Annotated in this window: 91 protein-coding genes and 1 other RNA gene (1 of these 92 running past the window's edge); 51 read left to right on the forward strand and 41 right to left on the reverse strand. The window is 67.4% G+C overall.

Features of this window, described 5'->3' with window-relative positions:
* Nucleotides 1-421: 421 nt before the first annotated feature.
* On the reverse strand, nt 422-1,429 hold the full coding sequence (locus HFP89_RS06090; RefSeq protein WP_168716753.1) for an IS110 family transposase: 1,008 nt from the start codon (nt 1,427-1,429) through the stop codon (nt 422-424).
* A 144-nt stretch (nt 1,430-1,573) separates the two neighbouring features.
* Nucleotides 1,574-2,452, reverse strand: coding sequence for a DUF6279 family lipoprotein (locus HFP89_RS06095; RefSeq protein WP_168716760.1), 879 nt, complete (start codon nt 2,450-2,452; stop codon nt 1,574-1,576).
* Nucleotides 2,453-2,574: 122 nt separating this feature from the next.
* Here HFP89_RS06095 and HFP89_RS06100 point away from each other — a divergent pair, with 122 nt between their 5' ends.
* The 4 genes from HFP89_RS06100 (at nt 2,575) to HFP89_RS06115 (ending at nt 7,612) form a co-directional block, all read left to right on the forward strand.
* Nucleotides 2,575-3,162: a cold shock and DUF1294 domain-containing protein gene (locus tag HFP89_RS06100; RefSeq protein WP_168716761.1), complete on the forward strand. Its 588-nt coding sequence runs from the start codon at nt 2,575-2,577 to the stop codon at nt 3,160-3,162.
* Between the two features lie 78 nt (nt 3,163-3,240).
* A complete protein-coding gene (locus tag HFP89_RS06105; RefSeq protein ID WP_168716762.1) occupies nt 3,241-4,617 on the forward strand; it encodes a TIGR00366 family protein in 1,377 nt (458 codons plus the stop codon).
* 136 nt (nt 4,618-4,753) lie between these two features.
* Complete coding sequence (locus HFP89_RS06110; protein ID WP_240956143.1) at nt 4,754-5,686, forward strand: polysaccharide deacetylase family protein; 933 nt, start codon at nt 4,754-4,756, stop codon at nt 5,684-5,686.
* Between the two features lie 228 nt (nt 5,687-5,914).
* A complete protein-coding gene (locus HFP89_RS06115) occupies nt 5,915-7,612 on the forward strand; it encodes an IPTL-CTERM sorting domain-containing protein (RefSeq protein ID WP_168716764.1) in 1,698 nt (565 codons plus the stop codon).
* Between the two features lie 257 nt (nt 7,613-7,869).
* On the opposite strand, the gene HFP89_RS06120 is transcribed toward HFP89_RS06115, so the two are convergent.
* Nucleotides 7,870-9,246, reverse strand: coding sequence for a choice-of-anchor Q domain-containing protein (locus HFP89_RS06120; protein WP_168716765.1), 1,377 nt, complete (start codon nt 9,244-9,246; stop codon nt 7,870-7,872).
* Nucleotides 9,247-9,688: 442 nt separating this feature from the next.
* Nucleotides 9,689-10,639 (reverse strand): aldo/keto reductase, encoded by a 951-nt coding sequence (locus HFP89_RS06125; protein WP_168716766.1) that lies wholly within the window; start codon nt 10,637-10,639, stop codon nt 9,689-9,691.
* Nucleotides 10,640-11,054: 415 nt separating this feature from the next.
* Here HFP89_RS06125 and HFP89_RS06130 point away from each other — a divergent pair, with 415 nt between their 5' ends.
* Nucleotides 11,055-12,818 carry a hypothetical protein gene (locus HFP89_RS06130; protein ID WP_168716767.1) on the forward strand — a complete coding sequence of 588 codons (1,764 nt, stop codon included), beginning with the start codon at nt 11,055-11,057 and terminating at the stop codon, nt 12,816-12,818.
* A 408-nt stretch (nt 12,819-13,226) separates the two neighbouring features.
* Here the strand turns inward: HFP89_RS06130 and HFP89_RS06135 are convergent, their stop codons facing one another.
* From HFP89_RS06135 to HFP89_RS06165, 7 genes are all read right to left on the reverse strand, one after another.
* Nucleotides 13,227-14,552, reverse strand: a complete 1,326-nt coding sequence (locus HFP89_RS06135) for a choice-of-anchor Q domain-containing protein (RefSeq protein WP_168716768.1) — start codon at nt 14,550-14,552, stop codon at nt 13,227-13,229.
* A gap of 968 nt (nt 14,553-15,520) precedes the next feature.
* Entirely contained in the window at nt 15,521-16,027 is a 507-nt protein-coding gene (locus HFP89_RS06140) for a YetF domain-containing protein (protein WP_168716769.1), read from the reverse strand.
* Nucleotides 16,028-16,164: 137 nt separating this feature from the next.
* On the reverse strand, nt 16,165-16,566 hold the full coding sequence (locus tag HFP89_RS06145) for a DUF4112 domain-containing protein (protein ID WP_168716770.1): 402 nt from the start codon (nt 16,564-16,566) through the stop codon (nt 16,165-16,167).
* 5 nt (nt 16,567-16,571) lie between these two features.
* Nucleotides 16,572-16,736 carry a YqaE/Pmp3 family membrane protein gene (locus tag HFP89_RS06150; RefSeq protein ID WP_168716863.1) on the reverse strand — a complete coding sequence of 55 codons (165 nt, stop codon included), beginning with the start codon at nt 16,734-16,736 and terminating at the stop codon, nt 16,572-16,574.
* Between the two features lie 705 nt (nt 16,737-17,441).
* Nucleotides 17,442-18,362, reverse strand: a complete 921-nt coding sequence (locus HFP89_RS06155; RefSeq protein ID WP_168716771.1) for a DUF808 domain-containing protein — start codon at nt 18,360-18,362, stop codon at nt 17,442-17,444.
* A gap of 101 nt (nt 18,363-18,463) precedes the next feature.
* Nucleotides 18,464-18,925, reverse strand: coding sequence for a DUF1499 domain-containing protein (locus HFP89_RS06160; RefSeq protein WP_168716864.1), 462 nt, complete (start codon nt 18,923-18,925; stop codon nt 18,464-18,466).
* 34 nt (nt 18,926-18,959) lie between these two features.
* Nucleotides 18,960-19,550, reverse strand: coding sequence for a hypothetical protein (locus HFP89_RS06165; RefSeq protein ID WP_168716772.1), 591 nt, complete (start codon nt 19,548-19,550; stop codon nt 18,960-18,962).
* Nucleotides 19,551-19,783: 233 nt separating this feature from the next.
* On the opposite strand from HFP89_RS06165, the gene HFP89_RS06170 reads away from it, so the two are divergent.
* From HFP89_RS06170 to HFP89_RS06180, 3 genes are all read left to right on the forward strand, one after another.
* Nucleotides 19,784-21,385: an alpha/beta fold hydrolase gene (locus tag HFP89_RS06170; RefSeq protein ID WP_168716773.1), complete on the forward strand. Its 1,602-nt coding sequence runs from the start codon at nt 19,784-19,786 to the stop codon at nt 21,383-21,385.
* A 539-nt stretch (nt 21,386-21,924) separates the two neighbouring features.
* Entirely contained in the window at nt 21,925-22,653 is a 729-nt protein-coding gene (locus tag HFP89_RS06175) for a TlpA disulfide reductase family protein (RefSeq protein WP_168716774.1), read from the forward strand.
* A 110-nt stretch (nt 22,654-22,763) separates the two neighbouring features.
* Entirely contained in the window at nt 22,764-23,081 is a 318-nt protein-coding gene (locus tag HFP89_RS06180; RefSeq protein WP_168716775.1) for a potassium channel family protein, read from the forward strand.
* 448 nt (nt 23,082-23,529) lie between these two features.
* Here the strand turns inward: HFP89_RS06180 and HFP89_RS06185 are convergent, their stop codons facing one another.
* Complete coding sequence (locus tag HFP89_RS06185) at nt 23,530-26,322, reverse strand: bifunctional aconitate hydratase 2/2-methylisocitrate dehydratase (RefSeq protein ID WP_168716776.1); 2,793 nt, start codon at nt 26,320-26,322, stop codon at nt 23,530-23,532.
* A 552-nt stretch (nt 26,323-26,874) separates the two neighbouring features.
* Nucleotides 26,875-27,534 carry a hypothetical protein gene (locus tag HFP89_RS06190; RefSeq protein ID WP_168716777.1) on the reverse strand — a complete coding sequence of 220 codons (660 nt, stop codon included), beginning with the start codon at nt 27,532-27,534 and terminating at the stop codon, nt 26,875-26,877.
* 218 nt (nt 27,535-27,752) lie between these two features.
* Here HFP89_RS06190 and HFP89_RS06195 point away from each other — a divergent pair, with 218 nt between their 5' ends.
* The gene (locus tag HFP89_RS06195) at nt 27,753-28,397 is read left to right on the forward strand and encodes a redoxin domain-containing protein (RefSeq protein ID WP_168716778.1); all 645 of its coding nucleotides are present in this window, start codon (nt 27,753-27,755) and stop codon (nt 28,395-28,397) included.
* Between the two features lie 83 nt (nt 28,398-28,480).
* Here the strand turns inward: HFP89_RS06195 and HFP89_RS15790 are convergent, their stop codons facing one another.
* The 3 genes from HFP89_RS15790 to HFP89_RS06210 all read right to left on the reverse strand — a co-directional run bounded on the left by HFP89_RS15790 (nt 28,481) and on the right by HFP89_RS06210 (nt 30,535).
* Nucleotides 28,481-28,999 carry a high-potential iron-sulfur protein gene (locus HFP89_RS15790; protein WP_206212246.1) on the reverse strand — a complete coding sequence of 173 codons (519 nt, stop codon included), beginning with the start codon at nt 28,997-28,999 and terminating at the stop codon, nt 28,481-28,483.
* Between the two features lie 164 nt (nt 29,000-29,163).
* The gene (locus tag HFP89_RS06205) at nt 29,164-29,481 is read right to left on the reverse strand and encodes a hypothetical protein (RefSeq protein WP_168716779.1); all 318 of its coding nucleotides are present in this window, start codon (nt 29,479-29,481) and stop codon (nt 29,164-29,166) included.
* 46 nt (nt 29,482-29,527) lie between these two features.
* The gene (locus HFP89_RS06210; RefSeq protein ID WP_168716780.1) at nt 29,528-30,535 is read right to left on the reverse strand and encodes a sodium-dependent bicarbonate transport family permease; all 1,008 of its coding nucleotides are present in this window, start codon (nt 30,533-30,535) and stop codon (nt 29,528-29,530) included.
* A gap of 119 nt (nt 30,536-30,654) precedes the next feature.
* Here HFP89_RS06210 and HFP89_RS06215 point away from each other — a divergent pair, with 119 nt between their 5' ends.
* Entirely contained in the window at nt 30,655-31,542 is an 888-nt protein-coding gene (locus HFP89_RS06215; RefSeq protein ID WP_206212247.1) for a LysR family transcriptional regulator, read from the forward strand.
* 28 nt (nt 31,543-31,570) lie between these two features.
* Here HFP89_RS06215 and HFP89_RS06220 read toward each other — a convergent pair whose 3' ends face one another.
* Together HFP89_RS06220 and HFP89_RS06225 are read right to left on the reverse strand one after the other, a co-directional pair.
* Entirely contained in the window at nt 31,571-31,891 is a 321-nt protein-coding gene (locus HFP89_RS06220) for a cupin domain-containing protein (RefSeq protein WP_168716782.1), read from the reverse strand.
* Nucleotides 31,892-32,031: 140 nt separating this feature from the next.
* A complete protein-coding gene (locus tag HFP89_RS06225; RefSeq protein WP_168716783.1) occupies nt 32,032-32,406 on the reverse strand; it encodes a DUF6746 family protein in 375 nt (124 codons plus the stop codon).
* A gap of 208 nt (nt 32,407-32,614) precedes the next feature.
* Here HFP89_RS06225 and HFP89_RS06230 point away from each other — a divergent pair, with 208 nt between their 5' ends.
* Entirely contained in the window at nt 32,615-33,157 is a 543-nt protein-coding gene (locus tag HFP89_RS06230; RefSeq protein ID WP_168716784.1) for a hypothetical protein, read from the forward strand.
* A gap of 148 nt (nt 33,158-33,305) precedes the next feature.
* On the forward strand, nt 33,306-34,055 hold the full coding sequence (locus tag HFP89_RS06235) for an META domain-containing protein (protein ID WP_168716785.1): 750 nt from the start codon (nt 33,306-33,308) through the stop codon (nt 34,053-34,055).
* Nucleotides 34,056-34,109: 54 nt separating this feature from the next.
* On the opposite strand, the gene HFP89_RS06240 is transcribed toward HFP89_RS06235, so the two are convergent.
* Both HFP89_RS06240 and HFP89_RS06245 read right to left on the reverse strand, forming a co-directional pair.
* Nucleotides 34,110-36,695, reverse strand: coding sequence for a PD40 domain-containing protein (locus HFP89_RS06240; protein WP_168716786.1), 2,586 nt, complete (start codon nt 36,693-36,695; stop codon nt 34,110-34,112).
* 136 nt (nt 36,696-36,831) lie between these two features.
* Nucleotides 36,832-37,344, reverse strand: coding sequence for a hypothetical protein (locus HFP89_RS06245; RefSeq protein WP_168716787.1), 513 nt, complete (start codon nt 37,342-37,344; stop codon nt 36,832-36,834).
* A 336-nt stretch (nt 37,345-37,680) separates the two neighbouring features.
* On the opposite strand from HFP89_RS06245, the gene HFP89_RS06250 reads away from it, so the two are divergent.
* Both HFP89_RS06250 and HFP89_RS06255 read left to right on the forward strand, forming a co-directional pair.
* Complete coding sequence (locus HFP89_RS06250) at nt 37,681-38,886, forward strand: hypothetical protein (protein WP_168716788.1); 1,206 nt, start codon at nt 37,681-37,683, stop codon at nt 38,884-38,886.
* 516 nt (nt 38,887-39,402) lie between these two features.
* On the forward strand, nt 39,403-39,747 hold the full coding sequence (locus HFP89_RS06255; RefSeq protein ID WP_168716789.1) for a multidrug efflux SMR transporter: 345 nt from the start codon (nt 39,403-39,405) through the stop codon (nt 39,745-39,747).
* 60 nt (nt 39,748-39,807) lie between these two features.
* Here HFP89_RS06255 and HFP89_RS06260 read toward each other — a convergent pair whose 3' ends face one another.
* The gene (locus HFP89_RS06260; protein ID WP_168716790.1) at nt 39,808-42,204 is read right to left on the reverse strand and encodes a M12 family metallo-peptidase; all 2,397 of its coding nucleotides are present in this window, start codon (nt 42,202-42,204) and stop codon (nt 39,808-39,810) included.
* 167 nt (nt 42,205-42,371) lie between these two features.
* Nucleotides 42,372-43,334: a hypothetical protein gene (locus HFP89_RS06265; protein WP_168716791.1), complete on the reverse strand. Its 963-nt coding sequence runs from the start codon at nt 43,332-43,334 to the stop codon at nt 42,372-42,374.
* 344 nt (nt 43,335-43,678) lie between these two features.
* Here HFP89_RS06265 and HFP89_RS06270 point away from each other — a divergent pair, with 344 nt between their 5' ends.
* Both HFP89_RS06270 and HFP89_RS06275 read left to right on the forward strand, forming a co-directional pair.
* The gene (locus tag HFP89_RS06270; RefSeq protein ID WP_168716792.1) at nt 43,679-45,787 is read left to right on the forward strand and encodes a winged helix-turn-helix domain-containing protein; all 2,109 of its coding nucleotides are present in this window, start codon (nt 43,679-43,681) and stop codon (nt 45,785-45,787) included.
* A 304-nt stretch (nt 45,788-46,091) separates the two neighbouring features.
* Entirely contained in the window at nt 46,092-47,771 is a 1,680-nt protein-coding gene (locus tag HFP89_RS06275) for a serine hydrolase (protein ID WP_168716793.1), read from the forward strand.
* 96 nt (nt 47,772-47,867) lie between these two features.
* Here the strand turns inward: HFP89_RS06275 and HFP89_RS06280 are convergent, their stop codons facing one another.
* Nucleotides 47,868-51,659, reverse strand: a complete 3,792-nt coding sequence (locus HFP89_RS06280) for a PAS domain S-box protein (RefSeq protein WP_168716794.1) — start codon at nt 51,657-51,659, stop codon at nt 47,868-47,870.
* On the opposite strand from HFP89_RS06280, the gene HFP89_RS06285 reads away from it, so the two are divergent.
* On the forward strand, nt 51,646-53,589 hold the full coding sequence (locus tag HFP89_RS06285; RefSeq protein ID WP_168716795.1) for a hypothetical protein: 1,944 nt from the start codon (nt 51,646-51,648) through the stop codon (nt 53,587-53,589). The two genes, HFP89_RS06280 and HFP89_RS06285, sit on opposite strands and share 14 nt — an antisense overlap.
* Before the next feature lie 7 nt (nt 53,590-53,596).
* Here the strand turns inward: HFP89_RS06285 and HFP89_RS06290 are convergent, their stop codons facing one another.
* From HFP89_RS06290 to HFP89_RS06300, 3 genes are all read right to left on the reverse strand, one after another.
* Nucleotides 53,597-55,567 carry a calcineurin-like phosphoesterase C-terminal domain-containing protein gene (locus HFP89_RS06290; RefSeq protein WP_168716796.1) on the reverse strand — a complete coding sequence of 657 codons (1,971 nt, stop codon included), beginning with the start codon at nt 55,565-55,567 and terminating at the stop codon, nt 53,597-53,599.
* A gap of 150 nt (nt 55,568-55,717) precedes the next feature.
* Entirely contained in the window at nt 55,718-56,581 is an 864-nt protein-coding gene (locus HFP89_RS06295) for an MBL fold metallo-hydrolase (RefSeq protein ID WP_168716797.1), read from the reverse strand.
* A 62-nt stretch (nt 56,582-56,643) separates the two neighbouring features.
* Nucleotides 56,644-57,726, reverse strand: coding sequence for a PA0069 family radical SAM protein (locus tag HFP89_RS06300; RefSeq protein WP_168716798.1), 1,083 nt, complete (start codon nt 57,724-57,726; stop codon nt 56,644-56,646).
* A gap of 119 nt (nt 57,727-57,845) precedes the next feature.
* On the opposite strand from HFP89_RS06300, the gene HFP89_RS06305 reads away from it, so the two are divergent.
* Entirely contained in the window at nt 57,846-59,084 is a 1,239-nt protein-coding gene (locus HFP89_RS06305) for a hypothetical protein (RefSeq protein ID WP_168716799.1), read from the forward strand.
* 394 nt (nt 59,085-59,478) lie between these two features.
* Here HFP89_RS06305 and HFP89_RS06310 read toward each other — a convergent pair whose 3' ends face one another.
* A complete protein-coding gene (locus HFP89_RS06310; protein WP_168716800.1) occupies nt 59,479-65,001 on the reverse strand; it encodes an RHS repeat domain-containing protein in 5,523 nt (1,840 codons plus the stop codon).
* 337 nt (nt 65,002-65,338) lie between these two features.
* Between HFP89_RS06310 and HFP89_RS06315 the strand changes: the two genes are divergently transcribed.
* Nucleotides 65,339-68,092 (forward strand): hypothetical protein, encoded by a 2,754-nt coding sequence (locus HFP89_RS06315; protein ID WP_168716801.1) that lies wholly within the window; start codon nt 65,339-65,341, stop codon nt 68,090-68,092.
* Between the two features lie 87 nt (nt 68,093-68,179).
* Here HFP89_RS06315 and HFP89_RS06320 read toward each other — a convergent pair whose 3' ends face one another.
* Both HFP89_RS06320 and HFP89_RS06325 read right to left on the reverse strand, forming a co-directional pair.
* The gene (locus HFP89_RS06320) at nt 68,180-70,567 is read right to left on the reverse strand and encodes a tetratricopeptide repeat protein (RefSeq protein WP_168716802.1); all 2,388 of its coding nucleotides are present in this window, start codon (nt 70,565-70,567) and stop codon (nt 68,180-68,182) included.
* A 58-nt stretch (nt 70,568-70,625) separates the two neighbouring features.
* A complete protein-coding gene (locus HFP89_RS06325) occupies nt 70,626-71,366 on the reverse strand; it encodes a pseudouridine synthase (RefSeq protein WP_168716803.1) in 741 nt (246 codons plus the stop codon).
* 289 nt (nt 71,367-71,655) lie between these two features.
* Here HFP89_RS06325 and HFP89_RS06330 point away from each other — a divergent pair, with 289 nt between their 5' ends.
* The 5 genes from HFP89_RS06330 (at nt 71,656) to HFP89_RS06350 (ending at nt 76,506) form a co-directional block, all read left to right on the forward strand.
* Nucleotides 71,656-72,126: a nuclear transport factor 2 family protein gene (locus HFP89_RS06330; protein ID WP_168716804.1), complete on the forward strand. Its 471-nt coding sequence runs from the start codon at nt 71,656-71,658 to the stop codon at nt 72,124-72,126.
* A gap of 421 nt (nt 72,127-72,547) precedes the next feature.
* Nucleotides 72,548-73,213, forward strand: coding sequence for an expansin EXLX1 family cellulose-binding protein (locus HFP89_RS06335; protein ID WP_168716805.1), 666 nt, complete (start codon nt 72,548-72,550; stop codon nt 73,211-73,213).
* Between the two features lie 107 nt (nt 73,214-73,320).
* On the forward strand, nt 73,321-74,112 hold the full coding sequence (locus HFP89_RS06340) for an alpha/beta hydrolase-fold protein (RefSeq protein ID WP_168716806.1): 792 nt from the start codon (nt 73,321-73,323) through the stop codon (nt 74,110-74,112).
* 54 nt (nt 74,113-74,166) lie between these two features.
* Complete coding sequence (locus HFP89_RS06345; RefSeq protein WP_168716807.1) at nt 74,167-74,871, forward strand: SDR family oxidoreductase; 705 nt, start codon at nt 74,167-74,169, stop codon at nt 74,869-74,871.
* 69 nt (nt 74,872-74,940) lie between these two features.
* A complete protein-coding gene (locus HFP89_RS06350) occupies nt 74,941-76,506 on the forward strand; it encodes a hydroxymethylglutaryl-CoA reductase (protein WP_168716808.1) in 1,566 nt (521 codons plus the stop codon).
* Between the two features lie 42 nt (nt 76,507-76,548).
* On the opposite strand, the gene HFP89_RS06355 is transcribed toward HFP89_RS06350, so the two are convergent.
* Nucleotides 76,549-76,941, reverse strand: coding sequence for a PAS domain S-box protein (locus HFP89_RS06355; RefSeq protein WP_168716809.1), 393 nt, complete (start codon nt 76,939-76,941; stop codon nt 76,549-76,551).
* Between the two features lie 169 nt (nt 76,942-77,110).
* On the opposite strand from HFP89_RS06355, the gene HFP89_RS06360 reads away from it, so the two are divergent.
* Nucleotides 77,111-77,881, forward strand: coding sequence for a glucose 1-dehydrogenase (locus HFP89_RS06360; protein WP_168716810.1), 771 nt, complete (start codon nt 77,111-77,113; stop codon nt 77,879-77,881).
* Nucleotides 77,882-77,921: 40 nt separating this feature from the next.
* On the opposite strand, the gene HFP89_RS06365 is transcribed toward HFP89_RS06360, so the two are convergent.
* Complete coding sequence (locus tag HFP89_RS06365) at nt 77,922-78,827, reverse strand: hypothetical protein (protein ID WP_168716811.1); 906 nt, start codon at nt 78,825-78,827, stop codon at nt 77,922-77,924.
* 77 nt (nt 78,828-78,904) lie between these two features.
* Entirely contained in the window at nt 78,905-79,837 is a 933-nt protein-coding gene (locus HFP89_RS06370; RefSeq protein ID WP_168716812.1) for a glutaminase, read from the reverse strand.
* 110 nt (nt 79,838-79,947) lie between these two features.
* Here HFP89_RS06370 and HFP89_RS06375 point away from each other — a divergent pair, with 110 nt between their 5' ends.
* The 6 genes from HFP89_RS06375 to HFP89_RS06400 all read left to right on the forward strand — a co-directional run bounded on the left by HFP89_RS06375 (nt 79,948) and on the right by HFP89_RS06400 (nt 86,430).
* A complete protein-coding gene (locus HFP89_RS06375) occupies nt 79,948-80,625 on the forward strand; it encodes a DUF2959 domain-containing protein (protein WP_168716813.1) in 678 nt (225 codons plus the stop codon).
* 252 nt (nt 80,626-80,877) lie between these two features.
* A complete protein-coding gene (locus tag HFP89_RS06380) occupies nt 80,878-82,206 on the forward strand; it encodes an EAL domain-containing protein (RefSeq protein WP_168716814.1) in 1,329 nt (442 codons plus the stop codon).
* Nucleotides 82,207-82,354: 148 nt separating this feature from the next.
* Nucleotides 82,355-83,578 (forward strand): lytic murein transglycosylase, encoded by a 1,224-nt coding sequence (locus tag HFP89_RS06385; protein ID WP_168716815.1) that lies wholly within the window; start codon nt 82,355-82,357, stop codon nt 83,576-83,578.
* Nucleotides 83,575-84,402: a glucosaminidase domain-containing protein gene (locus HFP89_RS06390; protein ID WP_168716816.1), complete on the forward strand. Its 828-nt coding sequence runs from the start codon at nt 83,575-83,577 to the stop codon at nt 84,400-84,402. The genes HFP89_RS06385 and HFP89_RS06390 overlap by 4 nt, the downstream gene beginning before the upstream one ends.
* Complete coding sequence (locus tag HFP89_RS06395; protein WP_168716817.1) at nt 84,399-85,511, forward strand: polysaccharide deacetylase family protein; 1,113 nt, start codon at nt 84,399-84,401, stop codon at nt 85,509-85,511. The genes HFP89_RS06390 and HFP89_RS06395 overlap by 4 nt, the downstream gene beginning before the upstream one ends.
* A 52-nt stretch (nt 85,512-85,563) precedes the next feature.
* Nucleotides 85,564-86,430 (forward strand): neutral zinc metallopeptidase, encoded by an 867-nt coding sequence (locus tag HFP89_RS06400; RefSeq protein ID WP_168716818.1) that lies wholly within the window; start codon nt 85,564-85,566, stop codon nt 86,428-86,430.
* Nucleotides 86,431-86,433: 3 nt separating this feature from the next.
* Here HFP89_RS06400 and aat read toward each other — a convergent pair whose 3' ends face one another.
* The 3 genes from aat to trxB are packed head-to-tail and all read right to left on the reverse strand — an operon-like array spanning nt 86,434 to nt 89,166.
* Entirely contained in the window at nt 86,434-87,123 is a 690-nt protein-coding gene (gene aat, locus HFP89_RS06405; protein ID WP_168716819.1) for a leucyl/phenylalanyl-tRNA--protein transferase, read from the reverse strand.
* Nucleotides 87,120-88,244, reverse strand: coding sequence for a peptidogalycan biosysnthesis protein (locus HFP89_RS06410; protein WP_168716820.1), 1,125 nt, complete (start codon nt 88,242-88,244; stop codon nt 87,120-87,122). Before HFP89_RS06410 ends, aat begins: the two co-directional genes overlap by 4 nt.
* Nucleotides 88,216-89,166 (reverse strand): thioredoxin-disulfide reductase, encoded by a 951-nt coding sequence (trxB, locus tag HFP89_RS06415; RefSeq protein ID WP_168716821.1) that lies wholly within the window; start codon nt 89,164-89,166, stop codon nt 88,216-88,218. The genes HFP89_RS06410 and trxB overlap by 29 nt, the downstream gene beginning before the upstream one ends.
* Nucleotides 89,167-89,402: 236 nt before the next feature.
* Between trxB and HFP89_RS06420 the strand changes: the two genes are divergently transcribed.
* The 3 genes from HFP89_RS06420 to HFP89_RS06430 all read left to right on the forward strand — a co-directional run bounded on the left by HFP89_RS06420 (nt 89,403) and on the right by HFP89_RS06430 (nt 94,512).
* On the forward strand, nt 89,403-91,739 hold the full coding sequence (locus HFP89_RS06420; protein WP_168716822.1) for a DNA translocase FtsK: 2,337 nt from the start codon (nt 89,403-89,405) through the stop codon (nt 91,737-91,739).
* Between the two features lie 1,226 nt (nt 91,740-92,965).
* Entirely contained in the window at nt 92,966-93,583 is a 618-nt protein-coding gene (gene lolA, locus HFP89_RS06425) for an outer membrane lipoprotein chaperone LolA (RefSeq protein ID WP_168716823.1), read from the forward strand.
* A gap of 23 nt (nt 93,584-93,606) precedes the next feature.
* Entirely contained in the window at nt 93,607-94,512 is a 906-nt protein-coding gene (locus HFP89_RS06430; protein WP_168716824.1) for an AEC family transporter, read from the forward strand.
* Here HFP89_RS06430 and HFP89_RS06435 read toward each other — a convergent pair.
* Nucleotides 94,507-95,490, reverse strand: coding sequence for a calcium/sodium antiporter (locus tag HFP89_RS06435; RefSeq protein WP_168716825.1), 984 nt, complete (start codon nt 95,488-95,490; stop codon nt 94,507-94,509). The two genes, HFP89_RS06430 and HFP89_RS06435, sit on opposite strands and share 6 nt — an antisense overlap.
* A 183-nt stretch (nt 95,491-95,673) precedes the next feature.
* On the opposite strand from HFP89_RS06435, the gene pyrC reads away from it, so the two are divergent.
* The 4 genes from pyrC to HFP89_RS06455 are packed head-to-tail and all read left to right on the forward strand — an operon-like array spanning nt 95,674 to nt 98,942.
* Nucleotides 95,674-96,714 (forward strand): dihydroorotase, encoded by a 1,041-nt coding sequence (gene pyrC, locus HFP89_RS06440; RefSeq protein WP_168716826.1) that lies wholly within the window; start codon nt 95,674-95,676, stop codon nt 96,712-96,714.
* Nucleotides 96,715-96,721: 7 nt separating this feature from the next.
* Nucleotides 96,722-97,657 (forward strand): sodium-dependent bicarbonate transport family permease, encoded by a 936-nt coding sequence (locus tag HFP89_RS06445; protein WP_168716827.1) that lies wholly within the window; start codon nt 96,722-96,724, stop codon nt 97,655-97,657.
* A 5-nt stretch (nt 97,658-97,662) separates the two neighbouring features.
* On the forward strand, nt 97,663-97,974 hold the full coding sequence (locus HFP89_RS06450) for a transcriptional regulator (protein ID WP_168716828.1): 312 nt from the start codon (nt 97,663-97,665) through the stop codon (nt 97,972-97,974).
* Nucleotides 97,974-98,942, forward strand: a complete 969-nt coding sequence (locus tag HFP89_RS06455) for an L-threonylcarbamoyladenylate synthase (RefSeq protein ID WP_168716829.1) — start codon at nt 97,974-97,976, stop codon at nt 98,940-98,942. Before HFP89_RS06450 ends, HFP89_RS06455 begins: the two co-directional genes overlap by 1 nt.
* 25 nt (nt 98,943-98,967) lie before the next feature.
* On the opposite strand, the gene HFP89_RS06460 is transcribed toward HFP89_RS06455, so the two are convergent.
* Nucleotides 98,968-99,951, reverse strand: coding sequence for a DUF533 domain-containing protein (locus HFP89_RS06460; protein ID WP_168716830.1), 984 nt, complete (start codon nt 99,949-99,951; stop codon nt 98,968-98,970).
* Nucleotides 99,952-100,168: 217 nt separating this feature from the next.
* Between HFP89_RS06460 and HFP89_RS06465 the strand changes: the two genes are divergently transcribed.
* The 3 genes from HFP89_RS06465 (at nt 100,169) to HFP89_RS06475 (ending at nt 102,951) form a co-directional block, all read left to right on the forward strand.
* Nucleotides 100,169-100,540 carry a BlaI/MecI/CopY family transcriptional regulator gene (locus tag HFP89_RS06465; protein ID WP_168716831.1) on the forward strand — a complete coding sequence of 124 codons (372 nt, stop codon included), beginning with the start codon at nt 100,169-100,171 and terminating at the stop codon, nt 100,538-100,540.
* Nucleotides 100,530-102,215 (forward strand): M56 family metallopeptidase, encoded by a 1,686-nt coding sequence (locus HFP89_RS06470; RefSeq protein WP_168716832.1) that lies wholly within the window; start codon nt 100,530-100,532, stop codon nt 102,213-102,215. The genes HFP89_RS06465 and HFP89_RS06470 overlap by 11 nt, the downstream gene beginning before the upstream one ends.
* Before the next feature lie 166 nt (nt 102,216-102,381).
* On the forward strand, nt 102,382-102,951 hold the full coding sequence (locus tag HFP89_RS06475; protein ID WP_168716833.1) for a hypothetical protein: 570 nt from the start codon (nt 102,382-102,384) through the stop codon (nt 102,949-102,951).
* A gap of 864 nt (nt 102,952-103,815) precedes the next feature.
* On the opposite strand, the gene ssrA is transcribed toward HFP89_RS06475, so the two are convergent.
* Together ssrA and smpB are read right to left on the reverse strand one after the other, a co-directional pair.
* Nucleotides 103,816-104,172: a transfer-messenger RNA gene (gene ssrA, locus HFP89_RS06480) on the reverse strand.
* A gap of 126 nt (nt 104,173-104,298) precedes the next feature.
* The gene (gene smpB, locus HFP89_RS06485) at nt 104,299-104,757 is read right to left on the reverse strand and encodes an SsrA-binding protein SmpB (RefSeq protein WP_168716834.1); all 459 of its coding nucleotides are present in this window, start codon (nt 104,755-104,757) and stop codon (nt 104,299-104,301) included.
* Nucleotides 104,758-104,870: 113 nt separating this feature from the next.
* Here smpB and HFP89_RS06490 point away from each other — a divergent pair, with 113 nt between their 5' ends.
* Together HFP89_RS06490 and HFP89_RS06495 are read left to right on the forward strand one after the other, a co-directional pair.
* On the forward strand, nt 104,871-105,302 hold the full coding sequence (locus HFP89_RS06490) for a type II toxin-antitoxin system RatA family toxin (protein ID WP_168716835.1): 432 nt from the start codon (nt 104,871-104,873) through the stop codon (nt 105,300-105,302).
* Complete coding sequence (locus HFP89_RS06495; protein ID WP_168716836.1) at nt 105,292-105,588, forward strand: RnfH family protein; 297 nt, start codon at nt 105,292-105,294, stop codon at nt 105,586-105,588. The genes HFP89_RS06490 and HFP89_RS06495 overlap by 11 nt, the downstream gene beginning before the upstream one ends.
* A gap of 17 nt (nt 105,589-105,605) precedes the next feature.
* On the opposite strand, the gene HFP89_RS06500 is transcribed toward HFP89_RS06495, so the two are convergent.
* Nucleotides 105,606-106,043, reverse strand: a complete 438-nt coding sequence (locus tag HFP89_RS06500) for an outer membrane protein assembly factor BamE (RefSeq protein ID WP_168716837.1) — start codon at nt 106,041-106,043, stop codon at nt 105,606-105,608.
* Nucleotides 106,044-106,117: 74 nt separating this feature from the next.
* Between HFP89_RS06500 and fur the strand changes: the two genes are divergently transcribed.
* Nucleotides 106,118-106,543: a ferric iron uptake transcriptional regulator gene (gene fur, locus HFP89_RS06505; RefSeq protein ID WP_168716838.1), complete on the forward strand. Its 426-nt coding sequence runs from the start codon at nt 106,118-106,120 to the stop codon at nt 106,541-106,543.
* 93 nt (nt 106,544-106,636) lie between these two features.
* On the opposite strand, the gene recN is transcribed toward fur, so the two are convergent.
* The gene (gene recN / locus HFP89_RS06510; protein WP_168716839.1) at nt 106,637-108,295 is read right to left on the reverse strand and encodes a DNA repair protein RecN; all 1,659 of its coding nucleotides are present in this window, start codon (nt 108,293-108,295) and stop codon (nt 106,637-106,639) included.
* A gap of 135 nt (nt 108,296-108,430) precedes the next feature.
* On the opposite strand from recN, the gene HFP89_RS06515 reads away from it, so the two are divergent.
* From HFP89_RS06515 to carB, 7 genes are all read left to right on the forward strand, one after another.
* Entirely contained in the window at nt 108,431-109,015 is a 585-nt protein-coding gene (locus HFP89_RS06515) for a nucleotide exchange factor GrpE (protein ID WP_168716840.1), read from the forward strand.
* Complete coding sequence (gene dnaK, locus HFP89_RS06520) at nt 108,957-111,068, forward strand: molecular chaperone DnaK (protein WP_168716841.1); 2,112 nt, start codon at nt 108,957-108,959, stop codon at nt 111,066-111,068. Before HFP89_RS06515 ends, dnaK begins: the two co-directional genes overlap by 59 nt.
* 118 nt (nt 111,069-111,186) lie before the next feature.
* Entirely contained in the window at nt 111,187-112,338 is a 1,152-nt protein-coding gene (gene dnaJ / locus HFP89_RS06525) for a molecular chaperone DnaJ (protein ID WP_168716842.1), read from the forward strand.
* A gap of 85 nt (nt 112,339-112,423) precedes the next feature.
* Nucleotides 112,424-113,149, forward strand: coding sequence for a 4-hydroxy-tetrahydrodipicolinate reductase (gene dapB, locus HFP89_RS06530; RefSeq protein WP_168716843.1), 726 nt, complete (start codon nt 112,424-112,426; stop codon nt 113,147-113,149).
* A gap of 161 nt (nt 113,150-113,310) precedes the next feature.
* Nucleotides 113,311-114,453 (forward strand): glutamine-hydrolyzing carbamoyl-phosphate synthase small subunit, encoded by a 1,143-nt coding sequence (gene carA, locus HFP89_RS06535; protein ID WP_168716844.1) that lies wholly within the window; start codon nt 113,311-113,313, stop codon nt 114,451-114,453.
* Nucleotides 114,454-114,469: 16 nt separating this feature from the next.
* Nucleotides 114,470-114,898 carry a four helix bundle protein gene (locus HFP89_RS06540; protein ID WP_168716845.1) on the forward strand — a complete coding sequence of 143 codons (429 nt, stop codon included), beginning with the start codon at nt 114,470-114,472 and terminating at the stop codon, nt 114,896-114,898.
* Between the two features lie 18 nt (nt 114,899-114,916).
* Nucleotides 114,917-115,061: the beginning of a carbamoyl-phosphate synthase large subunit gene (carB, locus tag HFP89_RS06545; protein ID WP_168716846.1), read on the forward strand. Its footprint extends 3,089 nt past the window's final position; 145 of the gene's 3,234 nt are visible here — the first part of the coding sequence; it begins with the start codon at nt 114,917-114,919; its stop codon lies off the right edge, out of view.

Here is a 115,061-nt window from a genome sequence, read left to right on the forward strand (position 1 = left end):
GGGTCACCCATTAGCCCCAGCCCTGTCAATAGGCAGTGGTCGCCTGTGGCGATTTTTCCGCCCGTTCCGGTTTCATCTGACCGGTTTCCAACAGCCGCGCGCCCTGCTTTTCAGTGGTTCGGATGCGCTTTGAGAAACGCGCTCCAGTCACCCATCGAGATCAAGGCCGGATCGGTTGTCGTGACAACGGTTTTGATCGGCCCCTGGCATCTGTGATGCCCCAGAAACAGCTCGGTACCGGCAGTCCGTCCATTTGGGTCCAGTTCAGAATCTGTGGCTGACTTTCGTCGCCAACCCGTGACTGGCTCGAACGCCGGGCGCGTTGTTGAAAATCGGTCATTTCCTTGGGTCGATCATGGCGCGGTCCAATCAGGGTCTATGGCTTGAACCAACCCCTCGGTCGGGCTCCGCGCCATGATCGTTAACCAAACAATCGGGCTGCGTCGAACGGAACCCGGTCGCGCTGGACAAAGTAGGCCGCCCGCGCCAGCTTGTGCGCGACTGCCCGGATCGCCACCATTCGGTTGCGCCGGGCTGCCTTGCGGTCGAAGAACCGCCGCGCCCGGTCGTTATAGCGCACCGCGAAGTGGGCGGCCTCGGAGAACGCCCAGGCCAGATAGCGGTTGCCGCACTTCTTGTTGCCTGCGCCTTTCTTGCGCTCGTTGCTCTCGCGCCGGCTTTCGACGACCCGGCAGTACGAGCTGTAGTTGCCCACTGACTTGAATCGCTCGATTTCACCGGTCTCCAGCGCAATCGTCGGCGCCAGCACATCGCCGACGCCGCACAGCGTCTTGAGTTGTTGGTAGCGTTGCGTGGGCTGGATCGCGCCCAGCACTTGCGTCTGGATGCCGGCAATCACCGTGTCCAGCGTCTCGATCACCGCCAAGTTGGCCGCAATTGATGTGCGCACTGCCGGCCGGAACCGTTCGTCAGCATCCAGAACGCCGCGTACCTTTGACGTCGGAACCCGGTGTCCCAACTCCCGAGCCAGAATGTTCTGGACCGAAGTCAAGTTGCGGGCGCGCTCACGCACCAGGCCGAGCCGCTTGCGCAACAGGTCCCGAACCTCGCGGATCTCCCGTGGGCAGATATAACCGGTCGGTAGAATGCCGAGTCGCATCAGGTGTGCCAGCCAGAATGCGTCATGCTGATCGTCGGAGTACTTCAAGCCCGAGTACTGCTCGACCTTTGCCGTGTTCACCAGTTGCGTTGAGTATCCATGGTCGCTCAATCCGTCGACCAGCCAGTACCAGTTGTAGGTCGACTCCACCGCTACCGCCAGCAGATCCGCCTTGAAAGGCGCAAGCGCGTTCAATGTCGCATCGAGATCGTTCGGCACGCGACGCTCCAGCAGTCGTCTGTCGCGATCGTCGATCACTACAACCATCTGATTGTTTGAATGCAAGTCAATCCCGCAGTACAGTGTCATGGCCAGCCTCCTCGTGCTTGGTCAGCCTCGCCACTGTAGCGGAGTCCGCTACGGTGGCAAGGAGGCTGGCGCTAGAGGAGTATCAGGTCTTGTTTCTTGCATATTTTCTGATCTGAAGCAGAACAGATGCTTGCTGCCATTGATTCAGCTAGTGGCGCGACGCTGAGCCCGACAACTCACCCCCCGAAAATCATCCGCTAGATCGTCGAGCCGGTTGCGCAGGCGTTTGATCTGGCGGTCGTCGGCAAGTTCATAAATGTCGACCAGCGTGTTCAGCATGTTGGTGCGGTTGTGGGCTCTGGCTTGTTGGGCGGGGTCGGATTCCGGGCGTGAATCGGGCTGCGCAGGCTCGAACAGGGTCTTCATGCGTTGTTCGAATTCAACGGGATTCCTGCGCACGGCCAGGGCTTCGATGAACTGCTGGTCCCGAGTTTCGCGACGCTGGCGCTCGAAGGTGGCCGTGGTCTGACGTTCGCGTGCCCACTGATCCAGGCGCGACTTCTGTGCATGGTTCAGGCGGCCGAACCCTCGGCGGAGGGTCGCGTCCATGCGCTTGACGAGTTGTTTGCGTCGTTCTTCGGGCGTCGCTTCATCGTGTTCTGTGGCCAGTTCTTCGTTTCGTTCGTCGATGTCCGCGATGAGGGTGCCGACCTGATCGTCGTCCATGCTGGCCAGCAATTCCAGTACGGTGGGTTGCGCGCGATCCAGCAGGCGTCGGCCGAAGACCGTCATTTCCTGGCCGTACCCGTCGAGAGCGTCCACGGTGATCTGGCCGGTTGCGACGTCCCGGTCGATGCGTTCGATCAGTGCGATGTAGTCCGGTAATTCGCTTTCGCAATGCCAGGCCAGCTTGCGCTTGATGGCATCGCGGGCCATGCGCTCCTGTTCGGCGCTGAGATCGACCTGGTCGTTCAGCCAGCGAATGGCCAGCCAATCGAGGTTGTTGTAGGTCGTGCGCACCCCACAGCCTGTGCCCAGGGTGGCGAGGCAGATGAGGACGATGGCGCGAATCCATGCGTTCATGGGGATAGAGTAACCGCCGATGACCGCTTGGGAATGAAACGTAGAACGCGGCTACGAAATCCGGACGCGCCCACGCTGATACGATGCGAGTCGATCGGCGTTCGGCAGACGGTGCAAGGGCAATGCGTGAGCAAGGAAAAGTGGTCGAATGGGATGATGCCCGGGGGTTCGGGTTCGTCAAGCCGCACAGCGACGGCCCACGGGCATTTCTACACATTTCGGCGTTGGCTTCCGGATCCCGGCGGCCCTCGAAGGATGATCTGGTCACTTACTCCTTGGAGCGTGATTCCAAGGGGCGATGGCAGGCTCATGGCGTGCGCTATGTCGGTCGGCCGCCTAGAAAAACGAAGGGCTCGAGGTCGGCGAGGATTTCGCCGTTGGATCTCTGCCTGCTGCTCGTGTTCGGCGCCGTGCTGTTCGCAGCGGTTGCCGAAGGTGCGCTGCAGATCGCCGTTCCACTTGTCGTCGTGCTGATGTCGTTGGTGACCTTCATTGCCTATGGGCTGGACAAGGGCGCGTCACAACGAGGCGCTTGGCGCACCTCCGAGGCGACCCTGCATCTTCTTGCCTTGTTCGGCGGTTGGCCTGGCGCGCTGATTGCGCAGCGTCGGTTTCGCCACAAGACGCGGAAAGGCGATTTTCAGGCCGTGTTCTGGACCACGGTCGTGCTGAACATGCTCTTATTGATCGGTCTTGCCTATTGGTTCTGAGCCCGACCCGGAATCAGCCGGAGCGGGACCTGCGTGCGCGGGTAGAATCGGCGACGGTCACCAGGAACTCCTGAATTCATGACGCAGTCCCCGACGCTCCGCATTCCCCACACGCTGGCCCTGCTGTTCTTCCTGATGATGGCGGCGCTGGTCGCCACCTGGCTGGTGCCGCAGGGGTTCTTTGCGGAAAATCCCGAGACCGGGCGGGTCATGCCCGGGTCCTACGAGGTGGTGGCCGAGCGGGAGGTGTTGTCGCCGCTGGCGCTGTTCACGGCGATTCCGCGGGCCTTCGTCGATGCCGGGCCGATCATCTTCTTCCTGTTCATCATCGGCGGGGTGCTGGCGATGATCCGGGCGACGGGCACGATCGACGCGCTGCTGGGGCGGTTGCTGGAGCGGTTCCGGGATCGGCCGCGGAGCCTGATCTTCGCGGTGATCTTCGTGTTCTCGTTGGCGTCGAGCGCAGTCGGGTCGTCGGGGGAGTACATTCCCTTCGTGCTGATCCTGGTCGCGCTGTGCCGAGCGATGAAGATGGACGCGATGACGGCGGTCGGGATGGTGGTCGCCGGCTACGGGGTCGGCTACGGGCTGGCGGCGTTCAACCAGTACACGGTGGTCGTGGCGCAGGAGATCGCCGAGCTGCCGACCTATTCCGGCTGGTGGCTGCGGCTGGCGCTGCTGGTGCCGTTCGTGCTGATCGCGGTGCACCACGTCTGGCGCTATGCCGAGCGCGTGCGCCGCGACCCCTCGGTCAGCCTCGTGGCGGGCGCCACGGTCGCCGACGCCGAGCCGCCGGCCAGTTATCCGCCGCTCGACGGCCGCCACGTGGCGATCGTGCTGGCGTTCTTCGCGGCCCTCGGCGTCGGAGTCTGGGGCATCGCCACGCGCGGCTGGTACCTGAACGAGCTGGGTGCCTGCTTCGTTGTGCTGGGGCTGGTGACCGCGGTGATCGGGCGGCTCGGCCCGAGCGCGGCCTCGGAGAAGTTCATCGAGGGCGCGAAGGACCTGACCGAAACCGCCATCCTGGTCGGCATCGCCCGGGGCATCGCGCTGATCATGGAAGACGGCCAGATCCTGCACACGATCGTGCATTACCTGTCGCTGCCGCTGTCGTTGGTCGGCTCGGAGCTGGCCGCCGTCGGCATGATGCTGATCCAGGCGGTGCTGAACCTGTTCATCCCGTCCGGCTCCGGCCAGGCCTACGTCACCATGCCGCTGATGACCCCGCTGTCCGACCTGCTGGATGTACCGCGCCAGGTCGCCGTGCTGGCCTACCAGATGGGCGACGGCTTCACCAACATGATCATCCCGACCAACGCGATCCTGATGGGCATCCTCGGCGTCGCCGGGATTTCCTACGCCAGTTGGTTCCGCTTCTGCCTGCCGCTGATCATCAAGCTCTACGCGGCCGGTGCGGTGGTGCTGGTGCTGGCGGTGATGTTCGGGTTCGGATGACGCAGTCGGGCACGATCAGCGGGGACACGCGCGGACGACGCGTCAGCCATCGTCGACCGGGACAGGAGTGATGCCATCGTTCCCCTCCGCTTTCCGCTCGGCGCGACTCTGTTCGCTTGCGGTGCTCCTGGTGCCGATGCTGGTTCTCTGTGCGTCGGGGCCGGCGGCAGCCGATCAACAGCGCCGGATCGCCCTGACATTCGACGACGCGCCCCGGGGCGCGGGGCCTTTGTTCTCCGGGGTTGTCCGGACGCAGCGCATCGTGGATCATCTCGACGCCGGCGCCGTCGAGGGCGCGCTGTTCTTCGTCACCACAGCCAATCTGGAACGGGAAGCGGACGGACGAGCGCGCCTGGTCTCCTACGTCGAGGCGGGGCACCGTCTCGCCAATCATTCGCACAGCCATCCATGGTTGTGGAAAACCGGTGTCGACGACTATCTGGCGGACGTCGACCGAGCATCGGAGGTTCTCGCGACCTTCGATGGCGTCGCGCCGTACTTCCGATATCCGTACCTCGACGAAGGCCGGACCGTGGCCAGGCGCGATGCGGTGCGCGCCGGGCTGGCCGAGCGGGGCTTGCGCAACGGCCATGTCACGGTCGACAACTACGACTGGTTCATGAACGCGCTGTTGGCCGAGGCGGTTCGCTCCGGTCGCGCGATCGACGAGGCGGCGTGGTGTTCGGCCTATACGTCGATCCTGATCGACGGCATCGAGTTCTACGACCGCATCGCGCGCGAGACCCTGGGGCGCTCGCCGCAGCACGTGCTGCTGCTGCACGAGAACGATCTCGCCGCGCTCTGTCTCGATGACCTGATCGCTGCGCTGAAGGACGGCGGCTGGGCCTTCGTGCCGGCCGAGACGGCCTTCGGCGATCCGATCGCGGCATGGATTCCCGATACGCTGTTCAACGGGCAGGGGCGGGTCGCGGCACTCGCCGCCGCCGCCGGTCAACCGCTGCGGACGCTGGTCCACGAGAGCGAGGACGAGGCCTGGCTGCGTCGCCGGTTCCAGTCGCTCGGGCTGCTGTCCGAGCCGACCCGATCCGACGCGGCCGGGAAGCCTTGACCGGATTCGGCGGAGACCTCCGGGCAGGAGAACACCGGCGCGGGCCGTTCTTCCCGTGGCTGTGGCCACGGGACCGACCGGGAGGGACGGGTGACTGGAAATCCGAGAAGCCGGCAGGTATATTTTTCCGACCCACACGGAGAACGAACGATGCACGATGCAACGAGGGGGAGGCTCGCTGGAGTCCTCCGACGCACCGGCCTGGTATTCGGTCTGGCGATGCTCAGCATGGCGACACAGGCTCAAGTCATTCATCCGGCGTCCGGCACCAGTTCGATCACGGTCGGTGGCTCGGAGCTCTACTACGATTCGGGGGGACCCAGCGGTTCCTATGGCAGCGCTGAGCTGGGAACGCTGACCATCTGCCCGGACGCTCCGGGCGCGGTCAGCGTCGAGTTCACCTCCGTCAATATCGAAGCTGCCGCCGGCGATGGAACGAACACCTCCATCTGTACCGGCTGCTGGGACCAGTTGCGCATCTATGACGGCCAGGACGCCACGGCGCCGCCGCTGGCGCTGGGCTGCGGGGAGGAAAATAGTGGCCAGGGGCCGGGCTGGGGTGGAACGATCACCCCGAGTTGCGATCTGATCGAGGCCTCGCAGGTCTACACCTCGACCGATCCGTCCGGCTGCCTGACCTTCGTGTTCCAATCAGACGGTTCCGTGACCGAGCCGGGTTGGGTGGCTGAAATCACGGCTCCGGGCGGTGCAGCGCCGCCCACGGCGCCGCTGAATCCCGTCGCGACGGCCGGCAACGCCGAGGCCAGCGTTTCCTGGACGGCCCCGGCCGACGACGGCGGGTCGCCGATCACCGGCTACACGGTGACCTCGAGCCCCGGCGGCCAGACCTGCTCGACGACCGGCGCGACCACCTGCACCGTCACCGGCCTGACCAACGGCACGAGCTATACCTTCACGGTCGTGGCCACGAACGCCGAAGGCGACAGCCCGCCGTCGGCGCCGAGCAACGCCGTGACGCCGGCCGGTGTCCCGACCGCGCCGACCGGCGTGACCGCGACGGCCGGCAACGCCGAGGCGAGCGTTTCCTGGACGGCCCCGGCCGACGACGGCGGTTCGCCGATCACCGGCTACACCGCGACGTCCAGTCCCGGCGGCCAGACCTGCTCGACGACCGGCGCGACCACCTGCACCGTCACCGGCCTGACCAACGGCACGAGCTACACCTTCACGGTCGTGGCCACGAACGCCGAAGGCGACAGCCCGCCGTCGGCGCCGAGCAACGCCGTGACGCCGACCGGTGTCCCGACCGCGCCGACCGGCGTGACCGCGACGGCCGGCGACGCCGAGGCGAGCGTTTCCTGGACGGCCCCGGCCGACGACGGCGGTTCGCCGATCACCGGCTATACCGCGACGTCCAGTCCCGGTGGCCAGACCTGCTCGACGGCCGGCGCGACCACCTGCACCGTCACCGGACTGACCAACGGCACGAGCTACACCTTCACGGTCGTGGCCACCAACGCGGAAGGCGACAGCCCGCCGTCGGCGCCGAGCAGCGCGGTCACCCCCGTGGGCGGGCCGGGTGCACCGCTGATGGGGCAGGTCGAGCCCGGGGCGGGCAGTCTGACCGTCAGCTGGGTCGCTCCGGCCACCGATGGCGGCTCGCCGATCCTGGGCTACCGGGCGGAAGCCAACCCGACCTGCGAGGTCGATGCGCTGCCGGGCGAGGTACCCGGTGTCACGGCCTACTCGTGCACCATCGACTTCCTGAACCCGTCGACGGCCTACACCGTAACGGTCACGGCCATCAACGCGGTCGGGGAGACCACCGTAGTCGTCGCTGCGGGGATTCAGCCGGATCCCGTGCCGCCGATCCCGACCCTGGGGGCCTGGGCGCTGTGGCTGCTGATGGCGATGTTGCTTGGCGTGGCGCTGGCCGCGCTTCGCCGGCGACAGACGGCCGGCTGACGGCCCCGCCCGCACTCGCCGAAGAGCCCCGCGCCTTGCGGGGCTTTTCTTTTGCTGGTCGTGATGCCCGGGTGCGGTAGACGGTCGCTGGGTGCCCCGGGCGGCTGCTCGACACCCACCTGAAAAAAGACGGTTGATCAGCGGCCCGGTTCGTTCGCAGCAGGCCCGGGTGACGGGAGCCGTCACTGAGTCTCGAACGAATGCCGTCGGGCGCCGGGGTCGGGTTCTGTTCGAAGAAGCGGCGGAGTGACGTACGCTCAGACTTCGAACCCGTCCCTGAACATCACGTCGTTGGCTTCGTAGGCGCCGATGTCGACGGCGGGTCCGAAGATGCGGGCCTCCCCGGCGAAGTCCAGCGGTCCGAGGCCTCCCGGCGGCAGGTCGTCGCCGGCATCGATCGCGGCCGCGCCGGTGGCCAGGCGGTAGTCGCCGACGAGGGGGTCGATGAACAGGTCGGGGTCGTCGACGAACAGGTTGCTGCCTTCGGTGACGCCCGCACCGAGCTGGGCGTTGGTTCCGTTGTTGACCGAAATGGAGTTGTAGACCGACAGCTGGCCGGTGCCGTTGATGTTGGCCAGCAGCCCTCGCTCGCTGGGATGTCCGACGATGGTCAAGTTGTTGGCGCGCAGGATCGAGTCGTCGCCTGCGTTGAGCTGGAGGCCGCGGGCGTTGCCGTTGACGACCAGCGTGTCGCTGACGATCCCGGCTCCGCTCACGCCGTAGGCGCTCAGGCTGGCCTGAGCGCCGAAGGCGGTCGCGTCGTCGTCGATATTGTTGGCGAACAGGTTTCGTCGCAACATCCAGTTGCCGCCGCCCAGCAGCAGACCGGTGCCGAACGCGTCGCTGGCGGTGATCCGGTTCTCCCGGAATTCATTGTCGGTCAGCAGGACGGTGGTGGTGGGGTCGAACTGGACGATGTCGGCACCGCCGCCCAGCCCGAAACCGCCCGGGCCGATCGAGACCACGTTGTTGCGGATGCGGTTTCCGACGATCGAAACGGTCGAGGTGTTGCTGAGCTGGACGGACAGCCCGCCGCCGCGGGCGTCCACCGTGCCGGTCGACGTCACCGTGTTGGACAGCAGGTCGCAGTCCAGGACCTGCAGGTCCGCGCTGCCCGAGAGGCTTGCGTACAACCCGGCGTCCGAGGCCCGATCGGCGATCGCGACGTTGTCGCGGATGGTCAGGTTGTACAGCGCCACCGAACTGCCATCCTGCGCGTCGATGGTCACGCCCACCCTGAACTCGGCTTCGCCGTTGACGAACTGCATGCCGTGTACGACCAAGCGGTCGGCACCCCGGGTCAGGATCTCGAAGACCCTGCCCAGCCCGCCGCCATCGATCACGGTGTTGCGCGCGCCGCTCGCGGTCGTGAAGCTGGAGTTCCAGCCGCCGCTGAGCTCGATCAGGTCGCCGAGCCCGCCGAGGTCGATGGAGAGATTCTCGGGGTACACGCCCTCGCGCACCCGGACCTCGTCGTCACCGGGCAGTGCGACCGCGGCATTCAGCGCCGCTTGCACCGTCGGATAGGTGCCGCCCGGGCCGGCAGTGAGCACGGCACCGTCGGCGGTACCGGCAATGGCGAGCAGCGCTGCGACGGGGGCGGCGGTTCGGAATGTCTGGACTTGCAGGTTCATCGAGGGTCACCGGCTCTGGGGGGATGGGCGCGCCCGGATCTCGGTGCGGCCCCGGCCGGACTTCAGAGGGGGCATGGCAACGTCCGCGAACAGGCGCTCTTCCCCATGAATCGGAATCCAGCCGAATTCTGCGCCATTTCCAAGCGAATCACCTGCCGGTGGCCACGGCGGCTGGACGCGCGGACTCGACAGGCTTTCCCGGCGCGCAGGGACCCGGACACCCGGTCGCCCTGAACCCGGACATCCATTTGTCGGGCCTCATGCAATCGATGATTTGCCGTTCTGCTCGCCGTGCGGGAGCCGTTGGTCTTCTGGCGGCTCGATGGTTCCCCAAGCTGCTACGGCCGCCGCTGGTGACGCAATGTTCTCCTGACGGCGGCGCGCGTACCAACGCATCCGAGTGTCGGTACGGCCGCCACCGTTTACCTCGATTGATCAGCGCTCAGTCGTCGAAGACGTTGGCGTACAGACCGCTTTCGGTCCGGAAGGCGTCGGTCGGGATGAAGCGGTAGTGGCGGTCCAGCGACTCGATGCGGTCGAGTTCGGCCTCATCGAGGTCCAGGTCCGCGCTTTCGAGGTTGCTGCGGATGTGGTCCGGGTCCGTGGACTTCGGGATCACGGCCGTGTCGCGGTGCAGCGCCCAGGCGATCAGGACCTGGGCCGGATGCACGTCGTGAGCGGCGGCGATGTCCTGGATGGTGGGATCGTCGAACAGCGAGGGTTCGTCGTCCCGTTTCATTTCGTCGCTGCGGTCGCGGCTTCCCAGCGGTGAATACGCAGTGACGAGGATGTCGTGTTTCCGGCAGTAGTCGAGCAGGGCGGGCTGCTGCAGGTAGGGGTGCAGTTCGACCTGGTTCATTTCCGGGCGCTCGTCATTTGCGCCGGCGAGTTCATCGAGCTTTTTCGTGCTGAAGTTCGACACGCCGGCGTGTCGGATCATTCCGGTGCTGCGGGCCTCGAGCATCGCGCCCCAGGTTTCGGCCACCGGCGCCTGTTCGGGCGTCAGGAAATCGGATTCGTCTTCCGGAAAGCCCTCCAGCCCGGAGCGGAACGCCACCGGCCAGTGGATCAGGTACAGGTCCAGGTAGTCCAGCTGCAGGTCCGACAGCGTCTTCTGCAGCGCCGGAATCACGTCTTCGGGTCGATGCGCGTTGTTCCAGAGCTTGGAGGTGATGTGGACGTCTTCGCGCTGGATCTCGCCGCGCGTGAAGATACGCTGCAGCGCTTCGCCGACTTCGGCTTCGTTGCGGTAGATCGCGGCGCAGTCGATGTGCCGGTAGCCGGCCTCCAGGGCGGTTTCCACCGCTCGGCCGACGTTGCCCGGCTCGGACTTCCAGGTGCCGAGGCCGATGGCCGGCATCGTGTCGCCGTTGCTGAATCGAAAAGCCTTCATGATCGATCTCCTTCGTACTGCGAGTTCGACCCCAGCCTAACAAACTGGTCGAAGGCTCGCGCAGGCCGAAGGAATCGTGGCAGCGTCACCGATCGCGGATCGAACCGCTTTGCGACTGTGGCGATCTGGATGACGCTGGAGCGACGAATCCCGCACGACGAAGGTATCCAGCGGAAGAACTGAATCCCGGACGCCCACATGTCCGGTCACGCTGCGCTCGATCTCCCGGGAGAATCGGCATGGGAGAATCGGAACAGTCACGAAGAGAGCTTCATGAACCAGGGCCACGCAGCGTCTCCGTCCGGTTGCCGACGGGGCCTTGACTGGCGGTCGGGCGCGAGCTCTCGTGATCCGTGAAATCGCCGTCGCGCGCGGTTGATCTATACTCGTCGCAAAATGTGACGGGCCACACGAAATGAGGCTGTTGCTGATCGGGCTTCTCTGCTTGCTGCCGGCAGCCGGAAGTGGGACTGCGGCCGAGACGAATTGGCCCGACGCGTTCGAACGCGGCGGCACCCGTCCGAATCCGATCGCTGAAGGCGCGTTCCATTTCACCGATCGCGACAGGTTCCTGGCCGAGACCGGTGCGACGCTCGCCTCGGCCGACCTGCCCGACAAGAGCAGCCCCCCCGAACCTTTCGTCAGCGGCAGTATCGAGTTCAAGGCCTTGGCGCCGTCCTCCCTCAACTTTGCCGACTGGGGGGTCGATTTTCCGGGCGACAACGACATCGAGATTGCGCTCAACGGCAACGAGAACCTCGATGTGCGCAGCATCGAACCCCCCATCACCAGAGGCATCACACCCCAGCCTTCGCGGCCAGTCCATGCCCTGGGTATCGAATTCGCCGATCCGGGTGGAGCGCCGTCGGAGTTTCTGGTCAGGGCCCTGACCGCGTCGGGAGAGGAGGTCGCGCTCATTGCATTCGATGCGCCGCAAAGCGCGCCCGGCTTCATCGGTATCTGGTCGCCCGTTCCGTTCTCGCGGCTGCAGATTCGGGAAGCGCCGTCCGCGAACGAGAACGAGTTCTTCGGCAGGGTATACACGGGCGACGCACCACCGCCGATCCGCTGGCGAAAGCTCAAGCAGGAGGGTGGCAACAAGAGCGGTGAGTTCGGCCGTGCCCTGGCGGTGGATGACGGGTTTGCGGTGGTCGGGGCGCCGGGGATTGAAATGGCGTTCATCCTCGAGCGGCAGGACGATACCTGGAGTGAATCCAGTCAACTCGCCCCTTCCGATCGCAACCGGGCCTTTGGCAGAAGCGTGGCGATCCACGGCGACCTTGCGGTGGTCGGGGCGCCGGAGGCAACGGTGGATGCGTCGAGCGATGCCGGCGCCGTTCATGTCTTCCAGCGACAGCCCGGTACGCCCAGCGACTGGACGCCGGCAGGCATCGTGGTTGCGTCCGATGCGACGGCGGGCGCGTTCTTCGGCAGTCGGGTGGCCGTGGACGGAGAGCGCTTGCTCGTCACGGATCGGCGCAATCCACCTCGTGCCTATGTCTTCGAGCGCAGCGGCCTCGGCATCTGGTTCGAGCTCCACAGCTTTGCCACTGCCCCCGTCAGCGACCCGGTCGATATCGATCTCGATGGCGATCTTGCGCTGGTGGGCCCGCAGCTGTTCCGTCGAGAAGAGACGTTCCCGAGAGGCGGTGGGATCGAGGAATGGGTCCTCGAGCAAACCCTCACCGCACCGGCCACCGTGCCCGACGGCTTGGGTGTCGCGGCGGTCCTGCACGGGGAGCGAGTGCTGATCGGTGCTCCATTCTTCGACGCATTGCGAGGAGTGGCGTACCTGTTCGAGCGCAGGGCGCCCGGCGACTGGCAACGCGTCGCCACGTTCTCCGTTGCCGATGCCGGTGAGCAGTTCGGCCGCTCGGTTGCCCTCGACGGCGAAGACATCGTGATCGGTGCACCTGCGGCCGATATCAATGGACCGGACAGCGGCGCGATCTATCGATTCGTGGTCGCTGCCGGCGGCTGGGTACAGGTGTCGAAGAGCGCGCCGCCGGACAACGTGGCCGACGACCGGCTGGGCAGTGAAGGCGGCCTGGATATCGATGCGCGAACGGTGTTCATCGGTGCGGCGGAAGACAGCGATTATTTCGAGCGATCCGGCACGGTCTACCTGTTCGACTTCCTGCTGTTTGCCGATGGCTTCGAAGAACCCTCATCCCCGTAGAGATGCTCTGAACGACGCTGCATGGGCGCGACGGAGCGCTTGTCATGACAAGCGCCCCACCGGCCGCGGCGTTTCCGGTTGAAACGCGCTCCGCGCAGCGTCGTCCGGAGCGTCCTCGGGTGCGCCGGGCAGCGGTGGGCTCGAAAGGCGAATGCAGTCCAGTCGATTTCGACGCTCTGGTTCGTTCGAGCAGCGCTGCGGGGCAGGGGCTGATGCAGCGCCCATCAGACGCTCGAGTTCCCGATGCGCTCGGCGCTTCTCCATCGTTCTGAACTGCCCGGCGATCGACGCTGGGCGTGCGCTTCGAGTCGCGCTTCCAGGCCAGGGGCCGCCGGCTGTCGGCGGCCCCGCTCTGCCTGGTTGCGAGCGTTGGATCTGCAACCGGCTCGCGCAGCGGGCAACATCCGCTCAGGAATTCTCGAAGCTGTCGCTGAACACGCCGTTCGGGTCCACGAACGGGTCGTACTCCACGGCGCCGATGTCGCAGATGGACAGGCCGTCGTCGTTGCCGTCGACGGGGCGGGCCATGCCGCGCTGGTCGGTCGGCAGCTCCGCGCAGTCCCCGCCGACCGGGTCGATCAGGACGCTGTCGAAATGGGGCATCAGTACCGTCGTGGCGCCGTCGAAGTGCACCGGGTCGTCGGCGAACGGATCGGTGATGTTCTCGAAGCCATCGAGGCCGCCGAAGCCGCACGAGGTATCGGAGCTGGCGTTGAAGTTGCCGTTGACGTCGTAGACCGGATCGCCGATCGGAAAGTCGTTGCAGTCCTTTCCATGGCCATGGATCACGCTGTGTTCGATCGCGAAGTGCGGCTCGAGCGGCACCATGTTGGGCGACAGGACCAGTCCCTCGGCGCCGTTGTTGGTCATGGTTACGTGCTTCAACGCGGTCGCCACGCCGTCGGAGAAGATGCCGTTGGTGTTGTCGTAGATCGTGGAGTTGGAAATCACCAGTCTGTGCGGCCCCTCGGTCACGACATTCCGCACGTTGAAGATCACGTGCGGGTCGGGCACCAGGTCGGCGCCGCCGCCAGGAATGACACCGTTGGTGCGCAGGGTCGAATTGTTGATGTAGGCCTCGCCGGAATTGAAGATCGCCGCGCCCCGGGCGAATACCCCGAGTTCGTCGTCGGTGAGGGCATTGTTGAACAGTTCGACCCGGTTCAGGATCATGGCGCCGCCGTTGTGGATGGCGCCGCCTTCCTCGGCGATGTTCAGTGAAATCCAGGCGTTCTCGATCGCCAGGATGCCGATCGCTTCGCTGGTGGCGCGAACGCGAATTGCGCCGCCGCGCGTGCTGATTCCGCCGCCGACATCGACGTTTTCGATGATCAGCGTGGCGCCCGGATGGACGTCGAAGACGCGATCGATGAACCCGCCGGAGACGGTCGGGCGCTGTCCGCCGTTGCTGCGGATGGTGATGTGGCCGTGGATGTCCAGGTCGCCGGTCAGCGCCCCGTCCTCGCTCAGCGCACCGTCGCGGCTGAGAATGAACTGGAGGTTGCTGGCCGGCAGGGTGATGACGTGGTTGCCCGGCGAAGCGTTGGCCTCCATGATTGCCGCGCGCAGGGTGCAGAAACCGAGGATGGCGCCCTCGGGCTGGCAGAAACCGTCGCCGGGGTTGACTTCCGGCAGGTCCTGCACGGTGTTGACCTGGAAGTTCAGTGCGTTCGCGGCGTCGGCCATCAGCGCAAGCAGGCCGGCGGCCAGCAGGGTTCGGGTGATGCGGTTCATGATCTGTGTTCCATGGTGGCTGGGTTCAGGAGAGATAACGGGAATTTCCGCGAACTCCGATCAACCGATTTCCGCACCTCATGAATCCGGGGTGGCCGGTCGCCGGCCCGGCCGGCCGAACGGACGGGCGCCGCGCGCGTGGAGCGACGGTTGCTGGCGCCGCTGAACGACGGGGACACTCGTGTCGACCCGTCGTTACTCCTCCAGGGAACCTCTGAACAAGTCTGCACGGGCGCGACGGAGCGCTTGTCCTAACGATCGGCGGGATCAGCCGGCGTGGCTTCGACGAGCGAGTCCGCTGGTCAAGACCAGCGGCGCCGGGTGGCCCGCGAAGGCCCGTCCCGACTGGCGATTGTCATGGCCAGCGCCGGGAACGCCGCATCTCGCAGGCGACCTGACTCGATTGTCGCGACGGCGACTGTCACTCGCCACGGCACGCACGATCGGCGGCTTCTCCGACCGACTTGTTCAACGATCGGCGCTCCGCGCAGACTTGTTCAGAGGTTCCCTAACGCCCAGCGAGTCGGATTGTGACCACAAGCGCGCTCATCCGCGGCGTCAGGGCTGTTGGAAAGGCACGACGCAGTCCCGGCCAGCCCATCCTGCCTTGCAGCGAGCGCACTTGTCGTCACAATCCGCCTCGCCCTTCAAGAAGCGCGCCTGAACCGACATTGCGGCCTTGCGTCGCTTGTAAAGAGCTGGCCATTCACCGCGGGCCGCGCCTTGCCCTGTCGATTCGGGCGCACCCTATACGTCACACAATGAGTGGCGGGCTGCACCAGTGGGCCATGCGGATCGTTCGGTACCACTCAGCCGCTGCACAAGCGCGGCGGCCCTTCGGGAGCCACTCTGCCGGCGCGACTCGGCGTTGCGTTTCCTGGCAAGGGCGCGGCCATTCCCTGCGGAACGCGCCTTGATTCGCACCGGCACAGCGGCTCCGAGCGTTACCGAACGATCCGCATGGCCCACTAGCGTTGCACGCCCTCGAGGAGCTCGGGGCTGACGGCATGGGAGCCGTGGATGACCGTGACGTCACCGGTGGTTTCGAGCACCGCGATCTTCACTTCTTCCAGTTGCGCGACATTCGCGGCACGCAGCCTGGACCAGAGGTCTGCGCGGGTCATTCCGCCACGAGCCAGATTGTCGTTCAGGACCTTGCCATCCTCCACGACGAGAAGCGGCCTGTTGTCGATCGCGCGCTGGATCATCCCGATGCGTCGGCGAAGTGGCGATATGGTCATCTGCCACACGAACAGCGCCAGGACGGCAGTGATCGGTACCCAGACGGACTGGTCACGCATGGTCACGGCGGTCGCCAGCACCGAGCCGATCGCAACGGTCACCGAGAAGTCGAAGCTGGACATCTTCGAGAACGATCGTAGTCCGAAGATCCGCGAAGCCAGCACGATCGTGATCATCACGAGAAACGCCCGGAGAATCAGATCGACGATGAGGGGGAGGTCGAATTCGAACATGGCCTGGGGCTCCTGGAATTTCCGGCCGCCGAGCCGGCGTCGCCGGGTTTCGACGCTGCAGCGCGCAAGCGGGTCGGGTCGCCCGGTTGCCGGCCGGAAGGGTCGTCATCCAGAACCGCCGGATGGGCAATGCCGCTTCAGGTCGCTCGAGCAGGATCAGCGTCGGCAGCCTCGGAGTTCATCCGGCGCTCGAAGTGCGTCATGATGATCCGGACATTCCTCGTGTTTGCCTTGAACCCGATGTCGAACATGTCGCCGACCAGTGGTACCAGGCCGATGAGCCAGTCGACGAAAATGTTCCACACCATCTTCATCCGTTTGCGCCGAGGGACGCCGGCCTTTCTGGCGAACGTGTAGATGTAGCCCGAGATCGCCGCCGATACGGTGTCTCCAGCCACGGGAATCAACCCGATGATCGAATCGAAGCCGAATCGGATGTTCGTTCCGGGTATCGGGAACGCCCTGTCCATCAAGTCCGAGAGCCGCTGAAGCCTGACCAGGGTCTCGCGGATCGACGCATCCGGACGACCAGGATCCATCACGGCTAACGCGAAGCGATCACGTATACGGCATGGATGATGCCCGGGATGAATCCGAGCAGGGTCAGGACGATATTGATCCAGAAGTGCTTGCCGAGGCCCACCTCGAGAAATACGCCCAGCGGCGGCAGGATGACGGCCAGAATGATCTTGAGCACGTCACCCAGCATGCTGTCCGGTGTGCGTTCCAAAGGCATCTTCTTCTCTCCTCGGCGTAGGACTGGGCAGCGACAGGCACCCTTGTCGAAGCGGCACGAAAACCGCGATCGATCGATCTTCCGATACACAGTCAGTCTCGATGTTCCAGGGTCGTGACGTCTGTGCGGAAGACCACATAGTGACGATGGCCAAGGCGGTCGTGCATGATGCGATGCGATACCGGGCCTCTGTGGGGTAGCGAACCGACCGGCGCGAGAGCGGTCGGCACAATGGGGTCGGCTGTCCGAAGGGGCATCCAACCACGCGCGCTCGGCCGGGCCTCTGGTCGAGTCGCATCGACACCGGGGCCTCCCTCCCCACCTCGATCGAAGCACGTGGCGCCCGCACTCGTTCTCCCTTTTCGAGTGCGGGCAATCCCACTTCCGGGCCCGATGATCGTTCTTCCCGAGCCCCATGATCCGCGTTTCACTATCGAGGTTCCACCATGGCCGCCCGACGGTCGAGGCGGACTCGCCGCGGCACGCCCGGCTGCCGATCGGTCGCAGTGCCCCCGGGGAACGTGAACGCGCATGGTGCCTTCCCGGGTTCGTCGATGTACAGGGCTGTCGTGCGCCCGGAGCAGGCTTGAACGGACCGGACGGTCCAACAGCCCTCGGCTACGACCTTCGGCGGCGGGTTTCCGGCGGCTGCCGGGTCGATGCAGGGCGTTCAGGAGGTCAATGAGCCTCGACGTCGGGCGGGCCGAAGAGCTTCTTCCCCAGGCCCATGACCGCGACAAGAATCGCCCCGAGCACGATCCCGACCACCGCCGTCCAGGCCATGCCGGTCAGGGCGGCCCAGGGCTGGGCCAGGCCGCCGACCAGGGCGTCGTTGATGTGGTGCAGGGCCGGGATGCCGTGGGAGACGATGCCGCCGCCGACGAGGAACATCGCGGCCGTTCCGGCGATCGACAGGAACCGCATCAGCCACGGCGCCAGGGTCAGCAGGGCGTGGCCGAGCTTCTGCGCGACGACGCTTGCCCGGCCGGACAGGGCCCGCCCGGCGTCGTCGAGCTTGACGATGCCGGCGACCAGCCCGTAGACCCCGACCGTGACCAGCACGGCGATCGCGATCAGCACGCCCAGCCGGGTGGCGAACGGCTCGTCGGCCACGGTGCCGAGCGAGATCACGATGATCTCGGCCGACAGGATGAAGTCGGTGCGGATCGCGCCGGTGATCTTGTCCTTCTCCAGCGCCTTGAAATCGACGTTCGGGTCCTTCAGCGCGGCCTTGATCTTCGCCTTGTCGGCCTCGGCCTGTTCCCGGTGCAGGAACCTGTGGGCCAGCTTGTGGGCGCCTTCGTAGCAGAGGAACGCGCCGCCAATCATCAGCAGCACGGTGACCGCCCACGGCGCGAAGGCGCTGATCAGCAGTGCGGCCGGCACGATGATCAACTTGTTCAGCGCCGAGCCCTTGGCCACGGCCCAGACCACCGGCAGCTCGCGGCTGGCTCGGACCCCGGAGACCTGCTCGGCGTTCAACGCCAGGTCGTCGCCCAGCACGCCGGCGGTCTTCCTGGCCGCGACCTTGGTCATCACCGACACGTCGTCGAGGACGGTGGCGATGTCGTCGAGGAGGAGAACCAGGCTTCCGGCCATCGGTGAGCGCCTCGCGTCGTCGAGTGTGGAGATCCGGCCGATTCAGCCGGGCTCGTGCATCAGCAGCCCTGCATCAGGATTCGTGAACCGGGGTTCGTGAATCAGGGGCTGGCGGCGACACCGGCCTCGATCATCCTCGCACGAAGGTCTTCCATCCGGCTGCGGTTCTTGCCGAGGTCGGAATAGCCGATGCGCGAAGCCGAGCGCATTCCGATGGTGCCGGCCGCGCGGTCGAGCAGGAACTCGACGTCGTCCTTGAAGCGCAGGATCTTCGTGGTCGCCACGGCGCGGATGTAGCGCTCGTTCGAAGCGACGATCTCGAAACTCCGGTCCTCGTCGAGCATGTCCTGCAGCGCCTGCCAGGCGGCGCCGGGATCGCCCTGGATGCGGATCGGGGCGATGTAGTGGGAATCGCCGGGATCGTCCGCGCTGGACACGCAGTTGGGGCTCGACGGACAGCGATCGAGCGAGGTAATGTTCTCGGGATCGGGCATGTTTTCGGGCATTCCGGAGCATCCTGTCAGCAGCAGCGCCGCAAGCAGCGCATAAGTGAAACGATTCATGATCGAGTGGCCTCGGGTTCGGGGAACGGAGCGCCTACAGCGCGACTTCGAAGCGGATATCCGACAGCATCACCGGTGGGCCGTCGCCGTCGGAGGGCTGCAGTTCGATGTCGTCGACGCGGCCGGTGGCGATGCCGTTGTCGTAGGTGTCGAACACGATCGTCGCATAGCTGCTGTAGTCGACGCCGTCGGGCGAGACGTAGCTGATCAGCGGCTTCGGCGCGCTGGCGAACTGCGACGGATCGTCCGATTCCATGGCCTGGCGCATGCCGAGCTGCAGCGTCGCCGGCAGTTCGGCCTTCGAGAGATCGAAGCTCATGACCGCCATCGAGAACTCTTCCGTGGCGTCGGCCGACGGCCGGGCCAGGATCATCGTGCTCATCGACATGCTCAGGTTCCGGTCGGCGGGAAACTCGGTGAACGTTTTCGCCACGCCGTCGACGGTCAGCGCGAGCCTGCCCGCGGTCGATTCGCTGTTCTCCGACGCACCGTCGGTGGCGTCCCGGGCGTCCGTCGAGGCGTTCGAACCCGGGTCGGCCGGTCGGCTCGGTTCGGCGGAATCGCCGCAGCCGGCGAGGGTGATCACGGCAACGAGCAGCAGCGTGGAGTTGCGGAACGGCTTCATGGACGTCTCCTGGAGGAAGTGGAACGAAACGGGATACCGGACGCGGACGGCCATCGCCCGAGGTTCAGTCTAGCCGAAGTGCCGGCGACGCCCCGAGGCGGTACACGAGCGGCCCGTTCGACCCCGATTCCTGCCTATCATGGAGCCAGCTCAGGATGGATGGACCCGATGAACCAGTCAGGCTGCGTGGTACCGACCCGAACGGCGGTCGCCGGAAGCACGGGGGGGGCGGAATGACGGTCGCGGGGAGGTCGAAGCGCAGGCGGATCCTGCTGGCCGTTGCCACGGCGCTCGCGCTGGTCTCGATCGCGTTCGCGCTGGCCCGGCTGTGGCAGGCCCAGGCCGGGGTCGAGGCCGAGCGCAGCTGGCTGGGCCCGACGCCGGTCACCGTGTATCGACCCGCGGCGGAGTCCGGCGCCGCGCCCACCGAGGCGCCGACGGCGCCGACCGCCGACGGGCTGCCGGTGGTACTGATCTCGCACGGCTTCGCCGGGTCGCAGCAGCTGATGGAGGCCTTCGCGTACTCGCTGGCGCGCAACGGCTACCTCGCGGTCACGTTCGACTACTACGGTCACGGACGCAACCTGGAGCCGCTGGCCGGCGACGTGATGGATGTCGAGGGCGCGACCCGGACCCTGGTCGACCAGACCGCCGCCGTGGCCGAGTACGCGCGCTCCCTGCCCGGTGCCGGGCAGCGCTTCGCGATCCTGGGCCACTCCATGGCCTCCGACATCATCGTGCGCTACGCCGACGCCGACCCCGGGGTGGACGCGGCGGTGGCCATCTCGCTGTTCTCGCCGGCCGTCACCGAGTCTTCCCCGGAGAATTTCCTCGTCATCGTCGGCGCACTCGAAGGCCGACTCAAGGACGAAGCGCTGCGGGTGGTCGGGCTGGTCGCTGACGACCCCGAGCCGGGCGTGACCTACGGCGAGTTCGACGACGGCAGCGCCCGCCGGGCGGTGTTCGCGCCGGGCGTCGAGCACGTCGGCGTGCTGTACAGCCCGACCAGCCTGGAGGAAACCGTGAGCTGGCTGGATCATTCGTTCGGCCGTGCGCCGGGGCCGTACGACGATGCGAACGACGGTCGCGGCTCGGCGATCCTGATGCTGTTCGCGGGGCTTGTGCTGCTGGCCTGGCCGCTGTCCAGGCTGCTGCCGCAGGTCGTCGAGCCCGCGCGGGGCCTGAATCCGCGCTGGCGCGAATTGCTGCCGGCGGCGTTCGTGCCGGCCTTTGCGACGCCGCTGCTGCTGTTCGCGTTTCCGGCCGATTTCCTCGGCGTGCTGGTCGGCGGCTACCTGGCCGTGCATTTCGGGTTGTACGGCCTGATCACGGCCGGGTTCTGCATCGGGCTACGGCGGCGCCGGGCGACGCCGGTCGTGGCCACGCGGTCCCGCAGGGTCGGTGCGGCCGTGGTTGCGGCAATCGCGGCGACGCTCTACGCGGCCGGGGTCTTCGGGCTGGCCATGGACCGGTTCGTGACGTCGTTCGCGGTGACCGAGCCGCGCGTGCCGCTGCTGGCGCTGATGCTGGGCGGAACGCTGATCTACTTCCTGGCCGACGAGTGGCTGACGCGCGGACCGGACGTGCCGCGCGGTGCGCACCTGCTGACGCGCTTCTGCTTCCTGCTGTCGCTGGGCCTAGCCGTAGCGCTGTCGTTCGAAGACCTGTTCTTCCTGCTGATCATTGCCGTGGTGATCATTCCGTACTTCCTGATCTACGGCCTGATCGGCGGCTGGGTGTATCGCAGGACCGGCGATCCGCTGGTCAGCGCGCTGCCCAGCGCCGTGGCCTTCGGCTGGACGCTGGCCGTGGTCTTCCCGCAGATGTCGGGCTGAGACCGGCGAGGTGTCGCGCCAGGCGGTGACCAGCAGCGTGAGGGTCGCGGCATGGAACAGCACCGACGCGGGAACGATCGCGGTCAATTGCCAGATCAGGCCGGTGGCCAGCGCCATCGCCCAGACGCAACCGACGTAGCTGACGAGCCGGGTCCGCGGCAGCTCGGGCTTGCCGAGCCGCCAGGCCACGACGGCCAGCGCGGCCAGCGCCAGCGCGCTCTTGATGCCGGCCATGCCGCGCATCAGCAGCAGCAGGTCGGCGTCGCCGGCCCAGTGCGCAGCGGGCGCAACCATCAGAACGGGGGCGGTGATCAGCACCGCGCTTCCGGCCAGCAGCGCCGTGCGCGCTCGGTTCGGCGCGGCCTGGATCCATCCGATGTGACGTTCGGCGATCTGCATGGCGGAACTCCCGTCGGTCGATGTTCCGAGCATACTCCACCGCCGATCCGGTTGCCTCCCGGGCCGTATCCGGCCTTCGGCGCCTTGCGGCCGGTCGGTCGGGGTGTCAGGATGGAGCCGGAATCCCCGAGGCCGTGCCGATGATTCGCCCGATCCTGCTGTTATCGATCCTGCTGATGGTGTTCCTGGTGCCAACCCACTCGACGGCCGGCGAAGCCGTCCGTCCGATCGAGGGCTGGGACGACTATCGGGATCGTCTGCTCGAAGACGGGTATACCGAGGCCGACGCCGACGCGTGGATCGATTCGGTTCTGGGCAGCCTGCGCACGATGGACCGCGACGCCGGCGCGGATCGCATCGGCGTGGCCGCCCCGCCGTTCCGCTTCGACGCCTGGCTGAACGTCGAGCCGATGACGCTGGCCGAACTCCGCGGGCAGGTGGTGCTGGTGCGCTGGTGGACCGACACCTGCCCGTTCTGCGCCAGCAGTTCGCCGGCGCTGCGAACCCTTCACGACGAGTTCGGCCCGCAGGGCCTGACGCTGATCGGCGTGTTCCATCCGAAGGCCCGACGCGACGATCCGCTCGATCTTCCACGAGTGCGGCGCGTGGTCGAGCAGCGGGACTTCGAGTTTCCGATCGCCGTCGACTGGAACTGGCGGACCGGTACCCTGAAGGAATGGTGGCTGACGGGGCCGGACCGCCCGGCCACCTCGGTGACGTTCCTGCTGGACCGGCAGGGCGTGATCCGCTTCGTCCATCCGGGAATGGAGTACCACGACGAAAACGGATCGCCAGGCCACGCGATGTGCGTCGACGACATGACCGCGATCCGGCGCCAGATCGAGCGCCTGCTCGTTCAACAAGGATAGACGTCGCTGATTCGATGCGGCCGGCCCGATGAGCCCGCTACGGCTCGGCAGAATCGCTCCGACGTGACGGATCGGCCGTCGCACTGGACGCCCCTGGGGACGAGTTCGCTATGGAGTTCACCTTTTCCTTTCTCTGGAACCTGGCCCGCGTGCTCTGGCTGCTTGCTCCCCTGTTCCTGGGGTTGGGGGCGATCATCGCCGGGCTTTCCGCGTGGGTCGGACGCCGCGAGGGATGGTCCATCGGCGACAGCCTCTACTTCGGTTTCATCACGGCGCTGACGGTCGGGTACGGCGATCTTCGACCGACGACCGGGCGGAACAAGTTCCTCGCCATCGTGATTGCGCTGTTCGGATTGATCACGTCGGGGATTCTTGTCGCAACGGCCGTGGAAGTGGTTTCCATGAGCTTCCGGTCGCGGGCGCACTAGTGCGCCCCGCCATTCATTGTGTAACGTATAGCGAGCCGGAGAGCGTTTGGCTGCAAGGCCTGTCTCGCAGGGAACGGCAGCGTCCTTTCCAGGCGACGGAACGCCGCAGATGAAGGCGCTCCGGTTCGCCCTTCAAGGAGCGCGCCTGAACCGACATTCCGGCGTTGGTCCCTTGTAGAGGGCTGGCCATTCACTGCGGGCCGCGCCTTGCACTGTCGATTCAGGCGCACTCCAGACGTCACACAATGAATGGCGGGGTGCACGCGTCGCGACTTGACCTGGAGAACACCTTGAACTCATTCTCATTGCGTCGACGACGCCCGTTCTGCGGACGTTCCGACATGGCGCGGTCGCGCCGCCGGCACTGCAGTATCCCGGGGTTGGCGGGAACGAACGAGGGGCGCTCGCTGCGAGCGCCCGCCATGTGCTTGTTTGCCGCGCGCGTCGGTCAGAAATGGACCGAGCGGGAATCCAGCGGTTTCTGGTTCGGCGGCGCGAAGGTGGTCAGGTCGATGCCTTCGACCGCCGCGGTGTATTCCTCCAGCGTCGGGGTGCGGCCGAGGATGGCCGACAGCACGACCACCGGCGTGGATGCAAGCAGGGACTCGCCGGTCCTGTCTTCTGCGTCTTCGACGACGCGGCCCTTGAACAGGCGGGTCGAAGTGGCCAGCACGGTGTCGCCCTTCGCGGCCTTTTCCTGGTTGCCCATGCACAGGTTGCAGCCGGGGCGCTCGAGATAGAGGATGTTCTCGTACTGGGTGCGCGCTTCGCTCTTCGGTGCGGAATCGTCGAATTCGAAGCCCGAGTACTTCTGCAGTACGTCCCAGTCGCCTTCGGCCTTCAGCTCGTCGATGATGTTGTAGGTCGGTGCGGCCACCACCAGCGGTGCGTTGAACTTCACCTCACCGGTGTCGCGCTCCAGGTTGCGCAGCATCTGGGCGACGATCTTCATGTCGCCCTTGTGCACCATGCAGGAGCCGACGAAGCCGAGATCGACCTTCTTCTTTGCCTGGTAGTAGGAGATCGGGCGAATCGTGTCGTGGGTGTAGCGCTTCGATACGTCCGGGTTGTGGACGTCCGGATCGGCGATCATCGGCTCGACGATCTGGTCGAGGTCGATGACGACTTCGGCCGCGTAGCGGGCGTTGTCGTCGGGCTTCAGGGCTGGCTTGACGCCGGAGCGGATTTCCTCGATGCGCCGGTCGGCGAGATCGACCAGGCCCTGCAGCATCTGCTTTTCGTTGTCCATGCCGGCGTCGATCATGCCGCGGATGCGCGACTTGGCGATTTCCAGCGACTGGATCAGGGTCCGGTCTTCGGAAATGCAGATCGAGGCCTTGGCCTTCATCTCGGCCGTCCAGTCGGTGAAGGTGAAGGCCTGGTCGGCCAACAACGTTCCGATATGGACTTCGATGACGCGGCCCTGGAAGACGTTCTCGCCGAACGCCTTGAGCATCTGGGACTGCGTGGCATGGACGACGTCGCGGAAGTCCATGTGGTCGGCCATCCTGCCCTTGAACGTCACCTTGACCGATTCCGGGATCGGCATCGAGGCCTCGCCGGTGGCCAGCGCCAGCGCGACCGTGCCCGAATCGGCACCGAAGGCCACGCCCTTGGACATGCGGGTGTGCGAGTCGCCGCCGATGATGATCGACCAGTCGTCGACGGTGATGTCGTTGAGGACCTTGTGGATGACGTCGGTCATCGGGTGGTATTCGCCCTTCGGATCGCGCGCGGTGATCAGGCCGAAGCGGTTCATGAAGGCCATCAGCTTCGGCGTGTTCTTCTGCGCCTTCAGGTCCCAGACCGAGGCGGTATGGCAGCCGGACTGGAAGGCCCCGTCGACGGTCGGCGCGATCACGGTGGCGGCCATGGCCTCGAGTTCCTGCGAGGTCATCAGGCCGGTGGTGTCCTGCGAACCGACGATATTGACCTGCACCCGGACATCGGAGCCGGCATGCAGCACCTTGCCTTCCGGCACGCCCAGCGCGTTGGCGTTGAAGATCTTCTCGACCGCGGTCAGGCCCTGTCCTTCGTGGCTGACCAGCCGCGACGGTGCGAACACGGTCGGGGGTTCGATGCCCAGCGTCTCGGCTGCCAGCGTCTGCAGCTTCTTGCCGAACACCACGGCGTAGGACCCGCCGGCACGCATGAACTCCAGCTTGCGCGGGGTGAACGACGCACGGATATCGGCCAGCACCTGCTCGCCGCTTTCGTCGTAGAGCTTGCCGGTTTTCGAGTTCAGTGTCAGCACGGTGCCGGTGGCGACCGAGTAGACCTGCTCGAGCACCGGGTTGCCGTCGGCGTCGAGCACCGGTTTGCCGTCATCGTCGAGCTTGCGGGCCCAGTTCTTCAGGTCGACGCCGATGCCGCCGGTCACGTCGACCGTGGTCAGGAAGATCGGTGAAATTCCGTAGGTGCCCGCCACGATCGGCGCGATGTTGACGAACGGGACGTAGGGGCTGGCGGGTTTGCCGGTCCACAGGGCAACGTTGTTGACCCCGGACATCCGCGAGGAGCCGACGCCCATGGTGCCCTTTTCGGCGATCAGCATCACGCGCTTGTCGGGATGCGCGGCCTGCAGCGCCTGGATCTCGGCCTGGGCTTCCGGCGAGATCATGCACTTGCCGTGCAGTTCGCGGTCGGCGCGCGAATGCGCCTGGTTGCCGGGCGAGAGCAGGTCGGTGGAAATGTCGCCTTCGGCGGCGATGTAGGTGACGACCTTGATCTCTTCGTCGACCTCGGGCAGCTGGGTGAAGAACTCGGCCCTGGCGTAGCTTTCGAGAATCTCGGTGGCCACGGCGTTGCCTTCGGCGTGGGCGGCCTTCAGGCGGTCGGTGTCGGCTTCGTACAGGAACACCTGGGTCTTGAGTACGTCGGCGGCCTGCCGGGCGAGATCGGCATCGTCACCCAGCGCCAGGTCCAGCAGAACGCCGATCGACGGCCCGCCCCGCATGTGCGACAGCAGCTCGAAAGCGAACGGCACCGTGATTTCATCGACCACCGCCTCGCCCTGGAGGATCGCCTTCAGGAACCTCGCTTTCTCCACCGCCGCCGAGGTCGTGCCCGGCAGGGTGTTGTAGATGAAGAACTGCAGCGAGTCGGTCCGGTGTTCGTGGTCCGGGTCCTGGATCTGGGCAATGATTTCGCGGATCAATGCGCCATCGTCGATGGGCTTCGGGTGCAGGCCCTGGAGTTTGCGCTGTTCGATTTCGGCGAGGTAGTCGGTGTACACGCTCATGGATGGTCGGGCCCTTCGGTGTGGTCTGAAGCGCGAACGCGCCCTCCGAGCGGGCCGTTACGTCGCGCGAGGTCAACCCCGCGATTATAGCCTCGGACCGGGCCCCGGAGCGCCCGACGGGCACGGCGGCGGAGGGCCGCCGGCGCCGGGCCGGCGGCCGGAGCGCTTCGGTTGTCCGACCGTTCGGTGGTGAACACGCCGTTGGGCTGATCGCAGGTAATGGCCGCGAAGCGGGCGAGGAGCGTGCCGAGGCCCGATTCGCTGTGGTGGACGCGACGCGGAACGTCGTCGGGAAAAGACCATCACCGAGCGCACGAAGCCGTCGATGCCGCCGCCCGAGCATGCGGCGGGCTTCGTGGACGTTGACGAACCCGCCTGGCGTAGCCGGCCGGCGACGCAGCGGTCGCTCGATGGAGCCGACGGAACGCGGACCGGCGCGCTGTGCAGGTCGCCGTTGGTGCCGAAGTGCTGCCGTGATCGAGGAACCGGGCCGGGGGCCCGGTTCGCTCATGACGTCCGGGGCCGGCGAGGCCGGCCGGATGTCGGGTCACATCACTCGACGATGACCCCCACGCGAAGCACGTCGACGCTGCTGGCCACGATTTCGCGGCCTTCGATCCAGTCGTCGTCGATCTCGCCGAAGACGTTGACCGAGTCGCCGACGCGGATCTTCATGTAGCCGTCGTCGTCGAGCGGGTTGTCGGCCAGTTCGTCGACTTCGACGGTGAAATCGCCGCCCGCTCTGGTGTGGATCCGGAATTCGTCATCGTCGACCGATTTGACGACGCCGGAGACCTGGACGTAGTCGTCCATCATCCGACCGGACACCATGCCGTACTTGTCGGCGTAGTCCTCGTCGAGGATGAAGGTCGTGCCGATCTTGTCGATGTGCATGGCAGTGGCTTCGAGTTCCCTGCCCTGGAAGAAGTGATCTTCCACCTGGCCGGTGACCGTGACCCGGTCGCCGGGCAGCAGGGTGTAGGCACCGCCGTCGCGGATGTCGTCTTCGATGTCGACGGTCACGGTCTCGGCGCCGACCATCAGGTCGAATTCGTCTTCGCGCTCCTCGACGATGGTGCCGGAGAGCGTGATCGAGGTGTCCTCTTCAAGGCCGCTCAAGGGGCCCGTCTGCTCTTCGGCATGGGCCGGCAGGGCAGTCAGGCCGACGGCGAGTGCTGAAGCGATGCTGGTTGCAAGTAGCTGGTTCTTCATATCGTCCTCGCATGTTGGATGGGAATCGGCATGGCGTATGCCGCTCGATGTCTACGGTGCACGATCGGAAGCCGCGGGATCTTGATCTGGATAAAGGCGTCGAGATCGGTTGCGAACCCGGTCAGGGATCTGCACCCGGATCGGAACCGTGTCGGGCTGCACGCTGTTGCCCTGAAGGTCGAGCCCTGCTGCGATTTCCGATCATCACGACCCTGGCGGTGCCTTGGGCATCGCTTGCCGCCGACGGGATTCCGGTGGTGGAGAGCCGGCACGATGATCGCGATCGACTGCTCGCGGACGGTCGCGCCTCGACCGAGGTCGAGGCGCGGGTCGCGTCGATGCCCGGCTCGCTGGCATCGATGGACCGCAATGCCGGGGCCGACCGGGTCGGAGCGTCCGCACCGACGCTCGAGTTCGATGCCTGGATGAACACCGACCCGCTATCGCTGGAGCCGTTGCGCGGCCGGGTGTTGCTGGTGCGCTGGTGGACCGGCACCTGCCCGTTCTGCGCCGGCAGCGCGCCGGCACCTAGTGCTCTTCACGGGCAGTGTTCGTCGCAGGGGCTGACGGTCATCGGCGTGTTCCAGCCCGAAGGCCGGCCGCGACGATCCGCTCGACCTGCCGCGGGTGCAGCGAGCCGTGGAGCAACGGGGGTTGGAGTTTCCGATCGCGGTCGACCGGCGACCTCGGTGAGCTTTCTGGTCGATGCGCAGGGCGTGATCCGCTTCATGCATCCGGGCATGGAGTATCACGACGAATCCGGCGCCCGCGACCACGCGATGTGCGTCGACGACATGCGCGCCATTCGCGGCGAGATCGATCGATTGCCGGGCGGGCGGCAGCCGATCGCGTCTCCGCGCTGACCGGGTGGCCCATCGCTGCGGCCGGCGCAACGACGGCGAACAGGCGTCCGCGGGCCGGAGGCCGGCCCGGGGTCGCGGCGGAATCAGCCGACCTTGCGCGTATAGCCGCTGCACCAGCCGTTGGCGTTGACGAGCTTGCCGGGGAACAGCTGGCAGCCGCCCCACGCCTCGCCTTCCGCGCCCTGGTACAGCGTGCAGTTGGCGCAGACCTGGCCGGGCCGGTACTGCGGGTACTTCCGGGTGTCGACGTTGGCCACGTCGTGCTTGTAGCCCAGCGCCTGCGCGGTCGGGTCGTCGAGGCCGACCTGCGGCATGTCGCCGGAGTCGGCCGGTTCGGCGGGCTGCCGGGCCATGGCGTCCGGTTCGGGCTCGGGCGTCGGCTCCGGCTGGCGGGACGGCTGCGGCTCGGGCGCGTCGGCCTGTGGCGGGCTCGATGCCGTGTCGTTCGACCGGGCCGGGCCGGCCGGCGGCGGTGCGGCGTCGTCGGAGCATCCGATGATCGCGGTGATCGGCAGGATGGCGGCGGCGGTGCCGAACAGGCGCAGGAAACGGCGCCGTTGTTCGGGGCTGGCTTGCACGAGCGGATCGTTCCGTTTCTTCATGCTGGCTCCTCAAGGGGTAAGACCGCGGAGCCCGAGTATAGGATCGGCTGCGTCCAATGTTCAATCCGGCCTATCGATCACCAATGGCGGTGATCGATGCCGGATCGATCGCGCCTTCAGCCGGTCCGCAGCAGATCCGTGACCACTCGTCGAGCCGGCCCGGCTCAGAACTTGTCCGGCCGCAGGATCTCGACTTCTTCCAGGTAGGTAATGCCCGAGTAGTGGTCGAAGAACTGCTCGGCCACGTCGTCGGCGATGCGGTTGGCCGCGTCCTTGCTGCCGGTGATCACCTCGATCTTGACGTTGCTGAACTCGTCGACGACGTTGGCGCGGTTGGTCGAGCGCACGCCGCGACTGCCCTTGCCGCCGGCGGGCGTGATCGTGTAGCCGCGGGCGCCGGCATTCTCGATGAGCTTCGCCACCTTCTCGACGATGATCTTCTCGGTGATGATGACGACCTTGCTTGCCTTGTGATGATCCATGGGTTCCTCCCGCGCGTTCGGCGCGTGGTGGTGAAGTGCGAGGCTTTCACAGGCCGAACACGGCCTCGGCCAGTGCAATGTACAGCGGGATGCCGATGGCGATGGCCACCGGTGTGCCGATGCTGGTCGACGCCCCGATGTACGACGACGGGTTGGCCGACGGAATCGCCGCGCGCAGCGTCGGCGGGCCGGAGATATCGGAGCTCGATCCGGCCATCACGGCCAGCAGCACCACGCCGCCCGGACTGAAGCCGGTCATGTAATGCGCAATGGTGCCGAGCCCGAATGCGATCAGGCCGTGGACCAGCGGCGCGAAGGCGCCGTAGACCACGTACCAGTGCGCTACGCGCCGCAGTTCGCTCAACCGCGTCCAGGCCTCCATGCCCATGGTCAGCATCAGGATCGACAGGAAGCCCCGGAACAGCGGGTCGTAGAAGCCCTCGAACACCCGTTCGGTATTCGTCAGCAGGCCGAGCAGCAGGCCCAGCAACAGCGCCGACAGGGCCGAGCCGCGCAGGCTGTCGAGAATGATCGCACCGGCATGGACCCGGGCTCGCTTGCCGCCTTCGGTCCTGGCGAAATACATGTTGGCCAGCAGGATCGCCAGGATCAGGGCCGGGATGTCCATGAACGGATACAGTGCCGGCACCCAGGCCTCGAAGCCGACCTCCTGTTCTTCGAGCATGACCATGGCGGCGGCCAGCGTCGAGGCGCTGACCGCACCGAACAGGCCGGCCGTGGCGATGCCGTCCTCGGTCCGCACGCCGGGCAGGCGGGCCAGCGTGAACCGACCGACCAGAACGATCGCGCAGCCGACCACGAAGGCGATGACGGCGGGCAGCAGCATTTCGCCGAGATCGGCCTGGCGGATTTCCAGGCCGCCCTGCAGCCCGATGCGCATCAACAGCATGAACACACAGAACTTGTAGATCGCGTCGGGAATCTGCAGCTTGCTGCCGCAGGCGGCCAGCAGCATGCCACCGATCAGGAAGGCCAGGGCCGGGGACTGGAACTGGGTGATCAGGCGGCCGAAGAAGTCGAGCAGCAGGTCCATCGCGGGGCTCCGTGGGTCGTTCGTGTCGGCTGCGCATGTTGCCCGCGGTCTGTTATTCAGTAAAATAGATTTAAATATAGTTAATGTTCTATAAAAAAGAACGATTGTCGAGAACGGTCATGAGAACGGAACGACTCCGTCGCCTGAACTTCCGCCACCTGCACTACTTCTGGGTCGTCGCCCGGGAGCAGCACCTGACCCGGGCGGCCGAGCGGCTGCACGTATCGCAGTCGGCGATCTCGACCCAGATCCGCCAGCTCGAAGAGGAGCTGGGCCATGCGCTGTTCCTGCGCGAAGGGCGCTCGCTGCAGCTGACCGAAGTCGGGACGCTGGTGCTCGGTTACGCCGACAGCATCTTCAATCTCGGCGCGGAACTCATGGAGACGGTGCGGGCTGGCGAGGGGCAGGACCTGCCCGAGCTGCGGGTCGGCGCCGTGGCGACCCTGTCACGCAACTTCCAGCAGAACCTGCTGCGACCGGTGATCGGCGATGAGCACCTTCACCTGGTGATCGAGTCGGCCAGCCTGGCCGAACTGATCGAACGGTTGCGGGTGCACAGGCTCGACCTGATCCTGTCCAACCGTCCGGTGACCTCCGACGACCACGTGGCGCTGAGCTGCCGGCGCCTGGATCGGCAGTCGGTCTGCCTGGTCGGCCCGCCGCGGGCGGGGCGACCGTTCCGATTTCCGGACGACCTGCCCGGCACGCCGCTGCTGCTGCCGGGCCGAAGCAGCGAGATCCGCAGCCAGTTCGACCTGAAGTGCGAGGAGCTCGGGGTCGTGCCGCGGATTCTGGCCGAGGTCGACGACATGGCCATGCTGCGCCTGCTCGCGCGCGACTCCGGCGCGGTCGCGATGGTGCCGGAGGTCGTGGTCCAGGACGAGCTGGGGCAGGGGCTGCTGCAGAAGTACGGCGAAGTGCCCGATGTGCATGAGCATTTCTATGCGATCACCGCGCGGCGGCACTTCCGCTCGGCGGCGCTGAAAGCGGTGCTCGGCGAGACATGATGCTCGGACCGCCCACGGGGCCCGGGCGTCAATCCGGTTCGCGGAATGCCGGCGGGGAGGTCGCTTCGATGACGGTGGCCGGCTGGGGAATCGCATAGGCGTGCGAGGTGTCCGGCGGAATGACGAAGGAATCCCCTTCGACCAGTTCCAGGGTTTCGCCGTCGACGATCAGCACGATCTTGCCTTTGGCGACGTAGCCGACGATTTCGTAGGGCCGGGTGCGCTCGGCCTTCTTCGCGGTCATGTGATCCTTCCAGATCCTCAGGCCGCATCGCTTGCCCCGGGCCAGCTGGAGATCGCCCAGCGGACCCTGCTCGATGTGTTCACTCCTGAGCACGTCATGGCTCATCGATTGCTCCGGCTTCGAGTTCGCCTTCACCCTAACAAGGCGATGCCGGTGGGCGTGATCGTCCCGTGAAGGGCTCGCGCTCCGGGGGGGCACGAGGCGAACGTTGCACTCCAGCGAAACAGATGGCCCCGCGCTGGAGCTCAGGGCAGGAATCGGCGCGCGTTTTCGAGATAGCGTTGACCGAGTTCGCGGGCCCGCTCGGTGTCGGCGCCTTCCGAGGCCAGGTGAAGTTCCTCGAGCTGTTCTTCGAGCCGGTCGTATTCCTCGTCGATGCGCTCCAGCGCGTTTTCCAGCGTGTAGGTGAGTTCGTGCACGGCAGCGAGATCGGCCGGGGTCAGTTCGCCGCGGGCCAGCACGTCGTCGATGCGTGCGGTGGTTTCGGCGAAATTCTGCCGGGCCTGCTCCAGTGATTCCGACGGCGCGCCGCGGAAATGATCCGGGCGCTCGTCGGCCAGGATCGCGGGGGCCGACAGAAGGGCCGTTGCGAACACGACGAAGGTGACGAAACGCTGCATGGGTGGACCTCGTTCAGATAATGAGAATCGTTCGTATCATTGTATCCTACCCGGAGGCCCGTGTCGCCACCAGGCCGGTCCAGCGCGCCGGCGGGCGCTCTTGATCTTGCAGTCGATCACCACAGTGATATGCTGTTTCCGGCCAGGGTCGAGCGGGCTCGGCCGTCGCTGTCATTCCACCAATGCAATTGCACTCACGGAGTTGTCCATGAAGCGTGTCCTGCTTGTTGTTCTCTTTCTCGGTGTGGCGTCTTCGGCCGTCGCCCAACCCCAGACGTTCGAGTTCTTCCAGACCGGCTTTGCCGAGGGTGCCATGGTGACGGGGTCGTTCACCGGCGAGGACCTCGACTCGAACGGGCAATTGAGCGCCTTCGACAGCGAAATTACCGACTTCCAGATGGCGTTCTCCGGAAATTCGATCGTGGCCGGCTTCACGCTCGGTTTCGCTGACCTCCAGGGCTTGGTGTACGACCTCGACGGCGGTCCGCTCGGCGACGGGCTGACGCTGGATGTCGAAGGGATCGGTGCCGGAGGAAATGACGGCTTTTCCTACGCCGCAGGCCCCGGCCCGGTCGCCGAGTGCGGTATCGGCGTCGACTGCGCCGTTGTATCCGACGGCACCAATGAGGACGTCAGCCAGGAATTCGTCCAGATCGGCGCACCTGCGGCAACGCCGGTGCCGGTACCCGGATGGGCGTATCTGATGATGGTGCTGCTGCTCGCCGCGGTCGGACTACGCTCGCTGCGCTGAGGTCTGCCTGAGTGATCGTTCGATGACGCCTTCGCCCGCGCATCGCCGATCGATGCCCTCGAAGCGGACAGTTGCGGTGCTGCTGTGCGGCGCGCTGATCGGTTGCTCCGGAGGTGACGGCGACGCGCCGGCGTCGTCCGATCGCGCCGTGAGCGCACCGTCAGCCGATCGCGAATCCGGCGATTTCGCATCCCCGACGCCGGCCGATTCCAGCCGGCTGTCGCTGGACTGGTCCGGCACGTATTCCGGCATCGAGCCTTGCCCGGATTGCCCGGATACCGCGGTGACGGTCACGCTGTCGGACGACGGCCGGTTCGAACGAACCTTGCGTCCTCTGAGCGATTCGCCGGTCCCGGACATCCATAGGGGACGTTTCGAGTGGAACGACCGGGGAAGCGCCGTGACGCTGATCCCGGACGACGGTGATCCGGCCTACTACCAGGTCGGCGAGCATCGCCTGTTCCTGCTCGACGGGCAGGGCGAGCGCGTCGTGACCGAGAGCGGTGCCAACGTCGTGCTCGACCAGCACCTGGGAGATCCGCGCATCGAAGGACGCCGCTGGCGCCTGGTGGAGCTGGGCGGCGCGCCGGTCGACGCCGAAGGCCTGCGCGAGCGGCCGTACTTCGAACTCGATCCGGAGGACGATCGCGTGCACGGCAACGCGTCGTGCAACATGTTCAACGGCGCCTACGCGATCAGGAGCGGCCAGCGGATCACCTTCGGCCCGAACCTGGCCATGACGATGATGGCGTGCCCGGACATGGCGGTCGAAGACCGCTTCACCGACGTGCTGACCTCCGCCGACAGTTTCAGCGTGGGCGCGAATGGGGCACTGACGCTGAACCGGGCCCGGATGGCGCCGCTGGCACGGTTCGAGGCGGTCGATTCCGACGGGTGAGCCCGCGCGCGATCGGCTGCTGCGCCGTTGCGGTCGGCGGCGGTGCAGCGTCGGTCAAGGCTGCGGCGTCTCGAAGCCGTCGGCGAAGATCGCGTCGAGGTCGATGCGGTAGATGTCCTGTTCGCCGTTGACCATGGCGGGGACCAGGTTGCTCGCCAGGCTGACCACGTAGATCACGCGGCCGCCGGGCTCGATGGCGGCAGGCTCCAGCCAGTCGTCCGGCGGAGCGCCGTCGACGGTGATCGGATCGACGCGGGTCGTGGCCTGGTCGAGACGGTGGTAGACGTACAGGGTGCCTTCCGGGTCGGCGCGCGCGACGGTCGGCTCGTCTCCCGTGTCGTCGGGAAGTCCTCCCGGGTCGATGAAGCGCCGGAACAGCACCGCGCTGCCGTCCGCCGCGAGGCGCGGTGTTCCGGAATCGTCGACCGGCACCGGGTTGCCGGCTTCGTCGACGCTGACCAGGGACGTGACGCCGGACTGTCGGTCGTGCAGGTAGATCGACGAGCCGGTCACCCCCGGGAAGGCCGGATCGAGATCGCTGGCCGATGAGCGGAACGCGATCCAGCGGCCCGAGGCCGAGATCCGCGGCCGGTTGCTGGCACCGTTGCCCGGCTCGCCGCTCGGGGTGGAACTGATCAACTCGGTGACGCCGAGCTGGCGATCGCGCAGCCAGACCTGCTCGATTCCGAGCGGGCCGCCGGGATTCAGCAGGTCGGCCCGCGATGAAAACACCACGAAGCGGCCGGTGCCGCTGATGTCCGGATTCTCGCTGCGAGCATCGGCCTCGCTGCCGTCGATGTTGACGCTGACCCGCTCGGTGATTCCTGCGGCCAGCTCGCGGACGAAGATGTCGGCATCCCCGTTGCCGTCGCCGGGGACCAGGTTGCTGGCCGTGGAGCGGAACGCCACGGCGCTGCCGTCGGCCGAGAGTACCGGCAGCAGGCTGTCGGCGTCGGCTTCGTCGCCGCTCGAGGAGACGCTGATCCGCACGATCTGACCCGCGGCGATGTCGCGAACGAACACGTCTTCATCGTTGTTCGTATCGCCGGGCACCAGGTTCGGCGAGCGGCTCAGGAAGGCGAGGCGATTGCCGTCGGCGCTGAGCGACGGATCGGAAGCCGGAAAGGAAAGCCGCTCCGGTTCACCGTCGAAACCCAGCGAGGCGACTTCGAGCGCACCCGTCGCCAGGTTCAGCCGGACGATCTGCGTGCCGCCGGGCGAGGCCCCGATGAGGTTTCCGGCATCCGACCGGAAGGCCAGGAAGGCGCCTCCGGCCGCGATCGCGGGCTTGAGGCTGCTGCCATTGCCGATCGGTACCGGCACTGGCGGGCTTGCCCGGGACACCACGGTCGTTCCCTCGCGCGCGGCACCGGTCGGTGTGGCGGTGGAAAACGGCTCGAGCATCAGCTGCAGGTGGCCGATTTCGGGTGGAATCAGGGGGTGGGCGGTGGTCCGGTAGGCCACCCAGCCCTCGTTTCCGGTGCTGGTGATGCAGGGCGTCTGGGGAAACGCCGCGTCGGCCGCGAACCGGGTCAGCGTGTCGGACTGGCGGTCGTAGAGATGGAGCCGGCGTTCGATGCCCGTGAGCCCCGGAAGGAGGTTGTCGGCTTCCGATTCGAACACCACGAAGCGTCCGTCCGGGCTGATGGCGGGGCGCCTCGAGGGGGCGTTGCCGCCGATCCCGTCGACGTCTTCGCTGATCCGGGTGGTGATGCCGGTCTCGATTTCGTGCAGGAAGATGTCGCGCTGTCCGTTCGTATCGAGCGCGACGAGGTTGGTCGCGTCGGACTCGAACGCGATCCAGCCCCCGTCGCCGGAAATCCGGGCCAGTTCCGATTCCCCGTCCGGTTCGGCACCGCCGATTCCCTCGATGCGTGTCGTCGTGCCGAGCGACAGGTCGCGCAGGAAGATGTCGCGCTCGCCGTTGGTGTCATCGACGACCAGGTTGGTCGCGGCGCTCTGGAAGGCCACCCGGCTGCCGTCGCCCGAGATCGTGGGCAGGCTCACCAGGTCGTCGGCACCTTGCCCGTCGATCCCGTCGCTGACCCGGAGCGTGGTGCCCTGGGCGATGTCGCGCAGCCAGACCTGGTCGTCGGCCATGAACACGGCCAGGTTGCCGTCGCCGGACAGGTCCATCGGATCGGCATTGGGCAGGTCGCTGCCGTCCGGTGCGAAGCTGATCGGCACCGTGGTTCCCGTGTCGAGGTCGCGCCGGAAGCCCTGGAACGCGCCGACGACGCCGAGGTTGCCGGCCCGGGAGTCGAACAGCACGTAGCGCCCGTCGCCGCTGATCGTCGGTCCGCCGGTGGAATCGTCGGCCTGTTCGCCGGCGCTGGTGCGACTGACCAGCTGGAGCCCCGGGTCGCCGAGGTCGTGAACGAAGACGTCGAAGGTACCGTTGCGGTCGTCGGGGACGAGGTTGGAGGCGGAGCTGGAAAACACCAGCCGGCTGCCGTCGTCGGAAAACCCGCAGGAGTAGATCCCTCCGGAATTGTCGTTGCCGAACCCGTCGAAGAAGTCCGGGTCGACCGGTGCGGACACGAGCTGGACGGGCTGGGCAACGGCAACGACCGGGGCGATCAGTCCGGCGACCAGTCCGGCGACCAGCAGCAGGCGCTTCGACGAAAATCGTGGGTCCATCTCCGAGGCTCCGGCTCCGCGCTTGCGGTATGCCGATTGGGTTCACGAAGACATACGGATCAGTGCATCGGAACCCTTCAATTCGATCGTGTGCCGGCCCGCTCGGTCCGGGACCGTTCGCCGCAGTTCGACCCGGTCAGCGCTGACCGAGCCAGATCGCGCCGTAGATGACCACGGAAAGCACGATGTACAGAAGGTCGATACGCTGGCGCTTCCGCTCGTCGCTGCGGGCCTTGAACACGTCGAGCACCATCTGGTGCAGCAGGAAGGTGTAGAGCACGTAGTAGAAGAACGGGATGAAGTGGACTGCCGCCGAGAAGTCGCCGGCCTGCTTGCCGAACAGGGCCAGGATCCAGTCGATCTGGGCGTAGATGCCGAACAGGCCGAGGGCGGCGTTGATGAACATCCAGCGCACCCGATCGACGCCGAACAGCGTGACGTAGAAGACCAGGTAGATCAGGCAGGCGAAGCCGCCGTGGAGATAGAGGAACCCGAGCTCCGGGCCGTCGCTGGCATAGGCCATGAAGAACCCGGAGACGCCGAACGCTCCCACGTGCAGCAGGAAGAACGGGTAGATCGTATACCAGGGGACGGTATCGCCCTTTTCGTACTTCTTCCCGTTGATGGTGATGCTGCCCTGGAGTTCCATGGACCCGATCCCGGTGGGTATCGATCCATAGTATGCCCAAGCGTCCCCGACCTGATCGTCCGAAACGCGTTCGGTCACTGAACGCCTTGAAGCCGACCGAGACGGCAGTGTGGCCGAGTCGACAGCGCAAGGCGCGACCCGCCGCGAATGACAAGGCCTTTACTCGGGTCGGAACGTCGGGTCGGAACGTCGGGCCGGAACGCAGCACTGTCGACTCGGACGCACTCCGGAAGGGCGAGCCCGCTTTTCATCGCGATCCGACGCGCTGAACGTTACAGGATCAACGACGGGGTACACTGGGCCGTCGCAGCGTCATTCCAACGGAGGTCGCGTGTCATGATCGATCGGTTCATTCAACGGATCCTGCTGCTGTTCGGCAGCTTCCTGGTTTCGGCTGGCGGCGTGTGGGCGTCGGAGAACTTCGTGTTCATCACCTCGACGACCGGGACTGCAGACCTGTCGACCTGGCCGGATGCGGGCGGTCAGACCGGGCTGGCCGCCGGTGATGCGATCTGTCAGGCCCACGCGGCTGCGGCCGCACTGCCGGGGACCTACGTGGCCTATGTGTCCGACGCCGACGATGATGCGTTCTGCCGGATCCAGGGCCTGACCGGGCGCCGAGTGAACGACTGCGGGCTGGGCGCGGCGCCGGCGCCGGAGGACAGCAATCCCTGGTTCCGGGTCGACGGGCGCCCTGTGTTTTCCGATGCCGTCGAGATGCACTTTCCCGCCAGCGAGCGCATGTTCTACCCGCTCTGGCTCGACGAGAACGGCGCGCAGCGGATCGGCCTGATCCTGACCGGGTCGAATGAATTCGGAAGCGCACAGAATACCTGTGCAGAGTTCACCAGCGACAGCGGGGGGGGCAGCGTGGGGTTCAGCAACTACGCGTCGTCCAACTGGGGATCGGGGTTCGGGGTTCCGTGCAGCAGCGCGGCCCATCTGGCCTGTTTCCGCGTCGATACCCAGCCCGCCGAGATCCGTCCGGACGCTTCCGGCATCCGGCAGGCGTTCGCTGCACCGGCTCGACTGTTCGGCGCGATGCAGGACAATGCGGCTGCCGATGGATTGTCGGGGGTGGCCGGCGGCGACCGGATCTGTCGGAATCTGGCGGCGCAGGCCGGCCTGCACGACAGTGATTCGTTCAAGGCCTTTCTCAGCGCCGGGAGCACGCCGGCCTGGGACCGTTTCGAAAACCCGGATCTGCCGTGGGCCCGCATCGATGGCGTTCGCTTCGCCGACAGCCTGACGGCGCTTCGGGACGACGGCGCGCTGAGCGCATTGAACCTGGCGTCCGACGGCAGCATTCTGACCCGGGACCAGGCCTGGTCGGGCACCCTGTTCGACGGCACCGTGTCTGCAAACACCTGCGGTGACTGGTCCGACTCGACCGTCGTTGGCGCGACCGCCGTGGCCAATATCGCCGGGTCGTCCTGGGGACGAACCGGTTCCGGAGGTGGCCTGTCCTGCGATCTTGAAATCGCCCACATGTTCTGTCTTTCCGACTCGGACCTGATGTTCCGGGACGATTGGGACAGCTGACGCAGAGGCTGTCCTCGACGGTGCAGACCTGGGCGCGGCCGGTGCCTGGCGCTGGTCGACGAGTGCGGAAACGATCAGGCTGTCTGCGTGCGGGCGGTGTTCCTGCGTTCCGCGACCAGGGTCTCGAGCGCTCGGTACCGAAGGGACAGCGCGCGGAATCCCTGCCCGGGTCCGCAGTCACCTCCGAGTGTGCCCCGCCACTCATTGTGTACCGTATAGCGAGGCGGAGTGCGTTTGGTTGCACGGCCTGTCTCGCAGGGAATGGCAGCGTCCTTTCCACGCGACAGAACGCCGCGGATGAATGCGCTCCGGCTCGCCCTTCGAGGAGCGCGCCTGAACCGACATTGCGGCCTTGCGTCCCTTGTACAGGGCTGACCATTCACTGCGGGCCGCGCCTTGCACTGTCGATTCAGGCGCACTCCATACGTCACACAATGAGTGGCGGGGTATACGAGCGTGGCCGGACCCTGATCGCTCTTCGACCATTGCCCCGACGCCGCCACGGAAAGGAAGTCCATGTCACCCGTTACCGCTGCATACCTTGCGCTCGCCTTCGCCATTGTCTTCGAGGTCGTCGGTACCTCGTTCCTGATGAAATCCGAACAGTTCACTCGCTGGTTGCCGTCGGTGCTGGTCGTGGTGTTCTATCTGGCCGCGTTCTACCTGCTGTCGATCTCCCTGAAGAGCATTCCGCTGGGCATCGCCTATGCGCTCTGGGCCGGGCTCGGGATCGTTCTGACGACGCTGATCGGCGCGATCGTGTTCAAGCAGTCGCTGGACCCGGCCGCGGTCATCGGCATCGCGATGATCGTCGGCGGGGTGGTCGTGATCAACACGTTCTCGAAGACCGCCGTCGCCTGATCGTCACGATCGGGCGCTTGCACACGTGGTGGCTCGACCCGCGTGCTTCGCTGCGATCGGTCAGGTGCCTTCGAAGCTGTCGGTCAGCAGGTCGTCGGGGGGAAGGTCGTTGTCCCGCCATTCGAGGGCTTGCTCGGACGGCGTTCCCAGGCTTGCGTCCGTGTCGGCAACGACCTCTCCGATCGAGATCGTTCCGGAAACCCTTGCCTGGGTGACTTGATCGTCGTCTGCGAAGGCGATCTCGAACACGGTCGCGGTGGACCCGGGCGCGATCGTTCTCGGGCCCAGGCCCGAGGCAACCAGCGCTGCCAGTGCCGGGGTGGCCTCCAGTTCGACCTGTACCGGTACCGTTGTCGACGGGTCCATCAGCACCGTGGCCTGGACGCTTCCGCCTTCCACGACCGTCGAGTCGGAAAGCGACAGGACCAGGACCACCGGCGGCTCATCGTTGTCGAGCAGTTCGAAGGACACCGAGCCCGGGGTGCCGATGGTGGTCTGCGCGGTGGAGTCGACGGCACCGATCGCGATGCCGGAAACGAGATCGGGCTGATCGATCTGGTCGTCGATGAACGTGACCGGGAACACGATCGAGGCCGCTCCCGCCGCCACCGTCAACGGCCCGAGCCCACTGTCGATGCGCGTGGTGATGGCCGGGTCGGGCGCGAGCGTGATCTCGACCGGCGCGTCGGCCGGCGGGTCGAGCGCAACGGTGACCTCGAGCGTCGTTCCTTCGATGACCTCCGCGGCATTTGCAGAAGCGGTCAGCGTGACCAGCGTCGGGTCGTCGTCGGTGATCCGGACCGGGAGCGCCGTGTTGCCCAGGTCGATGGCCACATCGCTGGTCACCGTCTGGACCGAGAGCCAACCTTCCCGCGGTGGGGCGAAGACCGTGTCATCGACCGTCGGCAGGAGCAGGTCCAGCCGATTCATGCCGGCCGGAATCAGATGACCGGTGAGGTTGCCGAGGTTGCCGGCCAGGGCGGCGTCCTCGACCAGATCGACCAGGATGTCCGCCGATGCCGGTCGGTCGAGCCGGAGCGTCAGCGCCACGTCTTCGCCTTCGATCACGTCGAGGGCGGTTCCGACCAGGTCGAGCTCGGCGCCGAGTTCGGTGGTCAGGCAGCCGGGATTGCCCGATTCGGCCGCGATCGCGGCCGCCATCATCCGGTTCGGCACGCGCTCGGGTGCAACGCCGAAGGAATGGTCGAGGCCCAGCGTCAAGCTGATGTTGCCGAGACCGCCGGAGTTGAGATGGCAGTAACTCATGATCGTGCCGCTGCCGGCCCCGATCGGACCGGGCAGGGTGTTCGCTCCGGCATAGCAGCTCGCACCCTGTTCGGTGCCCCAGCACTGGTCGACCGGCTGGTTCACGCCGTCCACACCGATGTAGCAATGGGTATGCGGTGAATTGAAGTTGTGCCCGATCTCGTGGGCGACGACCACGATGTCCCAGACTGCCGACGGATTCGACAGGTCGAAGTTTCCGTCCAGGTCGGCCGAAAATCCGTAATCGCCACCGTAGTTCGAGATGTCCGAGAAGCTGCAGCCCGCGCCCGAGGTGTTGACATCGAAGCCGCCGTTGCAGAGCACGCCGACCCACGCGACACCGCCGCCGAGGTTCTTGCCGCTGAGGAAATGGGCGATCGTCCGGTCGTCGGTCCGGTTGTCGTTCCAGTACTGGCCGAACTCGAACAGCCCGCAGATCGTGCTGCTTTCGCTCCACGGGTCGGACGGATCGGTCCAGAGGTAGATCGTGCTCAGTGCGAGCCTTGTGCTGGCCTCGGCTGCGTAGATGGTCGATGAGAAGGCGACCAGGTCCATCGCATAGGCGGCCGCGTCGTCGGTGTTGCCGAAGCGCTGGAAGTATTCGAAGTCGGTTTCGAACGCGATGCGAGCCAGGTAGCCGTTCGAGGGGACGCCGCGAATCTCGCGGTCCGGGTCCGGACGGTCTTCATCGGCCGGAAGCGGGGGCAGGGTCAGGTCGGATGCGCCGCACTGGAACGGTTCGGCGGCCGCTGCCGTATCGACGTCGACCAGCGTGGTCCGCGCCGGATCGACGACCAGGGCCTGGACCCGACCCGCGCGCCGCACCAGCCCCCGAACCGAGCCGTCGTGGCCGAGGATCAGGAGTGCGCGACTGTCGGCTTCGCCGCGGATCGAGCCCTGGAAGTACCTGCGTTGCGGAAGCGCGCGCACGGTCCGACCCTTGCGGCTGTTCACAACGACTCGCGACTCGGCATCCACGATCCGGAACCGCTCGAGGTCGAGGATCAGCTCGCCCGAGGCCCGGCCGGCTTCCTGGAGGCCACCGACCTCGATCCGGCTGCCGGCGGGGATGCTTCGAAGCTGCTCGGTCCAGCCCGGTGTACGGACGTCAAGGGCCGGATCGACGGCGATCGACGACGCCGACGCAAGGGCCGGCAGCAGAGCCAGAAGGAGCAGCAGGATCGATCGCATGGGCAAGGCCGGAAGCGTGCCAGACCGACACGATACCGGAAATCCGACCGCTGCTGCAGCATGCGGGAGGAGCCGGGCGCCGACCGTCCGAAGCCCGGCAAGCACGAAAAACCCCGGCGCAGTGGCCGGGGTCCTGGAAAATCCGGGCAGGACCCGGTGAGCGTTGGTCAGTCCGGCGTGGCAACGAAGGTCTGCTGGATGCCGTCGGCATCCACGTACTGGCCGATCACCGTGCCGGAATTCGTGATGGACTGGGCGAAGGTCCGGACCGCGCCCGGGAAGGCGACCCGTCCCTCCGGGCCGACGCTGATGTCCTGGCATTGGCCGGCTGGAATCTCGGTGACGTAGCCCTGCGTCACCCCGGTGTCCGGATCGGCGGTGAAGCCGGCGATCGTGCCGCTATCGGTAAGGCCTCGCGCGCTGGAAAATCCGCCGTTGACCGTGAAGTACTGGATGTCGCCCTCGGCGGACCGGTACCAGGCATAGCGGACGATGCCGCCGGCCGGTGTGCCGGGATTGCAGGGATCGTTCTCGGAGAAGAAGATCACGCTGCCCACGACATCACCGCGCGCATTGATTCCCTGGGGAATCGTCAGCGCGCCAGGGACGATGTCGGTGAAGGTCTCGCTGCGGCTGTCGTAGATGAAGCCGGCAAGAATCTGCATCGGATCCGCGGAATCGCGAATTCCCGTGATCGTTCCACGACTGTTGATCGCCCGCGCAGACGTCCCGGAGACTGCATCCGGATGGTCGAAGAGGTGAGCGTTGCCGCGCTTGTCGAGCATCAGTCCGCTCTGGATTCCCGTCGTTTCGTCGACGACGCTTCCGACCAGGTCGCCGCGGTTCGAAATGGCCGAAATGACCGTGACGTCGAATCCGGCGACATCATCGACGAGTTCGAACTTGTCCTTCTTGATGTCGTAGGTAAAGCCGATGTTGCCTTCTTCGGCGAACGCGTTGCCGGCGAGGACGCCGCGCTGGTTGATTCCGAAGGCCTGGGAGCCCAGCGTACCGGGCAGCGTGACCGAGGTGTAGTCGTAGGCGTCCTGTGCCAGGCCAGTCACCGGGACGGCCAGCGCGCCGAGCACGGCCGAGACCAGCAGTCTGCGTTGAATATGCATGGTGTTCATCTGTATTGCTCTCCTGGGCGATCGTCGCGCCCGTTTGAAGGATGGAGCCCCGTCGCGGCGCACGGTTTCCCGCTGCGCACACGCGCTCGGCAGACGAGCCCGGCGCGTCCTGTCGCCCCGACCGGCATTGCTCTATACTTCCGTGACGGGGTTGGTAATCCTCGCCGGATCTTCTGCGCTGGATCACATTGGAGGCTGCGCGGATTCGGCGCCTGATCAAGCCCTGATTTCGTCGCGATGATTCTCTGATTGCGCTTCAAGTCTCTGCTTTACAAGCATTTCGAGCGCAAAACCCGCCTTTCCTGGATTCGGCAGCGCGCATGGATCGAAACAAGGTAGGCCGCATGAGCAGCAGCAACGGGAATCACGGAGCGGTCCACCGCTTCGGCGGCTGGCGGTTCGATCCGGCCACCGGCGATCTGGACGACGGTCGAGCGGTCGTCCGGCTCGAGCCCCAGGTCGCTCGCCTGCTTGCCTTCTTCCTGACCCACCAGCACATCCTGGTGGGCCGAGACGATCTGATCCGCGAGGTCTGGGACGGCCGGATCGTGTCCGATCACGCGATCAATCGCTGCGTTTCCATCCTGCGCAGCCGCCTGACTCCCCAGGATCGAAATGCATTCATCGAGACCGTGGTGCGGCGGGGCTTCATCGCGCACTTTCCGGCACCGGCGGCCGCGGCCCCCGTCGATCCTGTTGCTGAGCCGAGCCGCCACGAGGAGACGGTTTCCGGCGTTGTCGCCACCGAGCCGAAGCCGCTCCGATCGTCCCCACCGGGTCGTTCGCGGACCTGGCGGCAGTACGCGTTGTTCGGGGCGCTCGTCATGACGCTTTTCGCCGTGTTGTACCGATCGGACCGGCCGGCGTCGACGTCGGAGCCGCTCGCCGGTCGCGGCCTGCCGATGCTGGCGGTGCTTCCGTTCGCATCCAACGACCGCGGTGCGGAAAGCGTTTTTCTGGCCGCCGGCATTCACGACGATCTGCTGATGCAGCTCGCGCAGTTCGAATCGCTGGGCGTGATTTCGCGGACTTCGGTGCAGGAGTACGCAGATCGGGAAATGAATCTCCGTCAGATCGGCCGGGAGCTCGGCGCCGACGCGATTCTCGAGGGCGGGGTGCAGCGCTTCGACGACCGGATCCGGATCAACGTCCAGCTGATCGACGCGCGCAGCGATACCCATCTCTGGGCGGGGCAGTACGAGCGGGAACTGACCCCGGCCAATATCTTCCAGGTCCAGTCGGACATCGCTCGCGCCGTGGCCAACGCGCTGCACGCCGAGTTGATGCGCGACGCCGTCGATGCCCTGGACGTGATCCCGACCGACAACATGGCGGCCTATCGTGCCTTTCACGAGGCGATGCAGCGTCGGAAAACGGTCACCATCGCCGACCCCGAGTACGTCTCGGCGCTGAAGCGGGCCGTCGAGCTCGACCCCGGCTTCGTGCGGGCCTGGGCCGAACTGGCCGGTTCGCTCAGTTTCCTGAACCTTCGGGTGCGCGATGGAGATCAACTGCGCCGGCTGGACAGCATTCTCGAGCGAATCCATGAACTTGCGCCGGAATCCTCCGAGCTCCTCGTCGCCCAGATGTACTACACCTACTACGTCCTCAAGGACTATCCAAGGGCGCTCCAGCTGGTCGATCTGATTCTCGAACGCCGACCCAGCGACCTTCAGGCCCTGGAGGTCCGGACCTGGATCCAGCGCCGCCTCGGTGATCTCGACGGTGTCACGGAGACGCTGATCCGAGCCGGTGCGCTGGATCCGCGCAGCGACACGTGGGATACCCGATTGGCCTGGAACCTGTTGCTGGTCCACCGCTACGACCGCGCCGTCGAGGTGCTGGAACGTACGCCGCACGAGAGCCAGACGCTGGCGCTGCTCAGCGCGCTGCTGCGCGCGAACGCCGTCGGCGACACGAGCCGCCTGGCCGACGACGTGGCGGCGATCGAAGGCGAGTTCGGCCGGTTGCCTCCGCCGGTGATCCAGTGGGAGTCGCTGATGGCCGCCCGCGCGTTTCCGCAGGCGCGGGCGCTGCTCGATCGGCCGTTGGGTCGAAGCTGGGGCCTGATCGGCACGCCCGATCGCACCATCGGGCGGCTGCTGGTCGACTGGGCCGAACACGGGCAGGGCGGTTCCGACGGGCTGAAATTCCGCGCCAATGCCTGGCTGCAGGAAACGGGCCACGAGGAATTCGGCGGCTTCGAGCCGACCTACATGCTGGCCCGGGCGCTGGTCCATGCGGTGGCGGGCCAGCGCAGCGAGACCGAGCGGTACGTGCGCGCCTGGTCCCGCGGCGCACCGCGGGACCAGGCCGAGTTGATCAACCAGCGCCACAACGCCTGCCGCGCGCTGGGAATGGCCGGCGCGGCCCGGGAAGCCATCGCCTGTCTCCGCGATGCCCTGGGTTCGCCGAGCTGGGTCCTGCCCGCCATCGAGCCCGGGCTGCCGTAGTACGACCCGATCCGGAGCGCGCCGGCGTTCCGGGCCTTGGCCTCCGAGTGGGCCGATCCAGCGCGTCGACGTTTCGGGACCGGGCTTGTCGGAGCCCGGTTCTGATGCCCGATGTCGGTGGCCGATGGGGAGGCCCGATCCTCGGGTCGGGACGCCAGGCTGTAACCTCCGAGGCGGTCCATGCGTATTGCGTACGTGACATCTGCGGGCATCCGGACGCGGTTTGCGCCCGGTGGTCGCCGACGCATCCACCGATGCGCTGATGCACGGATCCACTGATCGACCGACCCAAGGAGCCCCTTCGATGATCCGATCGTTTTTCGTCCTCCTCCTCGCCGCCACGCTGAGCGTTCCCGGCGCTGCACGAGCCGATCTGTCCTTCTCCGAACAGGCCAGCGACATGTTGTCGTCGGTCTACCCCGACGACGCGCCAGGCGCCGCGGTCGTGGTCAGCCGGAACGGCGAGGTGATCTACGAGCAGGCCTTAGGCCTGGCCGATGTCGAACTCGAAGTGGCGCTGGAGCCGGACCAGGTATTCCGGCTGGCCTCGGTGACCAAGCAGTACGCGGCCGCGGCGCTGTTGAAGCTGGTCGAGGAGGGCAAGGTCGCGCTGGACGATCCGCTGGCCAGGTTCCTGCCGGATTTCCCGGTCGGCAGCGCCACGATCGTGCAGTTGCTCAACCACACTTCGGGCATCAAGAGCTACACCGGCATCGAGGGCTACATGACCTCCCATCGAGCCCGGCGCGACCTGACGACGGCGGAACTGGTCGCGGTGTTCGCCGATGAGCCGGTCGATTTCGATCCCGGCGAAGGCTGGTCCTACAACAACTCCGGTTACGTGCTGGTCGGGGCCGTGATCGAGGCGGTGACCGGGCAACCGTGGAACCGCTACCTGCGAGACAGCCTGCTGCTGCCCAACGGCATCGAGCGGACCGATGCCTACCCGGATTTCGCCCTCGTTCCCGGTCGCGTCGAGGGCTATGACGGTCCGGTCGATGAGCCTCAGCGCGCACCGTACCTGTCGATGACCCAGCCCCACGCGGCCGGTGCCCTGATGGCCACGGCCGCCGATGTCGACCGCTGGCAGGTCGCGCTGCACGGCGGCAAGGTGCTGGGCGATGACCTGTACAACCGGATGATTTCGCCCGAGGGCGCCGCCGAGGAGGCGAACTACGGCTTCGGGATCGGCGTGCAGGAGTGGTTCGGTCAGAAGGCGCTGTCCCACGGTGGCGGGATTTTCGGATTCACGACCCACGCGCTCTACCTGCCGCAGGAGAGGCTGTCCGTGGTGGTGCTCGCCAACCGTGCCGGCCCGGGCTGGAGCACGCAGGACATCGCGCTGCGTCTGGCCGGTCTGGCGACGGGCAGGGCCTATCCCATCGAGGAAGCTGCAATCGGTTGGTCCGCCCGACAGCTTGCGCAGGTACAGGGGACCTACCGGATCGATGACCAGGAGATCCGGACCTTCCGGGTCGAGGGCGGGACCTTGATCAGTCAGCGCAACGGCGGGCAGGAGTTCAAGGTGTATCCGATCGCCGGTGACCGGCTCGCGTTCGAGGCCTCGCTGAGCGCGTTCCTGATCGAGCGGAACGACGCCGGCGAGGTCGTCGCCGTGGCACTGCAGTCACCGTGGGGCGGTGAGCCCGAGCGGGCCGGTAAGATCAGCGACGAGGTCCGGACCCGAGCGGCGATCGATGTGCCCGTCGAACAACTCGAACGGCTGATCGGTCGTTACGAACTGCAGCCCGGCTTCGTGATGACCGCGCGGGTCAACGACGGCCAACTCGAAATCCAGGCCACCGGCCAGCCGGCGATCGCGATGCAGGCCGAGTCGCCGACTCGCTTCTTCAGCGCGCAGGTGGGCGCCGATATCGAGTTCGAGTTGCCGGAATCCGGGCCGGCAAGCTCGCTGACGCTCTACCAGGGTGGGCAGGCACTGCCGGCGCCGAGAATCAGCGAGGACGGCGACCGGTCGCCCTGACCGGTCCAGCGCCCGCTGAATGCTCGACGGCTCGAGCCGGACCGGAGCCCGGTCGGGGCCTTGCCGAAGACAGAAACGAACGGCAGCCCCGCCGATTCAGTTCGAGCGGGTGGCCCGTTGCTCGAAGAACCGCAGGATGTCGTCCCCGCCCATCGGGCGGGCCAGGTGATAGCCCTGGTAGAAGTTGCAGTGCCGTTCCCGCAGGAATTGGAGTTGCGCGGCGGTTTCGACGCCTTCGGCGACGACTTCGATGCCCAGCGTCTGAGCCATCGAGATGATGGAGGCCGCCAGCGCGGCGCCTTTACGGCTTTCCACCGCAGCGCTCATGAACCGGCGATCGACTTTCAGTACCTGTGGATCGAGTTCCTGGAGATAGGCCAGCGAGGAAAAGCCGGTGCCGAAATCGTCGATGGACAGGCGAACCGATTGTTCCTGGATCTGATCGATGAAGTGATCGAACGATGTCCCCTGTTCCATCAGGACACTCTCGGTCAGCTCCAGCTCGAACAATTCCCGGTCGATCGAATGCTTGGCGAGCTTGTCGAGGAGTTGTCCGAGAAAGGCCGGGTTCTTGAGCTGAACGGCCGAAACATTGAACGCGATCCGGATGCTCGGATCGATCGTGCGGTGCAGGGTCGATGCAATCCTGCAGGCGTCGTCCAGAACGTACAGGCTCAGCGCATCGATCAGGCCGGTCTGTTCTGCGATCGGGATGAAGACATCGGGCGGGATGAAGCCGCGGGTCGGGTGATGCCAACGAGCGAGGATCTCCAACGCGACGATCCGGTCATCTTCGACGCGAGCGATCGGTTGCAGGTGGGCGGAAACCTGTCCCTGTTCGATCGCGCGTTCGAGTTCATTGTTGATGGTCAGGTGCTGCTGGGCGCTTTCGGTCATCGAGCTCGAATAGGCGGCCAGGGTTCCTCGAGCGCTGGTCTTGGCGTGAAACATTGCGGTTTCTGCATGTTTCAACAGTGATTCGGGACTGCTCGCATCGTCCGGGAACACGGCACTGCCCGCACTGAAGCCGACCTTTACGCTCGAGGTCCTGGACACCGGCACTCGTCCGCGCACGGACCCGGCGAGGAGCTGGAACACCTGCTTGGGGTCGTGCAGTTCGCCTTCCGTGCGTCGCAGGATGACGAAAACGTCGCCGCTGACCCGGAACACTTCCCCGCTTTGGCCGATTGCCTGACGGAACCGCCCCGCGATCGTCTTCAACAGAGAGTCGCCGATCAACGGAGAATAGCTTTCGTTGATGAGTCGGAAGTCGTCCAGGCCCACGACCGTCAACTCGATGCATTCCTTCTGATCATCGATCTCGGAAACCAGGTCATGGATGCGCTGCATCAACTGCTTGCGATTCGGCAGGCGGGTCAAGGCATCGACATGCTGGAGCTCGCGGACGAGATTCCTGGAGTTCTTCAGTTCGGTCAGATCGCTGAAGATGCCGACGTAGTTCAGGACCCGGCCGTCTTCGTCCTTGATCGAGGAAATCGAAAGCCATTCGGGATAGATCTCGCCGGACTTCCTGCGGTTCCAGATTTCGCCGTGCCAACGGCCGGTCGAGTGGATGGTGTCCCACATCGCCTGGTAGAAGCCGGCGTCCTGTCTGCCCGACGACAGCAGGTTGGGGTTCTTGCCGAGGACCTCGGCTTCGGTGTAGCCGGTAATGTTGGTGAATGCCTGGTTGACCCGTGTGATCGCAAGCGCCGAGTCGGTCACCGTGATTCCTTCGCCGGCGTTTTCCACGATGGCGTCGGCCTCGCGCATGCGCTGCTGATGCCGCTTGACCTCGGTGACGTCGACTGCGGTCGAAATCACCAGTTCGGGCGGACCGTCATCCAGGCCCTGGAGCGGTGCCGAGCTGAACCACCAGGTCCGCCGCGAGCCGTCCGCGCAGCGGATCTCGAATTCGCCTTCGTCCCGTCGATCGCCGTGTTCGAACAATTCGGCAATGGCAGCGCGGACCTGCTCGTGGTTGTCCGGATAGGCCAGGCGGGTCCAGGCCCGAACCGTCGGCAGCTGTTCAGGGCCATAGCCGCTGAGCTCCGTCCAGGCGCGATTGAGCAGGAGCACCCTGCCTTCCCGATCGTGGAGCATGGTCGGGTAGGGGGCCGCATCGATCGCGGAGAAGAGCCGACTGCGCTGCGCTTCGGCTTCCTGCTCTGCAGCGCGGCGCGCGGTGATGTCTTCGACCGCGCCCTCGAACAGTATTCCCTGCTGCTCGTCTTCGATCACGTGGGCGCTCACGGAAAGCCAGATCGAGCGGCCGGACAGCGTTCGTGCAGCCAGCTCGGTCTGTCTCAGTTCACCGGCCTCCAGGAGTCTTTCGCTGAATCGCACGCGCTGCTGCGGGTCCTGATACACGGAGGCTACGGGGATCCCGGTCAACTGCTCCGGAGAGGATGCGCCAAGCATCCGCGCGAGCGCGGCATTGGCATGCAGAAAGCAACCGTCTTCGCCGGGGGTGGCGGTATAGACGCCGACCGGAAGTTTCTCGAACTGGACACGATCCCGCTCGAGCTTCCGGTTGATGTCACGCAGCTCGGTGATGTCCTGGATCGTGGAATGCAACAGCGACTTGCCTTCGCGCCGGATGCGCCCGCTGTAGACGCAGACATCCAGAACCCGGCCGGTGGCTGTCCGATGCTGGAACTCGAACGCGTTGCGGTGACCGGTCAGGGCCTGTTGCATGGCGTTTCGCACTTCGTGTTCGGGCCATTGATTGATCTGCTGGATGTACAGACGTCGAAATGTCTCCAGGTTGTAGCCGTAGAGTGATTGCGCCGCCGGGTTGGCGTCGACGATCGCGCCCGATTCCGGATCGATGATCAGTTGGGGAGCCGGGCTCCGATCGAACAGCGCGTAGAGATTCTCGGCTTCCTGCTTCTGCAATGCCTCACGCCGACGTTGTTCGGTGAGGTCACGAACGAACGATGCGTTGATCAGTTCATCGTCGAACTCGATCGCACGAACGAGAACCTCGACCGGAATCAGTGTGCCGTCCTTGCGACGGTGCACTCGCTCGAGCGTCAAGGAGGTTCTCGATCGGCTGTCCGCCCAGTGTTGACGCCAGAAGTCGGGATCGATATCGAGATCGATATCGACCAGGGGTGTTTCGAGAAGCTCTTCCCGGGTATAGCCGAGGTAGTCCGCTGCCTGCTTGTTGACGTAGGCAAACGTGCCATCTTCGCGGGTCCAGAAGACCGCGACGGGCGCGTGGTGCAGCAGAAGTGCATGGATGTCGGAGATGAGCTGACCTCGAAGCCTTGCCGGTGGATGCCGTCGGTCCAGACTAGCGTATCCAGGTGTGGGGGTCCATATGCCTGGCCGTCCGGTCGCGGTGAGCTCATCGAGCGATGTTCGCCCCTCGATCGGAACGGCGCCGGCCCATTGCAGAAGGGATAAGCCGATGGCACCGGGACGGCCCCGCGTCGCGCGCGTCGCCTTTCGGCGGCACTCGGTTCCCGGGATATCGCTTCGATCGTGTTCCCTGCCCAAGGGGTTGCGATCGGAGCCACAGTCCGGCTCCATGGAGTGAGAGGACGGTAGCGCCGGCTGCGTCCTACCCGACAAGACCCAATCTGGAACGCGAACCTGGCTCGCCGGATCCCTAACCTGCTGCTTCTCCCGATCGCCCTCGCCGTGCCGGTTTCCGCCGGTTCGGCACCCTCGATCCCGTGGCACACACTCGACAGCGGTGGCGGTTCGAGCTCGGCCTCCGGGCTTGTGCTGCGCGGAACCCTGGGCCAGTGGGATGCCGGCGTCGCCGACAGCGCGCGCCTGGAGCTGGAGGGCGGGTTCTGGCCCGGGGGCGAGGTCGACATCGTGTTCCGCGACGGTTTCGAATCCTGACCAGGGAGGTTCCCGAATGCGACGTTCCATCGGTTTGTTCGTCTTCATCCTGTCCGCACTGCTCGCGCCGGCCCCGGGCGCTGCGCAGTTCGGCCAGTTCACCCACGTGACCTACCAGGGGGAACTGGAAGACAGCGGCGTGCCGGTCAACGGCGAGGTCGATCTGATCTTCTCGTTCTTCGATGCCGACAGCGGGGGCAGTCTGCTCGGGACCACAGCGATTCTCGGCCCGGTCCCGGTCGTCGATGGCCGGTTCACCGTCGCCGTCCCGGTCGATCCCTTCTGGCTGGAACAGCCGGCCTGGATGGAAATCGAAGTGGCCAACCCCAGTGGCGCCGCGGCCTTCGACCTGTTGACGCCGCGCCAGCCGGTCTCGCCGGCCCCGCGTGCGCTGGTTGCCGACTCGGTCGCGCCCGGTGCGTTGTTCTGGCAATCGGCGCTGCTCAGGGGGGGCGCACTCGACATCATCTACCCTGGCCGCTACGTCGGCATCGGCACGCCGGGGCCGGTGGCGCCGCTGAATGTCGAGGACGACAACGACGGCGTGGCGATCCTGGCACGCCAGTACGGGTCGTCGAACGGGGATGTCGCCATTCTCGGCGAGGCCCGTGCCGGATCGGGCGGGGTGACCGGCGTCCGGGGGCGTTCCCTGTCCAGCCCCGACGGCACCGGTGTACTCGGCGTGGCGCTGGGCAGCAGCGGCACCACGCGCGGAGTCCACGGCATCGCCGAAAGCAGCGACGGCATCGCGGTGCACGCCCAGCACACGGCCGGGTCGGGATCGGGCCAGGCGCTCCGGGCTTCGATCGACAGCGCGTTCGGCTACGCGGGCTTCTTCGAGGGCGGTCGGAACTATTTCGAAGGCCGGATCGGCGTCGGCCAGCAAGTCGAGCCGAACTATCTCCTCGACGCCCGTGGGCCGGGCGCCGCGCTGCGCGCCGAGGGTACCGGCGGCAGCGCGGCATTCCTGAGGCTGGAGCGGGAGGGCGCCGGCCAGTCCTACATCGCGCTGGGCAACGACGACGCGATGTTCTTCAACATCAATGCCACCGACCGGATGGTGCTCAGTGCCGACGGCGATCTCGGCCTGGGGACCCAGTCGCCGGATGCGGCGCTCGACGTGGTTCGGGGCGGCAGCCTGGATATCGGTGCACGAGTAACCAACAGCGCCGGCGGGGTCGGCTTCGAGGCCGTGATGGCCGGGCCTGCATCGATCGGCCTGCGCGCGAACGTTCCGCTCGGAATCGGTGTGTTCGCTGCAACCGCCTCCGGCAACGCAGTGGTCGCGCAGGCAACGGCGGCCGAGGCGACCGCAATCGAGGCGATCGCGACCAACAGCAGCGGCGATTCCGTCGGCGTGCGCGGAACGACCAACTCGCGGGTCGGTGCCGGCGTCGAGGGCCTGGCGACCTTCGAGGGCGCCGGGCTGAGGGGCGTCAGCCAGGCCGGCGGCATCGGGGTGCACGCGATCGGGCCGGTCAATGGGCTTGCGCTGCTGGCCGACGGCAATGTCACGGTCAACGGAACGCTGGCCAAGTCCGCCGGCTCGTTCCGCATCGATCATCCGCTCGATCCGAAGAACCGCTACCTGTCGCACTCCTTCGTCGAAAGCCCGGACATGATGAACATCTACAACGGCAACGTGGTCACTGACGAGAAGGGCTTTGCCCAAGTCGAGCTGCCCGAGTGGTTCGATGCCTTGAACCGGGACTTCCGCTACCAGCTGACGGTGATCGGGAGCTTCGCCCGGGCGACGATCGGACACGGGATCGAACAGGGCCGCTTCGTCATTCTGACCGATGAACCGAACGTCGAAGTCTCCTGGCAGGTGACCGGAATCCGCGATGACCCGTATGCTCGCGCGCATCCGATCCCGGTCGAGAGCGACAAGCCGGCGGGGGCACGAGGACGCTATCAGTTCGCCGACTGGGCGCGCTACGCCGACGACGAGCCGCGCTGACGCCGGTTCACTCGGCCCCGGCGTTCCATACGTCGGTGCGGAAGTGCCGGGGTGGCCGTTCCGGGCGGACCTCGAACAGCAACCGATCGACCGACCATTCGCCGTGGCGGTCGATGGAGGTGACTTCGGCGGTGTAGATGCCGGGTGCCAGGTCGGCGGGCAGGCGGGCGCGCCACAGGTGCATGTTGCGATCGGCCACGGCGCCCTGGGGCTGCGGCGCATCCGGGCCGCGCCGGCTGCCCTTGAACTGCTCGAAGCCCTGGGCCCGGTCTTCGCCGAGCGTGCTCTCCAGCGCCCAGCGGGCCACCGAGAGCTGGCGCTGGGCGGCGAACGGGTCGGCCCACTCGGCGCCGATCTTCGGTGCCTCACCGCTGCCCGACTGGGTCCGCACGGCGTTGAGCTCGGTCACCGTACCGTCGATGGCGGTCAGCACGGCCGCCACGCCGGATTCGCTGGAGCCGGCCCAGACGTTGACGGTCAGCCAGGTGCCGTCGGTCAGGTCGGCCGGAGTCAACAGCCCGGTGTCGGGCAGATCGTTGATCGAATACGGCGGGACCGGGTCGCGCGTGTCCCGGTCCTGCTCGCGCCAGTCCATGATCGTCTCGAACCAGTGCCGGAAGGCCGGGGTGTTCAGGCCCAGCCACTGGCGACGGTCCGGATCGATTCGCGATCCGCGGTAGCGCTCGCGCACTTCGATGCCGTCGAAGTCCAGCAGCAGCACGCCGCTGGGCGCGCCCATGCGCTGCAGGGTCATCGGGTTGCCGTCGATATCGAAATCGCCGGCGAACCAGGCGCCGGAGCCGGCGCCGGCAACGATGTGCCGGAACGGGAGTGCGTCGACGCCGGCGTTGTCCGCCCAGCCTTCGAAATGCTGTCCCGGGGCGTGGTTCTCGACCGTATGGGTGTGTCCGCTCAGCGCCAGCGCCGGGCGGCCGGCGAGCAAGGCATGCAGCTCGCCGCTGTTGTCGGTCTGGTGCTTGGGGCTGCGCGAGTCGACGAACGAGACCAGCGGAATGTGGGTGGCGATGACGATCTTCCGGTTCATCGGCACCGTGTCGAGCAGGCCGGCCAGCCAGGTCATCTGTTCGTCGCTGATCCGGCCGTTGTAGGTCGGTCGCTCCGGATCGCCGCAGAACTCGTGCTTCGCGTCGGCCGGTGCCGGGCCGCAGGGGTAGACGACGTTGTCGAGGACGACGAACAGTACTTCGCCCCGCTCGAAGGCGTAGTACTCCGGGCCGATGATCCGGCGCCAGGAGTCGGCCGAGTCGTCGTCGCTGGCCGCGTCGAAGTCGAAATCGTGGTTGCCGTGGACCAGCCACTGGGGCGCGCCGGCCGAGGCGCCGATCTCCATCAGTCGCGGCAACAGGCCGAGGTCGTCGCCGACCACGTCGCCGACGTAGAGCAGGCAGCCGTCGGCGCCCAGGCCTTCGTCGAGCAGGTCGGTCATCGGGCCGTCGCGCAGCCAGTCGATTTCCTGGTTGGAATAGGCCTGGGTGTCGCCGAACACCGCGCAGCGGAACGCATCGTCGGTGGTCGTGCGCCGGACCAGCGGAAAGTTCACCGATGCCGGCACCGGGCCGGTGTCCGGCAGACCCCCGAAGCGTAGCGGGGTCGGCGTGCCGCCGGGCTTGTGGACGTAGAAGAACTGCGGCAGTTGCTTGTCGTCGACCGGAACGCGCCAGCCGGCCGGCTGGACGATGGTCAGGTTCATGTCGTTGCGCGCGCCGATCGAATAGCGGCCCTCGGCGTCGGTCATCACCCAGTCCAGCCCGTTGCTGACCCGAACGCCCGGCACACCCGGCTCGCCGTCGTCGAACACCGAGTCACGGTCGAGATCCTCGAACACCCGACCGGTGAACGCCTCGGCCCCGACGGCGCCGTCGCCGACCTGTGGGCTGCCGATGTAGGGCGCGTTGGCGCGGGCCATCGACACACCGATCCAGGCAAGGACAGTGATGGCAAGCAGGGCTCGGGACATGAACGGCTCCGGCGACGCGGGTGCAAACCAGAACCGTACTGCACGCGGTTTACGGGAAAGTGACGGTGACGATACGGCCGAACGATCGGGTGCGCCTCTCGAATCGCAACGCGGGCGCGAACGGCCGCGCAATTGCCGGACGAACCGGGCTCAGAACCGGTCGAGCGGGATCTTCAGATAGGCGACGCCGTTGTCCTCCGGCGTCGGCCGATGGCCGGCGCGGATATTGATCTGTATGGCGGGAAGGATCAGCTTCGGCATGCCCAGGGTGGCGTCGCGCTCGTGGCGCAGCTTCACGAACTCCTCCTCGGTGCGTTCGCCGCCGACGTGGACGTTGTCCGCCTTCTGTGCCGCCACCGTGGTCTCGTAGCGCAGCTCGCGCCCGCCCGGAGCGTAGTCGTGGCACATGAACAGCCGGGTATCGTCCGGCAGTGCGAACAGGCGGCGGGTGGATTGCCAGAGGACGTGGGCATCGCCGCCGGGAAAGTCGCAGCGCGCGGTACCCGCGTCGGGCATGAACAAGGAATCGCCGACGAAGGCCGCGTCGCCGATGAGGTAGGTCACCGAGTCCGAGGTGTGACCCGGCGTCGGAATGACGCGGCCGGTCAGGCCCCCGATCGCGAAGGTTTCGTCATCGGCGAACAGATGGTCGAACTGCGAGCCGTCCGTGACCAGTGCCTCGCCGAGGTTCAGGACCTCGCGGAACGTGGCCTGGACCTTCGTGATTCCGCGGCCGATGCCGATGCGGCCGCCGAGTTCGCCCTGCAGGTACGGCGCGGCGCTCAGGTGATCGGCGTGGGCGTGGGTTTCGAGAATCCACGCGGTCTCCAGGCGGTGCTGCCTGACGAACGCGATCACTTCGTCGGCGGCGTCGGTCGAGGTTCGCGCCGCGGCGGCGTCGTAGTCCAGCACCGGGTCGACGATCGCGGCCGAAGCGCTGCCCGGGTCGCGGACGACGTAGCTGAACGTGCCGGTGGGTTCATGGTGGAAGGCGTGGACGTCGGGTTTGGTCATGGCGGAGCCGGGGTATATACGTGGTCTCGAATATACCGCCTCGCCGTCCCGTTCGCCGGCGTTCAGATCAGCGCGAGTTGATCGCCGCTGCGCGTTGGACGGCGGAACTGCGAGGTGTCGAGCTCGAAGCGGTCGTCGCCGGTCAGCCCGAATCGGCGCTGCGCGACGCGGAAGCGGTTGCGGATCAGGGTCGCGAACGGGCCGGTGCCGGTCATTCGGGTGCCGAAGGCGCTGTCGTAGTCCTTGCCGCCGCGCATCTGTTGCACGAGGCTCATGACGTGCTTCGCCCGGTCCGGGTAGTTCCTGGCCAGCCAGTCCCGGAACACGGTCTTCAACTCGTGCGGGAGGCGCAGCAGCACGTAACCGGCCGCGCCGGCACCGGCGTCGGCGGCGGCCTCGAGGATCGCTTCGATCTCGCGGTCGTTGATCTGCGGGATGACCGGTGCGGCCAGCACGCCCGGCTTCAGGCCCAGGTCGGCCATCGCTCGCAGGACCTTCAGGCGGCCCGCCGGCGAGGCGGTCCGGGGCTCGAGCGTGCGCTTCAGGTCGTCGTCCAGCGTGGTCAGGCTGACCGAGACCGACAGCAGGTTGCGGTCGGCCAGTTCGCCGAGTACGTCCAGATCGCGCAGGATCGTGATGCCCTTGGTCAGGATCGACACCGGGTGACGATATTCCAGCAATAATTCAAGCAGTTGCCGCGTGATCTTCAGCTTGCGCTCGATCGGCTGGTAGGCGTCGGTGTTGATGCCGAGCACGATCGGCTTGCACACGTAGTTCGGATTCCGCAGCGCAGCCTCGAGCAGCTCGAGCGCGTTGTGCTTGAAGAACAGCTTCGTCTCGAAATCCAGTCCCGGCGACAGGTCGAGCCGGGCGTGCGAGGGTCGAGCGAAGCAGTAGACGCAGCCGTGCTCGCAGCCGCGATAGGGGTTGATCGACTGCTCGAAGGGCACATCCGGCGACTGGTTGCGGCTGATGATCGACTTGGCCGTCTCGGCCGTGACCGTGGTCGGAAGCGCTGGCAGGTCCTCGATTTCGCGCGGCCAGCCGTCGTCGACCGGGCTACGGCCGATCCGCGTGTACCGATGCTCGGGATTCGTTCCAGCGCCGCGGCCGCGAGGCCGGGGTTGATCGAGATGGATCGTCATGCTGTATACATTAACAGTATTCTGCGCGCCGGCACAAGGCCGGTGTTGGGCGTCGGGTTGCAGGACCGGGACTGAACTGGCTACGCTGCAGTCGATCCTCGTCACTGGGGTTTGGAGCCATGATCCGAAACGCCACGATGGCGACCGCGGCTTTCGTGGTCGGACTCAGCGGGTTCGTCGGTGCCGTCCAGGCCCAGCGGACCGTGCCGGAAGCGCCGTATTCGGTTCCCCTGCTCGACGCCCGCGGGGCGGCGCTGGGAACGACGCGCTACGGCTCGGCGGCGCTGCCATCCGAAGACGACCCGGCCCGCGCGCGATTGATCGAGGCGGCGGCCGCCGGGTTGCGCGGGTACACCGTGTATCTGGACTGGCCGGCGCTGGAACCCTCGCCCGGCGTCTATTCCTTCGACGCGGTCCGATCCGAACTCGATGCGCTGCAGGCCCTCGGCATCCAGTCCTTCGTCAACATCACCGTCGGTGACATCGGCGAATACGTGGTACCGGCACCGTATGCCGACGGCGAGGGCGGGCTGGCGCCGGGTGTCCGACTGGACGATCCCGCGCTGCTGGAACGCTTCGGCGCGCTGCTCGACGCGCTGGTGCCGGAGCTGGTCGATCGCGGCGCCTTCGTGCTTGCGGTGGGCAACGAGATCGACGACCGGCTCGACGACGATGCCGAGGAGCGGGCGGCCTACCGGGTGTTCGCCGAGGCCGCCCGCGAGCGGGTCCGCGCACTCGAACCGGACCTGTTGGTCGGCATCACGCTGACGTCGAACGCCCATCGCGGCGATACGGCGACGCGTGCGGCGCTCATCGATGTGACCGATTTCCTGGCGATCAACTACGCGCCGATCGCGCCGGATTTCTTCGTTCGGCCCGAAGCCGAGATCGCTGCCGATTTCACGGAAGCCATGGACGCGATGCCGCCGGGGCCGATCCTGATCCAGGAGCTGACCTGCCCGAACCCGGCCTCGATGAACGCCTCGCTGGCCTGGCAGGCGGCCTGTTTCGAGATTTTGCTCGATGCCATCGGCCGCAATCCCCGGATCCGCTTCGCGTCGGTGTTCACGCTGGAGGACTTCGACGGCGCGACCTGTGCGGCGGTGCAGCAGGCGCTGGGCGCCGGGCTGGACGATGTGCCGCCGGACTTTCGGCAGCGCTTTCTCGACTATCTCTGTGGCCTCGGGGTGCTGGCATCCGACGGCACGCCGCACCCGGCCTGGGCGGCGCTGCTCGACTTCTTGCAGCGGCCGGTTGGCCGGCTCCGGCTCGAGCTCCGGCAGGGCGGAGGCGGCGCGTCGGTTTCCGGTGGCTCGTCGATGGACGCGTCCCGTCCCGGTGTCCGTCGCCTTCGGTGATCCGATCGGTAGGACGACCCGATCCGTCGTGCATCCGGTTTCCGACAGCAGTCCGCTCGGGTCGATCGACGGCGGTACGTCGGGATCGATCGGGTCGCCGATCACCTGCAACCCGCTGATGTTGCCGGTACCGTCCCGACGATCATCGCGACGATCATCGCGACGATCAACCCCGACGATCAACCCCGACGATCAAGCAGGCTGTTTCGAGATTCCGCGCCCGGCGCCTGGCCTGCGTTCGGCCAACTCGGCGATGGCCCGGTCCCGATCGAGCAGCAACCAGGTCCTCCGGCCGTCGACGACGCGATACAGCAGCCGGTCGCGACCGCCGTCGTGGCGGCTGCCCCTTGGCATTCGGCGTCGTCGCGGCCCCATCGGAGAGCGCCGATGCAGATCACTCGGGAGCGTTGCAGCCGGTGATCGGTTGCAGATCGGATCGCTCGATGGTCGGGTTCGCGGCTGCCTGGGCAGGATTCATGATGATTTCGGCCAGTGGGTCGAAATAAGCGAAATTGGCGGCCGACCAGTTCGCGATGTGGCACGGGTAGCTCAGGTCGTCGGGGTTTCCGGGGATGACCGTTCGGGCGGCGGTAATGAACGTCTCGAGAAAGAGTGCCCAGTCGTAGGCCGGACCTTCTCCGGTCGGGTCGGTGAATCGGGTGGGGTGGTTGTAGACGTAGCGGTAGAGGTTGAAGTCGCGTCCGCCGTGTCGGATCGGGTCTTCCTGCGTGAATCGGCCAAGATACGGGTCGAGGAAGCGCCGGCGATTGTCGTAGAGGCCGATGGCGTCCAGGTAAGGCCGTGCGGCAAAGCGCAGCGGTTCGTCGCCGGCCGGCAGCGAACCGGCCTGCAGGTTGCCGAAGGCGTCGTAGTCGACCCAGCTCAGCGCGAGGTAGTTCTGATCGGTGATCCCGCGGATCGATCCGATCGCGTCGCGCAGGAACCAGCGCTCTCCGATCGCGTCGTCGCGCCAGGCCGCGTGGATCTGATCCATGGACGACGGATCGTAGAGGTAGGCCGTGCCGATCTCCCCCGCGCCGTCGGCAAACTCGGCGATGACGTTGTCGCGGTCATGCAGGAACCAGGTCTTCTGGCCGTCGACGATCCGATACAGCAGACGGTCACGGTAGTCGTACTGCATCTCGATCGTCGTCGTGGCCGGCGCGCCGAGGCTCGGGTGGACCGTGGCCAGGACCAGGCGGTCGCGGTGGTCGTAGGCGAACTCGTCGACTTCCCCGGTCGCGTTGTTCGTCCGCCGGGTCAGGTTGCCCGCGTTGTCGTACTCGTAGCCGAAGTCCCCCGCCGCGGTGATGCGGTTGGCGGTCGCGACGGTCGCGGTTCCCGGCGCCAGATGCGACGTGATCCGGTTGCCGGCGGCGTCGAAGCCGTAGCTTTCGTCGGCGTAGGCCGGGTTGTCGTGAGTGGCCGCTGTCAGCTGGCTGTCGACGTCGTAGCCGTAGCTCACCGTGTTGGCGGCGTGCTGTTCCTGCGTGATCCGGCCCCCGGCGTCGTGCTGGTAGAGCAATTCGCCGTTCGGGTGCAGCAGCAGGCCGGTCGGGTCTTCGTGCCGGATCGAACTCAGGCGGCCCAACGGGTCGTAGCCGTACCGGGTCACGGAACGGGCCGCGCTGCCGCCCGATGCGGTCGTGCTCTCGATTCGGCTGATCTTGCCGTCGCCGCGCCGGATCATGCGCACCGAGTTGCCGCCGCCGTCCGGATGCGTCCACCGCAGGCCCCAGCTGCGGCCTCCGAAGACGTCGACACTGATGCTGGCTTGCGCCGTGAATCCGATCCTGGCGTTGATCACCGTCGGAAATTCCGCGTCGCCGCTCCAGGCGTAGCTGACGTTCCAAGCGGCCTGCCCGGGCAGGGTGTACTGCACACTGTTCGGACGGGGCAACGCTCCCGAGTACTCCAGCGTGTAGGTCTCGCCGCCGACCCCATCGTCCACCCAATCGTCCACCCGCCGCAGGCCCTGGGTCGCGCTGTAGGTCATCTCGATCTCCCGCACCACGGCGCCGCCGCCGTCATGCCAGCGCTCGAAGCGCAGGCGGCGGTTGGCGTCCCATTCGAAGGTACGCCGCAGGCCGTTGCGGTTGACGACCTCGATCACGTTGCCGTTCTCGTCGACGACGCGGGTCTCGGACGCTCCGGCGCCGTCGGTGTAGCCGACCATCGCGTCGGTGCTGTCCCAGCTGTAGGTGCTGGTGTTGCCGAGGGGGTCGGTGATGCCGAGGGGATTCCCGTCCGGGTCGTAACTGGTCGTCGTCTCGGCGCCGCTCGACAGCACCACGCGGGTCGGACGTTCGTTCGCATCGAAGTCGATCCGCGTCACATTGCCGAGCCGATCGGTACGGGTCCACGAGCCGTCGGCGTTCTCGACCAGCGTGGCCGTGTTCCCCAGCGCGTCGGTCTGCGTGTTCAGGCGGCCAGCCGGCGTGAAGCCGATGTCCAGCGGGCCATCCGCGTCCTCGTAGACGCTGACGCGTCCGCTGGCCGTTCGTTCGTACTGCACCCGTTCGCCGGCAGCATCGCTGCGCTGGCTCAGATAGCCGTTGCTGTCGTACCGGTACTCCGTGATGTCGTCGTTTCCGCGCGAGCGTGTAAGCAATCTGCCGTCCGGATTCCAGCTGAAGTCATGGTCCAGACCGTCGAAGGGACGTTCGCTCAATCGATTGCCGGCGGCGTCGTAGGTGAACTCGCTGACCCGGCCGTCGTAATCGTTGTAGCGCGTAATGTTGCCGAACGCGTCGTACTCGACCGTGATGCGTTGATTGCCGAGCGTCACCAGCGGGGAGTTCAGGCTGACCGGACGACCCCGGTCGTCGTAGGCGTAGTCCCATGCCTCGCCGCTGGGGTCGATCAGCCGGGTCTCGCGGTCGGGGTTGGTCGGGTCGCCGTACTCGTACTGCGTGACGTTGCCTTTCGGGTCCTCGAGGCGCGTGACGTTACCGCGCTCGTCGTACTGAATTTCAAAGATGTTTCCGCGCGCATCCGTCTGGAGGCCGATGAAGCCCTGCGGGTCGTACAGCGATTCGCGTCGGTTGCCGTTCTCGTCGATGACGGCGACCAGGCGGCCGGTATCGGGGTCGTACTCGTAGCGCCGCGGCATCCGGCCCTCGGGGTCGATGATCCTCTCGAGGTAGTGGGCCGGGTCGGTCCGATAGACATAGGTCGTTTCCTTGCCGTCCGGGTCGATGTAGGAAACCAGGTCGCCGGCCGCGTCGTAACCGTAGATCCAGGCGTTGCCGTCCGGGTCGCGGACCTCGATGATCCGGCCCTGGCCGTCGCGGACGAACTGCAGGCCGGGCCCGTTGGAGTGATCGATGCCGTTGTCGTTGACGCTGATCCGGTTGCCGTTGAGGTCTTCGGCCGCCAGCAGGCCCTGGTCCTCGTGGAGGAAGTAGCGCCGTCCGTCGGGTGCGATCAACACGTACTGTTCCGGGTTCCAAGGGAAGCCGATCGAGAACAGCCGGACCGTGCCGTCGCCGTTCAGGCGGAGGAAGGCCTCATTGGCCTGCGGCACCTCGAGCCGGTGGTAGTTTCCGGGATCGGCCTCGAATCTCGCGAAGTAGGGCTGGCCCAGAGGACTGGGCGGGCCGGGTTCGACGTCGAAGGTGAAGGCCAGGCGCTCGCCGGTCGGCGCGTCGAGGTAGACCCGGGTGCCGACGCGGAACGGCGTCGATCCGAACAGGCCGAGGGTGCCCGTGTCCGGAACGGTTTCACCGATATCGGCGTCGACCAGGCCCAGCGACCAGCCGAAGCCGAGGTCGCCGTCGGTGTCGGCGCGCAGCGAGTCGTACACCCGGGTCATTCGGAGGGGGAAGCCGGCCAGGTCGAGTTCGATATCGTCGAACTCCAGCCGGTTCCGCCCGAACTTGGCGTCGCCGACGACATCGAGCACCAGCGCTTCGACGCGGCCGAGGCCGATGTCGTTGCGGGCGATGATGCGGACGACGTAGCGGCCGTTCCTGAGGACCGTGCCGTCGAAATTCGCGAGGACCTCGGGCGTTGGCACCGCGGACGTGCCTTCGCCGATCCGTGTCCAGTCGGCCTCGTCGGACGCGACGTTGTTCAGGTCGACCTGGTCGATCGGCGCGAACTCGACGACCCAGTCGATCAGCGGCCGCTGCGATTCGATCGTGCCCTCGATATCGACGGTCACGGTGACCGAGTCCTCGACGGCCGGCGAAGTGATCGTCACGACGGGACGCAGCTGCTCTTCCGGAACGTTCTTCGCCAGCACCTGGCCGAACCAGGCGAACTGGCCCAGGCCGTTCTCGGCGGTCAGGCGCAGGAAATAGATGCCGTCGGGCAGCGACGACAGCGGTGCGATGCCGAGCAGGTCGGACGCGACCGGTCCCGTTCCGGTACCGATTTCGATGTAGTCCGGGTCGGCGGCGGCCAGGTCGTAGGGGTCGACGAGGTCGACCGGCGCGTATTCCAGCGTCCAGGCCGTCGGCGCCGGGTCGCCGAGCACCTGGCCGATGATGTCGACGTCGCCGTCGGCGCTGACGCCGGGGGCGGGCGTAAGGATGCGCGCACGGGGCGAGGTGGCCGCGCTCTGATTCGACTGGCCGGCGGCGTTCGGATCGAAGGGCACGCTTCCGTCGGCGTTCATGACGTAGATCTGGAGCTGACGCGTCGCGGTCTGGCCGCCGGAATCGGTGGTTTCCGCTTCGATCAGCAGCTGGCCGGGCAGCAGCAGGTCGATGTCGGCCGCCGCGTCGTCATCGAGGGTCACCGCTGCACCGTTGGCGGTCACGGTCAGGCTGGCGATGCCGAGGTCGTCCTCGGCATGGGCCTGCAGGCGGACCGATTCGCCGGCGCGCAGCTCCGGCGTGGCCGGCACGTTGTCCTCGATGCCCAGCGTCAGTGTCGGCGGCAGGTCGCGGGCGAAGCGGCCGAAATCCAGATCCGTGAACTCGAATTCTTCCGGCGTCATCGTGACGATGTGGGCGTCCGGGTCGGCGGCCGCGAAGTTCAGCACCTCGGCGCCGACGAACTCGAAGCCGAACCAGGTGCCCAGATTGTCCAGCGCGACCACCTTGACGAACCGGATCGCGCCGCGAACCTCGTAGTCGGCGAGGTCGATGTTCAGCGTGCCCTCGTTCTGTTCGAACACCCCGATGCTCTGGAGGTCGTCGATGGTCTCGCCGATGAATACCTCGGCCCGTTCGCCCGCGCCGCCCCCGGAGTAGCTGTAGAGCACCAGGTCGGTCCCGCCGCCGTCGACGATCGGCTCGTCGAATCGCAGCGTGATCCTGGATCCGAGCGGCAACGTAAGCAGCTCGGTGCCGTTCCGCGGAAAGGGCCCGCTGGCGAGGTTACGCACGCCGATCGGCTCCAGTACGAGATCGACCGAGTCGACGATCTGAGCCGATGCGTTCGAGGCAGTCGACCCCCAGTTCGGCGGATAGTCCGAGGCCATCCGGCCGTAGGGCACGTCGAAGTTCCCGACCCCGGGCGGCGCATGCACGTATTCGACGACCTCGTCGGGCAGGCGATCGTAGGCCGGCGTCAGCCCGCCGGCGGGAAAGGTCTGCAGGTTCGGCGCCGGCAGCACCTGGCGTACGTGCCAGACCCCGGCACCGACCCCGGCGAAACGGTAGCGCCCCTCGGCGTCGGTCCGGTCCAGCGGTTCGCCGCCGTCGAAGCGGCCGTTGTAGTTCGCGTCCAGGTAGACCTCGACGCCGGCCAGCGGCTGGCCGTCGACCAGGTCGCCGTCGCTGTCCGGGTCGAAGAAGGCCCGCCCCTCGATCGATCCGCCGAGCAGTTCGAAACCCTCGAAGCTGTTGGCGTAGATCAGGTCGTCGGCCGGGTCGCCCTGTGCGGCGGCCGGGATTGTTGCTGAGATCGTCGCAGAAACCAGGCCAGCGGCCGTCAGTGCGCGAACGGCTTTGCGGAAATCGGTCATCGGTCTTGCCCTCGGTGCGTGCCGGAGGAACTCTAGGTCGGCCCGGGCTGCAAGTCCTTCAGATTCCGTGAAAGATCGTGAAATCGAATGATTCGAGGTGTTCTCGAGATTCCCTGAAAAACAGCCGATTCACGGGCTTTCACAATCTTTCACCGCGTTCGAAGGATTCCCCCCGGGAAGTCGAATAGCTTGACGGCGCGCGTTCAGGCGCTGTGCCGAGCGAATACCGAGGGAATCGAAAATGACGAACAAGGATCTACGCAGAACGGTTCTCGCGGCCTTGCTGCTGGCCGCGCCTTCCGCAGGCTTTTCCGAAACGATCGCTGTCGGACCGGAGATGACCGCCCGGACCGATGGGGTCTGTTCGTTGACCGAGGCGATCGACAACGCGAACAGGGACGCCCGGACCTGGCCCGACTGCCCGGGCGGAAGCGGCGCGGATCGCCTCGAGCTGACGCCGGGGCACGCCTACACCGCAGTGCTGCCGTGGACGGGCTCGCAGTCTGCAGTGCCGCCGATCCGGGACGACCTGGAGATCATCGGCTTCGGCGCCACGCTCATGCGCGATTCGAGCGAACCGTTCCGCCTGATCGAGGTGTCGAACGCCAGCGTTCGAATCGTCGGAATGATGCTCGAAGGCGGGCTGTCCGACAGTCCATCCGGCGGCGCGGCGATGGACGGTGGCGGCGCAATTCTCGTTCAGCAGGCCGATCTGATCGTCGAGGGCTCAACGCTACGCGCGAACCGCGCTGCGGGCCTGTTCACTCTGGGCGGCGCGATCCGGATGGACGATTCCGAGGTCACGATCCTCGACTCGCTACTGGAAGGGAACAGTGCGACCAGCACCGCTTCGAACGCCGGCGGTGGCGCCATCGCCCAGTTCAACGGCAGCCTGACGATTCGCCGCTCTGCGCTGATCGACAACTTCACCGATATCCCGTGCAACCCGGGCTCGCCGAGCAGCTTCCGCAGCAATGGTGGGGCGCTCCGGATCGAGGCCAGTGCCGATACCGGTGCCCAGGCCTATATCTACGATTCGACGATTGCGGGCAACCGGGCGGTTTCGGGCGGCGGGATTCACGTGGCGGCGATCGCGGATACCGGTGTCGCCGGCATCGAAGACGTGTTCGTGCAGGTGATTCGCTCGACGGTGGTGGCCAATGAAATCGGCTGCCCGGATCCGGCCGGCCAGGGCGACGGCATTCGCGTCCAGACCCTCGGCGGCGGCGAGGGCCTGGTGGCCTTCGGCAACACGATCCTCCATGGCAACGGACGATCGGTGGGCGCCACGGTCGACGGTGTGGACTGCAGCGCGGACGTTCCGAACGTCAGCTTCGTTTCACTGGAAGGAAACGTGCTGGACGATGACGATACCTGCCCCGGCGGCGGCTTCGACGCGTTCGCCGCCGACATCGACCCGGTCATCGACACGCAGCGCAACTTCACCCATTACCTGCCGCTGGCGAACGGACCGGCAGTCGACTTCTTCGAGACCGGGGTGAATTGTCCGAACGGGACCGAGGATCAGCTCGGCAACCTGCGGGCCGGCGGTGCCGGGCAGGGTGGGTCGCTGTGCGATGTCGGTGCCATCGAACTGCCGGAGAGCGGGCCCGGCGTTGCGCTTTCGGTTTCGCTTGCGGGGGCCGGTTCCGGCACGGTTCAGAGCCTGCCTGCGGGCATCGATTGCCCGGGGGTGTGCTCGACGGACTTTCCGAACGGCACCGAAGTGCAGTTGATCCAGATGCCGGACCCCGGATCGGGCTTCGACGGGTGGGGCGGGTCCTGCTCCGGCGACGGGGCCTGTGTCGTCACCATGGACCAGCCGCGTTCCGTCGTGGCCGACTTCGCCGCATTGAACACGCTGAACGTCAATGTCAGCGTGGGCGGAAGCGTGACCAGTACGCCGGCCGGCATCGATTGCCCGGACACGTCCTGCACGGCCGATTTCCTGCCTGCCGAAAAAGTCATCCTGCAGGCCGAACCGGAGCCCGGCGCCACGTTTGCCGGCTGGTCGGGCGATTGCTCCGGAACGGGCCCCTGCGTGGTGTCGATGGAGCAGGAGCGTTTCGTGGTGGCGACGTTCAGTGCCGTGCCGGGCGATCCGACACTGGACGTGTCGATCCAGGGCAGCGGCAGTATCACCAGCCTGCCCAGCGGCATCGACTGCCCCGGAACGTGTTCTGCCGAATTCCCTTCCGGGACCGAGGTGACGCTGACGGCGACGCCGTCGGCCGGATTCGCGTTCGACAGCTGGAGCGGCGACTGCAGCGGCGACGGGCCCTGCACGATTTCGATGGACGGCCCACGCGCGGTCACGGCCGACTTCATCGCGGTAAACCCGCTCGATGTCACGGTCAGCGGTCCGGGCTCGGTGACCAGCACGCCTCCGGGCATCGACTGCCCGGCCACGTCCTGCAGCGCCGCTTTCCTGCCGGCCGAGAAGGTTGTGCTCCAGGCGCAACCGGATCCGGGCGCCACCTTCGTCGGCTGGGCTGGTGATTGTTCCGGAACCGGTCCCTGCGTCGTCAGCATGGAGTCTCCCCGTCAGGTCACGGCCACGTTCACCGCGCCGCCCAGTCTGTTCACGCTGGATGTCGCGATTACCGGCAGCGGTTCGGTGACGAGCGTGAATCCGCCCATCGACTGTCCCGGCATTTGCTCGACCGATTACGTGTCCGGAACCGTGGTCGAACTCGTCGCCACGCCCGCGCCCGGCTGGGTATTCGACCGCTGGGAGGGCGACTGCTCGGGCAGCGGAGCCTGCGTGGTGACGATGAACGGGAATCGCAGCGTCACGGCCGTTTTCGAAGCCACCGGCTTCGAACTTCGCGTGGTTCTGGAGGGCGAGGGCGTCGGACAGGTGGTCGAACTGCCCGGCAGCGGCCTGATCGACTGCCCCGGCGTCTGCAGTGCCGTCTATCCGGTCGGAACCGAAATTTCATTGGGGGCATCCATCGAGCCCGGGACGCGCTTCATCGGCTATCGAGGGGATTGTCAGGGCGGTACCTGTACAGTGACGATGGATCAGGATCGAGAGGTCCGGGCCGTGTTTCTGTCTGCCGAACAGATTTTCATCGATTCCTTCGAATAGCGCGCCGGGCGCGGGATCGAAGGAGCGCTCGCGCGGTTGGGCCGAACCGGCCGCAACGGTCGAGCATCGACAGCGAGCGATTCGGACTCAGCGCACGAGTGCTTCGGACCAGGCGTCCAGCATGGCCTGGTCTTCCGGCGTCCACCAATCGCGGATCGTCGAGCGGGCCAGCCCGGCCGTTTCGACCGCGCCTGTGAGGTCGCCGCGTTCGGCCTGGAGCCGCGCCTTCAGCATCAGTATCGGATGCGGAGCGGAGTCGCTTCGTTCGAGTCGTTCGATCGCCGCTGCGGCGTCGTCGAGATCGCCGCGCTCCAGCCCGAGGCGCGCCCGTTCGGCATCGATCTCGCGCCGAAGCCGGACGTCGCCGGCTTCGAGGAGTTCGCCGGCCCGGTCCAGGGCCCGTCGAGCATCGTCGAACTGTCGGGTTGCTTGAAAATCCCGGGCCATCAGAATTCGGGCACGGACCCGGACCACGGTGTCGTCGGCGGCATCGGCGTCGTCGATCAATTGGCGGATCCGCGCGCCCAGGTCGGGGACCGCGGCGCTGTCGGCCGACTGCTCCGCGGCCAGAAGCCCCAGACGCACGGCACGCTGGTCGCCGTGCCGCCCGGTGAGTTCGGCCAGCCGCAGCGCCTCGCGGCCGTAGAGCGTCGCCTGCTCGAAGCGCCGATCGGCCAGTGCGACTGCGGCCAGGGCCCGGTAGCCGTCGATGGTCAGGTCGTCTTCTTCGAGCGCCCGGGCCTGTTCCAGTGCGGCCGTCGCCAGGGTCCGGGCTTCATCGAAGTTGCCGTGGATCCGCTCCAGATCGGCCAGTCGAATTCGAATATCGACGCTTCCTGCCCGGTCGTCGATCTGTTCCCGCACACCCAGCGCCAGGCGGAGCAGGGCCTCGGGTTCGTTCCGCTCGCCGAGGGCCCTTCGAACGGTTGCCATGCGTGACAGCACGGCCGCATAGCCGCGCAGGTCGCCGATCTCGTAGAACTGCTCTCGGGCGACGTCCAGGTACTCCAGGGCCTCACGGTCACGATCGAGGTCGACGAGGACCGAAGCGAGCGTATTCCGGCTGCTGGCCTGCGCTCGGCCGATCCCGGCAAGATCGGCCAGCCGGATCGCTTCGCGCAGCGTGGCTTCCGCCTCGTCGAGACGGCCCAGATTCCGCTCCAGGAGTCCGACATTTCCGAGCACCAGGGCCTTCGAGGCAGGACTTTGACTCGCGGCATAGGCGCGCCGCAGCGCATCCAGCGCCTCGTCGTAGCGGCGCAGTCGCCAGTACCCGAGGCCCAACGCGTTCTGGATGCGCAGCTGCCAGAAGTCGCCGGACAGCCGCTCGGCCATCGGTTCGAGGATGGCGATGGCGCGTTCGGTTTCGCCGTCGCGGCGCAGCGCGATGGCCAGTTCGTAGCGGGCGAACTCGAAGCCCGGGTCCTCGGCCAGCGCGGCCTCGAACAGCGTGGCGGCGCGGCGGACGTCGCCGGCCAGCTGGGCCGTCATGCCCCGGAGCAGGGTTTCGATGGCAAAACTGCTCTGCGAGACCAGCCCGGCCTGAAGTCGAAGTTCTCCGTCGGCATCGCGCTCCAGCGTGTCCAGGATGGGGTCCAGGCCTCGCTGCACCAGGTCGGCCGCTTCATCCAGCCGCAGCCGGAACTCGGCGTCGTCCAGCGACGCGCCGCGGACCGAGATTTCCAGCTGCCGCCGGTCGTCGGGGCCGGCCGGGGACTCGTCGGGTTCGAGCGCGGCCAGGCTGACCTCGACCAGCCGCGACGCGGGGTCGATCTCGTCGTCTTCGTCGGCCACCTCTACGCGCTCGGCGCCGACGGTGTTGCCGATCACGAAGGCCAAGTAGTCGACGAAGGCCGCCGACAGCGGTTCGCCGCGTTCGGGGGCAACGGCTCGCAGGGTCAGCGTCTGGACCGCGTCGGCGGTCGGCAGCGCCGGCTGGCCGCGATACCACTGCACGGCGCTCAGCCCGGCGACGACCACCAGAGCGATCAACAGCAGCCGCAGCGTGGAGCGCGACTCGCGGCGTGCGGGCGGTTCGGACGGTTCGGGCGGTTCGGGCGGCGGCCGGTCGGGGCTCGATTCATTCTTCTGGAGATCGTCGGTGGTGACGCGCTCCAGGTCGCCGATGAACTGGTAACCGCGACCGTAGCGCGTGGCCAGCATCGTCGGGTTGCGCGCCGGGTCGCCGAGCGCGGCGCGGATGTCCCGGATGACCTGGGCGATCGAGCTTTCCGACAGCGCCTGGTGCCCCCAGACCTCGTCGAGGATGTCGTCTCGGCTGACGACTTCGGGGGCGCGCTCCACGAGCAGCTTCAGCACCCGCAATGCGTGGTCGCGCAGCAGCACCGGACCGTCGTCGGCGCGCAGCGTTTCGCGCACGGGGTCGAGTTCGAAGCCGCCGAAGCGATAGACCCAGTTCGCTGCGGCGCTGCTGTTCTCTCGCGTCTGTTCGGGATGGTCCCCCGGTCCGCTCATGTCGGGTCTGCCGGTAACGAAGCCGTGCCCGGAAGTATATCCATGGCGCGCAACGGACTCACGCGTTTCCGGTGTCGGTCGACGCCGGCCCGCGATCCGACATCGACGCGGCCCAACCGAGCGCTCCGATGACCGCGAGGAACTCGGACGGCGGGGGCAAGCGCATGTCCATCCGCCGGCCCGAGTCGGGGTGATCGAAGGCCAGCCGTTCGGCGTGCAAGAGCAGGCGATGGCTGCCGAACTTCATCCGGAACAGTCGATTGTGGCGGCGGTCGCCGTGGTTGACGTCGCCGACGATCGGGTGGGCGATGCCGTTCAGGTGGCGGCGCAGTTGGTGCCGACGTCCGGTCTTCGGTTCGAGTTCGACCAGGCTGTAGCGTGCCGTGGGGTGGGGTGCGACGGGTTCGTCGAGCTCGGTCCGGGCCAGGCAGCGGAAGCGCGTGACGGCCGGCTGGTCCCCGCGCTGTTCGTGCTTCAACGGCCGGTCGATCGTGCCGTCGTCGTCGATCCAGCCGCGCACGACGGCGAGGTAGCGTTTCTCGACGGTGCCGGCCATGAACTGCTTGCCCAGTGCACCGGCCGTTTCGGCGTCGAGGGCGCAGAGCAGCACGCCGGAGGTCGCGCGGTCGAGCCGGTGGACGGTCCAGACGCGCTGGCCGAGTTGTTCGCGGAGGATCTCGGAAAGAAAGATCCGGTCGCGCGAGATGGTCGTGCGGTGGACCATCAGACCGGACGGCTTGGCGACGACGATCAGGTGCGCGTCGCGATAGAGAACGGGGACGGCGTCCGAGGCACTCATGCGGTGGATTGCGGCAGGAAAGCCAGGAGTCTAGCCCGCATTATTCATGAATGAGCTCGCGCCCTTGCCTGGTCCTTGTCCGCACAGCGAATCGTCCTCGCTCCGAAATACAGCATGGTAGTCCGCTCGGTCGGAAAATTCCCTGTGCGAACGATTCCCGGCGCAATCATCGCGGCGGTTCATGAGTAATGCGGGCTAGTCGAAGCGGGCAAGCGTACCTGCCGAAAAGAATTGTGATCTGCGTCACACCGGTGTACCGTGGCGGTTCATCTCACGAGGGAGTTCCACCATGAAACTCGTTCCAAGTCTGTCTGTCCTGTTGCTGGCCACGTCGGTCGCCTTCATCCCTGCCACCTACGCCGCCGGCCCGATGGGCGAAGACGAAACCGCCGTCTGGTCGGTCATCGAGGCATCCTGGGAGGACGAAACCGGTGAAACCGGCGCCTGGCCGTCGGAATACATCCACGATGATGCCCACGGTTGGGGCGCCGAATGGCCGATGCCGCGCGATGCCGAGTCGCTCGCCAACTGGTCGCGCTTCGGCGCCGAGTCGGGTCAAAGCCTGATCTACGAACTGTTCCCGATGAACGTGACGGTCAGCGGTGACACCGCCGTGGTGTATTACGCGTCCGTGCAGGTCCGCGAAAACCACGAGGACGAGCGCGAGCGCACGTCGACCGGCCTGGTCGAGACGCTGGTTCGCACCGACGCCGGCTGGAAGTTCATCGGTCTGACGAGCTTCGAACTCGGCGACGACTGACGTTCTGCTCGCCGGGGGCCGGACGCCGACCCCCGGCCATTCCGGCGCGGCCGGGTCGCCGATTGCGCGGTGGGAAGATTCGGGTCGAGTGTGCCCCGCCACTCATTGTGTGACCTATGGAGTGCGCCTGAATCGACAGTGCAAGGCGACCCGCAGCGAATGGCAAGCCCTTTGCAGGGGACGCAACGCCGTAATGTCGACTCAGACGCACTCCCGAAGGGCAAGCCCGCTTGTCATCACGATTCGCCTCGCTGAGAGTTGAAGGATCAACGACGAGGTACACTCGCCTGCAGCCTCCTGCCTGCTGGAGATTCGGGCCATGTACTTTCGTGTCGACGCTCCCGTTGTCCCCGAATGTCGCCTTCGACCTGCAAGCGCGGCGTGGCAGGCCCTACGGACCGCATCCCTGCTGGTGACGCTGATGGTGCTATCGCCGCTGGCCGGCGCGGGCACGAGCTGCCCGGCGCCGTTCAACGATAGCGGTTCGGCGACCTTCTACGACGCCACCGGTGGATTCAATGCCTGCACGCTGGACATCGGCAACGGCCTGGTCGCGGCGATCAACGACGCGCAGTGGGACGGCTCGGCCCGGTGCGGCGAGTGTCTCCGAGTGACCGGCCCGGAGGGCACGGTGCTGGTCCGCGTCACCGATCGCTGCGTCGGCTGCGCCGAGGGTGACCTGGACCTGTCGGAGCCGGCCTTCGATGCCATCGCCGACCCGGTTCAGGGCATCGTGCCGATCAGCTGGGAGCGCGTCGAGTGTCCGGTCTCCGGGCCCGTGGCCTATCGATTCCAGGGCAGCAACTCGTTCTTCTACAAGATCCAGGTTCGCGACCATCGGTACGGTGTGGCTTCGATGGCGTATCGATCGGGCGGATCCTTCGTGCCGATGAACCGCGTGTCGGACAACCATTTCCAGGCCTCCGGCGTGCCCAATCTGTCGGTCGCCGTGGTCCGCATCACCGCCACGACCGGTGAGTCGCTGATCGACACGCTGGGCGATCCGAGCCAGACCGGCGTGATTGCCGGCGCGGCGCAGTTCGCGCCCTGTGATGGAGTGTTCGTCGATGGATTCGAGTCAAGCTGACGATCGTCCGTCGCGCGCGGTTCCCGTGGCCGGTCCCGCGTCGGGATTGCGACCGATGTTCGTTCGAATCGTTGTGACGCTTCTGCTCGGCGCCTTGCTGGCGGGTTGTGCAGGGGTCGGCACCTCGACGCTCCGAAGCGAGCCCGATCCGATGTTCGGGCTCGGCGATCACGAGGCCTTCTCGTTCCGATCGTCTCGACCGCGGTTTCCACGTACTGGTCCGGCTGCCGCGCAGCTACGGCGAAGGGGACCGCGACTATCCGATGGTGTTCCTGCTCGACGGCGGCATCCTGTTCCCGATGCTCAGCCCGTATCAGCTGATGATGGAGGTCGAGGGCAGTGCGGGCGAAGTCGTCGTGGTCGGCATCTCCTGCGGCGGCCTCGGTTTTGCCAACGGCAATCTTCGCGCGACCGATTCCACCGCGCCGTCGCCGGAGGTGGAGTACTTCAGCGGCGCGGCGGCCTACCAGGAGTTCCTGGCCGACGAATGGCTGCCCCGGCTGCGGCGCGAGTTCCGGATCGATCCGGATCGCGCCCTCCTGTTCGGCCAGTCGCTGGGCGGCCAGTTCGCGATCCACGCGGCGCTGAACCGGCCCGAGCTGTTCTCGACCTGGGTGGCGATCAATCCGGCGATCCATGCCAACCTGCCGTACTTCCAAGCGCTGGACGCCGAACCGGCCGAGACGCCGACCGAACTGGTGCTCGCCATGGGCAGCGAGGACCCGTCCCGGTACCGCGATGCCGCGGCGGCGTGGCTGGCGGCGCGCCGGGCCGATCCCGATCCCGGGATGGCTCTGCAGGTGATCGAACGGGCCGGCGCGCATCACGCGACCAGTGCGCCGGCCGCCTATTTCGGGATCGTCCGCCGGATCGCGCCGGCGCTGTCCGAGCCGAACTGAACCCGGATCGCTACCCGCGGTAGGGTGGGGGCACACTCGAACGCTGGAGTCTTCATGACCGAATCGCAGCAGAACGATCGCGTAGTGCTGATCACCGGCGCCTCGTCGGGCATCGGTGCAGCGACCGCCCGCGCGGCCGCCGAGGCCGGATACCGGCTTGCGCTGACCGCGCGCAGCACCGACAAGCTCGACCGACTCGTCGCCGAGCTGGGCCGGGAGCGCGCCTTCGCCGTGCCCTGCGACGTGAGCCGCTTCGAGGCCCAGCAGCGCATGGTCGACACGGTCGTCAAGCACTACGGCCGAATCGACGCGGTGTTCGCCAACGCCGGCGTCGGCGGCGGTCCGGGCGGGTTTTCCAGCGCACCGGTCGACGGCTGGCGGGCGATGGTCGAGGTCAACATCCTCGGCGTGGCCTACACGCTGCGGACCACGCTCGAACACGTCAAGAAGGCACGCGGGCACGTGGTGCTGACCGGATCGGTGGCCGGTCGACGCACGCTGACCGGATCGTTCTATTCGGCCACAAAGTGGGCGGTCTCGGCGATCGGCTACGGCCTGCGCGAAGAGCTGAAGGGCAGCGGCGTGCGGGTCACCCTGATCGAACCGGGCATGGTCGATACGCCGTTCTTCGACGACCCGAAGCCCGATGCGCTGCGGCCCGACGACGTCGCCCGCTCGGTCGTGTACGCACTGACCCAGCCGGACCACGTGGACGTCCACGAGCTGATGGTCCTGCCGACGCCGCCGCTCGCCGATTGATCCAGATCATGCAGCGCGCCCTCATCCCTGCCATGCTGCACGGCGGGTAGACAAACTCGGAGAACGATCATGCGCTTCATTCCCAAGGCGCTGCTGAAGAAGACCTACAACCGCGGCAGCCTGCGCAACGAATCCGGCGGCGTCCGGCTTTCGGTCAAGAACCGCCTGGCGCCGGCGACGCTGTGCCGGATCGATCGCATCGCCCTCGATGGGCAGGCGGTGGACCCGGCCGCCGTCCGGGTCTCGGTGGACGGGGGCGAGCCGTTCGCGCTCGATCGCCTGTGCGACAGGCCCGTCGACTTCGCGCTCGGGACCCTGCTGACCCTGATGCTCGATCGCCCGCCCCTGGACGCCGGTGAGTACGAGATCGCGCTGGAATTCACCGCCGAGCCCTTCGGTACGCTGGCCTTCGAACTCAAGGATTCTCTGAACACCGGCGAGCAGGCGCCGGATGCCGTTCCCCGATCGGCCGAAGACGACTACGCGACCGACGTGATCCAGGCCCGCCGGCGCTTCGTGCGCGAGCAGACCGGTGGCGCGCTCGAACACGTTTCGAAGGTCTCGTTCGACCCGCAGGTCTGCCGCGGCAACATCGAGCATTTCGTTGGTGCGGCACAGATTCCGCTGGGCGTGGCCGGGCCGCTGCACGTTCGGGGTCAGCACGCCGACGGCGCGTTCTACGTGCCGCTGGCCACGACCGAGGGCACGCTGGTGGCCTCCTACAACCGGGGCATGAAGGTGATCGCCGGCTCCGGTGGCGTCAAGTGCGCGGTGGTCGGCGACAACATGCAGCGCGCTCCGGTGTTCGAGTTCGAGGACGCCGCGACGGCCCGGCGTTTCGCCGACTGGCTGGTTGCGCACATGGACGACATCAAGGCCGTCTGCACCGAGTCGGATCGCTTCGTGACCCTGAAGCACATCGACTACTACCTCGTGTCGCGATTCGTGTACACGCGATTCAATTTCACGACCGGCGATGCGGCCGGGATGAACATGGTGGGCAAGGCGACCTTCGCGGCCTGCAACTGGATCCTCCAGCACGCCGCCGAGTTCGAGGTGTGCAACTTCTTCCTCGAATCGAACTTCGCGACCGACAAGAAGGCCTCGATGATCAATTCGATGCGGACCCGCGGCAAGCGGGTGGTCGCCGAGTGCACGGTGAAGCGGGATGTGCTGCGCGACGTGATGGATGCCGATACCGAGATGCTGGCGCATCATGCGCAGCTGGCCAACATCGGCGCCATGCTGTCGGGCGCGAACAACAACGGTGCGCACGCGGCCAATGCCATCACCGCCATCTTCATCGCCACGGGGCAGGACGTGGCCAACGTGGCCGAATCATCGGCCGGTATCCTGTACACCGAACTGACGCGGGACAAGGACCTGTACATCTCGATCACGCTGCCGTCGCTGATCGTCGCGACGGTCGGCGGCGGCACGGGGCTGCCGACGCAGAACGAGTGCCTGCAAATGATGGACTGTGCCGGGCCGGGCAAGGTGATGAAGCTGGCCGAAATCATCGCCGGGACGGTGCTGGCCGGCGAGATTTCGCTGGCCGCCGCCATTTCGTCGCTGGACTGGGTGTCCAGCCACGACCAGTACGGCCGCAACGATCCCACCCGCCCGGGCCACTGAGTCCCGTCGGGCCGCCGGGCCCGGGCGACCCGAGCAGCCTCGTCAGGCGCTGGCGGGCGCTTCTCGCTGGACGGCGACGTAGAAGATCTCGCCGCCGATCTCGGCGACGCGCTGTACGGTCCACTCCATCGTGAACCGGCTTCCGTCCTTGCGGTAGTTGACGGCCTTGCCGTGAAAGGGTCGGTCAGCGGCCAGATCCTGTTCGAGCCGCTCGAGCACCTCCGTGTCGGTGTCCTCGCCCTGCAGGAAGCCGGGCGTGCGGCCCAGTACCTCGTTCCGGCCGTAGCCGGTCAGCTCGCTGAATGCGTCGTTGACGAACACGATCGTCGAGGCGTCTTCGGGGTCGGAGGCGCGCGTGACCATGACCGAATCGAAACTGCGTTCGGCCAATGCGGTGAACAGCGGTGATGCAATGGTCAGGGAGTCGTTGCTCATGGTGCCTCGTTGCGATGACAGGCGCTCACCGTAACGCGTGCTCGTCAAGACCGCCGAAACGGTCGGTCGATGATTCCACGCACGATGGTGCCCGGTTTGATGCCGGTCAAGCGGCCGGACGGGCGCGCTCGGTACGCTGGGGGTCCATTTCGCTTTCAAGGAGGCAGTCATGAACCGGGTACAGGGAAAAGTGGCGGTGGTCACCGGCGGCGGGCTCGGCATCGGGCGCGCCTCGGCGATCCGTCTGGCCGAAGAGGGCGCGGCCGTGGCCGTGCTGGACATCGACGACGAGGCCGGGCGCGAGGCCGTTGCGACCATCGAGGCCGCCGGCGGCCGGGCCGGATTCTGGCACGTCGACACCACCGACGAGGACGCGGTGAAGTCCTGCTTCGCCGAGGTCGCCGAGCGGTTCGGCGGGCTGCACGTGCTGGTCAACAATGCCGGAATCGCCGGGGTCAACAAGCCCACCGACGAAGTCACCCGCGAGGAATGGGAGCACCTGTTCGACGTCAACGTGACCGGCGTGTTCCTGTGCACCAAGCACGCGATCCCGCACATGCGCAGGGCCGGCAGCGGCAGCATCATCAACCTGTCGTCGATCTACGGCCTGATCGGTGCGGCCGACCTGCCGCCGTACCACGCCTCCAAGGGTGCGGTCCGGCTGATGAGCAAGAACGACGCGTTGTTCTACGCCACCGAGAACATCCGCGTGAACTCCGTTCACCCGGCCTACATCTGGACGCCGCTGGTCGCGGACCTCGGCAAACAGCATCCCGACGGGGTCGAGGCGTTCCGCAAGCTGCTGGATTCCAAACATCCGATGCAGCACGTCGGCGAACCCGACGACATCGCCTGGGGCGTGGTCTACCTGGCGTCCGACGAATCGAAGTTCGTGACCGGCAGCGAACTGGTCATCGACGGCGGCTACACCGCGCAATAAGCGGTCGAGCAACCAGCGGTCCCGGCACGCGGGTCGACGATCAGTCGCGTGCGCCGGGATCCTTGTCGGAGGTCGCGGCGCGCGCCACGCGCGCCTTCTCGCGTCGCTTTTCGGGCGTTTCGGCCATCGTGACCAGTGTTTCCACGACGTCGACCTCACCGTCGCGCAGCAGCGCACCGAAGCTGCGCCGGCAGGCGGTCCAGGTGCCGCCGATGATCGCCAGGTAGATCGTGGTCATCAAGGCTGCGTAGGTGATCTGATCGGCAACGTCGCCGAACCAGTCCGGAACATCGATCCCCAGCAGGCCTTCGATCGCCCGCTCGAGGATCGGCCCGACGAAACCGATCTCGACGAACAGCAGCACCATCACCCAGACGATGATCTTGAACACGATCAGGCGGCGAACCAGGGTCTTGACCGCTTCGCCCCAGGCCCGGCTGTAGCACAGCGCAGCCACGGCAATGGTCAGGCCGGCGGCGACCGCCAGCGAATCGGCCATGGCGTCGAGCAGGGTGCCAATGGACGTCCACTCCGGCGCGCCGGCCACCGCGTCCACGCCGCCGAGCGTGCGTTCGACGAAGGCGACCAGGACCAGGGCGATGCCGGGCGGAATCAGTGCTGCGGCCAGCCACGGAAAATCGGCTTCCGACGCGCTCGGATCGCCGAACAGGTAGCGGCGGTAGGCCAGCGCGTAGGCGACCGCGAACAGCACGGCGCCGAGGTGGATGAAGTCGAACAGTGCGAATCCGCCCAGGATCGACTGCAGCGCCCGGCCGCCGACCACACCGAGCACGGTACCGGCAAGCAGCGTGGTGCGCGGCCATGGGCCGAACACCCGGTCCAGCCGATCGTCGTCGCGCTGGTCGTTGAAGGCCTGGCGGAGCGCCGGCAGCATGTCGGCCAGGCCGCGTCGGGCGACGCGGAACAGGTGAACGGGGCGGTACACGGCAGCATCCGGTCGGGTCAGTCCGCAGCATCGCCGCCCCGGTGTTCCGGGTCAATGGGCCGGAAGTCGCGTCGGCTTCAGAAAATGGACAGTCCGAGCCGCTCGGCCAGTTCGTGCAGAGCGACCCGCCCGGCGACCGAATTTCCGGCCGCGTCCAGCGGCGGCGACCAGACGCAGATGCCGGAATGATCGGGCGCGACGGCCAGAATGCCGCCGGCCACGCCGGACTTGCACGGCAGGCCGACGGAGAACGCGAAGTCGCCGGCCGCGTCGTAGGTGCCGCAGGTCAGCATCACCGCCATCACCCGGCGCGCCAGCGGCCCGGACAGGATTTCCCGCCCGCTGGCCGGGTCGATGCCGTCGTCGGCAAGAAAGCGCGAGGCGCGGGCCAGCTGGCGCGCGGTCATCGTGATCGCGCACTGGCGGTTGTAGACATCCAGCACCGCGTCGAGCGGGTGGTTCAGGTTGCCGAACGCCGCCATCAGGTGGCCCATGGCCCGGTTGCGCTGCGACGTGGCCTCTTCGGCGGCGGCGACCGATTCGTCGATCGCGACCGCTTCGCCGGCCAGCTCGCCGAGCAGTTCGAGCAGCGACTCGATCGGGTCGCTGCAGTGTTCCAGCAGCAGGTCGGCGATGACCAGCGCGCCGGCGTTGATCATCGGGTTGCGCGGAATCCCGCGCTCGTGCTCGAGCTGGACCAGGGAATTGAACGGGTCGCCGGACGGCTCACGCCCGACCCGCTGCCAGATTTCTTCGCTGACGCCGCGTTCGCTGCCCAGCCGCTGCATCGCCAGGACCAGGGCGAACAGCTTCGACAGGCTCTGGATCGGGAAGCCGACATCAGCATCGCCGGTCGCGTTCTCCTGGCCGTCGAGCCCGGCCATCGCGAGGCCGAAGCGGTCCGGGTCGGCGCCGGCCAGGGCCGGGATGTAGTCGGCCACCCGGCCGCGTTTCGCGTGCGGTCGCGCGGTCGCGGCGACGTCGTCGAAAAGGTCGTCGAGGCGCTGCATGTCGGTTGGTGGGCATCCCGTCGTCGAAGAGCAGGAAGGCAGGGTACCAGCGTGAATCCTTCATCGCGCGGGTAGACTGTGGGTTCCGATGGCTGCAAGGAGTTCGTCCGATGACCGGGAACGCTCGAATCCCCGCTGTGTCCGTGCGCCCGTTCCTGCGCTTGATCGCGCTCGTGTTCGTCGCGTTTCTCGCCGGTTGCCAGGCGGCCAAGTACCGCACGCTGGAAACCTTCGGCATCGAGAAGCGCGACATCCTGTCCGACCGGGTCGAATCCGCGCGCGACGCCCAGGACGACGCACGCGAGCAGTTCGTCTCGGCGCTGGAGCAGTTCCGGGCCACCGTGGCCTTCGACGGCGGCGAACTCGAGGATCTCTACGACCGCCTCGACCGAGAGTACCGGCGCAGCGTCGACGACGCCGACCGGGTCCGGGACCGGATCGATTCGATCCGGCAGGTCGCCGAGGACCTGTTCGAGGAGTGGGAGGACGAGCTGGCGGCCTACCGGAGCGCCGAACTGCGCGCGCGCTCGGCCGCACTGAAGCGGGATACCGAGTCGCGCTACGCGCGCATGATCGGCGCGATGGAGCGGGCCGAGGCGACCATGGACCCGGTGCTGCAGGCCTTTCAGGACCAGGTGCTGTTTCTCAAGCACAACCTCAACGCCCGCGCCGTCGCTGCGCTTCGGGCCGAGCTCGACGGCATCGAGGACGACACCGAAGCGCTGATCTCGGCGATGAACGCCTCGATCGACGAGGCCGATGCCTTCATGCGGTCGCTGAAGGGCTGAGCGGATTCATCGTCGGGCCCGGGCCGTGGAGCGGTGTCCCGGCGTGCCGAGACGCTCGGCCGAACTCCACCGCTCACGTTGCTCTGGGTGACCCCGACGAGGCGATTCGCGATCCGGGGGAACGCTGACGAGGCCTTGCATCTGCCCGTCGGAGTCTGGCACGGTGGTAGACGGCTGACGTCGCGCAGACCACCGACACCCGCTGGTCGAAGCCCGTCGGTCGAAGTCACCGCCAACCACCGTGGAGGGTCAATGGAAACCGAAGCTCGTGATGCATCGACCGCAGAACCTGCATCGGAGGTCGAGTCCGGGGCCGACTCCGAGTCCGAGTCCGTCATCCCCGAAGTCTTTCTTGCCCGGTCCGGATCCGATTACGCAACCATCGACGAGGCGCTGCAGGAGGTCCTGCGGGCGATCCGTCAGCACATGGGAATGGAGGTCGCGTTCATTTCGGAGTTCGTCGCCGGCGAGCGCACCTTCCGCTACGTCGATCGCGACGAAGACGCGCCGGCGATCGAGGTCGACAGCGGCGAGCCGATCGAAGGCAGTTATTGCATGCGGGTCGTCGATGGGCGTTTGCCCCAGATCATTCCCGACGCCTGGGAGCTGAGGGCGGCCGAGGAAATTCCGGCGACCCGGGCGGTACCGGTCCGGGCCCACCTGAGCGTTCCGATCCGCCTGTCCAACGGCCAGATCTACGGCACGTTCTGTTGTTTCAGTACCACCCCCGACCCCAGCCTGGATCGCCGCGACCTGGCCGTGATGCGAGTGTTCGCCGATTTCGCGGCCCGCCAGATCGAGCGCCGCAGCGTGATCGTGTCGGAGCGACACGCGGCGCGGGAACGCATTCAGGGGGTGCTGGACGAGCGAGGTCTGTACATGCTGGCCCAACCGGTGTTCGCGATCGGCGACTCGGCCCCGGTCGGGTTCGAAGCGCTGGCCCGTTTCTCATCCGGTCCGCTGCGTCCGCCCGACCAGTGGTTCGAGGAGGCCAGGCGCGTGGACCTGCACGAGGACCTTACCGCGCTGGCCGTCGACGAAGCCGTCAACTCGCTGGAGCGCCTGCCGGGATCGGCGTCGCTGAGCATCAACATCGAGCCCGATGCGGTGATCTCCGGTGAAGCCGGGCGCCTGTTGGCACGCGCCGACGCCCGGCGCATCGTACTCGAACTGACCGAATCCCGACGCGTCGAGGATTACGATCATCTCCGATCCGAACTCGCGCACCTGCGATCGCTCGGCATCCGGATCGCCATCGACGATTTCGGCGCCGGCTACGCCAGCATGCGCCATGTGCTCGAGCTTCGGCCCGATCTCGTCAAGCTGGATCGCAGCATAGTCAGTGACGTCGATCAGGACGGCGACCGGCGGGCGCTGGTGGCCGCCATCGTGGCCTTTGCCGAGGAAACCGGCACGCGGGTCGTCGCCGAAGGCGTCGAGAAGGTTTCCGAACTCGAGCAGTTGGTTGCAATGGGCGTCGATCGTTACCAGGGGTACCTGCTCGGGCGGCCGATGCCGATCGTCGACTGCGCGGACTACCGCCTTCCCGATGATCTCGCCCCGGTGCTGGCCGCGGCTTGACGGAACGGCGACGGATGCACGGCGTCGTGCCGAGATCGTACGCCGCCACTCGTTCGGGAACGTTCAGCGAATCGGAGCGTCAGAGACGGACGGGTCGGGTGCGCTGGAATCCAGGGGGTGGCGAGTGGTGCAGAACAGGTCGATGAAAATGGCGCAGAGGTATTGGCGAATCGGCGGGCTGCTGCTTGCAACGCTGGTCCAGGCCTCGGTCGCGCTCGGTGACGAGGCCGCCTTCGAGGCCTGCCGCGCGCAGCTTGCCGACCAGGCCCGGGCGCACGGTGTTCCCGAGCGCATCGTCGAGTCCGCCCTGCTGCCGGTTCGCTACCAGGCGCGGGTGATCGAACTCGACCGGGCCCAGCCGGAATTCCGGCAGTCGTTTTCCGCCTATTTCCGGGCCCGGGTCAGCGCGGCGCGGATCAACACCGGGCGCCTGATGCTGGCCAGCTACCCCGAACTGTGGTCGCGCCTGCTGGCCGAATACGGCGTGCCGGGCCGTTACCTGGTCGCGTTCTGGGGGCTGGAGACCAACTACGGCGGCTTCCTCGGCGGCATGCCGACGCTCGACGTGCTGGCCACGCTGGCCTGCGATGATCGTCGCTCGTCGTTCTTCACCGAGCAGTTGATGACCGCATTGGGACTGATCGAGCGCGAGCGACTGGAACCGGACCGAATGCGCGGATCCTGGGCCGGCGCCATGGGCCATACCCAGTTCATGCCGTCGACCTGGCGCGACCACGCGGTCGACGGCGACGGCGATGGTCGCATCGACCTGTGGAACAGCATCCCCGACGCGATGGCCTCGGCCGCGAGCTACCTGGCCGACCTGGGCTGGCGGGCCGGTGAGCGCTGGGGCAGGGAAGTGCGCCTGCCCGACGGATTCCCGTTTGCCCAGAGCGGGCTGGACCAGCGCCGGCCGTTGTCGCACTGGCGCGCGCTCGGCGTGCGGACCGCCCGCGGTGAGCTGGTGCCCGATCTCGACCTCGAGGCCGCGGTGCTGGTGCCGATGGGACACCGCGGGCCGGCCTTCCTGGTCTACCCGAACTTCGATGCGATCGTGGCCTGGAACCGTTCGCAGTCCTACGCCCTGGCCGTGGGCCACCTGGCCGACCGAATCGTCGGTGGCGGGCCGTTGGCGGCCGGGCTGCCGGACATCGACCGCGCCCCGGCCCGCGCCACGGTCGAGGCGCTGCAGCGACGACTGGCCGAACTCGGGCACGATCCCGGCGAGCCCGACGGGCTGATCGGGCCGGCCACGCGCGCCGCGCTGCGCGACTGGCAGGCCCGCGAGGGCCGGATCGCCGACGGCTATCCGGATCCCGACACGCTTCGCGCGCTGGGCCTGGAGCCGGCTGCGGAAGCGGACGAGACATGACCGGGACGAAGCCCCACGCGCCGGCGCCGGATCGCTTCGGTCCGCTGCACCTGGGCCACCTGCTGCTGCTGGTCGGCGGACTGGCCCTGCTGGCCGGCAGCGTCTGGATCGATTCGCGCGTCGAGTCGCTGCCGGACTTCGAGCGCGAGGGCCCGGCCGAGGCCCGCAAGCAGGCCTTCTTCGACTACCTGGCGCCGCGGGTGCGGCAGGCCAACGACGAAATCCGGGCCGAGCGCCGCCGCTTGCTGGCGCTTCAGCGTCGGATCGAAACCGGCCAGGCGCCCGGCTGGTGGGAGCGGCGCTGGCTCAACGCCCTGGCGCGATCCTACGAGCTGGACCCGGACCCGCAGCGCAGCCTGGCCGAGACGGTCGATGCGCTGACGCTGCGCGTGGATACCGTGCCACCGGCTCTGGCCCTGGTTCAGGCCGCAGTGGAGTCGGGCTGGGGACGCTCGCGCTTCGCCCGCCAGGCCAACAACCTGTTCGGTCACTGGTGCTACGAACCCGGATGCGGCCTGGTCCCGGCGCGCCGCGACGCCGGTGCCCGGCACGAGGTGGCCGCGTTCGAATCGCCCCGGCAATCGGTCGAGCGCTACCTGCACAACCTCAATACCCATCCGCCGTACGCGCCGTTCCGCCAACGCCGCGCGGCCCTGCGCGCGCAGGAGCGACCGCTGCGGGCCGGCGAACTGGTCGAGGGACTGCTGCAGTACTCGGAGCGGCGGGACGCCTACGTCGAGGAAATCGAGACCGTGCTGCGCGTCAATCGGCCCCTGCTCGAGGCCGCGCTGGCCTCGTCCGGACCCGCCGCGGAGCGACCGTGAGCGGCATCGGACCTGCGCCGCGTCACTGTCGGGTGTTGCTTGTCCTGCTCGGACTGGCGCTGCTGCCGGGACCGGTCGGGTCGCTGTCGGGCCGTTCGCCGCCGGTGCCGGCCGCCGACCACGCCGTGATCCTGCTCTACCACCACGTGGCCGACGACACCCCGGCCGCGACCAGCGTCCGCCCGGATCGGTTCGCCGAGCACCTGGCCTGGCTGGCCGACAACGGCTATCGGGTGCTGGCCCTGGACGACCTGCTCGAGCGCCTTCAGGCCGGCAGTCCGGTGCCCGATCGATCGGTTGCGATCACCTTCGACGATGCCTGGGTGTCGGTCCACGACGTGGCGGCACCGATGCTGGCCGAGCGCGGCTGGCCGTTCACGGTCTTCGTCAACACCGGTGCGGTCGACGCCGGCCAGGGTCCGGTCATGACCTGGGACCAGCTTCGTGCGCTCGCGCCGCTGGGCGGCGCGATCGGCAGCCACTCGGCCTCGCACGATCATCTGCCGGCGCGCCGCGCCGGCGAGTCCCCGGATGCGTGGCGCAGCCGGATCGACGCCGACCTGGCCCGCGCCCTGGCGCGGATCGAACAGGAGATCGGACAGGCCTCGCGAGCGTTCGCGTATCCGTACGGCGAGGACAGTGCGGCCCTGGCCGAACGGGTTGCGCAGGTCCATGCCTTCGGGCTGGTCCAGCGCTCCGGGGCGGTCGGCCCGGGCAGCGATTTCCGGGCCCTGCCGCGGTTTCCGCTGGCGGTCGGCTTCGACGGCCTCGACCGGCTCGAGCGAGCCGTCCGGTCGCGGCCGCTGCCGGTCCGCGAGGCCCGCGCGACGCCGAGCGATGACGGCATTCGCGATCACGCGCTGGACCACCTGACGCTGGTCCTCGGCCCGGGCGATTACCGCGCCGACGCGCTGGCCTGTTATTCGGCCGGGGGCGACTCGCTGGACCTGCAGCGTCCGATGGACGCCGAGGAGCGCATCGTCCGGATCACATTGCGCGGTCTCGATCGGCCGGGCCGAAACAAGATCAACTGCACCGCGCCGGCGGCCGACGGTAGCGGCGACTGGTACTGGTATTCCTACCAGTGGCTGCGCCCGCCGCTGGAGTAGGCGGCCGACTCGGCCTGCACTGGCCGCCGGGATCCTCCACGGGACTGGGCCGTTGAAACGGGAGCGCGCGCGCAGGAGCCGGAACGTCGATGATCGTCGCGGCCGCCGCGGCCGCCGCGTCGCGGCCGGCGGGGGAATCGGCCTGGTCGGGATCGGCATCGTGGTCGTCGTCGGTCTGTTGCTGGGCAAGAGCCCGATGGAGATGCTCGGTCTGGTCGCCGAGCTCGACGAGGGGGGCTCGCCGGCCTCCAGCGCACCGGCCGCACCGCCCGATCCGGAATCGGCTGCGTTCATCGAGGCGATTCCGGGTGAGACCGAGGACGTCTGGAGCGAGATCTTCGCCGCCCGCGGCGAGCGCTATCCGGCGCCGACGCTGGTCCTGTTCAGCGGGGTCGTCCAGTCGGCCTGCGGGCGGGCCAGCAGTGCGGTGGGCCCGTTCTACTGCCCGGCCGACCAGCCGGTCTGCATCGACACCTCGTTCTACGACCAGATGGAGCGCCGGCCGGGCGGCGGTGGCGACTTTGCCGAAGCCTATGTGATCGCCCACGAGGTCGGCCATCATGTCCAGACCGTGACCGGCACCACCGAGGTCGTCCATCGGGCGCGCCAGCGCGGCGAGAATCTCGAAGGCACCGATGGCCTGCTGGTCCGCCAGGAGCTGCAGGCCGACTGCTGTGCGGGCGTCTGGGGCCATCGCGCCCAGCAGCGTCACCAGTGGCTGGAGCCAGGGAACATCGAGGAGGCCCTGGACACCGCCAGCGCGATCGGTGACGATCATCTTCAGCGCCGGGCCCGCGGCACCGTGGTGCCGGATTCGTTCACCCACGGAAGCGCGGAACAGCGCGTGCGCTGGTTCCGGCGCGGCTTCGAAAGCGGTGATCCGGCACGCTGCGACACCTTCGGTGCCATGCGGCTGTGACCCTCAGGCCTCGAGTTTCGCCGCCGGTTCGCGTGTGCCGTGCCGGACCAGGCGCAGGAAGTCCGGCCGGTCGAGCAGGCGCAGGTTGAACTGTTCCAGGTGCGGGTTCCACAGCTGGCAGTCGCAGAACAGGAAGCCGGCCGTTTCGAGCCGGCGCATCAGCTCGATCAAGGCCACTTTCGACGCATCGCGGGCGTGATGGAACTTGCTCTCGGCAAAGAACACCCGGCCGACCGCGACGCCGTAGACCCCGCCGACCAGTCGGCCGTCGAGCCGGACCTCGAGGCTGTGCGCGTCGCCGTGCCGGTGCAGTTCGTTGTATGCCGCCTGCATCTCGGTGGTGATCCAGGTGCCCTCGGCGTGCTCGCGCGTTTCCGCGCAGGCCCGGATCACGGCGTCGAAATCGCGATCGACGGTGACCTCGAAGCGGCCCTGGCGCAGGGTCCGCTCCAGCCGCCGGGGTACGTGGACGGCGTCCGGGATCAGCACCGCGCGCGGGTCGGGCGACCACCACAGGATCGGCCCACCGGGTTCGTACCACGGGAAGATGCCTTCGCGGTAACCGGCCAGGAGGCGCTCGCGCGACAGGTCGCCGCCGACCGCGATCAGGCCGTCGGGATGCCGCCCGGCACCGGGGTCGGGAAACACCGGTGCCTCGCCCAGCACCGGCACGGCGAACGGCGCCCCGCTCATCGATCGGCCTCCGCCGGCTCGAACGCCCGGTAGGGCACCAGCTCGTCGAGACGACGCCGGTGCTGGACCAGGGCCTCGGCTTCCATGCCCAGCCAGTGCCGGATGCCTTCGCGCAGGCCGGGGTGCGCGATCCAGTGCCACGAGCGGGTCCGGACCGGCACGAACCCGCGCCGGATCTTGTGCTCGCCCTGGGCGCCGGGTTCGAACACCGCCAGGCCATGTTCGATGCAGTACTCGATGCCGCGGTAGTAGCAGCACTCGAAGTGCACGTCGCGGGTCTCCTCCAGCGCTCCCCAGTAGCGGCCGTACAGCCGCGACGACGATCGCCAGAACACGCCACAGGCGCGGTCGAGGCCGTCGCGCGCGGCCATGCAGACCAGGAACCGATCGCCGAAATCGCGCGCGGCGCGGCGGAAGAAGTCCTCGTTCAGGCTCGGTCGGTTGCCGTAGAGCAGGTGCGTGGTGCGGTAGCAGCCGGCGACCGTGGCCAGCTCCTCGTCGCTGATCGTCGCACCGTCCAACCAGCGGTAGCGCCAGCCCTCGTTGGCGCGTCGGCGCTCCTGGCGGATGTTCTTGCGCGGCTTGGCCCGCAGCGCGGCGAGAAAGTCGTCGAAGCTGCGCCAGTCGCGGTTGTGCCAGTGGTACTGCCAGCCGAAGCGGCCCAGCCAGGTCGAATCGTCGAGCACCTCGGCGTCGTGTGCATCGCCGAAGTTGATCGAGGCGGCCGGCAGGCCGTCGTCGGTCAGTCGCTGTTCGATTCCGGCCAGCGCGGCGGCTCGGGCGTCGCGGTCGTGGCCGAACAGCCGCGGCCCGGTCACCGGGGTGAACGGGGCGGCGATCAGCAACTTCGGGTACCACGGCAGGCCGTTGCGCTGCGCGGCGTCGGCCCAGGCAAAGTCGAACACGAACTCGCCGTGCGAGTGCAGCTTGATCCAGCCGGGCAGGGCCAGCCCGGCCCAGTGCCAGCCGGTCGCGCCCTCGACGCAGCCGGACTCGCCCGCGGCGCGCAGGAAGCGCGCGTCGGTGAACGGGTTCTCGTCGCGGTTCAGCGCGTTCCAGGCCGCCGGGTCGAGCCGCGCGAGGTCGCCCGCCTCAGGGCTGGTCGAGGAACTTTTCTGCATCCAGCGCGGCCATGCAGCCGAAGCCGGCCGAGGTGATCGCCTGACGGTAGACGTGGTCGGCGACGTCGCCGGCGGCGAATACGCCCGGCACGCTGGTGGCGGTGGCCATGCCCTCCAGTCCGCTGTTGATGATGATGTAGCCGCCGACCATGTCGAGCTGCCCGGCGAAGATGCCGGTGTTCGGGTCGTGGCCGATCGCGACGAACATCGCATCGGCCGGAATGTCGCGGGTCTCGCCGGACTCCACGTGCTGGATGCGGACAGCGGTCACGCCGTCGTCGTCGCCGAGCACTTCGTCGACGACATGATCCCAGGCGAATTCGATCCGGCCTTCCTTCTCGCGCTCGAACAGGCGGTCCTGCAGGATCTTTTCCGCCCGTAGCCGGTCGCGGCGGTGGACCAGCGTGACCTTGCTGCAGATGTTGGCCAGGTACAGCGCCTCCTCGGCCGCAGTATTGCCGCCGCCGACCACGACGACCGGCTTGTCGCGGTAGAAGAAGCCGTCGCAGGTCGCACAGGCCGACACGCCGCGCCCCTTGAACGCCTCCTCGGAGTCGAGCCCGAGGTAGCGGGCCGAGGCGCCGGTGGCGATGATCAGCGCATCGCAGGTGTACTCGCCGGAATCGCCGGTCAGTCGGAACGGTCGTTCGGACAGGTCGGCGGTGTGGATGTGGTCGAACACGATCTCGGTGTCGAAGCGCTCGGCATGGGCCAGCATGTCCTGCATCAGCTGCGGGCCCTGCAGCTCGGCCACGCCGCCCGGCCAGTTCTCGACCTCGGTGGTGGTCATCAGCTGGCCTCCCTGCTGGATGCCGGTGACGATGGCCGGCTTCAGGTTGGCGCGGGCGGCATAGACGGCGGCGGTGTAGCCGGCCGGTCCGGAACCGAGAATCAGCAGCCGGAAATGGCGGGAATCGGCCATGTATACTTCTCCGAAGTGGTCTGTGGACGGTGGTCGGGGCGATCCGGAGACCGCTCCCAGAAGGCCCGCGGTCGTCGATCCGGGCGCTCGAGCGCAGAGACTACCGCAACGTCCGGCAGTTCGGCGTGCGTCCGTGCCCTCGGATCGTGGTCGAACCGTCGCCGGCACGGACCGTGGACAGCAATTTCCTTTTCTGAAACTATGCGTTAGACGCGAATCCTGCAAGGAATTCTCGCTTGGCCCGAAGTCCCCGTAAAGCAAGCTCGTCTCCTCGCCGTGCCGCCCGGCGCGGTTCCGGTGCCGAATCCACCGAGCGGGCCGCGCTCGAGCGGCGCCTGTTCGAGGCGCTGTTCCTGCTGGTGCTCGTCGTTTCGGCCTACCTGTTGCTGACCCTGATGACCCACGACGCGCGCGATCCCGGCTTCTCGCGATCCGGCGGCGAGGTGGTCAGCAACCTCGGCGGCCGGTTCGGTGCCTGGATTTCCGACTTCTTCCTGGTCGTCATGGGCTACATGGCCTGGCTGCTGCCGTTCCTGATGGGCGCGGCGGCGTTCCGGTTGCTCAGCGAGCGCAGCGAGCCGGTCGGCTGGCCGGAGTGGAGCGTGCGGCTCGGCGGCCTGGTCCTGATCCTGCTGTCGGGCTGCATCCTGTTCGAGATGCAGCCGCGCGGTTCGCTGGAGCATACCGGCGGCATCGTCGGCAGCCTGCTGGCCGAGCCGATGGTCGCGGCGATGGGCTTTACCGGCGCGGCGCTGATCAATTTCACCATCCTGCTCGCCGGGATCACGCTGTTTACCGGGCTGTCCTGGATTACCGTGATCGACCGCACCGGGACCTTCGCGATCGCAGCGGTCGCCTGGGCGATCGACAAGGCCGGCGAGGCGCGCGACTGGATGGCCGGGCGGCGCGCCCGCGCCGAGCGCGAAGAGGTGCGCAAGCGCGACACGGTCAAGCGCAAGAAGCGCCCGGAGGTCCGCATCGAGCCGCGGGTCGAGACCCAGCCGGCCGAGAAGACCAAGGCCAGGCTGGCCCAGCGGTCGCTGTTCAAGAACCTGCCGGCCGGCAGCCTGCCGCCGCTCGACCTGCTCGACGAACCGCCGAAACAGGAGCCGGGCTATTCCACCGATACGCTGAAGGCGATGAGTCGGCAGGTCGAACTGAAGCTGGCCGATTTCGGCATCGAGGTCGAGGTCGTCGCGGTCCATCCCGGCCCGGTGATCACCCGGTTCGAACTGCAGCCGGCGCCGGGCGTGAAGGGCGCCCAGATCGCCAACCTGGCCAAGGACCTGGCCCGCGGCCTGAGCGTGATCTCGGTGCGCGTGGTCGACGTGATCCCCGGCAAGAGCGTGATCGGCCTGGAGATCCCGAACAGCAAGCGCGAGATCGTGTTCCTGCGCGAGATCCTGGCCTCGGAACCCTACGAGAAGTCGGGCTCGGCGCTGACGCTCGGGCTGGGCAAGAGCATTTCCGGCAAGCCGATGGTGGCCGACATCGCCCGGATGCCGCACCTGCTGGTCGCCGGCACCACCGGGTCGGGCAAGTCGGTGGCCGTCAACTCGATGATCCTGAGCCTGATCTACAAGGCCACGCCGGACCAGGTCCGGATGATCATGGTCGACCCGAAGATGCTGGAGCTGTCGGTCTACGAGGGCATTCCGCACCTGCTCGCGCCGGTCGTCACCGACATGAAGGAAGCGGCCAATGCCTTGCGATGGTGCGTGGCCGAAATGGAGCGCCGCTATCGGCTGATGTCGCAGCTCGGCGTGCGGAACCTGGCCGGCTACAACAAGAAGATCGCCGAGGCCGAGGACAAGGGCGAGCCGATTCCCGATCCGCTCGTCGACCCGAGCACGCTGGCCGCGGGCGAGGACAGGCCGAGCCTGAGCAAGCTGCCGTTCATCGTCGTCATCGTCGACGAGTTCGCCGACATGATGATGATCGTCGGCAAGAAGGTCGAAGAGCTCATCGCCCGCCTGGCGCAGAAGGCCCGCGCGTCGGGCATCCACCTGATCCTGGCCACCCAGCGCCCCTCGGTCGACGTGATCACCGGCCTGATCAAGGCCAACATCCCGACCCGGATGGCCTTCCAGGTCTCCTCGCGGGTCGATTCGCGGACCATCCTCGACCAGCAGGGCGCCGAAAACCTGCTCGGCCACGGCGACATGCTCTACCTGCCGCCGGGCAGCGGGTTGCCGGAGCGCATCCACGGGGCCTTCGTCGACGACCACGAAGTCCACCAGGTGGTCGAATGGCTGCAGGCCCAGGGCGCACCGGACTACCTCGAAGAGGTCCTGTCCGACACCCAGACCACCGCCGACGGCCAGACCATCGGCGAGACCGGCCTGCCGGAGGCCGCGTCCGGCGACGAGACCGACGAGCTCTACGACAAGGCCGTGGCCTACGTGCTCGAAAGCCGCCGGGCGTCGATCTCCGGCGTCCAGCGCCAGCTGCGGATCGGCTACAACCGCGCCGCGCGGCTGATCGAGGAAATGGAAGCGACCGGGATCGTCAGCCCGCCGGAGCACAACGGGCAGCGGGAGGTCCTGGCACCCGCTCCTCCACCGCGGGATTGACGCTGGGGCTGCTGCGCGGCCCGTGACCGGCGCCCGGCGGTGCTCGGAACCCTCTTCGCGCGCAAGCGCCCTCCAACAGGCGCCGGATCGCCGGGCCCGGATCGAAGGTCTGTTGGAGGCCGCTTGCGGGCGAAGGGTGGCCCGGCCGGTTCGCGAGCAAGCTCCCTCCAACAGGCGAAGTGGGCGGCGCAGTCGATCGGAGGTCTGTTGGAGGCCGCTTGCGGGCGAAGGGGGGTCGGATCGGTTCGCGAGCAAGCTCCCTCCAACAGGCGACGGATCGCCGGGCCCGAATCGAAGGTCTGTTGGAGGCCGCTTGCGGGCGAAGGGTGGCCCGGCCGGTTCGCGCGCAAGCGCCCTCCAACAGGCGAATCAGCACCGGCGCCGGATCGAAGGTCTGTTGGAGGCCGCTTGCGGGCGAAGGGAGGCCCGGCCGGTTCGCGCGCAAGCGCCCTCCAACAGGCGAATCAGCACCGGCGCCGGATCGAAGGTCTGTTGGAGGCCGCTTGCGGGCGAAGGGAGGCCCGGCCGGTTCGCGCGCAAGCGCCCTCCAACAGGCGAAGTGGGCGGCGCAGTCGATCGAAGGTCTGTTGGAGGCCGCTTGCGGGCGAAGGGTGGCCCGACCGGTTCGCGAGCAAGCTCCCTCCAACAGGCGAAGTGGGCGGCGCAATCGATCGAAGGTCTGTTGGAGGCCGCTTGCGGGCGAAGGGTGGCCCGGCCGGTTCGCGCGCAAGCGCCCTCCAACAGGCGAATCAGCGCCGGCGCCGGATCGAAGGTCTGTTGGAGGCCGCTTGCGGGCGAAAGGAGGCCCGGCCGGTTCGCGAGCAAGCTCCCTCCAACAGGCGAAGTGGGCGGCGCAGTTGATCGAAGGTCTGTTGGAGGCCGCTTGCGGGCGAAGGGTGGTACGGCCGGTTCGCGAGCAAGCGCGCTCCAACAGGCGACGGATCGCCGGGCCCGGATCGAAGGTCTGTTGGAGGCCGCTTGCGGGCGAAGGGTGGCTCGGCCGGTTCGCGCGCAAGCGCCCTCCAACAGGCGACGGATCGCCGGCGCCGGATCGAAGGTCTGTTGGAGGCCGCTTGCGGGCGAAGGGTGGTACGGCCGGTTCGCGCGCAAGCGCCCTCCAACAGGCGCCGGATCGCCGGCGCCGGATCGTAGATCGTCAGGTTTCAGCCACCGTTCAGGGCAGGGCGGTCATAATCGGGGCCACTTCGAACCGGTGGATTCCCGCTGTGAAACTCCATTTCCTGATCCCGGTGCTCTCCGTCCTGTTCGTCGCGCTGCCCGCGCCGGCGCAGCAGGCCGACGCACGGGCGCTGCTCGATGCCTTCGCCGATGACCTGACCAGCCTGACCGCCGAGTTCACCCAGATCACGGTCGACGGCCGCGACGAGGTGGTCGAGCAGAGCGCGGGGCGGATGGCCTTCGAGGCGCCGGAGAAGATCCGCTGGGACTACCTCGAACCGTTCCCGCAGGTGCTGATCGCCGACGGCGAGCAGCTCTGGCACTACGACGAGGCGCTGGAGCAGGTCACGGTCCGGCCGCAGCCGGCGCCGGAAGACTCGCCGATGCTGGTCCTGACCCGGCCCGACCTGCTCGAGACCTTCTACCGCGTGCTGCGGTCCGATCAGCCGAACGTACTGCGGTTCGAGCCGCTGTCCGACGAAGCCGGCATCGAGATGGCCCGGCTGACCTTCGTCGACGGCGTGCCGTATGCGCTGGACCTGTTCGACCCGTTCGGCCAGTCGACCCGACTGACGCTGGAGAACATCGAGCGCAATCCGACGATTGCCGAAGGCGAGTTCGTGTTCGAAGTGCCCGAAGGCGTCGACGTGCTCGAAGGGCTGTGACCGGCCGACGCTGAGCCGCCCGCATGGCCGCCTACGGCACCATCCTGCTGCTGATCGCGCTCGGCCGGCTGTTCGCGGCCGGCCGGGTGCTGCCCGACAACGCCGCCGACACCCTGAACCGGGTGGTCATCGTGGTCTGCCTGCCGGCGCTGATCTTCCTCCACGTGCCGACGCTCGAGGCCTCGTGGTCGCTGCTGCCGCTGGTGCTGGTGCCGTGGCTGCTGCTGGGGCTGACGGTCGCACTGGTGCTCGGGGCCTCGAAGTGGTTCGGGCTGTCGCGGCCGGTCACCGCCGTACTGCTGGTGCTGATCCCGCTGGGCAACACCTCGTTCCTCGGCTTTCCGCTGATCGGCGCGCTGCTCGGTGAAGAGAACGTCCGCTTTGCGGTGGTCTACGACCAGTTCGGCTCGTTCCTGATCGTCTGCACGCACGTGCTGTTCGTGCTGGCCTGGTACGGCGATGGCCCGGCGCCGAAGCCTGCTGACGTCGTCAGACGGATTCTCGCGTTCCCGCCGTTCCTGGCGCTGGTTGCCGCGCTGCTGCTCGGCAACGCCTGGTTTCCCGACTGGCTGATGACGCTGGCCGAGCGGCTGGCCGATATGCTTCTGCCGCTGGTCACGCTGGCCGTGGGCCTGCAGTTGAAGCTCAAGCTGGTCCCCGAGTACCGGCTGCCGCTGGTGCTGGGCCTGGTCGGCAAGCTGCTGGTGCTGCCGGCCGCCGCGCTGGGCCTGGCGCAGCTGTTCGGGACCGACTCACCGATCCGCGAGGTGATCGTGCTGGAGTCGGCGATGCCGCCGATGATCACCGCCGCGGCGCTGGCCTCCAGTGCCCGGCTGGCACCGCCGCTGGCCTCGGCACTGGTGGCCTGGGGCGTGCTGTTCTCGGCCGCCACCGTGCCGCTGTGGCACTGGCTGGTGGTTGCGTCATGAAGATGCCGGCGGTGTCGAGCCGATGAGCAGCCAGCTGGTGTAGGCGACGAAGATCACGATCAGCGAAAGTCCTTCGATTCGATTGATCCGGCGCCGACCGCGCAGGTTGAAGCCGTAGAGCAGCACCAGCACCGTCAGACCGGTCATTACCGGGACATCGCGCTGCAGCAGGGTCTCGGACACCGGCAGTGGCCGGGCGAGGCCGGCCAGGCCGATGACGACCAGGGTGTTGAACAGGTTCGAACCGACCAGGTTGCCGAAGGCCAGGTCATGCTCGCCGCGACGCGCGGCGACCACCGACGAGGCCAGTTCCGGCAGCGACGTGCCGATGGCGATCACCGTCAGTCCGATCACCAGGTCGCTGACGCCGAAGGTCCGGGCGATGTCCACCGCGCCCCAGACCAGCAGCCGAGAACTGATGATCAGCACCGCCAGCCCGACGACCAGGCCGACCACGCTGCGTCCGATCGGCGCATCGGGTCGCTGCCGGAGTTCGGCCGCCACATCGTCGCCGAGCGGGTCGGCCGGGCGGCGGTGCGCTTCGAGAAGGCTCCACAACAGCAGGCCGGCGAACAGGACGAGCAGGACGACGGCATCCAGCCGCGAGACCTCGCCATCGAGCAACTGGTAGCCGGCCACCACGGTCAGTCCGAGCAGCAACGGCAGCTCCCGTTTGACCGCCTGGGACTGGACCGCGACCGGCGCGATTACCGCGGTGATGCCGAGGATCAGCGCGAAGTTCGTGATGTTCGAGCCGTAGGCGTTGCCGAGCGCGATACCGGGGTTGCCGCCGAGCGATGCCAGCACCGAAACGGTCATTTCCGGCGCCGAGGTGCCGAAGCCGACGACGATCATGCCGATCAGCAGCGGCGGCATGCCCAGCCGCGCCGCCAGCGTCGAGGCCGAAACGACGAAACGCTCGGCGCTCCACAGCAGCAGCACCAGCCCGCACAGCACGGCGAGGATCGAAAGCGTCATGGCTGCATGCTAACCGGAAATCCGGGCCCGCTTCGATCGAATGCCCGTGCTGCGCCGGGGGGTGCCCGGCTTCGCGGTGGCCGTCCGCGACGATTGCGGGCCGGCGGTGATTCAAGCGGAGGCCGCCCGACCGCAGGCGCCGGTAGAATGACCGGATCGGCCTGACCACGAGCGGGAGCCCGCATGACCACCGATCGACTCGTCCTGACCCGACCCGACGACTGGCACCTGCACGTGCGCGACGGCAACGCGCTGCGCGATGTGCTCGGCGCGACCGGGCGCTGCTTCGCCCGCGCCATCGTGATGCCGAACCTCAAGCCCCCGGTGACCACCGTGGAGCGCGCCAGGCAGTATCGAGATCGCATCCTGGCCGCGATGCCGGCCGATGCCGCCTTCGAGCCGCTGATGACGCTGTACCTGACCGACAACACCACCCCGGACGAGATCCGCCGGGCGGCCGAGAGCGGGTTCGTCCACGCGGTCAAGTACTACCCGGCCGGGGCGACGACGAATTCCGACAGTGGCGTGACCGACCTGAAGCATGCGATGCCGGCGCTCGAGGCGATGCAGGACGTCGACCTGCCGCTGCTGCTGCACGGCGAAGTGACCGACGGCGAGATCGACGTGTTCGACCGCGAGGCCGTGTTCATCGAGCGCCACCTGGCTCGGCTGGTCCGCGACCTGCCCGAGCTGCGCACGGTGCTCGAGCACGTGACCACGTCGGATGCCGTCGACTTCGTTCGCGAGGCCCACGACCGGGTGGCCGCGACCTTCACCGTCCACCACCTGCTGTTGAACCGCAACGCGATGTTCGACGGCGGCCTTCGGCCACACCACTACTGCCTGCCGCTGATCAAGCGCGAGCAGCACCGCCGTGCGCTGGTCGAGGCAGCCACGTCGGGCAATCCGAAGTTCTTCCTCGGCACCGATTCGGCACCGCACGCCAAGGGCGACAAGGAAAGCGACTGCGGCTGCGCCGGGGTGTTCAGCGCGCCGGTCGCGATCGAGCTCTACGCCGAGGTCTTCGAGGCCGCCGGCGCGCTGGACCGACTCGAAGCCTTCGCCAGTTTCCACGGTCCCGACTTCTACCGCCTGCCGCGCAATACCGACACCATCACGCTCGAGAAGTCGGCCTGGACGGTGGCCGACGAGCTGCCCTACCTCGACGCGACGATCGTGCCGCTGCGCGCCGGCGCGCAGATCGGCTGGCGGCTCGCGGACTGACGATCCGATGGACCCGATCCTGCTGTTCTTCCTGTTCGGCCTGGCCGCCGGCCTGCTTCGGGCCGAGCTGCGACTGCCGTCGGCGATCTATGACTTCGTCTCGATGCTGCTGCTGCTGTCGATCGGTCTGAAGGGCGGGGTCGAGCTGGCCGAACAGCCGTTCTTGTCGGTGCTGCCCGATGTGCTGGTCGCGATCGTGATGGGCATCGTGCTGCCGCTGCTGATCTACCCGGTGCTGCGCCACGTCGGGCGGTTCAAGCGGCCCGACGCGGCCTCGATCGCCGCGCACTACGGTTCGGTCAGCGTCGGCACCTTCGCCGTGGCCGTGGCCTGGCTGGCCACCCGCGAGATCGACTACGAAGCGCACCTGCCGCTGCTGCTGGTGGTGCTGGAGATGCCGGCGATCCTGGTCGGCATCGTGCTGGCGCGCGGCTTCAGCGCGAAGATGGACTGGACGAGCATCGGCCACGAAGTGTTTCTCGGCAAGGGCGTGGTGCTGCTGCTCGGCGGCCTGCTGATCGGCTGGATCGCCGGACCCGAAGGCGTCGAACCGATCGGCCCGCTGTTCTTCGACCTGTTCAAGGGCATTCTGGCGGTGTTCCTGCTCGAGATGGGCCTGATTGCCGCCGCGCAGGCCTCGAGTCTGAAGCGCCATGGCCTGTTTCTGCTGCCGTTCGGGACCCTGGTCCCGATCTTGTTCGGCAGCATCGGCACCGGCCTCGGGATGCTGATGGGCATGAGCACCGGCGGAACGATGCTGTTCGCGGTGCTGGCCGCCAGCGCGTCGTACATTGCCGTGCCGGCCGCGATGCGCATCTCGGTGCCGCAGGCCAACCCGACCCTGTCGCTGACCGCCTCGCTGGGGATCACCTTCCCGTTCAACGTGCTGGTCGGGATCCCGCTGTACTGGAAATTCGCCGAATGGGCCCATGGGGCCGGGTGACGCCGATGAACACGAATCCAGGCGCCACGCGCCGACTGCTGACCATCATCACCGAGAGCGTGCTCGAGACCGCGCTGACCCGCGACCTGGAGAAGCTCGGCGCACAGGGCTACACCATCGTCGATGCGCGCGGCAAGGGTCATCGCGGCGTGCGCGAGGGCGGTTGGGAAGCCAGCGGCAACATCCGCCTCGACGTGGTCTGCGCCGAAGAGACCGCGCGCAAGATCGCCGCGCACGTCCAGCAGCGCTACTACGACGACTACGCGATGATCGTGCTGCTCGGTGAGGTCGAAGTGCTCAGGCCCGAGAAATTCTGATGATCCGGCTGGGCGTGGGCGCCGTCGACCTGGAGCGCGCGGCCGGCTGGCTGCGCGAAGGCCGCCTGGTCGCGCTGCCGACGGAGACCGTCTACGGGCTCGGCGCGGATGCCTCGAACCCGGACGCGGTCCGCCGCATCTTCGCCGCCAAGGGGCGTCCGCCCGACCACCCGGTGATCGTCCACCTGCCCGACGCCGCAGCACTCGACGGCTGGGCCGGCGAGGTTCCCGAAGCCGCCCGGCGACTGGCCGCGGCGTTCTGGCCGGGTCCGCTGACGCTGGTGCTGAAGCGGGGTCCGCAGGTCGACGACGTGATCACCGGCGGCCAGCAGACCGTCGGTCTCCGGGTGCCGGCCCATCCGGTCGCGGCTGCGCTGCTGCAGCGCTTCGGCGGTGCACTGGCCGCCCCGTCGGCCAACCGCTTCGGCCACGTCAGCCCGACCACGGCCGATCACGTGCTCGACGAGTTCGGCGACGAGGTGAAGGCGGTCATCGACGGTGGACCGTGCACCGTCGGGCTGGAATCGACGATCGTGGACCTGAGCGGCGAGCGACCGCGCCTGCTTCGCCCGGGCATGATCCCGCTGGCCGATCTGGAGACCGTGCTGGGCCACCCGCTGGACCAGGCCGGCGAGGGCGAGGGACCGAAGGCCTCCGGTCGGCTGCCGTCGCACTACGCGCCGCGCGCTTCGCTGGCGGTGGTCGCGGTCGACGCGTTGGCGGGCGCGATTGCGCGGGCCATGGAGACGGGCAGCGTTGCCGTGCTCTCGCGGCGCCCGGCACCGGAGCGCGACGTCCGGGTGGCCTGGCAGCAGCTCCCCGACGCGCCGGCGGACTACGCCCGCGAACTGTATGCCGCGATGCGCCGTGCCGATGCCGCCGGGCCGGCCTGCATCCTGGTCGAGGCGGTGCCGGATGGGCCGGACTGGCAGGCGATCCGCGACCGCCTGGCCCGCGCCGCGGCCTGACCGACCGACGGCGTCCCGGAGCCGCTCAGACCGGCTGGCCGCCCTTGACCATCCCCATCACCTGGCCCATGTCCAGGGTCTGCGCCTTCTGCTCGATCTGAGGGATGTATTCGCCCTGCATCTGCCTGGCCGAGCCGAGGACCTCCGCGTAGGTCTGCTTCAGCAGCTCGGTACTCATCTGGCGGCCACCGGCGTAGTAGCGCCTGGCGACCTGGCCCAGCGCGTAGGTGGTGGCGAACGAGAACGCCATGCCGGTGGCCGTGCGACCCAGCCGGCCGGCGCCGCGTCCGGCGGCTTTCCGGAACAGCCCGCCGATCAACTTGCGGCCGAACTGCTCGACGTACTGCGAGGTCATGCCCACACCCAGCGTGGCCAGGAACTCCTTGATGTGGCCGCGGTCGAGCTCCACGCCGTATTCCCTGCCGATGCCGTAGACCATCTTGATCTGCAGCGGAATGATCGCCATCGAGGCCCACGACTGCGGCAGGATTTCCAGCGCGCCGTTGAGGATCGAATAGTTCAGGATCGACTTGTCGAGCGCGGCCTCGTCGACGGTCCGGGCCGCCACGGTCGGCATGTCGTTCCTGGCCGCCGAGACGGGCAGGGTGGCCGGGACCGCCGCCTCGGTGGCCTCGACCATCTGCTCGGCCTCGTGCTCGATGTCGTCGGTCTCGGTGCCGGCCAGTTCGAGCAGGCCCTTGAGTTCGTCGAGGAAGGCGCGCTCCTCATTGGTCATCCGCCCGTCGGCGTCGCAGACCCCGACCGCCATTTCGTAGGCCAGGTGCTTCTCGCCCGGATCGGCGAGCTTCGCGACCGCATCGGCCAGGGTGGCGCGCTTCAGCAGCACGTCCTGGTACAGCGAACGCAGATCCGGCGCGTCCGGCCCGGCCAGCGTTTCGGCAATGGTCCGGATCTCCTCGCGTTCGTGCTCGTGCTTGGCGCCGTCGGCGAAGGCGGCGAACAGGGCAATGGTCAGCAGGGCGGTGTCGCGGTCGCGGGTGTCGGTCATGGGGGCAGTGCCTGGAAGGAAGACTGGTCCTTGGATCGGGGCGGGGGGGCGCAGGTTCAATACGGGCCGCGATCCATCGTCCGGTCGGCCGATCCGATCGAAGCCGTGGGGTCGTCACGCAGATTGCGCCGGAACGGGGCTTGACAATGCTGATTACGCGTGTAAACCTAGAATCGCTTACAAATGTAATCAACACGTGATCCGCGGGAACGAAGCCATGAAATCGATCAGCGAAGCCGAAAGCATCCTGATGCAGGTGCTCTGGCAGAGGGGGGAGGCGACGGCCGAGGAACTCCGCGAGGCCGTCGCCGAGCGAACCGACTGGCAGCCGGGCACGGTCAAGGCACTGCTGAACCGCCTGCTGAACAAGGGTGCGATCCGCGCCGAGCGTGAAGGCAGACGGTTCCGCTACCGGCCGGTGCTCGAGCGCGAGGACTACGTGGCCGAACAGAGCCGTTCGCTGATCGATCGCCTGTTCGATGGCCGCGTCGCGCCGCTGGTCGCGCATTTCAGTGAGCAGAAGGCGTTGTCGAAGTCGGATCTCGACGAGCTGCGCCGCCTGATCCGGGAGCTGGACGATGGCGAATGAACTGGTGGAGTTCCTGCTCGACGCCACGCTGTTCCTGTCGGCCACCTTGCTGACCGTGATGATGCTCCGTCGCGTCTGGCTGCGATGGTTCGGCGCGGGCAACGCGCTGCTTCTGTGGACCCTGGTCCCGGTCGCGCTGGTCGCGGTGCTGCTGCCGGCGCCGGTGCAGACGATCGATCCGGCCGTTGCTCCGACGGTACCCGCAGCGGGTTCCGCCGCCGCACCGTTCCTGCCTGCCGTGCGAGATCGGATCGGGCGCGCCGTTCCGACCATCGACATGAACGACACAGCGCCCGCGGCGGCGAGGCCGGATCCGCTTGCCGGCCCGCTGCCGCAGGTGTCGATCGCGGTCACCTGGCTGCTGGGTGCGCTGCTGATGACCGCCGTGCTGGTCGTCCGGCAAATGCGCTTGCTGCGATCCCTGGGTCGATTGACTCGGCGGCAGGACGGCACGTTTCTCAGCGAGCAGCCCGACACCGGGCCGCTGCTGATCGGTGCGCTTCGGCCACGTATCGTGCTGCCCGCCGACTTCGAGCAGCGCTACACGCGGCGACAGCAGGACCTGATCGTCGCCCATGAGCGTTGCCACCTGCGTCGCGGTGATGTGCAGTTCACGCTGCTCGCCTGCGTCCTGCGCTGCGTGTTCTGGTTCAACCCGCTGGTCCACCTGGGCTGGCCGCGCTTCCGGACCGACCAGGAGCTGGCCTGTGATGCCGCGGTGCTGCGTGCACACCCTTCGCACCGGCGCGCCTACGCCGAGGCGATGCTGGCCACCCGGTCGGGTTCTCTGGCGCTGCCCGTCGGGTGCACGTGGCGAACCGGCCACCCGCTGAAGACGCGAATCCGGATGATCTGCGCGCAGCCCGTGGGCCGTCTGCGGCTGATCGCCGGCACGGCCATGGTGCTGCTGGCCGGATCGGCCGTGGCCGTCGCGACCTGGAGCCAGCAGGAGCCGCAGCGGTACTACCGGATGGCGACGTTGCCCGAACTCCGGATGAACGTGGCAGCCGCCGAGCCGGCAATGCCGACGCCGGGCCGGGACCGGATCGTTGCGCCGCGAACCGCGCCGATGCCGAGCTACGCCGTGTCCACGCGCCCGCCGCCGCTGCCCGAACCGGAGCCCTCGTCACCGGTCGCGCCGATGGCCGACATTCCGGAACCGTCCGCGGACCGCGTCGCCGACCTTGGCGGGGCCGAATCGGGCGTGCCGGAGGCCGAGTCGGTAGCGGTCGAACACGCCCGGCTCATCCAGACGACCCCGCCGGAGTTTCCGCGGTCGATGTACCGGCCCCGCCTGCTGAGCTACCCGGGCATGCCGAACGACGAGCTGCCTGGCAAGGACGGGTCCCCGGTCGGTCGGCTCTGGGTCTTGCTGCTGCGGGTGACACTGGACGAGCGCGGGAGTCCGGTGGAGATCGCTGTCGATGACTCCAGCATCGACGATCCGGGACTGGTCGAGCGCTATCACGCGCTTGCGATGGAGGCGGTGCGCGACTGGCGCTTCGCCCCGGCGCGGATCGACGAAGAGCCCGTGGTCTCCGAAGTCCTGCTGCCGTTCTATTTCGATACCAACCGCTACAACATCAGGCCGATTTCGTACGAGGCGATTGCGACGCCGCGGTTCCGACCGGGACCGCCGAGCATCGGTTCGGTCAGTCGATACATCGATCGCTGAGCTCCACCGTCCTGCGCGGCCGAGTCCGGCCGGCGGTGAAGACCTTCTTCGCAACGCGAACGACAGGCAGGGCAGCGATTGCGGGGCCGCAGGCGCGGGCCCGGATTCGCGCAGCGCCTACATGAGCGCCGGCACGCCGGCGATCATTCATACGAGGAGCATGACCATGAAACCACATCTCACCATCCGGCCCGTTGTCTTCGCCGCGTCCTTGCTTGCGACGCTGGCCGCATCGTCCACCTTCGCCCAGGACCGGGCGCCGGCGGCCGACGGACGTTCCGAAAAGGTCGACTTCACGCCGGCCGCAGTGATCGACCCGGCCCCGCCGTCGTTTCCAGGAACGTTCTCGAATCCCCGTCTCGTCGCGTATCCCGGCATGCCGGTCGAGCAACGACCCCGACCGGACTGGGCGCCGGAGTACGGTCTCTGGCGGTTGCCGGTTCGTGTGTCACTGGACGCCGGCGGCACGCCGGTCGACGTGAGCGTCGGCGATCATCCGCTGAGTTCGCAGGGGCTGGTCCGGCGCTACGAGCGCCTGGCCCTGCGAGCGGCCCGGGACTGGAGCTACACACCGGCCCGCGTCGACGGCCGGGCCGTTGCGTCCGAACTGGTGCTGCCGTTCTACTTCGATACCGGCCTCGCGCGACCGACGGATCATGGGCGGATCGGACAGCGAAGCTCGCTGCCTGCGCTTTCCTGGAGCTCGATGGCCGTTCGCTACGCGGTCAATCGATAACGGCGCCACCGCGACGCTGTGGGACCTGCGGCCGACCACCCACCGGGTGCGTCGGCCGCATCCTCCAGCGCCTGACGCCGAACTCGGTGGCGTCCTGATCCCTGAATCGTTCGCCTCCGACCGGCCATGGCGTCCAGGTCGGTCCGATCCGAGCCTGCGCGCCATGGGCCCGGAATCGGAGAAAGCGGGTTCGACGCCCGCCGAGCATGGATTCGCCCAGAAAGGAACCTGATTACGCACGTTTCTCAGCCGGTAGTACAGCCCTCCGGAGGCTTGCAGGAGACTCGAGAACAGCAAGCAAGGATCCTTCGAAAGCACTTTTTGCCCAGCTTCTCCTGTTGGAGGGCGCTTGCGCGCGAAGGGTGGCCGCTTCCGAAGTCGTTCGCGCGCAAGCGCCCTCCAACAGGCGGTCTTTCTGCCAGTCCGGCGTCGGGCTGGAATCTCGCTCGGGATGGAAACCCGTCCTTCGAATCCGACCGGACGATCCAACGGCTCGCCTATCGCCTGCCGCGACGCTCCGACGCCGGGACGTTACCCGACCGTGGCCGAGATTCATGCGTAATCAGGAAAACGAAAGGGCCGGCACGGAGGCCGACTGTTTCTTCGGGGGCGTTGCGAGTCGGTGTACTCGCGAATGTGACGTCGCGCAGCGACTCGTGCAGGGTGTTGTGGAGGCGGCGGGGCCTTGCGTGTGGGTGTACACGCAATCGATCGTCGCGCAGCGACGCCCAGGTCGCAGCGCCGAAGGCGCAAGACTGCGGGCCGCAGGCCCGGCGTGAAAGACAGCGGGTTCGACGCCCGCCGAGCATGGATTCGCCCAAAAACGAAAGGGCCGGCACGGAGGCCGACCCTTTCCCGGGGATCTGGTGGAGGCGGCGGGAGTCGAACCCGCGTCCGCAAACCATCTGATCCTGGTTCTACATGCTTAGCCCGCTCTATTCTTTCTCGTCATGCCACAGCCCGAGGGGCAGGGCGTGTGGCACGACCAGTTGCGGTTTGATTTGACCCCAGGCCCCGAAACTCGACCTGAAGCGATCCTGCTAAGTGATCTCCCGTCGAAAGCGCAGGCTCAAACGGGGGAGAGCAGGCTGGTTTTTAGGCAGCCAGTGCGTAGTTGTCGTCGTTGGCAACTAACTTTTTGCAGCCGGGTTTAACGAGGATTGCTGCCTCCTCGGCATGCCCCAGGGTACGTCCGATCCACGTCGAAGCCAGTACGCCCCCGGTGGTACGGAAACTACGACCGGCAAAAGCCGGACAAGTTCCATGGCTGCAACTATACAGGCAAGCCCGGTCGAGCGAGTCCGGGATTGCATGGGCGGCGGCTGAAACACCGACGCGAAGGCCGGATCAGCGCGCTTTCAGGATTCGGCCCTTTTCCCGCTCCCAGTCGCGTTCCTTCTGGGCCCGGCGCTTGTCGTGCTGCTTCTTGCCCTTGGCCAGCGCGATCTCGACCTTGACCTTGCCCTTCTTCCAGTACATGGCCGTCGGGATCAGCGTGAACCCCTTGCGTTCGACCTGGCCGATCAGCTGGTCGAGCTCGCGCTTGTGCAGCAGCAAGCGGCGGGTGCGCATCGGGTCGGTGTCGACGTGCGTCGAGGCCGAGGTCAGCGGCTGGATCAGGCAGCCGAACAGAAAGGCCTGGCCCTTGCGCAGCAGCACGTGGCTTTCGCCGAACTGGACGTTGCCGGCGCGCAGCGACTTGACCTCCCACCCGAGCAGCGAGATGCCGCATTCGATCCGCTCCTCGAGCTGGTACTCGAAGCGCGCGCGCTTGTTCAGCGCAATGGTGGAAGACGAGGAGCTCATGGTCGGGGTCTCGGGTTCGGGAAAATCCGCGGGTCGGGCCGGGCAGTCTATCGAATCGCGACGGCCGGCAGCGTGGTCCTTTGCATCGCGACAGTTTGGGTATGATGCCGGCCATGCCTGAAGTCAACCGATCGGCCCTGGTCGCGCATTCGCCCGGACAGATGTTCGAGCTGGTCCGTGATGTCGAGCACTACCCGAGTTTCCTGAGCTGGGTCAAGGATGCCGAGGTCCACGAGCAGGACCCGGCCCACCAGCTGGCCTCGCTGGAAGTCAGTGTCGCGGGCGTGACCCGGCGCTTCCGCACCCGCAACGAACTGGTGCCGGCCGAGCGGTTGACCATGCACCTCGACGAGGGACCGTTCCAGCGCTTCGGCGGCGAATGGCGGTTCGCCGATCTCGGGATCGGCTGCAAGGTCGAGCTGCTGCTGAGTTTCGATTTCGACAGTCCCGTGCTGGCCGCCGCGTTCAACCGCGGTTTCGTGGTGGTGGCCAACCGCATGGTCGACGACTTCTGCCGGCGGGCCGACGCGCTGTATGGGGGCTGACCGCATCCGGGTCGAGGTGGTAGCCGCCTGGCCGCAGCGGCAGTGGATGGTCGAACTGGACCTGCCGGCCGGCAGCACGGTGGCCGATGCGGTCGAACGGTCGGGCCTGGTCGAGCGCATTCCGGGGCTGGAACCGCGCGATGATCATCTGGGTGTCTTCGGCCGACTGTGCCGGCCCGACCGCGAGCTGGCCGACGGCGACCGGGTGGAGATCTATCGTCCGCTGAAGCTCGACCCGAAGACCATCCGGCGGATCAACGCCGAGCGCCAGAGGCGCGGCGAGTAAGACCCCGGCCGCACCGCTCAGCGCGGCGGGTCGGGCGTCGGTACCGGCTCGTCGTCTTCGATCTCCCGCGGGCGACGCGGAAGGACCGGCTGGTTGTCGTCGGGATCGATGATCTCGAGATCTTCGGGGTCGGTCCCGGCGATTCCGGAGGCGTCGAGGTAACTGCCGAAGAAGTCCACCACGCGATCGTCCTCGAACACCACCGTCAGCGTGCGGCGCTCCGGGTCGCGGCCGCCGCGGGCAAACGAGTTGATGTAATCCCAGCGGTCCTCGTGGAAGGGGCTGCGCACGGCCGGGGTGCCGAGCAGCACTTCGACCTGGCGCTTGGTCAGGCCGACCTCGAGCTGTTCCATGTCGTCTTCGTCCAGCACGTTTCCCTGCGGGATGTTCTGCTTGTAGATCAGGTTGCAGCCGGCCACGAGAAGGGCGAGCGCGAGCAGGGTGAGTCGGAGCATGGGAGCGAGGATTACCGCGTCGGGAAGACCCCGAATGATACAATGGAATTCCGTTCCACCGGCGACTGCTTCCCATGACCCAAGAAACCCGTGAACTCCGCAAGGCCGGCCTCAAGGTGACGCTGCCGAGGCTGCGTATCCTGCAGTTGCTGGACGGTGCGGCGCAGAAGCACATGACCGCAGACGACGTGCATCGACAGCTGATCGACCAGGGCGAGGACATCGGCCTGGCCACGGTGTATCGCGTGCTGAACCAGTTCGAGACCGCCGGGCTGGTCCGCAAGCACATGTTCGACGACGGCACCGGGCGCGCGCCGCAGGCCAGCTACGAGCTCGACGAGGGCGAGCACCACGACCACATGGTCGATCTGGATACCGGGGACGTGATCGAGTTCTTCGACGAAGAGATCGAGCGGCGCCAGGAAGAGATCGCCAGCGCCCACGGCTACGAGATCATCGACCATGCGCTGGTGCTGTACGTCCAGAAAAAGGACGGCTGATCCGTCGCTGCCGGCGGCAGGCCCTGCGATTCCGGGTCGTGTCCCCGCTTGAATGGCCGGCGACCGGGCTCACCGGCCGCCGGACCGACCCGCTCAGTCGGCGTTGCCGGCCAGTAGCGCTTCGGCATGCCGCCGACTGGTCCGGCCGGTGGTCGATCCGAGCATCCGCGCCAGTTCGGCGATCCGCGCGTCGCGATCCAGCGATTCCACCGTGACCCGGGTCCGGCCGTCTTCGGCCCGCTTCAGCACCCGGAACTGACGGTCGGCGCGAGCAGCCACCTGGGCCAGGTGCGTCACGCAGAACGCCTGGCCCCCTTCGCCGGCGCGGTGCAGGAACTCGCCGACCTTGTGCGCGGTTTCGCCGCCGACGCCGGCGTCGATCTCGTCGAAGATCCGCACCAGCCCGGCCGCCGGCTCGGCCGCGGCGATGATCATGGCCAGGCTCAGGCGCGACAGCTCGCCGCCGGAGGCGACCCGTTTCAGCGAGCGGGGCGGCTGCCCCGGGTTGGCCGAGAACAGGATCTCGACGGCGTCGGCGCCGTGTCGCGAGACCTCGGCGTCCTCATCGAACGCGAGCTCGAATTCGAGCCGGGCGGTGTCCATGCCCAGTGCGGCCAGTGCCTCGCCGACCGCCTCGATGAGGGTCGCGGCGACCTTGCGCCGGTCGTCGTGGAGCGCGCGCGCTGCAGCCAGCCACGCCGAACGCGCCTGGGCAAGCGCGCGCTCGGCCGCTTCGCGCGCTTCGGCCGCGCCGTCGATGCGCTCGAGGCGGGCGCGCAGCTGGCGACGCAGCTCCGGCAGGGCTTCGGGCTCGGTCCGGTGCTTGCGGGCCAGTTCCATCGCGCGGCCCAGCCGGCGATCCACCGCATCGAGACGTTCCGGATCGGCTTCCAGGTCGTCGTGCATCCGGGACAGCGCGCGGACCGACTCCTCGAGATTGACCCGCGCGGTGCCGAGCATCTCCAGCACTTCGCCGAACCCGGGTTCGCGGTCGGCCAGCGGTTCCAGCGACCGGATCGCCCGCACCGCGCCGGTCAGCGCGCCGTCCTCGCCGTCACCCTCCAAGGCATCCCGGGCCTGACCGCAGGCCCGCTGAAGATCGTCGACCGAGGCCAGCCGCCGTTGCTCGGCTTCCAGGGCCGGCAGTTCGTCGTCGCCGAGGTCGAGCGCGTCGAGTTCCTCGAGCTGGAAGCGCAGCAACTCGGCATCGGTGCCGGCCTCGGCGTCGAGGTCGGCCAGTGCGGTACGGGCCTTGCGGTGGTGCGCGGCTGCGTCGGCCACGGCTCCTCGGACCGCCGCATCGACGCCGCGATCCAGCCAGGCGCGCTGGTGATGCGGGTCGGCCAGCCGCTGGTGCTCGTGCTGGCCGTGGATCTCGACCAGTCGCTGGCCCAGCTCGCGCAGCTGCCCGACGGTCGCCGACTGGCCGTTGATCCAGGCGCGCGATGCGCCGTCGGCCGGCACCATGCGCCGGATCAATACTTCGCCGTCCTCGTCCAGGGCCTGTTCGACCAACCAGTCGAGCGCCGGGTGGCCGTCGGGCAACTCGAAGCGTGCCGACAGGTCGGCGCGGCGCGCGCCGGCGGCGACGACGGCGGCATCGGCCCGGTCGCCGAGCAGCAGCCCCAGGGCGTCGATCAGGATCGACTTGCCCGCACCGGTCTCGCCGGTAATGGCGCCGAAGCCCGGGCCGAAGTCCAGTTCCAGTCGATCGATGATCGTGAAGTCGGTGATGGCGAGCGAGCGCAGCATCGGTGTCGGTCCGGTTCCTGGGAGCGAGGGTCCCTGACGAGTCGCCCTATTGTATCGGTTGGATTCGCCGCGGCCGGGCCCCATGTTGCGTCGAATCAGACGATGCCCACCGAGCTGACAATGGAGTCCACGCCGATGAGCGAACACGATCGACCGAGCCGGGAACCGACCGACGAACCCCGCAAGGCCAGCGAGGCCAGCGAAGCCGAGGCGACCGAGCAGGGCCACGCAGAGCCCGTTCGGCACGAAGCGGCCGGCGCCGAAGCCGACGCCCGGCCCGAAGGGCTGGAGACCGAAGTCCAGCGCCTGACCGACGCGCTGGCCCGGACCCAGGCCGAGATGGTCAACCACGAACGTCGTCTCGAGCGCGAGATGGAAAAGACGCGGAAGTTCGCGCTGGAGCGGCTGATGCGCGATTTCATCCAGGTGCTCGATTCCCTCGACCAGGCGCTGGCGGCCTCCGGCGGCGAGGACGGAGAGATCGCTCAGGAAGGGCTGGTGCTGACCCGCAGGCTGGCGCTGAAAGTGCTCGAATCGCACGGGCTGGAAACGCTCCACCCGGAGGGTCGCCCGTTCGACGCCAACTGGCACGAAGCGATGACCGCGGCAGCGACCGACGAGGTCGAGCCCGACACCGTGCTGCAGGTGCTGCAGACCGGGTATGCACTGCACGGACGCCTGCTTCGTCCGGCACGCGTGGTGGTGGCCAGAGCGCCCTGACCGGATCGTCGGAAAGGGATCCGAACGGTTTGAAATCGACCGCATCGGGCCCCATTCACCAAAGCAGCACGCGGGGGAGTCGCCTCGCATCGAACCGAACTCGAATCAACGGGATACACACGAAATGAGCAAGATCATCGGAATCGACCTGGGAACCACGAATTCGTGCGTGGCCGTGATGGAAGGCGGCAAGACGCGCGTCATCGAGAACGCCGAAGGCGATCGCACCACGCCGTCGATCGTGGCGTTCACCAAGGACGACGAGGTGCTGGTCGGGCAGCCGGCCAAGCGCCAGGCCGTCACCAATCCCGAGCGCACGCTGTACGCGGTCAAGCGCCTGATCGGGCGCAAGTTCAACGAAAAGGTCGTCCAGAAGGACAAGGACCTGGTCAGTTACAGGATCGTCGAGGCCGACAACGGTGATGCGTGGGTCGAGGTCGACGGCAAGAAGATGGCGCCGCCGGAAATCTCCGCGCGCGTCCTGATGAAGATGAAGAAGACCGCCGAGGACTACCTGGGCGAGCCGGTGACCGAAGCGGTCATCACTGTGCCGGCCTACTTCAACGATTCTCAGCGCCAGGCGACCAAGGATGCCGGCAAGATCGCCGGCCTGAACGTGCGCCGGATCATCAACGAGCCGACCGCCGCCGCGCTGGCCTACGGCCTGGACAAGGAAGGCAAGGACCGCACGGTCGCGGTCTATGACCTCGGCGGCGGGACCTTCGACGTGTCGATCATCGAAATCGCCGACGTCGACGGCGAGAAGCAGTTCGAAGTGCTGGCCACCAACGGCGATACCTTCCTCGGCGGCGAGGACTTCGACACCCGCCTGCTCGACTATCTGATCGCCGAGTTCAAGAAGGACCAGGGCGTCGATCTCAAGGCCGATCCGCTGGCCCTGCAGCGCCTGAAGGAAGCCGCCGAGCGAGCCAAGATCGAGCTGTCGTCCAGCCAGCAGACCGAGGTCAACCTGCCGTACATCACGGCCGATGCCTCGGGTCCGAAGCACCTGAACATCAAGGTCACCCGGGCCAAGCTGGAGTCGCTGGTCGAGGAGCTGGTCAAGCGCTCGATCGAGCCGTGCCGCACCGCGCTGAACGACGCCGGCCTGAAGATCGGCGACGTCGACGAAGTCATCCTGGTCGGTGGCCAGACCCGCATGCCGATGGTCCAGAAGGCGGTGCAGGAGTTCTTCGGCCGCGAACCGCGTCGGGACGTCAATCCCGACGAAGCCGTGGCCGTCGGTGCCGCGATCCAGGGCGGCGTGCTCCAGGGCGACGTCAAGGACGTGCTGCTGCTCGACGTGACGCCGCTGTCGCTGGGCATCGAGACGCTCGGCGGTGTGTTCACCAAGCTGATCGAGAAGAACACCACGATCCCGACCAAGGCCTCGCAGATCTTCTCGACCGCCGAAGACAACCAGAGCGCAGTCACCGTGCACGTGCTGCAGGGCGAGCGCGAACAGGCCGCGGCCAACAAGTCGCTGGCCCGCTTCGACCTGGCCGGTATTCCGCCGAAGCAGCGCGGCATGCCGCAGATCGAAGTCACCTTCGACATCGACGCCAACGGCATCCTGCACGTGTCGGCCAAGGACAAGGAAACCGGCAAGGAGCAGCGCATCGAGATCAAGGCCGGCTCGGGTCTCAGCGAGGAGGAGATCGAGAAGATGGTGTCCGACGCCGAGGCGCACCGCGAGGAAGACAAGCGCTTCCATGAGCTGGTCACGGCGCGCAACAACGCCGATGCGCTGGTCCATTCGACCCGTTCGATGCTGACCGAGCAGGGCGAGCAGCTCGACGAGGCGGCGAAGAAGCCGATCGAGGACGCGCTGGCCCGGGTCGAGGAAGCGATCAAGGGCGACGACAAGGACGCGATCGACGCGGCCGTCAACGAACTGCAGCAGGCCGCCACGGCGCTCTACCAGGCGGCCGCCCAGGCCGACCAGGGCGACGCCGAGGCATCGAGCGCGACACCCGAATCGGCCGAGGAAACCGCCGACGACGTGGTCGACGCCGAGTTCACCGAGGTCGACGACGACAACGACAAGAAGTGATCCCTGCCCCGGGCCAGTGCCCGGGCGCAGGACCGCCGCCTGACGCCGCCGGCCCGTACCGGCGGCGTTCGTCCGAGCGGAATGCCGAATCAACGACGGGCAGGGAACGGAGCAATCGATGAGCCAACGCGATCTCTACGAAGTGCTGGGCGTGCAGCGCGGCGCCAGCGACGACGAACTGAAGAAGGCCTATCGCCGGCTCGCGATGAAGTACCACCCGGATCGCAATCCGGATGACGACAGCGCGCAGGACAAGTTCAAGGAAGCCAAGCTCGCCTACGAGGTCCTGAAGGACCCGAAGAAGCGCGCCGCCTACGACCAGTTCGGCCACGATGCCATCAACGGGCAGGGGCCGGGCGGATTCGGCGGCGGTCCGGGCGCGGCCGGATTCGGCGATCTCAACGACATTTTCGGCGATATCTTCGGCGACATCTTCGGCGGCGGTCGCCGGCGCGGCGGCGCGCAGAGCCGGTCGCGACGCGGCCACGACCTGCGCTACACCCTGGAGCTCGATCTCGAGGAAGCCGTCCAGGGCGTGACCCGCGAGATCCGGGTGCCGGGCATCGGCAAGTGTTCCGAGTGCAGCGGATCGGGCTCCCGGAGCGGTCAGATGAAGGTCTGTACCACCTGCGGCGGGGCCGGCCAGGTGCGCATGCAGCAGGGCATCTTCTCGGTCCAGCAGACCTGTCCGAACTGCGGCGGCAGCGGCCGCGAAGTCAGCGATCCGTGCACCGGTTGCGACGGCACCGGCCAGGTGCGTGAAACCCGCACGCTGCAGGTCAAGGTACCGCCGGGCGTCGACGAGGGCGACCGGATCCGGCTGTCCGGCGAAGGCGGTGCCGGGCTGCAGGGCGGCGCGGCCGGCGACCTGTACGTCGACATCCACGTTCGCGAACATCCACTGTTCGAGCGCGACGGCGATCGCCTGCAGGCGGAAATCCCGATTCCGGTGACCACCGCGATGCTCGGCGGCCAGATCAAGGTGCCGACGCTCGACGGCTCGGTCATGCTCAAGATCCCGGCCGAGACCCAGACCGGGCGGACCTTCCGGCTGAAGGGCAAGGGCGTGAAGTCCGTGCGCAGTTCGCGCACCGGCGACCTGCTGGTCCGGGTGCTGGTCGAAACGCCGGTCAACCTGACCCGCGAACAGAAGGACCTGCTCAAGCGCTTCGACGAGACCCTGACCGGCGCGCAGAGCGCCGACCACAGCCCGAAGTCGCGCAACTGGACCGACTCGGTCAAGACCTTCTTCGACCGGATGGGCTTCTGAGACCGGTCATCGGAGCGGCCGCACGGGCCGGACGAGCGTCGTCCGGCCGCTATACTGCCGGGACGCTGATCGGAGCCCGGATCCCGTGAAGATTCTTCTCAATGGCGCCACCGGCAAGGTCGGGCGCCTGATCGAGGCGCTGGCCGAAACCGATGCCGCGCTCGAGCTCGTCGGGCGCGGTTCGCGCGACCACCCGCTGGCCGAACCGGCCGGCGCCGATGTGCTGATCGATTTCTCCAGGCCCGCCGCGCTCGTCGACGCGCTGGCGCTGGCCTGTCGCCATCGCATTCCGGTCGTCACCGGCACCACCGGACTCGACGACGCGGCCTCCGCCGCGCTCGGCCGGGCCGCCGAGACCGTGCCGGTGTGCCGGGCGGCGAACTTCGCGATCGGCGTCCACCTGCTTCGGCAGCTGGTCCGCGACGCCGCCCACCGGCTCGGGCCGGCGTTCGACATCGAGCTGGTCGAGACCCACCATCGCGAAAAGATCGACGCGCCCTCGGGCACCGCGCTGAGCCTGGCCCGTGCCGCGGCCGAAGGGCGCGGCCTCGACCCGGCCCACGCGCTGCACAGCGACGGCCATGCCGGGGGCGCGCGCGACCGCGACCGGATCGGCGTGCAGTCGCTGCGCGGCGGCGACGTGGTCGGCGAGCACGAGGTGCATTTCCTCGGCGACGGTGAGCGGCTGGTGCTGGTCCACCGCGCGACCGACCGCAGCCTGTTCGCACGCGGCGCGCTGCGCGCAGCGGCCTGGCTGGTCGGTCGTCCGGCCGGGCTGTACGGGCTCGACGACGTGCTGGCCGACCGCTGAGTGGTCGGCGACCGAGGGGCGCAGCTTGCGGCCCTCGACCCGCGCGACTGGCGTACAATGCCCGCTCGAACCGGTCGCACGACGACCCTTCGACGAGCGGCGTTTCCGGACCCGGTCCCCCGGACCCTCCGAGCGCCGCTTCGCAAATCCGGAGGCACGATTTGTCCAATCTCAAGGCAGTACTGGCGCTGGAAGACGGCACGCTGTTTTCCGGCATGGGCTTCGGCGCGCCCGGCAAGGCGGTCGGCGAAGTGGTCTTCAACACCGCCATGTCCGGCTACCAGGAAATCCTGACCGACCCCAGCTACGCCGGTCAGCTGGTCACGCTGACCATGCCGCACATCGGCAACACCGGCTGCAATCCCGAGGACAACGAGTCCGATCGCGGCCGGGCGGCCGGACTGATCGTGCGCGACTGCCCGCGCCGGGCCAGCTCCTGGCGGGCCACGCAGACGCTGCCGGACTGGCTGGTCGAGCAGAACGTGGTCGCGATCGCCGGCATCGACACCCGCGCGTTGACCGCGCTGCTGCGCGAGAAGGGCGCCCAGAACGGCTGCATCCTGACCGGTGAGACGGTCGATCCGGCCGAAGCCCTGGAGGCCGCGCGGGCCTGTCCGCCGATGACCGGCCAGGACCTGGCGCGCGAGAACAGCTGTGCCGAGCCGCATGCCTGGACCGAGGGCTCGCCGGCCATCGAGTCGCGAACGCCGGTGGAGCACGGGGCCCGGCCGCACGTGGTCTGCTACGACTTCGGCGCCAAGTACAACATCCTTCGGCTGCTGGTCGACGCCGGCTGCCGCGTGACCGTGGTGCCGGCCACGACCCCGGCCGAGAAGGTGCTGGCGCTGGCGCCCGACGGCATCATGCTGTCCAACGGACCCGGCGACCCCGAGCCGTGCAGCTATGCCATCGAGGCCATCGGAACGCTGGTCGAGAAGCGGATCCCGACCTTCGGCATCTGCCTCGGCCACCAGTTGCTGGCGCTGGCCGCCGGCGCACGGACCCTGAAGATGAAGTTCGGCCACCACGGTGCCAACCACCCGGTCCAGGACCTGGCCACCGGGCAGGTGATGATCACCTCCCAGAACCACGGCTTCGCCGTCGACGAGGCCAGCCTGCCGGCCCACGTCGAGGCCACCCATCGCTCGCTGTTCGACGGCAGCCTCCAGGGCATCCGCCTGACCGACGCCCCCGCCATGGGCTTCCAGGGCCACCCCGAAGCCAGCCCCGGCCCCCATGACCTGAGGCCGCTGTTCGACGCGTTCGTCGCGATGATGGGCGACGAACGAGGGGCGAGGGGTTAGGGGAGAGGGACGAGTGATGCAGCTTCGGAGCTATCGCGAACTCACTGTCTGGCAGCGCGCCATGGGCGTGGTCGAAGAACTGTATGCGTTGTCAAGCACATTTCCGGACAGTGAACGGTTTTCGCTGACGCAGCAAATGAGAAGAACCGCGGTGTCCATTCCGTCGAACATTGCCGAAGGAAACGCGCGTCGTTCCACCAAGGACTACGCACGGTTCGTATCGATCGCCATCGGCTCGCTGGCGGAACTCGAGACCCAGGTCGAGATCGCGGCCAGAATTGGATATCTGAACAACGCACACGCCTCGAACCTGCTGTCCGAGCTCGATGAAATCGGCCGGATGCTGCGAGCGATCGAAACCAAATTGCGAGGCTACGTACGAGATGTGTCGGCCGCCGATGCGCCGCTTGTCACTCGCCCCTCGTCCCTCGCCCCTCGCCCCTGAACCCTGAGCTGCAAAGCCATGCCTAAACGCAACGACATCCAATCCATTCTCATCATCGGCGCCGGGCCGATCGTGATCGGACAGGCCTGCGAGTTCGATTATTCGGGCGTGCAGGCGGTCAAGGCGCTGCGGAGCGAAGGCTACCGGGTGATCCTGGTCAACT

The organism is Wenzhouxiangella sp. XN79A, assembly GCF_012272825.1.
Taxonomy (GTDB): domain Bacteria; phylum Pseudomonadota; class Gammaproteobacteria; order Xanthomonadales; family Wenzhouxiangellaceae.

Excerpts from the sequence above, each read along its gene's own strand:
- HFP89_RS06090 (WP_168716753.1), bottom strand. The coding sequence starts at position 1,429 with ATGACACTGTACTGCGGGATTGACTTGCATTCAAACAATCAGATGGTT.
- HFP89_RS06095 (WP_168716760.1), bottom strand. The coding sequence starts at position 2,452 with ATGAACGCATGGATTCGCGCCATCGTCCTCATCTGCCTCGCCACCCTG.
- HFP89_RS06100 (WP_168716761.1), top strand. The coding sequence starts at position 2,575 with ATGCGTGAGCAAGGAAAAGTGGTCGAATGGGATGATGCCCGGGGGTTC.
- HFP89_RS06105 (WP_168716762.1), top strand. The coding sequence starts at position 3,241 with ATGACGCAGTCCCCGACGCTCCGCATTCCCCACACGCTGGCCCTGCTG.
- HFP89_RS06110 (WP_240956143.1), top strand. The coding sequence starts at position 4,754 with ATGCTGGTTCTCTGTGCGTCGGGGCCGGCGGCAGCCGATCAACAGCGC.
- HFP89_RS06115 (WP_168716764.1), top strand. The coding sequence starts at position 5,915 with ATGGCGACACAGGCTCAAGTCATTCATCCGGCGTCCGGCACCAGTTCG.
- HFP89_RS06120 (WP_168716765.1), bottom strand. The coding sequence starts at position 9,246 with ATGAACCTGCAAGTCCAGACATTCCGAACCGCCGCCCCCGTCGCAGCG.
- HFP89_RS06125 (WP_168716766.1), bottom strand. The coding sequence starts at position 10,639 with ATGAAGGCTTTTCGATTCAGCAACGGCGACACGATGCCGGCCATCGGC.
- HFP89_RS06130 (WP_168716767.1), top strand. The coding sequence starts at position 11,055 with ATGAGGCTGTTGCTGATCGGGCTTCTCTGCTTGCTGCCGGCAGCCGGA.
- HFP89_RS06135 (WP_168716768.1), bottom strand. The coding sequence starts at position 14,552 with ATGAACCGCATCACCCGAACCCTGCTGGCCGCCGGCCTGCTTGCGCTG.
- HFP89_RS06140 (WP_168716769.1), bottom strand. The coding sequence starts at position 16,027 with ATGTTCGAATTCGACCTCCCCCTCATCGTCGATCTGATTCTCCGGGCG.
- HFP89_RS06145 (WP_168716770.1), bottom strand. The coding sequence starts at position 16,566 with ATGGATCCTGGTCGTCCGGATGCGTCGATCCGCGAGACCCTGGTCAGG.
- HFP89_RS06150 (WP_168716863.1), bottom strand. The coding sequence starts at position 16,736 with ATGCTGGGTGACGTGCTCAAGATCATTCTGGCCGTCATCCTGCCGCCG.
- HFP89_RS06155 (WP_168716771.1), bottom strand. The coding sequence starts at position 18,362 with ATGGCCGGAAGCCTGGTTCTCCTCCTCGACGACATCGCCACCGTCCTC.
- HFP89_RS06160 (WP_168716864.1), bottom strand. The coding sequence starts at position 18,925 with ATGAATCGTTTCACTTATGCGCTGCTTGCGGCGCTGCTGCTGACAGGA.
- HFP89_RS06165 (WP_168716772.1), bottom strand. The coding sequence starts at position 19,550 with ATGAAGCCGTTCCGCAACTCCACGCTGCTGCTCGTTGCCGTGATCACC.
- HFP89_RS06170 (WP_168716773.1), top strand. The coding sequence starts at position 19,784 with ATGACGGTCGCGGGGAGGTCGAAGCGCAGGCGGATCCTGCTGGCCGTT.
- HFP89_RS06175 (WP_168716774.1), top strand. The coding sequence starts at position 21,925 with ATGATTCGCCCGATCCTGCTGTTATCGATCCTGCTGATGGTGTTCCTG.
- HFP89_RS06180 (WP_168716775.1), top strand. The coding sequence starts at position 22,764 with ATGGAGTTCACCTTTTCCTTTCTCTGGAACCTGGCCCGCGTGCTCTGG.
- HFP89_RS06185 (WP_168716776.1), bottom strand. The coding sequence starts at position 26,322 with ATGAGCGTGTACACCGACTACCTCGCCGAAATCGAACAGCGCAAACTC.
- HFP89_RS06190 (WP_168716777.1), bottom strand. The coding sequence starts at position 27,534 with ATGAAGAACCAGCTACTTGCAACCAGCATCGCTTCAGCACTCGCCGTC.
- HFP89_RS15790 (WP_206212246.1), bottom strand. The coding sequence starts at position 28,999 with ATGAAGAAACGGAACGATCCGCTCGTGCAAGCCAGCCCCGAACAACGG.
- HFP89_RS06205 (WP_168716779.1), bottom strand. The coding sequence starts at position 29,481 with ATGGATCATCACAAGGCAAGCAAGGTCGTCATCATCACCGAGAAGATC.
- HFP89_RS06210 (WP_168716780.1), bottom strand. The coding sequence starts at position 30,535 with ATGGACCTGCTGCTCGACTTCTTCGGCCGCCTGATCACCCAGTTCCAG.
- HFP89_RS06215 (WP_206212247.1), top strand. The coding sequence starts at position 30,655 with ATGAGAACGGAACGACTCCGTCGCCTGAACTTCCGCCACCTGCACTAC.
- HFP89_RS06220 (WP_168716782.1), bottom strand. The coding sequence starts at position 31,891 with ATGAGCCATGACGTGCTCAGGAGTGAACACATCGAGCAGGGTCCGCTG.
- HFP89_RS06225 (WP_168716783.1), bottom strand. The coding sequence starts at position 32,406 with ATGCAGCGTTTCGTCACCTTCGTCGTGTTCGCAACGGCCCTTCTGTCG.
- HFP89_RS06230 (WP_168716784.1), top strand. The coding sequence starts at position 32,615 with ATGAAGCGTGTCCTGCTTGTTGTTCTCTTTCTCGGTGTGGCGTCTTCG.
- HFP89_RS06240 (WP_168716786.1), bottom strand. The coding sequence starts at position 36,695 with ATGGACCCACGATTTTCGTCGAAGCGCCTGCTGCTGGTCGCCGGACTG.
- HFP89_RS06245 (WP_168716787.1), bottom strand. The coding sequence starts at position 37,344 with ATGGAACTCCAGGGCAGCATCACCATCAACGGGAAGAAGTACGAAAAG.
- HFP89_RS06250 (WP_168716788.1), top strand. The coding sequence starts at position 37,681 with ATGATCGATCGGTTCATTCAACGGATCCTGCTGCTGTTCGGCAGCTTC.
- HFP89_RS06255 (WP_168716789.1), top strand. The coding sequence starts at position 39,403 with ATGTCACCCGTTACCGCTGCATACCTTGCGCTCGCCTTCGCCATTGTC.
- HFP89_RS06260 (WP_168716790.1), bottom strand. The coding sequence starts at position 42,204 with ATGCGATCGATCCTGCTGCTCCTTCTGGCTCTGCTGCCGGCCCTTGCG.
- HFP89_RS06265 (WP_168716791.1), bottom strand. The coding sequence starts at position 43,334 with ATGAACACCATGCATATTCAACGCAGACTGCTGGTCTCGGCCGTGCTC.
- HFP89_RS06270 (WP_168716792.1), top strand. The coding sequence starts at position 43,679 with ATGAGCAGCAGCAACGGGAATCACGGAGCGGTCCACCGCTTCGGCGGC.
- HFP89_RS06275 (WP_168716793.1), top strand. The coding sequence starts at position 46,092 with ATGATCCGATCGTTTTTCGTCCTCCTCCTCGCCGCCACGCTGAGCGTT.
- HFP89_RS06285 (WP_168716795.1), top strand. The coding sequence starts at position 51,646 with ATGCGACGTTCCATCGGTTTGTTCGTCTTCATCCTGTCCGCACTGCTC.
- HFP89_RS06280 (WP_168716794.1), bottom strand. The coding sequence starts at position 51,659 with ATGGAACGTCGCATTCGGGAACCTCCCTGGTCAGGATTCGAAACCGTC.
- HFP89_RS06290 (WP_168716796.1), bottom strand. The coding sequence starts at position 55,567 with ATGTCCCGAGCCCTGCTTGCCATCACTGTCCTTGCCTGGATCGGTGTG.
- HFP89_RS06295 (WP_168716797.1), bottom strand. The coding sequence starts at position 56,581 with ATGACCAAACCCGACGTCCACGCCTTCCACCATGAACCCACCGGCACG.
- HFP89_RS06300 (WP_168716798.1), bottom strand. The coding sequence starts at position 57,726 with ATGACGATCCATCTCGATCAACCCCGGCCTCGCGGCCGCGGCGCTGGA.
- HFP89_RS06305 (WP_168716799.1), top strand. The coding sequence starts at position 57,846 with ATGATCCGAAACGCCACGATGGCGACCGCGGCTTTCGTGGTCGGACTC.
- HFP89_RS06310 (WP_168716800.1), bottom strand. The coding sequence starts at position 65,001 with ATGACCGATTTCCGCAAAGCCGTTCGCGCACTGACGGCCGCTGGCCTG.
- HFP89_RS06315 (WP_168716801.1), top strand. The coding sequence starts at position 65,339 with ATGACCGCCCGGACCGATGGGGTCTGTTCGTTGACCGAGGCGATCGAC.
- HFP89_RS06320 (WP_168716802.1), bottom strand. The coding sequence starts at position 70,567 with ATGAGCGGACCGGGGGACCATCCCGAACAGACGCGAGAGAACAGCAGC.
- HFP89_RS06325 (WP_168716803.1), bottom strand. The coding sequence starts at position 71,366 with ATGAGTGCCTCGGACGCCGTCCCCGTTCTCTATCGCGACGCGCACCTG.
- HFP89_RS06330 (WP_168716804.1), top strand. The coding sequence starts at position 71,656 with ATGAAACTCGTTCCAAGTCTGTCTGTCCTGTTGCTGGCCACGTCGGTC.
- HFP89_RS06335 (WP_168716805.1), top strand. The coding sequence starts at position 72,548 with ATGGTGCTATCGCCGCTGGCCGGCGCGGGCACGAGCTGCCCGGCGCCG.
- HFP89_RS06345 (WP_168716807.1), top strand. The coding sequence starts at position 74,167 with ATGACCGAATCGCAGCAGAACGATCGCGTAGTGCTGATCACCGGCGCC.
- HFP89_RS06350 (WP_168716808.1), top strand. The coding sequence starts at position 74,941 with ATGCGCTTCATTCCCAAGGCGCTGCTGAAGAAGACCTACAACCGCGGC.
- HFP89_RS06355 (WP_168716809.1), bottom strand. The coding sequence starts at position 76,941 with ATGAGCAACGACTCCCTGACCATTGCATCACCGCTGTTCACCGCATTG.
- HFP89_RS06360 (WP_168716810.1), top strand. The coding sequence starts at position 77,111 with ATGAACCGGGTACAGGGAAAAGTGGCGGTGGTCACCGGCGGCGGGCTC.
- HFP89_RS06370 (WP_168716812.1), bottom strand. The coding sequence starts at position 79,837 with ATGCAGCGCCTCGACGACCTTTTCGACGACGTCGCCGCGACCGCGCGA.
- HFP89_RS06375 (WP_168716813.1), top strand. The coding sequence starts at position 79,948 with ATGACCGGGAACGCTCGAATCCCCGCTGTGTCCGTGCGCCCGTTCCTG.
- HFP89_RS06380 (WP_168716814.1), top strand. The coding sequence starts at position 80,878 with ATGGAAACCGAAGCTCGTGATGCATCGACCGCAGAACCTGCATCGGAG.
- HFP89_RS06385 (WP_168716815.1), top strand. The coding sequence starts at position 82,355 with ATGGCGCAGAGGTATTGGCGAATCGGCGGGCTGCTGCTTGCAACGCTG.
- HFP89_RS06390 (WP_168716816.1), top strand. The coding sequence starts at position 83,575 with ATGACCGGGACGAAGCCCCACGCGCCGGCGCCGGATCGCTTCGGTCCG.
- aat (WP_168716819.1), bottom strand. The coding sequence starts at position 87,123 with ATGAGCGGGGCGCCGTTCGCCGTGCCGGTGCTGGGCGAGGCACCGGTG.
- HFP89_RS06410 (WP_168716820.1), bottom strand. The coding sequence starts at position 88,244 with ATGCAGAAAAGTTCCTCGACCAGCCCTGAGGCGGGCGACCTCGCGCGG.
- trxB (WP_168716821.1), bottom strand. The coding sequence starts at position 89,166 with ATGGCCGATTCCCGCCATTTCCGGCTGCTGATTCTCGGTTCCGGACCG.
- HFP89_RS06430 (WP_168716824.1), top strand. The coding sequence starts at position 93,607 with ATGGCCGCCTACGGCACCATCCTGCTGCTGATCGCGCTCGGCCGGCTG.
- HFP89_RS06435 (WP_168716825.1), bottom strand. The coding sequence starts at position 95,490 with ATGACGCTTTCGATCCTCGCCGTGCTGTGCGGGCTGGTGCTGCTGCTG.
- pyrC (WP_168716826.1), top strand. The coding sequence starts at position 95,674 with ATGACCACCGATCGACTCGTCCTGACCCGACCCGACGACTGGCACCTG.
- HFP89_RS06445 (WP_168716827.1), top strand. The coding sequence starts at position 96,722 with ATGGACCCGATCCTGCTGTTCTTCCTGTTCGGCCTGGCCGCCGGCCTG.
- HFP89_RS06450 (WP_168716828.1), top strand. The coding sequence starts at position 97,663 with ATGAACACGAATCCAGGCGCCACGCGCCGACTGCTGACCATCATCACC.
- HFP89_RS06455 (WP_168716829.1), top strand. The coding sequence starts at position 97,974 with ATGATCCGGCTGGGCGTGGGCGCCGTCGACCTGGAGCGCGCGGCCGGC.
- HFP89_RS06460 (WP_168716830.1), bottom strand. The coding sequence starts at position 99,951 with ATGACCGACACCCGCGACCGCGACACCGCCCTGCTGACCATTGCCCTG.
- HFP89_RS06465 (WP_168716831.1), top strand. The coding sequence starts at position 100,169 with ATGAAATCGATCAGCGAAGCCGAAAGCATCCTGATGCAGGTGCTCTGG.
- HFP89_RS06470 (WP_168716832.1), top strand. The coding sequence starts at position 100,530 with ATGGCGAATGAACTGGTGGAGTTCCTGCTCGACGCCACGCTGTTCCTG.
- HFP89_RS06475 (WP_168716833.1), top strand. The coding sequence starts at position 102,382 with ATGAAACCACATCTCACCATCCGGCCCGTTGTCTTCGCCGCGTCCTTG.
- smpB (WP_168716834.1), bottom strand. The coding sequence starts at position 104,757 with ATGAGCTCCTCGTCTTCCACCATTGCGCTGAACAAGCGCGCGCGCTTC.
- HFP89_RS06490 (WP_168716835.1), top strand. The coding sequence starts at position 104,871 with ATGCCTGAAGTCAACCGATCGGCCCTGGTCGCGCATTCGCCCGGACAG.
- HFP89_RS06495 (WP_168716836.1), top strand. The coding sequence starts at position 105,292 with ATGGGGGCTGACCGCATCCGGGTCGAGGTGGTAGCCGCCTGGCCGCAG.
- HFP89_RS06500 (WP_168716837.1), bottom strand. The coding sequence starts at position 106,043 with ATGCTCCGACTCACCCTGCTCGCGCTCGCCCTTCTCGTGGCCGGCTGC.
- fur (WP_168716838.1), top strand. The coding sequence starts at position 106,118 with ATGACCCAAGAAACCCGTGAACTCCGCAAGGCCGGCCTCAAGGTGACG.
- recN (WP_168716839.1), bottom strand. The coding sequence starts at position 108,295 with ATGCTGCGCTCGCTCGCCATCACCGACTTCACGATCATCGATCGACTG.
- HFP89_RS06515 (WP_168716840.1), top strand. The coding sequence starts at position 108,431 with ATGAGCGAACACGATCGACCGAGCCGGGAACCGACCGACGAACCCCGC.
- dnaK (WP_168716841.1), top strand. The coding sequence starts at position 108,957 with ATGCACTGCACGGACGCCTGCTTCGTCCGGCACGCGTGGTGGTGGCCA.
- dnaJ (WP_168716842.1), top strand. The coding sequence starts at position 111,187 with ATGAGCCAACGCGATCTCTACGAAGTGCTGGGCGTGCAGCGCGGCGCC.
- HFP89_RS06540 (WP_168716845.1), top strand. The coding sequence starts at position 114,470 with ATGCAGCTTCGGAGCTATCGCGAACTCACTGTCTGGCAGCGCGCCATG.